The 114,130-nt window shown below is 66.7% G+C and carries 100 protein-coding genes, 1 tRNA gene and 4 pseudogenes (2 of these 105 running past the window's edge); 47 read left to right on the top strand and 58 right to left on the bottom strand.

The window, feature by feature from the left end; genetic code table 11:
• Positions 1-315 carry the 3' portion of a hypothetical protein gene (locus KME82_RS23450; RefSeq protein WP_215496160.1) on the top strand. It extends 114 nt beyond the left edge of the window, so 315 of the gene's 429 nt are visible here — the last part of the coding sequence; its start codon lies beyond the left edge, outside the window; its stop codon occupies positions 313-315.
• Between the two features lie 96 nt (positions 316-411).
• Here KME82_RS23450 and KME82_RS23445 read toward each other — a convergent pair whose 3' ends face one another.
• Positions 412-1,704, bottom strand: coding sequence for an NAD(P)/FAD-dependent oxidoreductase (locus KME82_RS23445; protein WP_215496159.1), 1,293 nt, complete (start codon positions 1,702-1,704; stop codon positions 412-414).
• Between the two features lie 10 nt (positions 1,705-1,714).
• On the bottom strand, positions 1,715-2,668 hold the full coding sequence (gene tal / locus KME82_RS23440; protein WP_215496158.1) for a transaldolase: 954 nt from the start codon (positions 2,666-2,668) through the stop codon (positions 1,715-1,717).
• A gap of 164 nt (positions 2,669-2,832) precedes the next feature.
• On the opposite strand from tal, the pseudogene KME82_RS23435 reads away from it, so the two are divergent.
• Together KME82_RS23435 and KME82_RS23430 are read left to right on the top strand one after the other, a co-directional pair.
• Positions 2,833-3,657, top strand: a pseudogene (locus KME82_RS23435) (NYN domain-containing protein); the annotation flags it as partial.
• A 675-nt stretch (positions 3,658-4,332) separates the two neighbouring features.
• The gene (locus KME82_RS23430) at positions 4,333-4,755 is read left to right on the top strand and encodes a g-type lysozyme inhibitor (RefSeq protein ID WP_215496156.1); all 423 of its coding nucleotides are present in this window, start codon (positions 4,333-4,335) and stop codon (positions 4,753-4,755) included.
• Between the two features lie 235 nt (positions 4,756-4,990).
• Here the strand turns inward: KME82_RS23430 and KME82_RS23425 are convergent, their stop codons facing one another.
• Positions 4,991-7,249: a primosomal protein N' gene (locus KME82_RS23425; protein ID WP_215496155.1), complete on the bottom strand. Its 2,259-nt coding sequence runs from the start codon at positions 7,247-7,249 to the stop codon at positions 4,991-4,993.
• A 443-nt stretch (positions 7,250-7,692) separates the two neighbouring features.
• Here KME82_RS23425 and KME82_RS23420 point away from each other — a divergent pair, with 443 nt between their 5' ends.
• From KME82_RS23420 to KME82_RS23410, 3 genes are read left to right on the top strand one after another with little or no spacing between them, the layout of a single operon-like run.
• Complete coding sequence (locus tag KME82_RS23420) at positions 7,693-8,712, top strand: sigma factor-like helix-turn-helix DNA-binding protein (protein ID WP_215496154.1); 1,020 nt, start codon at positions 7,693-7,695, stop codon at positions 8,710-8,712.
• Between the two features lie 44 nt (positions 8,713-8,756).
• Positions 8,757-9,377 carry a DUF3106 domain-containing protein gene (locus KME82_RS23415; protein WP_215496153.1) on the top strand — a complete coding sequence of 207 codons (621 nt, stop codon included), beginning with the start codon at positions 8,757-8,759 and terminating at the stop codon, positions 9,375-9,377.
• Positions 9,361-9,993, top strand: a complete 633-nt coding sequence (locus KME82_RS23410; RefSeq protein WP_215496152.1) for an SMI1/KNR4 family protein — start codon at positions 9,361-9,363, stop codon at positions 9,991-9,993. The genes KME82_RS23415 and KME82_RS23410 overlap by 17 nt, the downstream gene beginning before the upstream one ends.
• A 443-nt stretch (positions 9,994-10,436) precedes the next feature.
• Here the strand turns inward: KME82_RS23410 and KME82_RS23405 are convergent, their stop codons facing one another.
• Positions 10,437-10,796 (bottom strand): DUF4286 family protein, encoded by a 360-nt coding sequence (locus tag KME82_RS23405; RefSeq protein ID WP_215496151.1) that lies wholly within the window; start codon positions 10,794-10,796, stop codon positions 10,437-10,439.
• A complete protein-coding gene (locus tag KME82_RS23400; RefSeq protein WP_215496150.1) occupies positions 10,793-12,325 on the bottom strand; it encodes a DUF3667 domain-containing protein in 1,533 nt (510 codons plus the stop codon). The genes KME82_RS23405 and KME82_RS23400 overlap by 4 nt, the downstream gene beginning before the upstream one ends.
• A 125-nt stretch (positions 12,326-12,450) precedes the next feature.
• Between KME82_RS23400 and KME82_RS23395 the strand changes: the two genes are divergently transcribed.
• Both KME82_RS23395 and sppA read left to right on the top strand, forming a co-directional pair.
• Positions 12,451-13,884: an MATE family efflux transporter gene (locus tag KME82_RS23395; protein WP_215496149.1), complete on the top strand. Its 1,434-nt coding sequence runs from the start codon at positions 12,451-12,453 to the stop codon at positions 13,882-13,884.
• Between the two features lie 163 nt (positions 13,885-14,047).
• Positions 14,048-15,937: a signal peptide peptidase SppA gene (gene sppA / locus KME82_RS23390; RefSeq protein WP_215496148.1), complete on the top strand. Its 1,890-nt coding sequence runs from the start codon at positions 14,048-14,050 to the stop codon at positions 15,935-15,937.
• Positions 15,938-16,045: 108 nt separating this feature from the next.
• Here sppA and KME82_RS27280 read toward each other — a convergent pair.
• Positions 16,046-16,165 (bottom strand): annotated as a pseudogene (locus KME82_RS27280) (DUF6053 domain-containing protein); the annotation flags it as partial.
• 149 nt (positions 16,166-16,314) lie between these two features.
• Positions 16,315-16,542, bottom strand: a complete 228-nt coding sequence (locus KME82_RS23385) for a hypothetical protein (RefSeq protein ID WP_215496147.1) — start codon at positions 16,540-16,542, stop codon at positions 16,315-16,317.
• 85 nt (positions 16,543-16,627) lie between these two features.
• Here KME82_RS23385 and KME82_RS23380 point away from each other — a divergent pair, with 85 nt between their 5' ends.
• Both KME82_RS23380 and KME82_RS23375 read left to right on the top strand, forming a co-directional pair.
• Positions 16,628-17,404: an SDR family oxidoreductase gene (locus KME82_RS23380; RefSeq protein ID WP_036105763.1), complete on the top strand. Its 777-nt coding sequence runs from the start codon at positions 16,628-16,630 to the stop codon at positions 17,402-17,404.
• Between the two features lie 17 nt (positions 17,405-17,421).
• Positions 17,422-17,685, top strand: coding sequence for a hypothetical protein (locus tag KME82_RS23375; protein ID WP_215496146.1), 264 nt, complete (start codon positions 17,422-17,424; stop codon positions 17,683-17,685).
• A gap of 316 nt (positions 17,686-18,001) precedes the next feature.
• Here KME82_RS23375 and KME82_RS23370 read toward each other — a convergent pair whose 3' ends face one another.
• The 11 genes from KME82_RS23370 to KME82_RS23320 all read right to left on the bottom strand — a co-directional run bounded on the left by KME82_RS23370 (position 18,002) and on the right by KME82_RS23320 (position 30,711).
• Positions 18,002-18,676, bottom strand: a complete 675-nt coding sequence (locus tag KME82_RS23370) for a DUF4124 domain-containing protein (RefSeq protein WP_215496145.1) — start codon at positions 18,674-18,676, stop codon at positions 18,002-18,004.
• Positions 18,676-19,488 carry a DUF4124 domain-containing protein gene (locus tag KME82_RS23365; RefSeq protein ID WP_215496144.1) on the bottom strand — a complete coding sequence of 271 codons (813 nt, stop codon included), beginning with the start codon at positions 19,486-19,488 and terminating at the stop codon, positions 18,676-18,678. The genes KME82_RS23370 and KME82_RS23365 overlap by 1 nt, the downstream gene beginning before the upstream one ends.
• A 71-nt stretch (positions 19,489-19,559) precedes the next feature.
• Positions 19,560-20,006 (bottom strand): EamA family transporter, encoded by a 447-nt coding sequence (locus KME82_RS23360; RefSeq protein ID WP_215496143.1) that lies wholly within the window; start codon positions 20,004-20,006, stop codon positions 19,560-19,562.
• Between the two features lie 64 nt (positions 20,007-20,070).
• Complete coding sequence (locus KME82_RS23355; RefSeq protein ID WP_215496142.1) at positions 20,071-20,631, bottom strand: Sua5/YciO/YrdC/YwlC family protein; 561 nt, start codon at positions 20,629-20,631, stop codon at positions 20,071-20,073.
• A gap of 188 nt (positions 20,632-20,819) precedes the next feature.
• Positions 20,820-21,815, bottom strand: a complete 996-nt coding sequence (locus KME82_RS23350; protein WP_215496141.1) for a lytic polysaccharide monooxygenase — start codon at positions 21,813-21,815, stop codon at positions 20,820-20,822.
• A 650-nt stretch (positions 21,816-22,465) separates the two neighbouring features.
• Positions 22,466-24,982, bottom strand: coding sequence for a DNA topoisomerase I (locus KME82_RS23345; protein WP_215496140.1), 2,517 nt, complete (start codon positions 24,980-24,982; stop codon positions 22,466-22,468).
• Positions 24,983-25,254: 272 nt separating this feature from the next.
• Entirely contained in the window at positions 25,255-26,397 is a 1,143-nt protein-coding gene (locus KME82_RS23340) for an RDD family protein (RefSeq protein WP_215496139.1), read from the bottom strand.
• Between the two features lie 110 nt (positions 26,398-26,507).
• Positions 26,508-27,305 carry a pilin gene (locus tag KME82_RS23335; protein WP_215496138.1) on the bottom strand — a complete coding sequence of 266 codons (798 nt, stop codon included), beginning with the start codon at positions 27,303-27,305 and terminating at the stop codon, positions 26,508-26,510.
• A gap of 340 nt (positions 27,306-27,645) precedes the next feature.
• A complete protein-coding gene (locus KME82_RS23330) occupies positions 27,646-28,134 on the bottom strand; it encodes a DUF494 family protein (RefSeq protein WP_036105793.1) in 489 nt (162 codons plus the stop codon).
• Between the two features lie 89 nt (positions 28,135-28,223).
• Positions 28,224-29,456, bottom strand: a complete 1,233-nt coding sequence (dprA, locus tag KME82_RS23325) for a DNA-processing protein DprA (protein WP_215496137.1) — start codon at positions 29,454-29,456, stop codon at positions 28,224-28,226.
• A 100-nt stretch (positions 29,457-29,556) separates the two neighbouring features.
• Positions 29,557-30,711, bottom strand: coding sequence for a LysM peptidoglycan-binding domain-containing protein (locus KME82_RS23320; protein ID WP_215496136.1), 1,155 nt, complete (start codon positions 30,709-30,711; stop codon positions 29,557-29,559).
• A 159-nt stretch (positions 30,712-30,870) separates the two neighbouring features.
• On the opposite strand from KME82_RS23320, the gene def reads away from it, so the two are divergent.
• From def to KME82_RS26735, 5 genes and pseudogenes are all read left to right on the top strand, one after another.
• Positions 30,871-31,383 (top strand): peptide deformylase, encoded by a 513-nt coding sequence (gene def, locus KME82_RS23315; protein ID WP_036105800.1) that lies wholly within the window; start codon positions 30,871-30,873, stop codon positions 31,381-31,383.
• Positions 31,384-31,588: 205 nt separating this feature from the next.
• Positions 31,589-32,518, top strand: a complete 930-nt coding sequence (fmt, locus tag KME82_RS23310; RefSeq protein ID WP_215496135.1) for a methionyl-tRNA formyltransferase — start codon at positions 31,589-31,591, stop codon at positions 32,516-32,518.
• Positions 32,519-32,820: 302 nt separating this feature from the next.
• Positions 32,821-34,092, top strand: a complete 1,272-nt coding sequence (rsmB, locus tag KME82_RS23305; RefSeq protein WP_215499183.1) for a 16S rRNA (cytosine(967)-C(5))-methyltransferase RsmB — start codon at positions 32,821-32,823, stop codon at positions 34,090-34,092.
• A gap of 107 nt (positions 34,093-34,199) precedes the next feature.
• Positions 34,200-35,872, top strand: a pseudogene (locus tag KME82_RS23300) (ArnT family glycosyltransferase); the annotation flags it as partial.
• A 24-nt stretch (positions 35,873-35,896) separates the two neighbouring features.
• A complete protein-coding gene (locus KME82_RS26735; RefSeq protein ID WP_252255865.1) occupies positions 35,897-37,162 on the top strand; it encodes an O-antigen ligase family protein in 1,266 nt (421 codons plus the stop codon).
• Between the two features lie 264 nt (positions 37,163-37,426).
• Here the strand turns inward: KME82_RS26735 and KME82_RS23290 are convergent, their stop codons facing one another.
• Positions 37,427-38,323, bottom strand: a complete 897-nt coding sequence (locus KME82_RS23290; RefSeq protein WP_215496133.1) for a glycosyltransferase family 2 protein — start codon at positions 38,321-38,323, stop codon at positions 37,427-37,429.
• 90 nt (positions 38,324-38,413) lie between these two features.
• On the opposite strand from KME82_RS23290, the gene KME82_RS23285 reads away from it, so the two are divergent.
• Positions 38,414-39,487 carry a CDP-glycerol glycerophosphotransferase family protein gene (locus tag KME82_RS23285; protein WP_215496132.1) on the top strand — a complete coding sequence of 358 codons (1,074 nt, stop codon included), beginning with the start codon at positions 38,414-38,416 and terminating at the stop codon, positions 39,485-39,487.
• A 30-nt stretch (positions 39,488-39,517) separates the two neighbouring features.
• Here KME82_RS23285 and KME82_RS23280 read toward each other — a convergent pair whose 3' ends face one another.
• The 3 genes from KME82_RS23280 to KME82_RS23270 all read right to left on the bottom strand — a co-directional run bounded on the left by KME82_RS23280 (position 39,518) and on the right by KME82_RS23270 (position 42,742).
• Positions 39,518-40,957, bottom strand: coding sequence for a PH domain-containing protein (locus tag KME82_RS23280; RefSeq protein ID WP_252255864.1), 1,440 nt, complete (start codon positions 40,955-40,957; stop codon positions 39,518-39,520).
• Between the two features lie 116 nt (positions 40,958-41,073).
• The gene (locus KME82_RS23275) at positions 41,074-41,649 is read right to left on the bottom strand and encodes a PH domain-containing protein (protein ID WP_215496130.1); all 576 of its coding nucleotides are present in this window, start codon (positions 41,647-41,649) and stop codon (positions 41,074-41,076) included.
• Between the two features lie 172 nt (positions 41,650-41,821).
• Positions 41,822-42,742 (bottom strand): lauroyl acyltransferase, encoded by a 921-nt coding sequence (locus KME82_RS23270; protein ID WP_215496129.1) that lies wholly within the window; start codon positions 42,740-42,742, stop codon positions 41,822-41,824.
• A 132-nt stretch (positions 42,743-42,874) separates the two neighbouring features.
• On the opposite strand from KME82_RS23270, the gene dtd reads away from it, so the two are divergent.
• From dtd to KME82_RS23250, 4 genes are all read left to right on the top strand, one after another.
• Positions 42,875-43,315 carry a D-aminoacyl-tRNA deacylase gene (dtd, locus tag KME82_RS23265; RefSeq protein ID WP_215496128.1) on the top strand — a complete coding sequence of 147 codons (441 nt, stop codon included), beginning with the start codon at positions 42,875-42,877 and terminating at the stop codon, positions 43,313-43,315.
• Between the two features lie 126 nt (positions 43,316-43,441).
• Positions 43,442-45,307, top strand: coding sequence for an RNA polymerase sigma factor RpoD (rpoD, locus tag KME82_RS23260; RefSeq protein WP_056106814.1), 1,866 nt, complete (start codon positions 43,442-43,444; stop codon positions 45,305-45,307).
• A gap of 136 nt (positions 45,308-45,443) precedes the next feature.
• Positions 45,444-45,944: a hypothetical protein gene (locus tag KME82_RS23255; RefSeq protein WP_215496127.1), complete on the top strand. Its 501-nt coding sequence runs from the start codon at positions 45,444-45,446 to the stop codon at positions 45,942-45,944.
• A gap of 155 nt (positions 45,945-46,099) precedes the next feature.
• The gene (locus KME82_RS23250; RefSeq protein WP_215496126.1) at positions 46,100-46,576 is read left to right on the top strand and encodes a hypothetical protein; all 477 of its coding nucleotides are present in this window, start codon (positions 46,100-46,102) and stop codon (positions 46,574-46,576) included.
• 153 nt (positions 46,577-46,729) lie between these two features.
• Here KME82_RS23250 and KME82_RS26730 read toward each other — a convergent pair whose 3' ends face one another.
• The 7 genes from KME82_RS26730 to KME82_RS23215 all read right to left on the bottom strand — a co-directional run bounded on the left by KME82_RS26730 (position 46,730) and on the right by KME82_RS23215 (position 53,492).
• Positions 46,730-46,957, bottom strand: a complete 228-nt coding sequence (locus KME82_RS26730) for a SnoaL-like domain-containing protein (protein ID WP_252255498.1) — start codon at positions 46,955-46,957, stop codon at positions 46,730-46,732.
• Between the two features lie 323 nt (positions 46,958-47,280).
• Positions 47,281-48,111: a HEAT repeat domain-containing protein gene (locus tag KME82_RS23240; RefSeq protein ID WP_215496125.1), complete on the bottom strand. Its 831-nt coding sequence runs from the start codon at positions 48,109-48,111 to the stop codon at positions 47,281-47,283.
• A gap of 77 nt (positions 48,112-48,188) precedes the next feature.
• Positions 48,189-48,647, bottom strand: a complete 459-nt coding sequence (locus KME82_RS23235) for a hypothetical protein (RefSeq protein WP_215496124.1) — start codon at positions 48,645-48,647, stop codon at positions 48,189-48,191.
• Positions 48,648-48,896: 249 nt separating this feature from the next.
• Positions 48,897-50,111, bottom strand: coding sequence for an AGE family epimerase/isomerase (locus KME82_RS23230; RefSeq protein ID WP_215496123.1), 1,215 nt, complete (start codon positions 50,109-50,111; stop codon positions 48,897-48,899).
• The gene (locus KME82_RS23225; RefSeq protein ID WP_215496122.1) at positions 50,108-51,145 is read right to left on the bottom strand and encodes a carbohydrate kinase family protein; all 1,038 of its coding nucleotides are present in this window, start codon (positions 51,143-51,145) and stop codon (positions 50,108-50,110) included. The genes KME82_RS23230 and KME82_RS23225 overlap by 4 nt, the downstream gene beginning before the upstream one ends.
• Complete coding sequence (locus tag KME82_RS23220; protein ID WP_215496121.1) at positions 51,145-52,443, bottom strand: sugar MFS transporter; 1,299 nt, start codon at positions 52,441-52,443, stop codon at positions 51,145-51,147. Before KME82_RS23220 ends, KME82_RS23225 begins: the two co-directional genes overlap by 1 nt.
• Positions 52,440-53,492, bottom strand: a complete 1,053-nt coding sequence (locus KME82_RS23215) for a LacI family DNA-binding transcriptional regulator (protein WP_036105828.1) — start codon at positions 53,490-53,492, stop codon at positions 52,440-52,442. The genes KME82_RS23220 and KME82_RS23215 overlap by 4 nt, the downstream gene beginning before the upstream one ends.
• Positions 53,493-53,815: 323 nt before the next feature.
• On the opposite strand from KME82_RS23215, the gene KME82_RS23210 reads away from it, so the two are divergent.
• From KME82_RS23210 to KME82_RS23195, 4 genes are all read left to right on the top strand, one after another.
• Positions 53,816-56,128, top strand: coding sequence for a GH92 family glycosyl hydrolase (locus KME82_RS23210; RefSeq protein ID WP_252255496.1), 2,313 nt, complete (start codon positions 53,816-53,818; stop codon positions 56,126-56,128).
• Positions 56,129-56,343: 215 nt separating this feature from the next.
• Positions 56,344-56,419 (top strand) — tRNA-Ile (locus KME82_RS23205).
• Between the two features lie 700 nt (positions 56,420-57,119).
• Positions 57,120-57,542, top strand: coding sequence for a hypothetical protein (locus tag KME82_RS23200; RefSeq protein ID WP_215496120.1), 423 nt, complete (start codon positions 57,120-57,122; stop codon positions 57,540-57,542).
• A 118-nt stretch (positions 57,543-57,660) separates the two neighbouring features.
• Complete coding sequence (locus KME82_RS23195; RefSeq protein WP_215496119.1) at positions 57,661-59,424, top strand: hypothetical protein; 1,764 nt, start codon at positions 57,661-57,663, stop codon at positions 59,422-59,424.
• 328 nt (positions 59,425-59,752) lie between these two features.
• Here the strand turns inward: KME82_RS23195 and KME82_RS23190 are convergent, their stop codons facing one another.
• The 3 genes from KME82_RS23190 to KME82_RS23180 form a co-directional block, all read right to left on the bottom strand.
• Positions 59,753-61,222 carry a hypothetical protein gene (locus KME82_RS23190; RefSeq protein WP_215496118.1) on the bottom strand — a complete coding sequence of 490 codons (1,470 nt, stop codon included), beginning with the start codon at positions 61,220-61,222 and terminating at the stop codon, positions 59,753-59,755.
• A 419-nt stretch (positions 61,223-61,641) separates the two neighbouring features.
• Positions 61,642-63,462 (bottom strand): hypothetical protein, encoded by a 1,821-nt coding sequence (locus KME82_RS23185; protein ID WP_215496117.1) that lies wholly within the window; start codon positions 63,460-63,462, stop codon positions 61,642-61,644.
• Complete coding sequence (locus tag KME82_RS23180; protein ID WP_215496116.1) at positions 63,410-64,204, bottom strand: pectate lyase; 795 nt, start codon at positions 64,202-64,204, stop codon at positions 63,410-63,412. Before KME82_RS23180 ends, KME82_RS23185 begins: the two co-directional genes overlap by 53 nt.
• Before the next feature lie 560 nt (positions 64,205-64,764).
• Here KME82_RS23180 and KME82_RS23175 point away from each other — a divergent pair.
• Entirely contained in the window at positions 64,765-65,814 is a 1,050-nt protein-coding gene (locus KME82_RS23175) for a LacI family DNA-binding transcriptional regulator (protein WP_215496115.1), read from the top strand.
• Between the two features lie 32 nt (positions 65,815-65,846).
• On the opposite strand, the gene KME82_RS23170 is transcribed toward KME82_RS23175, so the two are convergent.
• From KME82_RS23170 to KME82_RS23125, 10 genes and pseudogenes are all read right to left on the bottom strand, one after another.
• Positions 65,847-66,287, bottom strand: coding sequence for a cupin domain-containing protein (locus tag KME82_RS23170; RefSeq protein WP_252255494.1), 441 nt, complete (start codon positions 66,285-66,287; stop codon positions 65,847-65,849).
• A 24-nt stretch (positions 66,288-66,311) separates the two neighbouring features.
• Entirely contained in the window at positions 66,312-67,073 is a 762-nt protein-coding gene (gene kduD / locus KME82_RS23165) for a 2-dehydro-3-deoxy-D-gluconate 5-dehydrogenase KduD (RefSeq protein ID WP_215496113.1), read from the bottom strand.
• A 10-nt stretch (positions 67,074-67,083) separates the two neighbouring features.
• Positions 67,084-67,929 (bottom strand): 5-dehydro-4-deoxy-D-glucuronate isomerase, encoded by an 846-nt coding sequence (gene kduI, locus KME82_RS23160; protein ID WP_215496112.1) that lies wholly within the window; start codon positions 67,927-67,929, stop codon positions 67,084-67,086.
• Positions 67,930-68,292: 363 nt separating this feature from the next.
• Positions 68,293-69,262: pseudogene (locus KME82_RS27275) on the bottom strand (LacI family DNA-binding transcriptional regulator).
• Between the two features lie 95 nt (positions 69,263-69,357).
• Positions 69,358-69,510 carry a hypothetical protein gene (locus tag KME82_RS23145; RefSeq protein WP_215496110.1) on the bottom strand — a complete coding sequence of 51 codons (153 nt, stop codon included), beginning with the start codon at positions 69,508-69,510 and terminating at the stop codon, positions 69,358-69,360.
• A gap of 163 nt (positions 69,511-69,673) precedes the next feature.
• Positions 69,674-69,997 carry a hypothetical protein gene (locus KME82_RS27270; protein ID WP_430538759.1) on the bottom strand — a complete coding sequence of 108 codons (324 nt, stop codon included), beginning with the start codon at positions 69,995-69,997 and terminating at the stop codon, positions 69,674-69,676.
• Between the two features lie 8 nt (positions 69,998-70,005).
• A complete protein-coding gene (locus tag KME82_RS26725; protein WP_430538758.1) occupies positions 70,006-70,341 on the bottom strand; it encodes a TRAP transporter large permease subunit in 336 nt (111 codons plus the stop codon).
• Positions 70,341-70,868: a TRAP transporter small permease gene (locus KME82_RS23135; protein ID WP_252255492.1), complete on the bottom strand. Its 528-nt coding sequence runs from the start codon at positions 70,866-70,868 to the stop codon at positions 70,341-70,343. Before KME82_RS23135 ends, KME82_RS26725 begins: the two co-directional genes overlap by 1 nt.
• A 10-nt stretch (positions 70,869-70,878) precedes the next feature.
• Positions 70,879-71,871, bottom strand: coding sequence for a TRAP transporter substrate-binding protein (locus KME82_RS23130; protein WP_215496109.1), 993 nt, complete (start codon positions 71,869-71,871; stop codon positions 70,879-70,881).
• Position 71,872: 1 nt separating this feature from the next.
• The gene (locus KME82_RS23125) at positions 71,873-72,703 is read right to left on the bottom strand and encodes a 2-keto-4-pentenoate hydratase (RefSeq protein ID WP_215496108.1); all 831 of its coding nucleotides are present in this window, start codon (positions 72,701-72,703) and stop codon (positions 71,873-71,875) included.
• Positions 72,704-72,807: 104 nt separating this feature from the next.
• On the opposite strand from KME82_RS23125, the gene KME82_RS23120 reads away from it, so the two are divergent.
• Positions 72,808-74,211 (top strand): pectate lyase family protein, encoded by a 1,404-nt coding sequence (locus KME82_RS23120; RefSeq protein WP_215496107.1) that lies wholly within the window; start codon positions 72,808-72,810, stop codon positions 74,209-74,211.
• Positions 74,212-74,218: 7 nt separating this feature from the next.
• Positions 74,219-75,808 carry a carboxylesterase/lipase family protein gene (locus tag KME82_RS23115; RefSeq protein WP_215496106.1) on the top strand — a complete coding sequence of 530 codons (1,590 nt, stop codon included), beginning with the start codon at positions 74,219-74,221 and terminating at the stop codon, positions 75,806-75,808.
• Here the strand turns inward: KME82_RS23115 and KME82_RS23110 are convergent.
• Together KME82_RS23110 and KME82_RS23105 are read right to left on the bottom strand one after the other, a co-directional pair.
• The gene (locus tag KME82_RS23110) at positions 75,805-76,596 is read right to left on the bottom strand and encodes a rhamnogalacturonan acetylesterase (RefSeq protein WP_215496105.1); all 792 of its coding nucleotides are present in this window, start codon (positions 76,594-76,596) and stop codon (positions 75,805-75,807) included. The two genes, KME82_RS23115 and KME82_RS23110, sit on opposite strands and share 4 nt — an antisense overlap.
• A 145-nt stretch (positions 76,597-76,741) precedes the next feature.
• On the bottom strand, positions 76,742-79,540 hold the full coding sequence (locus tag KME82_RS23105) for a TonB-dependent receptor (protein WP_215496104.1): 2,799 nt from the start codon (positions 79,538-79,540) through the stop codon (positions 76,742-76,744).
• Between the two features lie 201 nt (positions 79,541-79,741).
• On the opposite strand from KME82_RS23105, the gene KME82_RS23100 reads away from it, so the two are divergent.
• Positions 79,742-80,761 (top strand): sugar kinase, encoded by a 1,020-nt coding sequence (locus KME82_RS23100; RefSeq protein ID WP_215496103.1) that lies wholly within the window; start codon positions 79,742-79,744, stop codon positions 80,759-80,761.
• A 13-nt stretch (positions 80,762-80,774) separates the two neighbouring features.
• On the opposite strand, the gene KME82_RS23095 is transcribed toward KME82_RS23100, so the two are convergent.
• From KME82_RS23095 to KME82_RS23080, 4 genes are all read right to left on the bottom strand, one after another.
• Positions 80,775-82,154: a sensor histidine kinase gene (locus KME82_RS23095; protein ID WP_215496102.1), complete on the bottom strand. Its 1,380-nt coding sequence runs from the start codon at positions 82,152-82,154 to the stop codon at positions 80,775-80,777.
• Complete coding sequence (locus KME82_RS23090; RefSeq protein WP_215496101.1) at positions 82,151-82,825, bottom strand: response regulator; 675 nt, start codon at positions 82,823-82,825, stop codon at positions 82,151-82,153. The genes KME82_RS23095 and KME82_RS23090 overlap by 4 nt, the downstream gene beginning before the upstream one ends.
• A 49-nt stretch (positions 82,826-82,874) precedes the next feature.
• On the bottom strand, positions 82,875-83,537 hold the full coding sequence (locus KME82_RS23085; RefSeq protein WP_215496100.1) for a class I SAM-dependent methyltransferase: 663 nt from the start codon (positions 83,535-83,537) through the stop codon (positions 82,875-82,877).
• 205 nt (positions 83,538-83,742) lie between these two features.
• Entirely contained in the window at positions 83,743-84,156 is a 414-nt protein-coding gene (locus tag KME82_RS23080) for a hypothetical protein (RefSeq protein WP_215496099.1), read from the bottom strand.
• 165 nt (positions 84,157-84,321) lie between these two features.
• Between KME82_RS23080 and KME82_RS23075 the strand changes: the two genes are divergently transcribed.
• The 9 genes from KME82_RS23075 to KME82_RS23035 all read left to right on the top strand — a co-directional run bounded on the left by KME82_RS23075 (position 84,322) and on the right by KME82_RS23035 (position 94,278).
• On the top strand, positions 84,322-84,996 hold the full coding sequence (locus KME82_RS23075) for a response regulator transcription factor (protein WP_215496098.1): 675 nt from the start codon (positions 84,322-84,324) through the stop codon (positions 84,994-84,996).
• Positions 84,993-86,342 (top strand): sensor histidine kinase, encoded by a 1,350-nt coding sequence (locus KME82_RS23070; RefSeq protein ID WP_215496097.1) that lies wholly within the window; start codon positions 84,993-84,995, stop codon positions 86,340-86,342. Before KME82_RS23075 ends, KME82_RS23070 begins: the two co-directional genes overlap by 4 nt.
• 121 nt (positions 86,343-86,463) lie before the next feature.
• Positions 86,464-87,408, top strand: a complete 945-nt coding sequence (locus tag KME82_RS23065) for a sterol desaturase family protein (RefSeq protein WP_215496096.1) — start codon at positions 86,464-86,466, stop codon at positions 87,406-87,408.
• A gap of 5 nt (positions 87,409-87,413) precedes the next feature.
• Entirely contained in the window at positions 87,414-89,111 is a 1,698-nt protein-coding gene (locus KME82_RS23060) for a serine hydrolase domain-containing protein (protein ID WP_215496095.1), read from the top strand.
• Complete coding sequence (locus tag KME82_RS23055) at positions 89,089-89,934, top strand: CPBP family intramembrane glutamic endopeptidase (protein ID WP_215496094.1); 846 nt, start codon at positions 89,089-89,091, stop codon at positions 89,932-89,934. Before KME82_RS23060 ends, KME82_RS23055 begins: the two co-directional genes overlap by 23 nt.
• Before the next feature lie 440 nt (positions 89,935-90,374).
• A complete protein-coding gene (locus KME82_RS23050; RefSeq protein ID WP_252255863.1) occupies positions 90,375-91,202 on the top strand; it encodes a hydroxypyruvate isomerase family protein in 828 nt (275 codons plus the stop codon).
• A gap of 27 nt (positions 91,203-91,229) precedes the next feature.
• Positions 91,230-92,915, top strand: a complete 1,686-nt coding sequence (locus KME82_RS23045; protein WP_215496092.1) for a GMC oxidoreductase — start codon at positions 91,230-91,232, stop codon at positions 92,913-92,915.
• Positions 92,915-93,493: a gluconate 2-dehydrogenase subunit 3 family protein gene (locus KME82_RS23040; RefSeq protein WP_215496091.1), complete on the top strand. Its 579-nt coding sequence runs from the start codon at positions 92,915-92,917 to the stop codon at positions 93,491-93,493. The genes KME82_RS23045 and KME82_RS23040 overlap by 1 nt, the downstream gene beginning before the upstream one ends.
• Before the next feature lie 41 nt (positions 93,494-93,534).
• The gene (locus KME82_RS23035) at positions 93,535-94,278 is read left to right on the top strand and encodes a 3-keto-disaccharide hydrolase (RefSeq protein ID WP_215496090.1); all 744 of its coding nucleotides are present in this window, start codon (positions 93,535-93,537) and stop codon (positions 94,276-94,278) included.
• 35 nt (positions 94,279-94,313) lie between these two features.
• On the opposite strand, the gene KME82_RS23030 is transcribed toward KME82_RS23035, so the two are convergent.
• From KME82_RS23030 to KME82_RS23010, 5 genes are all read right to left on the bottom strand, one after another.
• The gene (locus tag KME82_RS23030; RefSeq protein WP_215496089.1) at positions 94,314-94,613 is read right to left on the bottom strand and encodes a c-type cytochrome; all 300 of its coding nucleotides are present in this window, start codon (positions 94,611-94,613) and stop codon (positions 94,314-94,316) included.
• 15 nt (positions 94,614-94,628) lie between these two features.
• The gene (locus KME82_RS23025; protein ID WP_215496088.1) at positions 94,629-95,486 is read right to left on the bottom strand and encodes a sugar phosphate isomerase/epimerase family protein; all 858 of its coding nucleotides are present in this window, start codon (positions 95,484-95,486) and stop codon (positions 94,629-94,631) included.
• Positions 95,487-95,582: 96 nt separating this feature from the next.
• A complete protein-coding gene (locus KME82_RS23020; RefSeq protein WP_215496087.1) occupies positions 95,583-96,707 on the bottom strand; it encodes a Gfo/Idh/MocA family protein in 1,125 nt (374 codons plus the stop codon).
• Positions 96,708-96,719: 12 nt separating this feature from the next.
• Entirely contained in the window at positions 96,720-97,949 is a 1,230-nt protein-coding gene (locus tag KME82_RS23015) for a nucleoside permease (protein WP_215496086.1), read from the bottom strand.
• Between the two features lie 27 nt (positions 97,950-97,976).
• On the bottom strand, positions 97,977-99,029 hold the full coding sequence (locus KME82_RS23010; RefSeq protein WP_215496085.1) for a sugar phosphate isomerase/epimerase family protein: 1,053 nt from the start codon (positions 99,027-99,029) through the stop codon (positions 97,977-97,979).
• Positions 99,030-99,120: 91 nt separating this feature from the next.
• Here KME82_RS23010 and KME82_RS23005 point away from each other — a divergent pair, with 91 nt between their 5' ends.
• Together KME82_RS23005 and KME82_RS23000 are read left to right on the top strand one after the other, a co-directional pair.
• Positions 99,121-100,125 (top strand): LacI family DNA-binding transcriptional regulator, encoded by a 1,005-nt coding sequence (locus KME82_RS23005; RefSeq protein ID WP_215496084.1) that lies wholly within the window; start codon positions 99,121-99,123, stop codon positions 100,123-100,125.
• Positions 100,126-100,459: 334 nt separating this feature from the next.
• Positions 100,460-101,236: a transglutaminase-like domain-containing protein gene (locus KME82_RS23000; RefSeq protein ID WP_215496083.1), complete on the top strand. Its 777-nt coding sequence runs from the start codon at positions 100,460-100,462 to the stop codon at positions 101,234-101,236.
• 14 nt (positions 101,237-101,250) lie between these two features.
• Here KME82_RS23000 and KME82_RS22995 read toward each other — a convergent pair whose 3' ends face one another.
• Positions 101,251-101,700 carry a hypothetical protein gene (locus KME82_RS22995; protein ID WP_215496082.1) on the bottom strand — a complete coding sequence of 150 codons (450 nt, stop codon included), beginning with the start codon at positions 101,698-101,700 and terminating at the stop codon, positions 101,251-101,253.
• 452 nt (positions 101,701-102,152) lie between these two features.
• Positions 102,153-103,718 carry an adenosine deaminase gene (locus KME82_RS22990; protein WP_430538757.1) on the bottom strand — a complete coding sequence of 522 codons (1,566 nt, stop codon included), beginning with the start codon at positions 103,716-103,718 and terminating at the stop codon, positions 102,153-102,155.
• A gap of 182 nt (positions 103,719-103,900) precedes the next feature.
• Here KME82_RS22990 and KME82_RS22985 point away from each other — a divergent pair, with 182 nt between their 5' ends.
• Both KME82_RS22985 and KME82_RS22980 read left to right on the top strand, forming a co-directional pair.
• Positions 103,901-104,227, top strand: a complete 327-nt coding sequence (locus KME82_RS22985; protein WP_215496081.1) for a hypothetical protein — start codon at positions 103,901-103,903, stop codon at positions 104,225-104,227.
• A 6-nt stretch (positions 104,228-104,233) separates the two neighbouring features.
• Positions 104,234-104,683 carry a hypothetical protein gene (locus KME82_RS22980; RefSeq protein ID WP_215496080.1) on the top strand — a complete coding sequence of 150 codons (450 nt, stop codon included), beginning with the start codon at positions 104,234-104,236 and terminating at the stop codon, positions 104,681-104,683.
• A 152-nt stretch (positions 104,684-104,835) separates the two neighbouring features.
• Here KME82_RS22980 and KME82_RS22975 read toward each other — a convergent pair whose 3' ends face one another.
• Positions 104,836-105,099, bottom strand: coding sequence for a hypothetical protein (locus KME82_RS22975; RefSeq protein WP_215496079.1), 264 nt, complete (start codon positions 105,097-105,099; stop codon positions 104,836-104,838).
• A 246-nt stretch (positions 105,100-105,345) separates the two neighbouring features.
• Positions 105,346-106,218, bottom strand: coding sequence for a LysR family transcriptional regulator (locus KME82_RS22970; RefSeq protein WP_215499179.1), 873 nt, complete (start codon positions 106,216-106,218; stop codon positions 105,346-105,348).
• Between the two features lie 121 nt (positions 106,219-106,339).
• Here KME82_RS22970 and KME82_RS22965 point away from each other — a divergent pair, with 121 nt between their 5' ends.
• Entirely contained in the window at positions 106,340-107,206 is an 867-nt protein-coding gene (locus tag KME82_RS22965) for an aldo/keto reductase family oxidoreductase (protein WP_215496078.1), read from the top strand.
• 38 nt (positions 107,207-107,244) lie between these two features.
• On the opposite strand, the gene KME82_RS22960 is transcribed toward KME82_RS22965, so the two are convergent.
• Positions 107,245-108,270: a CBASS cGAMP-activated phospholipase gene (locus tag KME82_RS22960; RefSeq protein WP_215496077.1), complete on the bottom strand. Its 1,026-nt coding sequence runs from the start codon at positions 108,268-108,270 to the stop codon at positions 107,245-107,247.
• A 389-nt stretch (positions 108,271-108,659) separates the two neighbouring features.
• Here KME82_RS22960 and KME82_RS22955 point away from each other — a divergent pair, with 389 nt between their 5' ends.
• The 5 genes from KME82_RS22955 to KME82_RS22935 form a co-directional block, all read left to right on the top strand.
• A complete protein-coding gene (locus KME82_RS22955) occupies positions 108,660-108,998 on the top strand; it encodes a hypothetical protein (RefSeq protein ID WP_215496076.1) in 339 nt (112 codons plus the stop codon).
• A gap of 63 nt (positions 108,999-109,061) precedes the next feature.
• The gene (locus KME82_RS22950; RefSeq protein ID WP_215496075.1) at positions 109,062-109,364 is read left to right on the top strand and encodes a toxin-antitoxin system YwqK family antitoxin; all 303 of its coding nucleotides are present in this window, start codon (positions 109,062-109,064) and stop codon (positions 109,362-109,364) included.
• 79 nt (positions 109,365-109,443) lie between these two features.
• Positions 109,444-110,925: a serine hydrolase domain-containing protein gene (locus KME82_RS22945; protein WP_252255487.1), complete on the top strand. Its 1,482-nt coding sequence runs from the start codon at positions 109,444-109,446 to the stop codon at positions 110,923-110,925.
• Positions 110,926-111,115: 190 nt separating this feature from the next.
• The gene (locus tag KME82_RS22940) at positions 111,116-111,520 is read left to right on the top strand and encodes a VOC family protein (RefSeq protein ID WP_215496074.1); all 405 of its coding nucleotides are present in this window, start codon (positions 111,116-111,118) and stop codon (positions 111,518-111,520) included.
• A 326-nt stretch (positions 111,521-111,846) separates the two neighbouring features.
• Positions 111,847-114,130 carry the 5' portion of a serine/threonine-protein kinase gene (locus KME82_RS22935; RefSeq protein WP_215496073.1) on the top strand. It continues 281 nt past the right edge of the window, so 2,284 of the gene's 2,565 nt are visible here — the first part of the coding sequence; its start codon is at positions 111,847-111,849; its stop codon lies beyond the right edge, outside the window.

Here is a 114,130-nt window from a genome sequence, read left to right as displayed (position 1 = left end):
GACACCTATGCACTCGACGTACCCGAGGCCTTCACCTGCACCTCGGTGTGGCGGCCGGGCGGCGCGACCAATCCGACCACGGCGCTGTTCCAGGTCGCCGGCCTGGGCGCGGGCAATTATTCCTACGCCTGGCGCGACCTGGAGACCAACACGGTGCCGGCCGGTTGCGGCAATCAGTCTTACTGCGAGAAGCTCATCAGCACCGAAACCCAGGGCGACGGCGAGGCCACCTTGCGCGTGACCATCACCGATCTGGACACCGGCGCGACCAAGAACGTGCAGGCCACGGCGTTCTACTTCGACGGGTATACCTGATCGATCGGCCCGGCCGATCGGCGATGCCTTCGCAATCGCTGAAAAACGAAGGGCGCCGCGAGGCGCCCTTCGTCGTTGCGGTGAGTCCTGCACGGCTCAACCGGCGTTGTCGTCCTTGGCACCGCCGTCTTCGTTGCCGCCACCAAAAATGATCCGCGCATGCCGCTGGTAGGTGAAATACGCCCACGACCAGTTGAGCATCACGATCAAACGGTTGCGAAAGCCGATCAGGAAGAACACGTGCGCGGCCAGCCAGAACGCCCAGGCCAGGAAGCCGGAGAACTTGAAGCCGCGCAGGTCGACCACCGCGGCGCGGCGGCCGATGGTGGCGAGGTTGCCGTAGTCGACGTAGCGGAAAGGGCCGATGGTGCGGCCGCTCAGGCGCGCGCGGATCGCACGGGCGACGTAGCTGCCCATCTGCTTGGCGCCCGGCGCGACGCCCGGCACCGGCTGGCCGTTGGCTTGCTGGATGCTCGCCAGGTCGCCGGCGACGAAGATGTCCGGATAGCCGGGCACGGTCAGGTCGGGTTCGACCCGCACCCGGCCGGCACGGTCGCGCGGCGCGTCGAGCAGCGCGCCCAGCGGCGAGGCGGCGACACCGGCCGCCCACAGCACGGTGCGCGCGGGCACGAACTCGGCGCCGAGGCTGTAGCCGTCGCGTCCGATCGCGCCGACCGGCGTGCCGGTGACGACTTCCACGCCGAGCCGCTGCAATTGCACGCGGGCTTTTTCCGACAGCGACTCGGGAAAGCTCGCGAGCACGCGCGGCCCGGCTTCGATCAATCGGACCTTCGCTTGCGACGGATCGATGCGGCGGAATTCGCGGCGCAGGGTCTTGTGCGCGATCTCGGCCAGGGTGCCGGCGAGTTCGACCCCGGTCGGGCCGCCGCCGACCACGGCGAAATGCAGCCACGCCGCGCGCTCGGCCTCGTCGTCCGCGGCTTCGGCGCGTTCGAACGCGGTCAGCACGCGGCGGCGGATGTGCAGCGCGTCGTCGAGCGTCTTCAGGCCCGGCGCGTGCTGCGCCCATTCGTCGTGACCGAAATAGGCGTGGGTCGCGCCGCTGGCCAGCAGCAGGTAGTCGTAAGCGATCACCTCGCCGTCGGCGAGCGAGACGTTGCGCGCGACCGCGTCCAGGCCGATCACTTCGCCCAGCCGCACTTCGACGTTGGCCTGTTTGCGCAGGATGTGCCGCAGCGGCGCGGCGATGTCCGGCGCCGACAGGCCGGCCGTGGCGACCTGGTACAGCAGCGGTTGGAACAGATGGTGGTTACGGCGATCGATCAAGGTGATGCGCACATCGGCCGAAGCCAGCGCGCGCGTCGTCCACAGACCGCCGAAACCGCCGCCGACGATGACGACGTGCTTGCGCGAATCGTTGCTGCTCATCGCGGCGCGCTCAGCCGCGCAGGCGCTGGGCGAGTTGCTCTTCGAGCTTGCGCTGGTCGGCGGCGAAGCGGCGGATGCCGTCGGCGAGCTTGTCGGTCGCCATCGCGTCTTCGTTGTGCTGCCAGCGGAAGGCGGCTTCGCCGAGCGATTCGCCCGGTTGGGTGCGTTGACCGTCGTCGGACAGGGCGCGTTCAACGTCGGCTTGAGTGGATTCGAGTTCGCCGAGCAGCTCGGGCGAGATCGTCAGCCGGTCGCAACCGGCCAGCGCCAGCACCTGTCCGGTGTTGCGGAAGCTCGCGCCCATCACCACGGTCTGGTAGCCGTTGCGCTTGTAGTACTCCCAGATGCGGGTGACCGATTGCACGCCCGGGTCGTCCTGCGGCGTCGCCGGCTTGGCCATGCCGTTGGCCAGGTGCCAGTCGAGGATGCGGCCGACGAAGGGCGAGATCAGGTACACGCCGGCTTCGGCGCAGGCCACCGCCTGGGCGAACGAGAACAACAGGGTGAGATTGCAGTGGATGCCTTCGCGCTCGAGCTGCTCGGCGGCGCGGATGCCTTCCCAGGTCGATGCGAGCTTGATCAGCAGGCGGTCGCGGCCGATCCCGGCCTGCTCGTACAGCTCGACGATGCGGTGCGCCTGGGCCAGGCTGGCCTGGGTGTCGAAGCTCAGGCGCGCATCGACTTCGGTCGACACGCGGCCGGGGATCAGCTTGAGGATTTCGCCGCCGATCGCCACCGCCAGGCGCAGACCGGCATCGCTCACGCGCGCGGCCTCGTCGTCGCCCTGGGCGCCGCGCAGGGCCGCGTCGATCAACGGCGCGTAATTCGGCAGGCCGGCGGCCTTGAGCAGCAGCGAGGGGTTGGTGGTGGCGTCCTGCGGATGGAAGCGGGCGATCGCGTCGATGTCGCCGGTGTCGGCGACGACGGTGGACAGCGCGCGCAGTTGTTCGAGTTGATTGCTCATGGGAGATGGTCTTGTCGTCGGATTCCGCGCCATTGTCCCGCATCGGGGTTAGGCCGTCATGAAGCTGGCCTATCTTCAGTGCCACGCGCCGCGGCGGCGGTTGCGCTAGGCTGGCCGCGACAACGCCCGCCCGCATCCGGGCCGGCGGCAGGGAGAATGCGCGCATGGGCCTGGCCTCGGAAGAAAAACGCATCGCGCTGCTGATCGATGCCGACAACGCGCCGGCGGCGAAGATCGAGGTGATCCTGGCCGAGGTGGCGCGCTACGGCGTGGCCAACGTGCGCCGCGCCTACGGCGACTGGAAAAGCCCGAACCTCAAGAGCTGGGAAGCGGTGCTGCACGAGTTCGCGATCCGGCCGATCCAGCAGTTCGCCTACAGCAAGGGCAAGAACGCGTCCGACATGGCGATGGTGATCGACGCGATGGATCTGTTGTACGCACGCAACCTCGACGGCTTCGCGATCGTCTCCAGCGATGCCGACTTCACCCCGCTGGTGATGCGTCTGCTCACCGACGGGGTCAAGGTCTATGGCTTCGGCGAAAAGAAAACTCCGGAGCCGTTCGTCAACGCGTGTTCGAAATTCACCTATGTCGAAGGCCTGGGCCAACCGGCCAGCGAGGATGCGCCGGCCGACGAGGTGGCGACCACGCCGCCGCGCAGCGCCAAGGACCTGCGCGGCGATACCCGATTGGTGCAGATGCTGCGGCGTGCGACCGATTCGGCCAGTGGCGACGATGGTTGGTCGCGATTGGCGACGGTCGGCCAGCAGGTCGGCAACCAGGCCTCGTTCGATCCGCGCAATTACGGGTATCCCAAGCTCAGCGACCTGATCGAGGCGATGGGTCTGTTCGAGATTCGGCGCGATCAGCTCAGCGTGTGGATACGCGACAAGAATAAAAGTGTAACCAAGCCCGTGGCCTCGCCGGTGAAGTCGGTAGCGGAGCCTGCGCAAAAAACCGCGCAACCTCCCACAGCGCAGTCCAAGCCACAGGCCGCGCTGCAACCCAAGAAACAGTCGAAGCCGCAGCCGCAGCCGCAGAAACAAGCCAAGCAGAATCCAAAGCAACAAGCCAAACAGCAGCCAAAGCAACAAGCCAAGCAGCAGCCAAAGCAGCAGGTCAAGCAACAACCTAAGCAGCAACCCGCATCCAAGCCGGCCGCAGTCGCGACACCTGCGCCAGCGAAGCCTACGGGCAAGCCGCAGTCCTGATCCGCGTTCGACGGCGACGTCAATCAGCGTTTCGGCGATATCGACGGGTGCCTGGATCGCATGAGCGCGATGAGCGGTGAGATGTCGGCCGCGGCGATGAACACTGCGGGCTTGGCGGGCGCGTATCGCATCGGCGTCGGTTTGGGGACGTGGGCGGATAGTCGGCGATCGCGGTGGGTTGTCAGCGTTCGGTCAATTCGCGCGCCAGCGTGTCGCTGTCGGCGGGATTTCGGCGATGAAAGCACGGCTTCGGCGGGCGCGGACTTTAGTTGGTGAGGCCGTAGCGCGCGATGTGTCGGCGTTGACGCGTTGACGCCGTGTACTGTTTTTTGCGTGCGATGCGTGTAGAGAATGTCGGCACTGAAGAAATTTCATATCGCCGCATCGGCATGGTTCACGATTGCGCAGCGTGGGTTGGGCTAAGGTCGTCGCCAATCCCCATGGAACTTGCACATGATCGCTCGCCCCGCTTCGGCCGCTTTGCTCGCACTGTCCTTGCTGATGTCCTCGCCCGTCGCTTCGGCCGCCGACAAGGTCAGTCAGGTGCCGGTGCATTTCGCCAAGGGACACAGCGCGACCACGCTCAAAGGCTCGTTTAAAGGCTACGACACCGTCGAGTATCTGCTCACCGCCAAGGCCGGCCAGGTGTTGAGCGTGACGGTGAGCGGCAGCCGCAACGCCGACCTCAACGTGTTTCCGCCGGCCGATTACGTACTGCCCGATCCGCAACAGCTCGCCTTGCCGCTGGAAGGCAGCGACACGCGCAGTGCGCGGCTGCCGGCCGATGGTTTGTATCGCATCCAGATGTACCAGCCGCGCGCCAGTGCGCGCCGCGGCGCGGTGGTGAAGTATTCGTTGAAGATCGGGCTGCGGTGAGCGCGGCGCGCATGCGATCGCTGCGCGCGGAAATTCGATGTCCTTTTGGCAATGGCCGAAGCTCTCGCCTGCAACCCCCTGCAGGAGCGGCGCAAGCCGCGACATCACGCTTGCGTCGTTTGCGCGATGTCGCGGTCGCGGCTTGCGCCGCTCCTACAGGGAGTAACGGGACATCAGGCACGGGCGCGTCGCACGCGTTTGCGCGCTGCGTAGATCGCCGCAATGGAGCCTGTGATCAGTACAGATCGGCCGGATCGACATCCAGCGACCAGCGCACCTTGCGCGCTTGCGGCGCGGCATGGATCGCCGGCAACGCGGCGTCGAGTGCGGCGTGCAGCGGGCGGCGGTCGGGCGCGGACAGGATCAGCTGCGCGCGAAGGTAACCGGCGCGACGCGGCATCGGCGCGGGCACCGGTCCGTTGACTTCCAACTGCGCGCCCGGATCGGCGGGGTTGTGTGCGCGTGGGCCGGCGACGCGTTCGAACTCGCGCCGCGCCATCGCCAGGAACGCGTTCGCCGCTTCGACCTGCTGCGCTTCGGCGCGGAGCAGCGCCATGTGCGCGAACGGCGGGAAGCCGGCGGCTTCGCGCTGCGCCAGCTCGACTTCGGCGAAGGCCGGATAGCCGCCGGACAGCAGCGTGTGCAGCAGTTCGTGGTCGGGATGATGGGTCTGCAGCATCACCTCGCCGGGTTTGTCGGCGCGGCCGGCGCGGCCGGCGACCTGGATCAGCAACTGGGCGAGTTTTTCCGGCGCGCGGAAGTCGGCGCTGAACAGGCCTTCGTCGATGCCGACCACCGCGACCAGGGTCAGGTTCGGCAGGTCGTGGCCCTTGGCGAGCATCTGGGTGCCGACCAGGATGCCCGGCGTGGTGCCGAATTCGCCCAGCATCTGTTCCAGCGCATCGCGTTTTTGCGTGCTGCCGCGATCGATGCGCATGACCGGAAACTCCGGGAACCGCGCGGCCAGCGATTCCTCGATCCGCTCGGTGCCCGCGCCCTGCGATTGCAGGGCGAGCCCGCCGCAGTCCGGACACGCGTCCGGCGCCGGCCGGCGGGTGCCGCAGTGATGGCATTGCAGACGCCGGCCGCCGCCATGCACGGTCATCGGCGTGCCCTTGAGCGGGGTGGAGCAACGCGGGCAGTGCGCGGTCCAGCCGCAGTCGTGGCACAGCAGCACCGGGGCGTAGCCGCGCCGGTTCTTGAACACCAGCACCTGGCCGCCGGCGCGCAGCTCGCCGCCGATGCGTTCGATCAGCTCCGGCGACAGGCCGGCTTCGAGCGGGCGCTTGCGCACGTCGAGCACGCGCACCCGCGGCGGCTGCGCCTGGCCGGCGCGGCGCTTGAGGTGCAGATGGCCGTAGCGTCCGACCTGGGCGTTGCGCAGCGATTCCAGCGACGGCGTGGCGCTGCCGAGCAGCACCGGCACGTCCAGCGCCTTGGCCCGGACCAGGGCGAAGTCGCGGGCGTGGTAACGGATGCCGTCGAGCTGCTTGAAGCTGCCGTCGTGTTCTTCGTCGATCACGATCAGGCCCGGCTCGCGCAGCGGCAGGAACACCGCCGAGCGGGTGCCGACCGCGACCCGCGCCTGGCCTCGCGCGAAGGCGGCCCAGGTGCGCGCGCGTTCGCCGTCGCTCAGGCCCGAGTGCAGCGCATGCACCGGCACGCCGAGGCGGGCGCGGAAGCGGGCGAGGGTCTGCGGGGTCAGGCCGATCTCGGGCACCAGGATCAGCGCCTGCTTGCCGCGCGCCAGGCAGTCGGCGATCGCGTGCAGGTAGACCTCGGTCTTGCCGCTGCCGGTGACCCCGTCGAGCAGGAACGCGGCGAAGCGGCCGCGCGCGGCCAGGATCGAATCGGTCGCTGCCTGCTGTTCGTCGTTGAGCGCCGGGCCGGGCTGCGGCGTCGGCGCGCGCTGCGCGGCCGGCACCGCGATCCGCTGCGCATGCTCGCGCTTGGCCAGGGCGCGCGCGGCGCTGCGCCAGTCCTCGAGCAGGTCGTCCAGGCGGTCCTCGTCGAGCGTGCCGTGTTCGGCCAGCAGGTCGCTGAGCCGGCGTGGCTTGCCGGCGCGCAGGCGCTCGCGGGCGGTGGCGCCGGCCTCGGTGAGATGCCAGGCCCAGGCATGGGTATCGGCCAGCGCCTCGCCGTGGCGCAGCGGGCCGGGCAGGGCGGTGGCGAGGACTTCGCCGAGCGGGGCGTGGGTGTAGCGGGCCAGCCAGCGCAGCGAGTCGAGCAGTTCGCCGTGCAGCAGCGGCTCGGGGTCGAGCCGGGCGGCGACGGCCTTGAGCGCGGCCGGGTCGGTGCCTTCCTCGGGCGGCCCGACTTGCGCGACCACCCCGATCAGTTCGCGCCGCCCGAACGGCACCCGCACCCGGCAGCCGACCGGGTCGCTCGCGGCGGTCGGTTCGACGGGCGGCAGGTAGTCGAACAGCCGCGGCAACGGCAGCGGCAACGCGACCCGCCAGACGGTCGACGGCGGTGTAAACAGGGCCTCGGGCATGGCCTCAGTCTAGCGAGCCGGAGCGAACGGCGGCAGACGTGGCAGTTGCAGGCCATTGCTGTGGGTTGAGTGACAATAATCACGCAAGTGGCCGAGTTCGAAGGGAAAATCTCCTTATCCACACCGCCTGTGGATAAATCTGTGCACGGCGTGTCCGCAGCGGTGCGCGAGTGCGTTGAAATAAGCCCTCGGGTTAGGTTGGTGAAAAAATCGCCAACCGCGCCAATCCCTTGCGTATCAAGGCTTTGCCCGTGAAACATCGTTGTAATGCGGGCTTGGCGGGGGTCGAAATCGAGGCGGATGACGGTTCCGTTACTGCTGTGCACAACCGGATTTGGCTGCAAGCCGCGTCCCGCTTCGTGCAAAGGCCTCTGCGCGGTTTGTCAAGCGGTTTTGTGCGCCGCCCGCATCGCTATGATGCACCGTATGGTGAAGCCGTCCCGATGAGTTCCACGACCCCCGCTACGGGCCCTTCCGCACTGCGTTCGACCGCTCCGGCGGCGCTGTCCGCGTTCCTGCGAGGCGTCGAACGACGCGGCGCGGTGCTGGCCGAATTGCAGGCCGGCGATGCCGCCGCCGGCGACGCCGCGCTGGCCAAGGCGATGGGCGCGTTCCGCGCGGTCGCCGCCGACGCCGCGCTCAGCGACTGGCCGAGCCGGTTCTGGTCGCTGCTGCTGACCCAGCCCGGCCTGGCCCATCGCACCCCGGTCGCGATCGCGGTCGAGGCCACCGACCGACTGGCCGAACTGGGCAGCGGACCGCGCGCGGCGCTGTTGCTGCGGCTGGCCGCCGGGCTCAGCGAGGGCGAGGCCGCGGCCGTGCTCGGCGTCGCCCCGGCGACCTACCGGCTGGCCTTGCAGCGCGCCCTGCCGCGGCATGCCGACGGCCGCGCCGATCCGCACGCCTGGCAGCAATTGCGCGAACAGGTCCACCGCCGGATCAAGACCCTGCCGCCCGAACGCCTGCAGCGGCTGGCCCAGGCGCGCGAGGTGGCGCTCAGCGGCGGCCCGGTGAGCGCCGCGCCCGCGGCCGCGCCGGGACGCGCGAACCGGCCGGCGTCGTCGCGTCCGCGCTGGCTGATGCCGTTGCTGTGGACCTTGCTGGCGTTGTGCGCGCTGGCGTTCGCGGCGACGTTCTGGCCCGGCGGCGGTCTGGCCGGCGGCTGGCTCGGGGCGCCCGACGGCGTCCAGGTCAGCGCACTGCCCGAAGCGGCCGCGCCGGCCGAACGCTACGGCCGCGAGGCCGGGCTGATCGCCCACCGCGACTTCGCCCTGCTCGCCGACCCGGAGGCCGAAGCCGCTGCGGCCGACGTGGATTTCCACAGTTGGCTGGCCGCGCGCGACGCCGGCACGATCACGGCCGTCGCCGCGGTGCCGCTGGAGACCCCAGTCGTGCCCGACGCGCCGGCCGCGCCCGGCAGCGAAACCCGATCGTCCGAAACCGATGCCTCGGAGGGTGAATGATGCCGCGTCATGCATCGCCTTCCTCGCGTGCCCGATCGTGCCGCATGACGCTGGCCGCGACCGCGTTGGTTCTGGCGTCGGTGTTGTGGCCGGCAAGCGCGTTGCCACCGGAACTGGACCAAGCCTTGCCGCACCTGCCGGCCGACGCCCAGGCCCGCCTGCGCGACAACGGCCAGCGCTGGGACGGCTGGAACGAAGACCAGCGCCGCGACTTCGGCCGGCGCGCCGCGCAATGGGGCGAACTCAGCGACGCCCAGCGCGGCGAGCGCCGCGAACGCTACCAGGCCTGGCAGGCGCTGAGCGCGGACGAACGCGCACAGCTGCAGGCCGCGGCCGCGCGCTACGCCGCCTTGCCGCCGGACCAGCAACGGGCCTTGCGCGAGCAGTTCGAAGCGCTCGATCGCAGCGAGCGCCGCGGCTGGCTGCTCGGCCCCGCGCTCGGCGCCGACTACCCCGCCTTGCAACCGTTGCTGGCGCAATTGCCGCAGGCCCAGCACGCCGCGATGTTGAGCGCGCTGCGCGGGTTGACCCCGGCGCAACGCAAGGATCTGGCGGTGCTGGTGCAACGCACCGCGCCGCAGGATCGCGAACGTCTGCGCAGCGGTCTGCTCGGGGTGCCGGCGGCGCAACGCGGCGCGTGGTTGCACGATGCGTTGCTGCACTGAACTCGCTGCACTGGACCTGCTGAAACCAATCAGCGGGCACGAACCCGACAAAAGCGACTACATGGATTTCGCCCGCTACCTCGCTCAACTCGAAGCGGTCTACGACGAGCACGACGTGTCGTGGTCGACCCAGGCCGGCGCGAGCGAATCCGCGCTCGCGGCGGCCGAGCGCACGCTCGGTTTCGCGCTCGATCCGGGCTTGCGCGCGGCGTGGCGCAGCAGCGACGGATCGGCCGACGAGGTGTCGTTGTTCGTTCGGCCGGGCTTCCTGACCAGTTACGAATTCCTACCGCTCAAGGCCGCGCTCGCCGCCCGCGACGGCATGCGCCAACGCGCGACGCGCTACGCGGGCTATGCCGATCCGCAGCCGCGCGATCCGCGTATCCAGGCCGGCTGGTTCCACGACGGCTGGCTGCCGTTCGCGGGCTTCGGCGGCGCGAGCTTGCTGCTGATCCAGGACTACGCGCCGGCGCCGGGCGGGCGTGTCGGGCAGATCATCGCTTATGTGCATGATCCCGATGAAATCGCTTATGTCGCGGTGGATTTTTCTGACCTGCTGAAGCGATCGCTGCGCGACATTCAGGCCGATCCGGAAGAATTTTTGCAGTTGTTCTAGTGGGTGATGCGGGAGTCGGGATCGGTTTGATTGATTTGGCTAGCTCAGCTCAGTCCAGCATCGCGACGGTGACGGTGACGGTGACGGCAACGGCAACAAAACATCCGCCGAATACCGAGGTTGCGGCTGTTGTGGGAGGGGCTTCAGCCCCGACGCTTTTCTATCAGATGAGATCGAAAAATCTGTTTGAGGTTCATCGCAAGCTGAAAGAAAAGCGTCGGGGCTGAAGCCCCTCCCACAAAAGTTTTCAGGCTTCAGGTAGTTTCCGGACTTCCGCGATGGCTTGGGTATGCGCATGAAGAACGTTGTGCCGATGCTTGGCGCAGTCGCCGAAGCCCCTGTAGGAGCGGCGCAAGCCGCGACCGCGACATTTCGACTAAGACGAGGTTTCGCCGCAAGCGCAGTGTCGCGGTCGCGGCTCGCGCCGCTCCAGGGAGCTGCGGTCAGTTCGCGAGAGGCTGCAGGACACGCCGCGAAGCGCTGAATTTCCCGCCGAAACGCGCCACGCCCTCGGCGCGCAGCCGCGGCGCGTGGTCGCGCAGGTAGTCGTCCAGCGCGCTCTGGTCGCGTACCCGGTACTGCACGCACAACGCGCTGCGCCCGGGTTCGGCGACCGGGTCGGATACGGCGTGCAGCGTCGCGCCGAGAAAGCCGGGCAGGGCGCAGATCTGTGCGATGTGCTCGCGCAGCCAGGCCAGGTACTCGTCGGCGATGGCGGCGTCGAGGTCCAGGTTGACCTCGTAGATCAGGCCCGCCAACGTCGCCGACGCATCGCCCACATCACCCACGCGCGGCGCACTCACATCCGCACCAGCGCGGCGAACGCCAGCGCGATCACGGCGAAGCTCAACAGGACGAAGTACAGCGTGCCGATCACGGTATAGCGCACCAGGGTCAGCAGCCAGCCGTTGCCGTACACGCGTTTTTCCATCAGCAGCAGATAGATCGGCATCCACACCCACAACGCGCTGATGCCGAGCCCGCTGAGCCAGGCGAAGCCGCTCCAGTGCGGCGAGATCGCGTTGCCGAGCAGCACCAGGATGAACATCGCCAGGATCGACAGGCACAGGTAGACATGGCTGTACAACGCCACCGCCAGATGTTCGAGATAGCCGCGGCCCGAACCCAGGTAGGTCAGCTTCAGCAGCAGCGCGAAGATCGGCACCATCAGGAACAGCGCCGAGGGCACCGCGGCGATCAGCGAGTGGATGTACAGCCACGGTTCCTTGCTGGCGCGCCTGAAGTTGATCTCGCCGCGGCCGACCTGGCGGTTGAGCCAGTCGTTGGCGAACTGCGGCCACCAGCTCACCGTCAGCGGGTTGGTCTTGGCGTCCCAGGCCCGGCCGTTGAACGACAGCGGGCTGTCGTCGTCGCAATCGGTTTCGCCGTAACGCTGCGCGTCGAGCGGACGCGGCGGCGCGCCCTGGCTGACGGTGGCGTGCTCGACCTGCAACGCGGCGATGCGGCAGCCGGCGTCGGCATTGGCCTGGGCGATTTCGCGATGGGTCTTGTCGCGTGCTTTCGAACCGGCCGCTTCGGTCGCCAGTCGGGCCTTGAGCGGCGCGATCAGCGCGTCGCGGCGTTGCTCGACCTCGGCCAGGGTCTTGGCCGCGGCGATGCCATTGGGCGGAACGATCGCGTCGGCGGCCTCGCGCGCGCCTTCGGCCTTGCCCTGAGCGATGTCGGCCTCGTCGAGGCTTTGCTCGCCGCGCAAGGTCTCGATGCGCAGGTCGGCCTGGCGCTGCACGCCCTGGATCGACTTGTCGATGGCGCCGCGCGCGGTAGCCGGTATCGCCGCGCGCGCGGCTTCCAGTTCCTTGATGGTCTGCAGGCGCAGCGACTCGACTTCGGCGACCGAATTGGCTTTCTTGATCTGCTTCTGCCGGTTGCCCATGCGCACCGTGGTGCCTTGCAGGTCGACGACCTCGAAGCCGGGCTTGGTTTCGTCGAAATGCACGGTGAACTGGGCGACGAAGAAGGTCAGCACCGAGACGATCACGAACAGCCGCAGCGGCGCGACGTAGCGCACGCGATGGCCGGCGATGTAATTCTTGGCGACCCGGCCCGGAGACAGCAGATCGCGCAAAGTCCGGAAGATGCGGCCGTCGAGGTGCCAGAACGATTCGAACACTTCCTCCAGCGCATGGCCCGCGTGGCGGATCGGGTTGACGATCGACTGGCCGCAGACGTGGCAATAGTGGCCCTGCAGCGGCGCGGCGCAGTTTTCGCAGTGGCTGGGATGGCCGTGGCCGTCGCCGGGTTCGTGGCCTTGCTCGCGATCGTGCCCGTGCTCGCCAGCATGGCTGGCGCCTGAAGAAGTGGTTGCGCTCATTGGGAATCGAGAAAAGAGGCTCCCCGGCCTTCACTTTCGAGCGGGTAAGATAGCCGTCCGCCGCGACCCGGCGCCAGCGCCCTAGACCGGATGCGCGGCCGTAGTCGTGCTGTTGGTCCTCTCCCATGTCTGCGTCATCCCCCACCGATTCCCGCCCCGCCGCCCGTTCCGGCCTGGCGGGCGAGATCCGCACCACCTTGATTCTTGCCGCGCCCCTGGTGGCCGGCCACGTCTCCACCGGCCTGATCGGCTTCGTCGACAACACCCTCGCCGGTCACCACAGCACCACCACGCTGGCTTCGGTGACCATCGGCACCGCGCTGTGGTGGCTGCCGATGATGGTGCCGATCGGGACCTTGCTGTCGGTGCCGCCGTCGGTGTCGCAGCTCGAAGGCGCCGGCCGCCGCGGCGAAATCGGCGCGCTGTTCCGCCAGGCGCTGTGGATGGCGGTGTTGCTGAGCGTGTTCCTGTTCGCGTTCCTGACCCTGATCCCGTATGCGCTCGGCGCGATGGGCATCGCCCCGAGCATCATCCCCGGCGCGCGCGATTTCCTGCACGGCATCCGCTGGGGCGTGCCGGCGCTGACCCTGTTCTTCTGCATGCGCTATCTCAGCGAGGGCCTGCACTGGACCTTGCCGACGATGCTGCTCAGCGCCGGCGGCCTGCTGATCCTGGCGCCGCTGGGCTATGTGCTGACCTTCGGCAAGTTCGGCCTGCCGGAAATGGGCGCCGGCGGCCTGGGCATCGCCTCGGCGGCGATGCTGTGGGTGCAGGCGATCGGTTTCTTCGTGGTCCTCAGCCGCGCCAGGCGCTTCGCCGACCTGCGCCTGTTCGAGCGCTTCGACAAGCCGCATTGGCCGACCATCCGCGGCCTGCTCGCGACCGGCCTGCCGATCGGCGTGACCGTGCTGATGGAAGGCAGTCTGTTCATCGTCACCGCGCTGCTGATCGGCCGCCTGGGCGAGGTGCCGGCGTCGGCGCACCAGATCGCGATCAACCTGTCGGCGCTGTGCTTCATGGTGCCGATGGGCCTGGCCGAAGCGACCACGGTGCGGGTCGGCCATGCGATGGGCCGGCGCGACTACCTCGGCGTGCGCCGGGCCGGTTACGCCGGCTACGCGATCGTGATCGCCACCCAGCTGTGCTCGGGCATTCTGCTGCTCAGCGCGAACGAACTGCTGGTGAGTTTCTACACCGCCGACGCCGCGGTCGCGACCCTGGCCGCGTCGCTGCTGCTGTATTCGGCGATGTTCCAGTTCCCCGACGGCATTCAGGTGCTGTCGGCCGGCGCCCTGCGCGGCCTCAAGGACACCCGCATGCCGATGATCCTGGCCGCGCTGGCGTATTGGGGCGTGGGCATGCCGGTCGGCGCCGGGCTCGGCCTGGGCCTGGGCTGGGGTCCCAAGGGCATGTGGATCGGCCTGATCGCCGGCCTGACCGTGGCTTCGGTGTTGCTGGGCCTGCGTTTCCTGCGTTCCAGCGAGCCCGGGCGGCTGGCCGCGCGGATGGCGGCCGAGTCGCCGCACGAGGTCGATCCGCGCGAAACCGGCTGTACGTGAGGTCGGGAGTCGGGAATCGGGAATCGGAAAAGCCGGGACCTAGCCCTTGATCTTCCGATTCCCAATTCCCGATTCCCAATTCCCGGCCTTCACAGTACGAATGGCGGGTGAAACCGCAACCCGTGCCGGGTTAGTCTGACCCGGTACACATGGAGTCTGTGCAATGAACCAAACCACCCCAAGTCGCGGGCCGTTGATGCGATTCTTCGTCGGCGTCTGGGACACGATGAACTTCACCCGCCGGTTGATCTTCAACCTGCTGTTCTTCGGCTTCCTGCTGTTCTTCCTCGCCGCGCTGGTGTTCAGCGGCGGCGGCGCCAAGCCGTTGCAGGAGCGCACCACCCTGGTGATCGCGCCGGAAGGCAACCTGGTCGAGCAGTACAGCTCCGACCCGGCCTCGCGCGCCCTCAGCCGCGCGTTCGGCGACAAGAACCCGGAAGTGCAGCTGCGCGACGTGATCCGCGCGCTGGACGCGGCCAAGGACGACAAGCGCATCGAACGCGTCGTGCTGCGCCTGGACAAGCTGCAGGCGGCCGGCATGGCCTCGCTGCGCGAAGTCGCCGCTGCGGTGGCGCGGGTGCGCGCGAGCAAGAAGGAAGTCATCACCTTCGCCGAGACCATGGATCAGAAGCAGTACCTGGTCGCCTCGCAGTCCAGCGAAATCTTCCTCGACCCAATGGGCGGGTTGATGCTCGAAGGGTTAGGCCGCTACCGCCAGTACTATCGTGAGGGTCTGCAGGACAAGCTCGGCGTGGACGTACACCTGTTCCGCGTCGGCGAGTTCAAGTCGGCGGCCGAGCCGTACATCCTCGACGCCGCGTCGGAAGAGTCCAAGACCGCCGACCTGTTCTGGATGAACGACCTATGGTCGCGCTACCTCGACGACGTGGCCAAGGCGCGCAAGCTCAAGGCCGCCGACCTGACCGCCGCGATCGACGAACTGCCGCAGCGCCTGGACGCGGTCCAGGGCGACCTGGGCAAGTACGCGTTGCAGCTCAAGCTGATCGACGGCCTCAAGACCCGCGAAGAAGTCGACACCCTGCTGACCAAGCGCGGCGCCGCCGACGCGGACGCCGAGGGCGGGTTCCGCCAGATTTCGTTCGACGCCTACGTCGCCGGCATGGACCGCCTGGTCAATCCGGCCGATCAGCGCCCGCAGGTCGCGATCGTGGTGGCCGAAGGCGAGATCGCCGGCGGCGAACAGCCGCCCGGTTCGGTCGGCGGCGTGAGTACCGCGGCGCTGCTGCGCGACGCGCGCGACGACGAGCACGTCAAGGCGGTGGTGCTGCGGGTGGATTCGCCCGGCGGCGAAGTGTTCGCCTCCGAGCAGATCCGTCGCGAGATCGTCGCCCTGAAGGCCGCCGGCAAGCCGGTGGTGGTGTCGATGGGCGATCTGGCCGCCTCGGGCGGTTACTGGATCTCGATGAACGCCGACAAGATCTACGCCGACGCCTCGACCATCACCGGTTCGATCGGCATCTTCGGCATGATCCCGACCGTGCCGCGCGCGCTGGAAAAGATCGGCGTGCATACCGACGGCGTGGGCACCACCCGTTTCGCCGGTTCCTTCGACATCACCCGGCCGCTGGCGCCGGAAGTCGGCCAGGTCATCCAGACCGTGATCAACAAGGGCTATGCCGATTTCACCGGCCGCGTCGCCAGCGCGCGCAAGAAGCCGGTGGCCGAGATCGACGCGATCGCGCGCGGTCGCGTGTGGAGCGGCGCGCAGGCCAAGGAACGCGGTCTGGTCGACGCGCTGGGCGGCCTGCCCGACGCGATCACCGATGTCGCCGCGCGCGCCAAGCTCGGCAAGGACGGCGAGTACCGCGTGCGTTACGTGGAGAAGATGCCGAGCCCGTTCGAGCGCTTCTTCGCCAGCATCGCCCAGAGCCAGGCCGGCAGCGCGCTGCTGGGCCGTTCCGACCTCGCCCGCGGCCTGCTGGCCAAGGCGTTGCCGCAGACTGCCTCGGACCTGCGCTTCCTGGAAAGCTCGATCAAGCCCACCAGTGGCGTGCCGGTGAAGTCGCTGGCGTATTGCTTCTGCGAGCTGTAATCGCCGCGATGCCTCCTGGCCTCGCGCGCGGCACGACCAACCGCCGAGCGCCACTCCCTCTCCCGCCGTGCGGGAGAGGGCCGGGGTGAGGGCCGCGCCAGCGACAAGTCACAAGCCAACGGGCCGCATCGCGGCCCGTTGTCGTTTCAGCGATCGGAAGTAGCCTCGGCACAACGCTCTTGTGGGAGGGGCTTCAGCCCCGACGCCTTTCGTTCCGATCGCGACGAAGCGTCACGGCGACCTGAGCGAAAAGCATCGGGGCTCAAGCCCCTCCCACAAAAGTGCTCAGACAACGAAAAGCACTCAGGCAACGAAACGTTTTCGGGCCGCGACGGCCGCCGGGCCGCAGCGCGGCCCAGCGAAACCGCTCCCGTCGCTCACCCGCCCGCCGCGTCGATCGCCTCGCGGGTCTGCTGCGCGCCCTGATCGACCGCGCCCTCGACCGACTTGGCCTGCTCGATCGGTTTCTGGATCGCGTCGCGCATCTGCGTCGCCTGCGGGTCCACCGGCCGCTCTTTCTCCGGCGGCGCGGGCTTGGAGCAAGCGCCCAGCGCGCATGCCAGCGCGGCGCAGGCGAAGGTCGATACGATACGGCGTGGTTTCATCGCGGCATCCTCGGTCGGTCCGGCCGTTATGCTACGCCGGTCGCGCGCGCAGCGCGGCGATCCACCGCACACCCGGAGACAAGCCATGGACCCCAAGCGCTGGCGACTGGACGGACAGCTCGCCTTGGTCACCGGCGGCAGCGCCGGCATCGGCCGCGCGATCGCGCGCGAACTGCTCGGCTTCGGCGCCGACGTGCTGCTGGCCGCGCGCGACGCGACCGCGCTGGAATCGGCGCGCGCCGAACTGCTCGAAGACTTCCCCGACCGCGACATCCACGGCTTCGTCGCCGACGTCGCCGACGACGAACAGCGGCGCGAACTGCTGGACTGGGTCGAGGACTTCGGCGAAGGCCTGCACATCCTGGTCAACAACGCCGGCGGCAACCTGAGCAAGCCGACCAACGACTACACCGAGGACGAGTGGCGGCAGATCTTCGAGATCAACGTGTTCTCGGCGTTCGAACTGTCGCGTTACGCGCATGCGCTGCTGACCCGGCATGCCGCGTCGAGCATCGTCAACGTCGGCAGCGTGTCGGGCAACCTGCACGTGCGCACCGGCTCGCCCTACGGCATGAGCAAGGCGGCGATGCACCAGATGACCCGCAACCTCGCGGTGGAATGGGCCGAGGACGGCGTGCGCGTCAACGCGGTCGCGCCGTGGTACATCCGCACCCGCCGCACCTCCGACAAACTGGCCGACCCGGATTACCTCGACGAAGTGCTGCTGCGCACGCCGGCCGGCCGCATCGGCGAACCCGAGGAAGTCGCCGCGGCGGTCGCCTTCTTGTGCCTGCCGGCGGCGGGCTACATCACTGGCGAATGCATCGCGGTGGACGGCGGGTTTCAGCGTTACGGGTTTTGAGGACGCCGCCATTCGCGTTGCCGATCCTGCTGCACCACCTGGCCGGCCCGCAGCCGGCGACCCAGATCGAAGCGGTGCGTGTGCGCGAATCGAGTTTCCGCGGTTGCCGCACCTCGGCCGTGCTGCCCGGCGACGGTTTCCTGCTGCGCCGTCGTCTATGCACGATCGCGCCCGCCACCTTCGGCGCCTTGCGCGACAGCAAGCGCATCGAGTTGCGCGGCCAGCGTTCGTATTTCGGTATTTCGGTCGAGGATTACGGCGCCGCGCCGCGGCCGCGCTGAGCTTGGTTGGCGGCGTCGGCCGACAGCGCGCGAACACCCGGCAGCGCGATAGCGAACTTCCTCGCGCGCGAACACGAACGGCCCGACGGCGTGGCCGATACCGACAGTGTCGCGATGAAGCCGAATGCGCCGACGGCGGGTTCGATGAGGTAGAGCCTGCGTGTGAACCGTACCGCGGTGCGGGTCGGACGCCGCAGCGTATCCGAGGGCGATGCAGGACTACGCCGGCGCTTGAGCGGGAGGCGCAATGGCGGCGGCGAAACCGACAGACGACGACGCGGCGCCCGCCGTGACGCGGCTGCCCCCACGCAGCGGCCTATTGTTTGCCGCAGGTGCTCTCGGTGACGATCCGCTGGATTCTTGCGACCTCGGCCGCCGACGCGTCCTGGCTGTCGCTGCGGCCGAAACGCAGCGCCGATTGCGCTTCGCGCAGGCGCTGCTTCCAGTTTTCGCACAGGGCCTCGTCGGGCAGGCGCTGGCATTGGTCGGTGACCATCTGGCAGGCGACGCCGACCCCGGGGCTGGTAGCGCCGCCCAGGCCGGTGGTCTGCAGCTGCGCGCAACGCTGCGGCGGGTTGCCGTCGTCGTTGAGGTAGCGGCCGTTGTCGTAGGTGCGGCATTCGAACAGCACCGGCGGCGGCAGCCGGTCGGCGTCGGCGATCGGCGGGCCGGCCGGCACCGGCGGGGCCTGCCTGACCGGCGCGGGCGTCTTCACCGACGGCAATTGCGAGGACACCGGTGGATGCGGCGGCGGCGCGTTGGCCGGCGCGTACGGCGCCACCGGCGAATTGATGAAGGTCGGTGGCGCCGACGAGGTCGACACGCCTTCGAGCACGCGTTTTTCCTGCTGTTGGCCTTTCGGGCACGGGGTGTTGTTCTGCACCGTCAATTGGCCCAGTGCATCGGTGCAGCGGTAGATCACCACCTTGCCGCCTTGCGCGTGCGTGCCGGCGCTGGCCAGCAACAGAACCGACAACCACCACACACGCATCAGTAAGCTCCGCAATCGGCGTTCATTCGCGCATCGATGATGCGCTGTTCCCGGGTGATCTGTTCGCGCTCGCTCTGCAGCGCGCTGTTGTAGCGGCGATCGCCCTGGTAGCGGTTGTCGCGCAGGCGCGAACACACTTCTTCCTGGGGCAGTTGCTCGCATTCGTCGCGGATCAACTGGCTGCCGTAGTACACGCCGGAGCCGTAGTTGTAGCCGCCGGAATAATACCCGCCCGAATAGGCGGTGGTCGCATAGCTGACATTGCCGTGGCGGCCGTTGGCGGCGACCGCGATGCCGGCCGAGCCGATGCCCATCGAGCGGCTGCTGGTGGAATTGAGGACGGCGGACGGGTCGCCCAGGCGCGGCCGCGGCGCACCGATGCGGCCGCCGAGCGAGGTGTGGTTGCCGTTGTAGACCGGCACGCCGTAGCCGAGGTCGACGATCGGCACCATGCGCGGATTGCCGTCGCCGTTGCTGCTGGTGTAGCTGCTGCCGTCCGGCCGCACGCAGTCGAACATCGGTTGCGGGTTGCGCACCACCAGCACGCGCGGCCTGGGGTCGATCGCCGGACGCGGGGGCGGCGCGGCCGAGGCTTCGATCGCGCGCGGCGGCGGATCGACCGGGCGGGCCATGCTCAGGGTCTGCTGACGCTGGCCCTGGGCGCAGGGCGTGTCGCGCAGGCTGAGCTGGCCGCGGTCGTCGGTGCAGCGGTAGATGAGCACCTCGGCGGCCTGCGCCGTCCCCAGCGATGCGCCGGCGGACAGCAGGGCGGCCAGGACCAGGCTTCGACGGCGGGCGTGGGTGGCGTTCATGCACGCATCTTGCGCCTCGCCTGCGTTACGGGGAAGTCGAATCGGGTCCGGGGCGTTCGGCGGGGACCGGTTCAGCGCCGCCAGACCAGCACCAGCACGCCGCTGCCGACCATCAGCAGCCCCAGCCACTCGCGTGCGCTGGGGCGCTCGCCCAGGAAGGTCACCGCGAACACCGCCGCCAGGACCACGCTGAGCTTGTCCACCGGCACCACCTGGGCCACGTCGCCGAGTTTCAGCGCGCGGTAGTAGCACAGCCACGAGGCGCCGGTGGCCAGCCCGGACAGGACCAGGAACAGCAGCGAACGCGACGGCAACGTGCGCGGATCGACCCATTGCCCGCTCAGCGGTACCAGCAGCGCCAGGGCGATCACGATGACCACGGTGCGCACCAGCGTGGCGTAGTCGGCGCTCACGCCCTGCACGCCGACCTTGGCCAGCACCGCGGTCATGGCCGCGAACACGGCCGACAACAGCGCCCACAGCGCCCAGGCGGGGAACGGGCTGGTGGCAGGGTTCATGGCGGGACCTCCGGACCAAGGGGCGGGATCGCACGAGCATAGCCCCGGCCGCGTCGGAACCCGGTCAGCCCCGCAGCACCTCGCCGGTCAGGGCGACGCGGATCGGGGTCGGCGCCGACAGCCCGCCGGTTTCGCCGACGCACACGCCGTCGGCGAGCGCGAGCAGGGCGCGGTCGAGTTGATCGCGCTGAAACGCCGGCGGCTGGCCGGCGAGGTTGGCGCTGGTGGAGACGAGGGGACGGCCGAGCGCCAGGCACAGCGCGCTCGCCTGCGGATGCGCGGTGACGCGCACGGCGACGCTGTCGTGACTGCCGCGGATCCAGGCGGGGACCGCGTCGGTGGCGGGCACCGCCCAGGTGTTCGGCCCGGGCCAGCTCGCATGCACGGCGTCGGCGCGCTCGGCCGGCAAGGCCGCCCAGTCGATCAGGCCGTCGAACTGCTCGACCGACGCGGCGATCAGGATCACGCCCTTGTCCATCGGCCGTTGCTTGATCGCCAGCAGGCGCGCCACGGCCTCGCGATCGTAGGGATCGCAGCCGATCCCCCACACCGCTTCGGTCGGATAGACGATGACGCCGCCGCGGGCGAGCGCGGCGGCGGCGTGTTCGAGGCTCAGCTCAGGCATGCGGATCGGGCGCTGGGGGCGATGGCGCAGTGTCGCATGGTCGAGGTTCGGGCTTGGCCGGAGCCTGGAGCTGCGGTTTTGATCGGATCCGGCCGGACCGATGCGGATGCGAGCGGCGAGTGCGCGCGCGCCGACGCCAACGCGCCGGCCGGAGCCGACGCGTTGGCGAGCCGAGCGTTCGCGCGATCTCAGTGATCGTGATGCGCGTGTTCGTCGGCGAACGGCTTGGCCGATGCCGGCAGGCGCACGTCGAAGGCGTAGGAGCGGTTGCCGCTGAGGAACACGCGGTTGCCCGGGCCGTCCTTCGCCTGCACCTGGCCGCCGCGCTGCTCGCCGATGCGGGCGAACCTGGCGCGCGCGTTGACTTGTTCGGCGACCCGGCGCGGCCAGGCGACGATCGAGGTTTCGCCCTCGCGCAGCACGGTTTCGATCTTCTCCGCATCGCTGCCGTCGGGGTTGAACACGCGCAGGGTCACCGCGGTGCCGACCGGGTAGTCGTTGACGACGTTGACGTTGCCCGACTCGCGCCACGGCGAGTTCGCGTCGGCGACCGAGTTGGTGAAGTTGACGTCCATGCAGGTGTAGAACGCTTCGGTCGAGTCCGAGCGCTGCCAGGTGTTGTAGATCACGTGGCGGCCGGTGCGCGCCGGCAGGGTGCAGGTGATGTGGTAGTTGTTGCCGCTCGACAGCGGCACCGGGCCGGTCTTGCAGAACTGCTGCAGGTCGTTCCAGCGCAGCGGCGTGTTCGGGTTCCAGCCCTGCGGGGTGACGAAGAAGGTCCAATCCTTGGTCGCGTGCGGCGCGGTCGCGTAGAAGGTGAAGGTGTAGCTCGCGCCCGAGCGCACGTTGCTGGTCTGCCAGTCGCTGCGGATCACGTCCAGGCCGCGGAAGGTCGGGTTGTTGCCGCTGCACTGCTTGCCGTCGGGCACCACGGCGCGGTGATTGCTGTTGGCATTAGCCTGATTGATGCCGTTCCAGTCGTAGAACAGCTGCGAACCGGCGACCGCCCAGGCAGCGCGGCAGGCCGGATCGGCGGGATTCTCTTTATTGCCCAGGTAGCACTTGTAGATCCGGCTTTGCGGATTGACGAAGGTGCCGTGGGCGAAGGCCGAGGACGCCGGCAGGGCGGCCGCGCACAGGGCGACGGCGGCGGAAAGCAGGGAAAAACGAGTGGCGCGGGTCATGACGACTCCTGTCGATGGGATAGGTGAAAGACACCCCCCGGGCAACAGGTCTTCGTGCTGGTCGTGATGCGCGCGCGATTCGGATCGCGTCTGAGTCGGGTCTCGGTCCATCAGGGCCGGCCCGCGTTGTGGGGCTGATCCTAGTGGGCGGGGCAGGCTGAATCTGTGCGAGCGGTCGCTCGAAGGGACATGCGTGGGCGTGTGGTCGGCGCGGCGATGCGAAAGCGGAAGCGGCGTCACGGGTTTTGGGCGCGGGTGCGACATGGGGTCGCTGGCGTTTGCTGGGGCCAGTCGGGCCTGAAGGCCCTCCCACAAAAGACCTCGTTGTTGGCTGGGGTTTGGGGCAGGTTTGGGGATTCGGGATTCGGGAATCGGGAATCGGGAATCGGGAATCGGGAATTGGGAATCGGGAATTGGGAATCGGGAATCGGGAATCGGGAATTGGGAATTGGGAATTGGGAATTGGGAATTGGGAAGCGGGAAGCGGAGTGAATGGAGCAGCCGACACGCAAGCACGAAGTCTTTTGTGGGAGGGCCTTTCAGGCCCGACACCCGGAGCGACGTGAACCCACAAACGAAACGGGCGCCGAAACCGGCGCCCGTCTTGAGCTCGCTGATGTCAGTCGCCGCTCACCGCGGCGATCGCTCGATCAAGCTTTCGCCACCGCCTTCTTGACCACTTTCTTCGCGGCCTTCTTGGTTGCGGTCTTCTTCGCGACTTTCTTGGCCGCCTTCTTCGCCGGTGCCTTCTTGGCTGCGGCCTTCTTCACCGGTGCCTTGGTTTCGCCGTCGGCGCTCACGACTTTCTTGGCGGCTTTCTTCGCCGCCTTCTTGGCCGGTTCCTTCTTCGCCGCGGTCTTCTTGCCGAAGCGGCCGCGCATCGGCTTGCCGGTTTCTTCCATCAGCTTGACCACTTCCTCCAAGGTCAGCGAAGCGGGTTCGCGATCCTTCGGGATGCGGCCGTTGAGCTTGCCGTCGCTGATGTAGGGACCGAAGCGGCCGTTGAGCACCTGGATGTCGCTGCCGTCGAATTCCTTGATGATCCGGTTGCGCGCGATCTCTTCCTTCTCTTCGATCAGGAACACCGCGCGCGCCAGGTCGATCGTGTACGGATCGTCTTCCTTCTTCAGCGAGGCGTACACGCTGCCGCGCTTGGCGAACGGACCGAAGCGGCCAACGCCGACGCTGACTTCCTCGTCCTTGTCCAGGCCGAGCTTGCGCGGCAGCTTGAACAGTTCGAGCGAATCCTCGAGCGAAATCGTGTGCATGCTCTGGCCCGGACGCAACGACGCGAAGGTCGGCTTGTCCTCGTCCTCGGCGGTGCCGATCTGCGCATACGGCCCGTAGCGGCCCAGGCGCACGCTGACCGGCTTGCCGCTCTTGGGATCGGTGCCCAGTTCGCGCGCGCCGGTGGCTTCGTTGCGATCGACCGATTCCTTCTTGTCCTCGACCAATTGCTTGAACGGGCCCCAGAAGCGCTCCATCAGCGGCACCCAGTCCTCTTCGCCGCGCGACACCGCGTCGAGTTCGTCCTCGAGCTTGGCGGTGAAGTCGTAGTCGACATACTGGGTGAAATGACCCGACAGGAACTTGGACACCGCGCGGCCGACGTCGCTGGGACGGAAGCGGCGGCTGTCGAGTTCGACGTACTTGCGGAACAGCAAGGTCTGGATGATCGAGGCGTAGGTCGAGGGCCGGCCGATGCCGTATTCCTCGAGCGTCTTGACCAACGACGCTTCCGAGAAGCGCGGCGGCGGCTCGGTGAAGTGCTGGTCGGCGTGGATGCGATCGACCGGGATGCGGTCGCCGGTCTTCATCAACGGCAGCTTGCGGCCTTCGTCTTCGTCCTCGGCGGCCTTCGCGTCCTTGCCTTCCTCGTACACCGCGAGGAAGCCCGGATCGATCACGGTCGTGCCCGAGGCGCGGAAGCTGTGCTCGGTGCCGGCGGCGAGGTCGACGCTGACGGTGTTGAGCGTGGCCGGCACCATCTGCGAGGCGACGGCGCGCTTCCAGATCAGTTCGTACAGGCGGCGGCCGTCGTCGTCGAGGAAACGCGCGACCTGCGCCGGCGTGCGCAGCGCCGAGGTCGGACGGATCGCTTCGTGCGCTTCCTGCGCGTTCTTCGACTTGGTCTGGTAGGTGTTGGGCTTGTCGGGCAGCGCCTTGGTGCCGAAGTCGCGCGCGATCACGTCGCGGATTTCGGCCACGGCTTCCTGCGACAGGCTCACCGAGTCGGTACGCATGTAGCTGATCAGGCCGACCGTGCCCTCGTCGCCGAGCGCCATGCCCTCGTACAGCTTCTGCGCCACGCGCATGGTCCGCGAGGTGGTGAAGCCGAGCTTGCGCGAGGCTTCCTGCTGCAGGGTCGAGGTGGTGAACGGCGCGGCCGGGCGGCGCTTGCGTTCCTTGCTGGTGACGTCGGTGACGTGCAGCGCGCCGTTGGCGGCGGCGACGATCCGCTTGCGCGCGGCCTCGGCGCTGTCGCCTTCGGTGATGGTGAACTGTTCGAACTTCTTGCCGTCGAGCTTGTTGAGCTTGGCGGTGAAGGCCTGCTGCGGATGCGCGCACTCGGCCTCGATCGACCAGTACTCGCGGGCGACGAAGGCTTCGATTTCCTCTTCGCGCTCCACGATCATGCGCAGCGCCGGCGACTGCACGCGGCCGGCGGACAGGCCGCGCTGGACCTTGCGCCACAGCACCGGCGACAGGTTGAAGCCGACCAGGTAGTCGAGCGCGCGGCGGGCCTGCTGCGCATCGACCAGGTCGCTGGCGATCTCGCGCGGGTGGCTCATCGCTTCCTTGATCGCGCGCGGGGTGATTTCGGTGAACACCACCCGTTGCAGCGGCTTGCCTTCGAGCAGGCCGCGCTCGCGCAGGATCTCGCCGATGTGCCAGCTGATCGCCTCGCCCTCGCGGTCCGGGTCGGTCGCCAGAAACACGTTCTCGGCGCTCTTGGCGGCCTTGGCGATCGCGTCTACGTGTTTTTCGTTCTTCTCGATGACGGCGTAGTCCATCGCGAAGTGATTGTCGGGATCGACCGCGCCCTCTTTCGGCACCAGGTCGCGGACGTGGCCGTAGGAGGCCAGGACGGTGAAGTCCTTGCCGAGGTACTTGTTGATCGTCTTGGCCTTGGCGGGCGACTCGACGATGAGGAGGTTCTTGGCCATTGGTACTCCGCAGGGCCCGGGGCGGGGCGCCTGCTCGACAGCGTGTTGTGTTGCGGCGGGCATCGCCGGGACGGGCCCGGCGCTGCGAAGGTTTAAGAAGGCGACGCCCGCAGCGTTCGGCGGCGGGCGTTCAGGTTTCCTCTTTCTAGTGGAATCACGAGCCGGGCGGAGCTGTCAAGCTCGGCCCCTCGGAACCGCCAATAAAGTGGCACTCAATTGCTTGAAGAAGATGTGATGAATGGTGTCCTGTTCAGCTGCCAGCGCGGTGCGGCTCAGCTAGAGAAGGCGGCGAATCCCAGCGCGACCAGCAGCACGCCGACCACCGCCGCCCAGATCAGGCCGACCAGGATCAGCACCACCAGGGCGACCGTGCCGAGGGTCCGGTTCTGTATCTCCGGGCGCGCAGTGTAGGCCCAACGGTCGACCACCTGGGTCTTGGCGACCATGTCGTGCAGGCCCTGCTTGCGATCGGTGAAGGCGATCAACAGGTAGCCCACGTACAGGCTCAGGTAGGACAGCATGGCCGCGAACCAGCGGCCGATCGCGCGCCCGCGGCTGAGCCGGCGGCCCTGCGCGTCGACCACCTTGATCCCGACCGCGAGCTTGCCCAGCGTGGCCTGCATCGAGGACGACTCGAAGCCGGCGTAGTAGCTCAGGCTGATCGCGCCCATCAGCAAGTACGTCACCACCGTGTACACGATGAACATGCTGTCGGCGCCGCCGGTCAGCCAGTTGCTCGAACTGAAGCCGTTGAACGCGCCGAACGCGACCATGCCGCCGAGCACCAGCACGGTGTTGATCGCGTAATAAGTGATGGTGACCAGCAAGGCGTCGATCATGTAGGCCGCCAGGCGCTTCCAGAACCCGGCATAGACCACCTCGTGGCCCTGCACGACGGTCATGTCCTCGGCGACCCCGGCGCGCGGCGCGGCGTAGGGCGAATCGGGTTCGTCCAGGGTCCGCGCGGGAGCGTATGCGTCGACCGGTTTCGCCGACGAAGCCGGCGCAAAGGGCGCGGTATCGCCGGCGTTGGCCGGCGCCGGCTCGGCCCGGAGTGCTTCGGCCGGGCTCGCCTGCGGCGCGTCCTGGAGTGGCTCGGCGGTGCCGGCGGGGTTGCGCGGGGCGGCCGCATCGGTGGCCTCGTCGGCCCGCTCGTGGGCCTCGGCGACGGCGCTGCCGAGCACGGCGTCGACCCGCTCGGTCAGGACCTGGGCCGGGTCGGGCGCGACGCTGAAGCCGGGGTCGGCGATCAGTTCGCCGGCCAGATCGCGCCATGGCTGCCACTGCGGCAGGCCGTCGCGCCACACCAGGGTATCGGGACCCAGCTCGCCGCGACCGTGGCGCTCGATCATCTGCGCGCCGTCCAGCGGTCCGTGCCGGTTACGTTCGTTGTCGCTGTAATACCACTGGGTCATCGCGAGTCTCTGGCGGTCGTGGGCCCGGCTACGGGGCCGCAATGCCCCGCATGATGCCATCGACTGCCGTCGCGATGCGCCGGCGCGCGATCAGGCGCGCCGGCACGGGCTCAGTCGCGGCACTCCATCGGCAGGGCCGCGCGCTTCTCGATGTCCGAACTGCAGCTCCAGCTGTGGTTGGACGGATCGTAGGACTGCACGATGTGCTTGCCGTCGATCGAGGGGCCGATGCCGCGCAGTTCGACCTGGATCGCGCAATGGCCGTTGTCGCTGAGGTGGCCGAAGTTGATCGCGGCGATGTAGGTGTCGGCGTAGTCGGCGGGGGGCTGGAAGCCTTCGCTGTCGTTGCCCGGGCAGTTGTCGTTGCTCATCACGAACTCGGCGACCGAGATCTTGTGGCTGCTGGCGACCGCCACGGCCTGGGCGACCTTGGCGCGGAAGGTGTAGTCCTGGTACGCCGGCAGGGCGATCGCGATCAGGATGCCGAGCACCGGGATCGCCAGCACGGCCAGCACGATGAGCACGATCACGCAGCCCGACAGGCCCTTGCGCGGCGGCGGCGCGGCGGCCGGCCGGCGGTTGAAATGGGCGGCCGCAGCGTCGGCGGGATTGTTGCCGGCATATTGCCCCGGGGCGGCCGAATAGGCGGGCGCCGAGTGACCGGGCGCGTCGTTGGCGCCGGGCGGCAACGGCGGCGGCGCGGGCGGGCGCGGGGTCGACGACAGCAGTTCGGCGTCCAGGCCCAGTTCGCTCGACAGGCGTTCCAGCGGCTGCCATTCGCGCAGGCCTTCGCGCCACAGCAAGGTGTCGCGCTGGAGGCGGCCTTCGCGGAAGTGGCCGCGCAGCGCGTCGGCGTCGATCGGACCGACGCGGCCCTGGGCCGGATCGTGGTAATACCAGTTCGTCATGTCGTTCCCCCTGATCTTGCGATCGTCCCTGTGTAGTGAAGGCCATCGTGGCCGCGGACCGGGCCCGGCGGGCGGTCGCGCAGTCAATGGCATGCTGCCGCGCCGCCGCCCCCAGGGGCGTGCGCGAGACGCAAGAAACTAGCACGGAGAGAAGAAAACGTGACGCAGTCCGCAGCGGCGGTACGCGGCCGGCGATGAACGGCAGCGCGCGACGGCCGGGTGGATCGGCCTGATGGGGTCGGGGTGAGGCGTGCCGGGTTGTGACGGCTCCAGCCGCCACGCCGGCTGGGCCGGCGCGGCGAGGGGCTGCGCCGGCGTCAGGCGGCCGGCGCGAGCGGGGTCAATGCACCGGCTCGGGCTCGTCGGCGAACATCTGGGTTTCCATCCAGGCGTACGCCGCCTCGGAGCCGGGCTGGTTGAACAGGACCATCAGCACGACCCATTTGAGGTCGTCCAGGTCGAGTTCCTCCTGGTCCAGCGCCATCGCCCGATCGAGCACGAGTTCGCGCTGATCGGCGTCGAGGATGCCGTGCTGTTCCAGGAACAGCAGGAAGCCGCGGCATTCGACATCGAGCTTGTCGAGTTCCGGGCCGAAATAGATCCGGGTCGGTCCGCCCACGCGCGGCGCGTTGACGCTGGGCCGTTGCTGGGCCAGCGCATCGAGCCATTCGATGGCTTTGTTGATCTCGGCGGGGCTGAAACCGGCCTGGCCCAATTCGTCGAACAGGGGGCCGCTGCGGAGCGAATCGCGGTCGCGGACAAGGTCCGCATCGTCGGTGAAGTAATGCTCGAACAGGTACAGCAGGACGTCCAGGATGCTCTCTTTCATTTCCCTCGGCCTGCGCCGCATGCGGCGCGGTGGGTCAGGAGTTGCTGATTGACCGAATGACCCGCCGGCAGATCGATGCCGATTCGGATTCAGCGGTTGCGGAAGTAACGGCCATGCAGCGCCGCGACGCGACCCTCAAGCTCCATGACCAGCAGCATGGAGGACAGTTCGGCGATCGTCAATCCGGTGCGATCGACCAGGCGATCCATACCGGTGGGGTCGTAACCCAGCGCGTGCCACAAGCGCTGGTAGTCGGGATCGGCGTATTGCGCTTGCGGCGACGCTCCGGAAACTCGCTCGCGGCCATCGTGATCGTCGTGTGTGACGCTCGCGTGGCCGGCGTGATCCGACGGGGGTGTCGACTCGTCGCTGGCATGGTCCGATGTAGTGGGGACGCCCAGGCGCCTGCGCAAGCCGTCGGCCAGTTCGGCCGCCAGCGGGGCTAAGGCGGCGGTCACCTCGCCGGCGCTCTCGACCAGCCCGGCGCCCTCGCGGATCAGGCGGTGGCAGCCGCGCGCGAGCGGGTTGTGGATCGAGCCGGGCACCGCGAACACCTCGCGCCCGCATTCGCTGGCCAGGCGCGCGGTGATCAGCGCGCCGGAGCGCTCGGCCGCCTCGATCACCAGGGTGCCCAGGCTGAGCCCGGCCAGGATCCGGTTGCGGCTGGGGAAGTGCTCGGGCCGGGCCTGGGTGCCGGGCAGGTGCTCGCTGACCACCGCGCCGACCTGGCCGATCCGCGCCAGCAGCTCGGCGTTGCTGCGCGGGTAGGCGACGTCGGGGCCGGTGCCGAGCACGGCCACGGTCAGCCCATCGGCGTCCAGGGTGGCGCGGTGCGCGGCGGTGTCGACGCCCGCGGCGAGGCCGCTGATCACCGCCAGGCCGCTGCGGGCCAGGGCGCGGGCGAAGTCGGCGGCGTTGTCGGTGCCGGCCGGGGTCGGTGAACGGCTGCCGACCACGGCCACCGACGGGTGCCACAGCAGGGCCGGTTCGCCGACCACGAACAGCGCCAGCGGCGGGCTGGGCGCCCGGCGCAGCAGCGGCGGGTAGTCGGGGTGGTTCCAGTCGATCAGGTGATGATCGGGGGCGCTCAGCCAGCGGCCGGCGCGGTCCAGGGTCTCGGCCTGCGGCGTGCGCAGGCGGTCGATCTGCTTTTCCGACAGGTCCGCCGCCCGCCACGCGCGCGGCCCGGCGGCCAGCACGGCCGCGGCGCTGCCGTGTTGTTCAAGCAGCGCGCGTCGGGGCGCGGCCGCGCCGCCGGCGTCGATCAGGCTCAGCAGGGCGAGGGCGTTCTCGCGGGCGGTGTCGGAGTCGGTCTGGTCCATGCCCCAGCCTAGTCCGCAAACGACGACGGCGCCCGAAGGCGCCGTCGCGTGGTGCTGTAGGAAAAGCCCGCGCGGCGTTGGCCGCGCGGCTTGTCCGGACTCAGTAGGACGAGTCGGGGTGCTTGAGCTCGTAGCCGACCTTGGTCGGACGCACGCCGTCCATGATCAAGGCGTAGCTGACCTTGTCGAAGGTGCGGAACACCATCGCGTGGCCGGAGAACTCGTCGGGCAGGCGCACCCGCGAATTCTTGCCGAACAGGTCCGGCGCGCGGTCCGGGCCGACCTTGACCCGATCCGGGGCGCTGCTGCCCACGCGCCAGGTCGAGAACACCGTGCCGTTGTCGATGCCGTCCTTGGAGCCGACCGACAGCGCGATCACGTCGCGCGGACCGCCGCTCTTGACCAGATCGGCCACCGACAGCACCTGGGCGCGACCGTAGTCGAACTGGGCCTTGGGCGGATGCGGGAAGAACTGCAGGTCGTAGGGCTGGGCCTGGACCGGAATCAGGCGGTCGCCGACGCGGATTTCGCGGCCGGTGTCGTCGATCACCAGGGTCGAGGCCTGCATGCCGCCGACCGCGCCGCGGCTGAGCGTGCCGGTGGCGACCTGCAGCAGCTCGTAGCCGAGCAGTTCGCGGCCCTTGTCGGGCACCACCACGTCGGTCCAGATCGCGTCGAAGTCGACCGTGCGCTTGCCGCGGTAGTCCAGATCGGCCGCGCGCATGATGTCGCAGCAGGCGACGCGGTCCAGTCGGGTGTAGCGCTGGGTCGGACGGACCACGGCGTAACGCGTGCCCGGGCTCTGGTCGGTCAGGCCCTTGACGTAGGCGGCCTGGCCCTGGGTCACCCGCAGGCGGTCTTCCTCGAGGCCGACCACGTAGGGCAGCTGTTCGAAGTCGTCGACCACGCGCAGGTTCTTCAGGAACGGCTCGATCTCCGACAACGGCACGCCAGTGAGCGGCGCTTCCTGGCGCGGACCGGGCTGGACCTGGGCCGCGGCGACGCGGTCGAGGTAGGCCAGCGAGATCACGTCACCGGGATAGATGAGGTGTGGATTCTTGATCTGCGGGTTGGCCTGCCAGATTTCCGGCCACAGCCACGGCTTCTTCAAGAAGCGCGCGGAAATGTCCCACAGGGTGTCGCCCCGTTTCACCGTGTAGGTGTTGGGGTGGTCGCCTCGCAGTTCCGCCGCGAGGGCGTACGTGGCAACAGTCAGCAACGCTGCGGTAAAAACCGCACGGATAGGTTTAAACATGGCGGCCATCTACCTGATTCCCCTTCCAGGTTTGCCCTCTGCGGGCACCCGGACTATAGCCCAAGAGTTGCGAACACTAGCAGGCATTTACAGCCTATAACGGGGGTACAATGCAACCAAAGCTTGCGTATGTGACCCACGCCCCCATTTTTGACACCCATGGCCCTGCTCCCCATCCTCGAATTTCCCGACCCCCGCCTGCGGACCAAAGCGGTGCCGGTCGAAGCCTCGCACGTAACGTCGCCTGCGTTCCAGCAGTTGCTCGACGATATGTTCCAGACCATGTACGAATGCCCCGGCATCGGCCTGGCGGCGAGCCAGGTCGACGTGCATCAGCGGTTCATGGTCATCGACGTGTCGGAAGAAAAAGACCGGCCGCTGGTGTTCGTCAATCCGCAGATCGTCGCTAAATCCGGCGAGCAGGTCTACCAGGAAGGTTGCCTGTCGGTACCGGGCATCTTCGCCGACGTGACCCGCGCCAACGAAATCACCGTGCAGGCGATCGGCCGCGACGGCCAGCCGTTCGAGCTGAGCACCGACGGCCTGCTGGCGGTGTGCATCCAGCACGAGATGGATCACCTCGACGGCAAGTTGTTCGTCGACTACCTCTCGCCGCTCAAGCGCGAGATGGTGCGCAAGAAGCTGGCCAAGCAGCGGCGGCAGTCGGCTTAAGGGCCGGGAATCGGGAGTCGGGATTCGGGATTCGTAAGAGCGTTTCGGCGCGATCGGGTCGCCGCGCCGGCTTTCGTTTCTGTCGAATCGCCGCGTCTGCGTGCGGGTGCATGTCGGCGCCACCGCCACGCCAGTACTCTGAGACCGCAAATGGCGCGCTGTGCTTTTGCGAATCCCGAATCCCCACTCCCGAATCCCTGCCCTTATGCGCCTGATCTTCGCCGGTACCCCCGACTTCGCCGTACCGAGCCTGCGCGCGGCCGCGCAACGCGGCGAGGTGGTGGGCGTGTACACCCAGCCCGATCGTCCGGCCGGGCGCGGGCGCGAGTTGTCGATCTCGCCGGTCAAGCGCGAGGCGCTGCTGCGCGGGATCCCGGTGTTCCAGCCGGAAAACTTCAAGACCCGCGCCGCGCGCGAGACGCTGCGCGCGTTGCAGCCGGACCTGATGATCGTGGTCGCCTACGGCTTGATCCTGCCGCAGTCGGTGCTCGACATTCCGACCTACGGCTGCTGGAACGTGCATGCCTCGCTGCTGCCGCGCTGGCGCGGCGCCGCGCCGATCCAGCGCGCGATCCAGGCCGGCGACGCCGAAACCGGCGTGTGCCTGATGCAGATGGAGAAGGGCCTCGACAGCGGCCCGGTGCTGCTGCAGGCCAAGCTGTCGATCGGCGACAGCGAAACCGGCGGCCAATTGCACGACCGGCTCAGCGAACTCGGCGCGGAAGTGCTCGGCGACGGCCTGGGCCTGGCGCGCGCGGAACTGTTCCCGCGCCCGTGGATTCAGCCCGAGGCCGGCGTGACCTACGCGCATAAGCTCGACAAGGCCGAGGCGCGGCTGGACTGGAGCCACAGCGCGACCGCATTGGCCAATAAAGTGCGCGCGTTCAATCCCTGGCCGATGGCCGATGCGCTGATCGCCGGCGAGCGCGTGCGCATCCACGGCGCGATCGCGTTGCCGCTGGAGCATCGCGCCGAGCCCGGCACGGTGCTGCTGGCCGGTCGCGACGGCATCGACATCGCCTGCGGCGTCGGCGCCCTGCGCGTGCGGGTGCTGCAGCGCGACGGCGGCAAGGCGATCACCGCGGCGGATTACTTGAACGGTCGGCGCGATCTGATCGCGGCGCGCGGCGCGTGAGCGAATCGGGCCAGCCGCCCAAAGGCCCGCGCGGTCCACGAGGGCCGTACGGCGGGCGCGGTGGAGCGTCCTCGGGTCCGGGGGCGCGCGGTCCGCGTCGCGAAGCCGGCGCCGGCCCGGGCAATGCGCGCACGGGCAACGCAGGCGCGGGCCGCCCGGGTTCGGGCGAGCGCAAATCGCCGTATGGCAGCGGCGGCGGTCAGCGCGGCGATCGTCCGCGTGCGGCCGCGTCGGGCGACAGCGCAACGCAGCTGACCCGGCCTGCCGCGCCGCCGTTGCTGGCCGGCGCGCAGCCGCGCGCGATGGCCGCGCGCGTGCTCGACGCGGTGCTGCACCACGGCCGTTCGATGAAGGCCGAACTCGCCGCATCGCTGCCGCAACTGCCCGATCCGCGCGACCGCGCCCTGGTCGAGGCGATCTGCTTCGCGGTGCTGCGCCAGCCGCTGCGTTTCGAAAACGCGCTCGACGCGTGGATGCCGCGCCCGCTGTCGCGCCGCGACGGCGAACTGCGCGCGCTGCTGTACGCCGGCCTCGCCCAGCTCGACCCGCTGCGACTGCCCGCGCATGCCGCCCTGGCGGCGACCGTGGAAGCCACCCGCGTGCTCGGGTGCAAGCATCAGGCCGGCTTGGTCAACGCCTTGCTGCGTCGCGCCCAGCGCGACGGATTGCCGGCCGGCGACCCGCGCCATTCGCATTGGCCGAGCTGGCTGCGCGGCAAGTTGCGCAAGGATTGGCCCGAGCACTACGACGCGATCCTCGCGCAAAGCGCGATCGCGCCGCCGATGTGGCTGCGGGTCAACGTTGCCCGCGGCAGCCGCGAGGACTATCGCGCGCGCCTCGCCGAGGCCGGGATCGACGCCATCGCGCCGGAGGGCGCGGACGCGGCGCTGCGCCTGGACGAAGCGGTGCCGGTCGCGACCTTGCCGGGTTTCGGCGACGGCGCGGTCTCGATCCAGGACCTGTCGGCGCAGCTCGTGGCCGATGCGCTCGCGCCCGCGCCCGGCGCGCGGGTGCTCGACGCCTGCGCCGCGCCCGGCGGCAAGAGCGCGCATCTGCTCGAACGCGACCCGCGGCTGGCGTTGACCGCGCTGGATATCGACGCACAGCGTTTGCGCCGCGTGGGCACCGGTCTGGCGCGCCTTGGCCTGGCCGAACGGGCCCGGTTGCAGGTCGCCGATGCCGCCCGGCCCGGCGACTGGTGGGACGGCGTGCCGTTCGACGCGGTGCTGCTCGATGCGCCGTGTTCGGCCACCGGCATCGTCCGCCGCCAGCCCGACGTGGTCGTGCACCGACGCGAATCCGACATCGCCGCGTTGACCATGACCCAGGCGCAACTGCTCGACGCGCTGTGGGGCGTGCTCGCGCCCGGCGGCGTGCTGCTGTATGCGACCTGTTCGATCCTGCACGACGAGAACGAGCGCCAGGTGCAAGCCTTCCTCGCCCGTACCGCCGATGCGCGGGTCGAGCCGCTGGATGCGCGTTACGGCTATGACCGCGAGGTCGGCCGCCAGCGCCTGCCCGGAGACGACGGCGGCGACGGGTTCTTCTACGCGCGGCTGCGGCGCGCGAGCTGAGTCCGCGCGGCGCGTCTGCGCCCTTACATGAGCCAAAGGTGAGCGGCGGCCCAGTTGCCGGCTTTGCCCTCTCCTCCCGACACAAGCCGCTGCGTATGATCTCGCGCATGTTCAAAAGCGCCCAATCCCGCCAAGCCTGGCTGTTCTGGATCGTCGCCTGGCTGGTGCTCGGCGCCGGCCTGGGCCTGCGCGATCCCTGGCCCGCCGACGAGCCGCGCTTCGCCCTGGTCGCCAAGCAGATGGTCGAAACCGGCCAATGGCTGTTTCCGCACCGTGGCGTCGAGTTGTACTCGGACAAGCCGCCGTTGTTCATGTGGACCGAGGCGGTCTCCTACCTGATCACCGGCAACTGGCGCGTCGCCTTCCTGCTGCCCTCGCTGCTGGCGGCGATGGGCACCTTGTGGTGCGTGGTCGATCTCGGCCGCCGCCTGTGGACGCGCCGGATCGGCTACTACGCCGGCTGGGCGCTGCTGCTGACCCTGCATTTCTGCTACCAGGCCAAGAAGGCGCAGATCGATCCGTCGGTGGTGTTCTGGATCACCCTGGCCAATTACGGCCTGCTGCGGCATCTGCTGACCGGGCCGTCGTGGCGCTGGTGGACGCTGGCCTGGTTCGCCGCCGGCATCGGCACGATCACCAAGGGCGTGGGCGCGATCGCGCTGCTGATGCTGGCGCCGGTCGCGGCCGCGGCGTTGCTGCGGCCGTTGCAGGCTGCGGTCGCGCCGGGCGGGGCGCTGTCGCGCGCGCTGGCCTGGACCCGCATGCCGGTGCGCGCCGGCATCGGCAATCCGCGTTTCTGGTTGGGGCCGTTGGCGTTCGGGGTCGCGGTGTCGCTGTGGATCCTGCCGATGGTGACGGTCGCGATGAACAGCGCCGATCCGAGCTACCACGCCTACCTCAACGACATCCTGTTCCGGCAGACCGCGGGCCGTTACGCCAAGTCCTGGGATCATCACCAGCCGGTCTGGTACCACATTGGGGTGATGTTCTCGATGTGGCTGCCGCTGATGCTGGCGCTGCCGTGGGCGCTGTGCGCCTGGGGCCGGCGCCTGCGCCGCGTCGATCCGCGTTATCTCTTGCCGCTGGCGTGGTGGGCGCTGGTGATCGTGTTTTTCTCGATCCCGCACGGCAAACGCGACGTCTACATCCTGCCGGCGCTGCCGATGGCCTGCCTGGCGTTCGCGCCGCTGCTGCCGGGCATCCTGCGCCGCGCCTGGCCGCGCCGGATCGCGTTCGGTTTCGCCCTGGCCTTGACCCTGGCGATGCTCGGGGTGGGGCTGTCGATGTGGTTCGGCAATCCGTCGTTCGAGCGCAAGTTGATCCTCGACCGCGACTTCACCGACGGCGCGCGCGCGCTGTCCGCCGCGGTGCTGGCGATCGGCGCCTGGGGTACGGCTTCGTTGCTGTGGTTCGGCTTCAAGCGGCCGATCCATGCGCTGGCCGCGACCTTGTGCGGGATCTGGGTGCTGTACGGCGTGCTGGTCGCGCCGGTGCTCAACGATTCTTCGTCGGCGCGCGGGGTCATGACCCGCGCCGCGCAGCGCATCGGTCCCGACGCCGAGCTCGGCCTGGTCGCATGGAAAGAGCAGAACCTGCTCATGACTCAGGCCAGGACCACCAACTTCGGCTTCGTCATGGGCTGGGCCAAGCAGCTCGAACACGGTCTGGCCTGGCAGGCGCAGGCGCCGCGGACGCGTTGGCTGTTCGTGCAGGAGCCGGCGCTGCTGCCGGGCCTGCGCCGAGCTGCCGTTCCAACCGCCGCCTGTGGTGGCGACGGCCGCACGCGCGCCGTGCCGCCGGCCGCGTGCGCCGAACGGCCCATCGAGACGATTCGCGTCCCCGATGCGCATCGCCGGAGAGGCCGCGATCGCGGCAGTCGAGGCGCGGATCGCGGCCTCGTCGCGCGCGGTTCGGCCTGGCGCCTGCGCGGCGCTCTCGGCGGCTGCCTGTTCGGCTGTCGCTGGCCCGCCTGGCGCGCCCGGCACCATCGCCCAGGGCTGGCGCGAGGCGCGGCGCTGCGCTGCTGTGCTGCGCTGGCGCGCTGGTGCTGGTGGCCGCGCGTTCCGTTCGCTGCGCTGCCGAGTCGCGTGCGCTGGCGCGAGGCCGACAACCGCCTGCGCCTGCTGACCGCCGCGTGGTCTATGGCGCCGTCGCGGCGCTGGCTGTGGGCCGCGCTGGCTGCTGGCCGGCGCTTCGCCGTGTCGCCACGGCCTCGCGGCGCTGCTGTCCGGCGCTGGCGCTGGCCGGCGCGTTCGCGCTGGCGCTGTCTGCTGCCGCGAGCGCGCTGGCTGGCGCGCGCGATCGGGTTCGCCGCGTCGCGAGCGGTCGTGCTGGCGGTGTGGCCGGGCGCTGCTGGACGACGTGCTGCGCGCTCGGGGTCGCCGCGGTCGCGCTCAGCGGCAGTCGCGGGGTGTGGCCGGGCCTGGCGATCGTGCTGGTGGTGGGGCTGCTGGTCAGCGGCGGCCGCGCGCGCAAGCTGTCGTGGACGGTGCTGGCGGCGCTGGTCGTCGCCGCGGTGGCGGCGTTGTGGGTCGCGCCGCTGGCGCAGCAGACCCGCATGCACGAGCTGCTGTCGGATGTCGACCGCCTGCGCGACGGCGACACCGCCTCCTCGCTCGGAGCGCGGGTCACCTTGCTCGAACTGGCCGGCACGACCTTCGCCGAACACCCGCTCACCGGCGTGGGCGTGGGCAGCTTCGAACAGGTGGTGATGGCGACGCCGCAATGCGCGCCGCCGACGCCGCGGATCGGTTTCTGCAAGCTCGGCCACGCCCACAGCGACGTGCCCGAATGGGCCGCGACCATGGGCCTGCCGGGCTTGGTCGCGATCCTGGGGATTTACCTGTTGCCGCTGGCGCTGTTCGCGCGGCGTCTGCGCGAACGGCCCGAAGGCCGCTCGCGCAGCACCGCGCTGGCCGGCCTGGTGCTGGTGCTGGTCTACATCACCTGCGGCCTGACCCAGTCGATGTTCGCGCATCAATTGATCGCCTCGCTGTACGCCGCGGCGATCGGGGTGTTGTACGGTTTCAGCCTGCGCGAATCGCGCGAGAGTGTGGCGTCGGCGGGCTGAGGGGTGCGGCGATGGGCGATGCCGAGGGATTCGCGGCTCGCAAGCGCGGTCTTGAACAAAACCGAGTGTTAACCGGAGCCGTGTGATCGGGTATTGCGCGCGAGCGATCCGGGTTTTTGTGGGAGGGGCTTGAGCCCCGATGCTGTTCGATCAGGTCACCGGCCTTCACCGCTACTGAGCGAAAGGCATCGGGGCTCAAGCCCCTCCCGCAAAAGACTTCGGGCTTCGCAAAAGCTGTGGGTTTCGCGCTCTGGCGAGCGACGATCAGCCCGTGCCCGTGCCCGTGTCTTCGTCCTCGCGCTTCGGCGTCGTCACCGGCAACCCGCGCTGCAGCATCCACAGCATGATCGTCTTCTGCCGCACGTAGTTGGCGCGCACATAGGCGTACACCAGCCCGTGCCAGCCGTCGAGGAACCCGGCGCGCAGCACGTAGCCGCGCCAGAACCGCCAGGCCGGCGCCAGCACCAGCTTGGCCAGGGTCGCGCGCTTGCCGCGGGCGTGTTCGTGCTCGGCCATCATCCGCGCGTAGCGTTCGGTCTTGGCCAGTTGCTGTTCCAGCGAGCGGTAGGGGTAATGGATCAGATCGCCCGGCAGGGTCGCGACCGCGCCGTCGACGCTCGCGGCCTCGTGGATTTCGCGCTTGCCGCGCCAACCGCCGCGACGCCGGTCGAACAGGCGCAGCACGCGATCGGGGTAGGCATTGCCATGGCGCAGGAAGCGGCCGAAGTACTCCGACAGGCGGGCGAAGCGGTAACCGGCGGCGTCGGTGAAGCCGCGCGCGCGCGCCGATTCGATCGAGGCGCGCAAGTCATCGCCCACGCGTTCGTCGGCGTCCAGGCACAGCACCCAATCGTGCGCGGCCTGTTCGACCGCGTACTGCTTCTGGCTGCGGAAACCGTCGAAGGCGCGTTGCAGCACGCGCGCGCCGGCCGCCTGCGCGATCGCGACGGTGGCGTCGCTGGAATACGAATCGACCACCACGATCTCGTCGCAGAACGCCAGCGACGCCAGGCAATCGCCGATCCGGTCGGCTTCGTTGAAGGCGATGATGCAGGCCGATACGCGAGGACGCGCGGTGGCGGTGGGCGAGGGCGCGTCGATGGCGGCGGTCCGGGTGTGGCGAGGAATGAGTTTAGAGGAGTGAGGAGTGAGTAAAAGCATAGGCGGCGGGTTCCTGCGCCCGCGGCCCCTTGGCTCCTGCTCACTCCTGACTCCTCTAAACTCATTCCTCGCTCGCTCCCGCTCCCCGCCATGCCCCACGACTACCTGCTCTTCGCCACCGAACGCTACGCGCTGCCGATCCTGCAGCCGTTGGCGCAGGCGCTGCATGCCGCCGGCCATGTCGCCCATGCCTGGTTCGCCGACGGCGCCGCGGGCTCGCGGCTGGACGCGCCGGTGCGCATGCTCGAACCGGGACGGGCCGGCCTGCGCGCCGCGGTCGCGCTCAGGCCGCGCGCGGTGTTCAGCGCCGCCAACTGGGTGCCGCCGTTCGTCGCCGGGGCCAAGGTGCAGCTGTTCCATGGCTTCAACGTCGAAAAACGCGAGGACGCGCGCGGCCATTTCCGGGTGCGCGGCCTGTTCGATCTGTACTGCACCCAGGGGCCGGCGACCACCGCGCCGTTCCGCGCGCTGGCCGCGCAGGCCGGGCATTTCGCCGTGGTCGAGACCGGCTGGCCCAAGCTCGATCCGCTGTTCCGCGACGACGACGGCGCCGCCGCGCACTGGCGCCGCTTCGCCGGCGGGCGCGAGGTGGTGCTGTTCGCCTCGACCTTTACCGAGCGCCTGAGCGCGGCGCCGCATCTGTTCGAGGCGATCGCCGCGCAGATCGCCCAGGGCGATCGCTACTGGCTGCTGACCCTGCACCCCAAGTGCGCGCCGGAACTGTTCGAACGTTACCGCGCGCTGGCCGGCGTCAACGCCACCTTCGTCGAAACCGAAGACCTGATCGCGGCGCAGCGCGCCGCCGACGTGTTGCTGGCCGATACCACCTCGGTGGTTTCCGAGTTCGTGGTCCAGCGCAAACCGGTGGTGACTTTCCGCAATCGCGCGCCCAAGCCGCACATGATCGATTTCGACGATCCGGCCACGCTCGGCGCGCAGCTCGACCGCGCGTTCGCGCCCAGCCCCGAGCTGCAGGCGGCGATCGACGCCTACGCCGACGCGATCCATCCGTACCGCGACGGCCGCTCGTCCGAGCGGGTGATCGCGGCGACCGAGGATCTGCTGGCCGGGCGATTGGGCGCGTTGCGGCGCAAGCCGCTGTCGTCGTGGCTGCGTTCGCTGCAGATTCGCCGCGAACTCGGTTATTGGGGGCCGGGCGGCTGAGCGCGGCTCAGTCGCGCCGCCGCGCCGCGCTCACCAGCGCAGCGGTTGCCGCGACAGCCCGGCCGCCAGCGATTCGTACAACCGCCGCGCCTGCGCTTCGGGCAGGAAACGGATCCGCAGCGGCGGCGCCAGGGTGCCGGCACCGGCGGTGTCCAGCCACAAGGTCGCGGTGCCGCAGCGCCGGTCGATCGGCGAGCGCTTGACCTGCAAGGCCTGCAGCTTGTCGAGTTCGGCGAAACGCCAGTAACGGTGCCACCAGCCTTCGCGCACCGCGATCAGCTGCTCGCTGTAGGCATAACCGATCCGCTGCGCGCGCCGGCGCGCCTTGAACGCGGCCCATGGCAACCACAGCAGCGCGAGCAGGCCCCACGCGCCTGCCTGCCAGTACAACGCGAACGTCGCCAGCACGGTCCACGGCACGTCCGGCAGGAACAGCCGCCACCAGGTCGCACCGGGCAGCGACTGCCACTGCAACTGGTCCCACTGCGCGCGCGGCAGCAGATGTTCGACCAGCGCATCGCAGCGCGCCGGCGTCGCGATCGGCGCCAGTTCCTTGAGCGCGCGGCCCTCGTCGTCTTCGTCCGCGCCGACCGTGTCCACCGCCAGCCGGCGGCGGCCGAGCAAGCGGTGCATCAGACCTTCTTCCAGCGTCCACGCCTGGATCCGCCGGCGCGGCACGGTGGTGCGCCAACGCCCGAGCAGGCCGCGTTCGGCGGTCAGCCGGCGGCCTTGCTCGCTCAATTCGAACCCGTAGTAACGCAGCAGCGCCAGCGCGATCGACAGCGTCTTCAGCGCGACCGCGGTCGCGCCGATCACGCCGACCGCCAGCAGCGCATAACCGGCCGTGTCGAACTGCTGCACGTCGACATGGCCCGACACCCAGCGCAGGCCCTGGCGCAACACGCGTTCGGGAATGCGGCCGTTGACGTCCGGCACCATCTGCGACAGCGCGGCCAGGCTGGCGCCGACCAGCACCAGGCCGCCGTTGGAGACCAGCCCGAGCCGCAGCACTTCGGCCGGACCGAGCTGCAATAACGTATCGGCGCGTTCCTCGACCGCTTCGGCCGCGCTCGCGCCGCGCCTGCGCACCAGCGATTCCAGCGTCAGCGCGTCGTCGAGCTTGAGCACGCGCATATGCGCTTCGGCTTGCTTGCTGCCGGCCGATTCCAGCCGCACTTCGGCCACCCCGAACAAGCGGTGCAGCACGTTCTGGTGCAGCGCCACGTTCTGGATGCGCACGAACGGGATCACCCGCAGGCTGCGATTGAGCAGGCCGCTGCGCACCACCACGCTGTCGCCGCCGATGCCGTAGCGATAGGTGAAATAGCGCCACAGCGACACCAGCACCAGCACGCCGACGCCGATCAGCGACCACAGCTCGTTGCGGTCGCCGCGGCCGAAGAACAGCAGCGCCAGCAGCGGCACGATGAACTGGCGCAGTTGCTGGATCAGCACGAACAGCCACGACATCGGATGCAGGCGGCGGTCGGCGTCGACGGCGGCCGCGGCCGGGTTGTTGCTCGTCGCGTCGACGCGTGCGGCCGCGGCGGATTCGGCCGGCGCGGCGGGCTCGAGCTCGGACGCGCTCATCGGGCGTCGTCGTCTTCGTGATCGAGCTGACGGCCCAGGCGCTCGCGCAGGCGCTGGGCGTCGTCGGCGTCGAGATGATCGATCGAGACCGCGCTGTGGCGGGTGCCGGCGGTATGCACGACCAGGGTCGACAACCGGCGCATGCGTTGCAGCGGGCCGTGCTTGAGGTCCAGATGCTGGACCCGGGTCAGCGGCACCAGGGTCTCGCGTTGCCAGGCCACGCCGCGGCGCACCGCGAACCCGTAGTCGTCCAGTCGCCACAGGGTGTTGCGGTAACGACGGAAGCCGATCCACATGCCGATGCCGGCGCCGAACAGCGCCCCGGCCAGGCCGCTGGCGAGTCCGGCATAGCGGCCCAGGGTGAGCACGCCGACGATGGTGCCGGCGATGCCGAACACGAACGCCAGCGACAGGCTGATGTCGATCGTGCACAGCGGGATCGCGCGCGCCGGCAGGCGCTGCCATTCGCCACTGGCGTACGTCGGCGGCGGCGCGGGCGGATCGCGCACGGGCTCGGTCGGGACGGCCGATGCGGGAGCGGGCGCTGCGTCGTCGTGATCGGTCTGCGTCATCCTGCGGCCATCGGGCGAGTCAGCTTGCAGTGTAGTCGTCGGCGCGGTGCCTGGAGCGGCGCAGGCAGGCGCGCGTGCGGCGATGTTCGATCGTGCATGCAAAAGGCGCGCAGCGTGGGACCGCGCCGCCGATGGGCTCGGCGTGAGCGAGGGATTCAACGAGACCCAGGATTCAACGGGACCGATACGGATTGTCGTTGCCGTCGCCGGATGGACGCAGCGTGTAGCGCTTGTAGGTCCACTGGTACTGGGCCGGATCGCGTCGCGCGATGCGTTCGACCGCGGCGTTGAGCGCCACGCAGGCGCGTTGCGGATCAGGATCGGCGATGCCGTCGGGCGCGGCCTCGATGCGCAGGGCGAAGCCGAGCGGATCGGCATCGGTGCCGATGCGTTCGCAGTACGCGAACAGCACGGTCGCGCCGGTGCGTTCGGCCAGCCGGCCGAGCAGGGTCATGGTCAGCGCCGGCACGCCGAAGAACGGCGCGAACTCGCCGTCGCCGGCCTTGGGCTGCTGGTCGGGCAGGATGCCGACCACGCCGCCGGCGTTGAGCCGTTTCCACAGCTGGCGCACGGCGGCACCTTCGGCGCGTATCTGGGTCACGCGTTCGGCATCGGTGTCGGCGCGCACCAGGTTCAGGAAGGCCTCGCCGATCGCCGATTCCGGCGGCCGGTACAAGATCGCCAGCGGCGTGCGCGAGGCCAGCCACTGGTTCAGCAGCTCCCAGTTGCCGTAATGCGGCGCGGCCACGATCAGGCCCTTGCCGGAGGCCAGGGCCGCATCGAACAGCTCGGTGCCGTGCTGCTCACGCAACAGGCGCAGATTTTCCGCATGCGGCCGCGTCCACAGGCGCACGGTCTCGACCGCCTGGCGCGCGGTGGTGCGCATGATCGCGCGCTGCCACTGCGCGCGTTCGGCCGGCGGCAGGCCGGGGTAGGCCAGTTCCAGATTGACCCGGGTCACCCGGCTCTCGCGGGCGTCGCGGCGCAGCCACAGGGCCGCGATCGCGTCGCCCAGGCGCCGTTGCCACGACCACGGCAGGCGGCCGAGCAGACCGGCCAGGACATACAGCACACGGGCGACGAATGAGCTCATGGCGCGAGTGTAGCGGCTGGCCATTCGGCCCCGATCGTGCCGGTCGCGCCGCTTCGGCGGACGAACGCCGCAGATGCCGGCGCGATCCAGGCTTTACACTGGCGTTCCCGACTTTTCGAACAGGTGCGCGGCATGTTGAGCCTGATCCAGCGCGTGACCCAGGCCAGCGTGGTCGTCGACGGCGAAACCGTCGGCGCGATCGGTCCGGGGCTGTTGGCCCTGGTCGGGGTTGAACCGGGCGACGGCGAACCCCAGATCGCTCGCATGGCCGAACGCCTGCTCGGGTACCGGGTCTTCGCCGACGAAGCCGGCCGCATGAATCGCGGCCTGACCGACAGCGGCGGTGGACTGTTGCTGGTCAGCCAGTTCACCCTGGCGGCCGACACCAGCAGCGGCATGCGTCCAGGCTTCAGTACCGCGGCCGCCCCGGCCCTGGCTGAACCGCTATTCAACCGTTTGGTCGAAACTTGCCGGCAACGTCATGCCGGGGGGGTGGAAACCGGCCGCTTCGGTGCCCATATGGTGGTCAGCCTGGTCAACGACGGTCCGGTGACCTTCTTGCTCCGCGCCTGACCGGTCCATCCGACCGCCCTGATCGACCCGCTCGACCCAAGCCTCCCGCATGCATGACCCGGCCGACCGGCCCGGACCTGCTATACTGGAGCGTTCCCTACCCTCAATAGCGCGGTGGCGCAGCCCATGGCCAACGAACGTCAGCCCCCTCCGTCCGATATCAAGCTCCTGATCAGCAAGGGCTTGGAGCAGGGCTATCTGACCTATGCCGAGGTCAACGATCACCTGCCCGACGATCTCGTCGACGCCGAGCAGATCGAAGACATCATCGGCATGATCAACGGCATGGGCATCGAGGTGCATGAAGTTGCGCCCGATGCCGAAACGCTGTTGCTCGCCGACGGCAATACCGGTAACCGCGAAGTCGACGACACCGCCGCTGAAGAAGCCGCGGCGGCGCTGACTGCGCTCGACGGCGAAGGCGGCCGTACCACCGACCCGGTGCGCATGTACATGCGCGAAATGGGCACGGTGGAACTGCTGACCCGCGAAGGCGAAATCGCCATCGCCAAGCGCATCGAAGAAGGCCTCAACCAGGTCCAGGCTTCGCTCGCTCTGTTCCCGTCCACCATCCAGCTGATCCTGGAGGACTACGAAACCCACAAGGCCGGCAAGAAGCGCCTGGCCGAGATCGTCGTGGGCTTCAACGATCATCTCGACGAAGAACCCGAACCGCCGGCGCCGCCGGTGGTGGTGGCCGAAGCCGACGCCGACGCGGACGACGACGAAGAAGTCGAAGCCGCCGGCGACGATGCCGACGCCGAGGAAACCACCTCCGGTCCCGACCCGGTCGAAGTCGCCGCGCGCATGGAGGCCATCGCCGACCTGTACGGCAAGTTCGTCAAGGCCCAGGCCAAGAACGGCGCCGGCCACAAGACCGTGACCAAGCTGCGCGAAGACATCGCCGCGGTGTTCGTCACCCTCAAGCTGCCGCTCGCCCTGACCGACAGCCTGATGCGCAACCTGCGCGACGTGGTCGGTTCGATCAAGGACCGCGAGCGCAAGATCCTGGATCTGGCCACCCGCGTCGCCAAGATGCCGCGCAAGGATTTCATCCGCGCGTGGGAAGGCAACCAGACCAATCTGGAATGGGTCGACGAACTGCTCAAGCGCAAGCAGAAGTGGTCGTCGGGCCTGCGCGACGTCAAGGATCAGATCATCGTCGAACAGCAGACGACGATCGAGATCGAACAGGCCTCGCTGCTGACCTTGAACGACATCAAGGAAATCAGCCGCGCGATGGCCTACGGCGAAGCCAAGGCGCGCAAGGCCAAGAAGGAAATGGTCGAGGCCAACCTGCGCCTGGTGATCTCGATCGCCAAGAAGTACACCAACCGCGGCCTGCAGTTCCTCGATCTGATCCAGGAAGGCAACATCGGCCTGATGAAGGCGGTCGACAAGTTCGAATTCCGTCGCGGCTTCAAGTTCTCGACCTACGCCACGTGGTGGATCCGTCAGGCCATCACCCGTTCGATCGCCGATCAGGCCCGCACCATCCGTATCCCGGTGCACATGATCGAGACGATCAACAAGCTCAACCGCATCTCGCGCCAGATGCTCCAGCAGTACGGCCGCGAGGCCACGCCGGAAGAGCTTGCGAAAGAAATGGACATGCCCGAGGACAAGATCCGCAAGGTCATGAAGATCGCCAAGGAGCCCATCTCGATGGAAACTCCGATCGGCGACGACGAAGACTCGCACCTGGGCGACTTCATCGAGGACACCAACGTGGAGTCCCCGGTCGAAGCCACCACCAACATCAACCTGTCGGAAACGGTCCGCGACGTGCTCGCCGGCCTGACCCCGCGCGAGGCCAAGGTGTTGCGCATGCGCTTCGGCATCGACATGAACACCGATCACACCCTGGAAGAAGTCGGCAAGCAGTTCGACGTGACCCGCGAGCGCATCCGTCAGATCGAAGCGAAGGCGCTGCGCAAGCTGCGTCATCCGAGCCGGTCGGAGCAGCTGCGCAGCTTCCTCGATATCGATTGATCGAGTCAGCAAAAAGTGTGCAAGAAACAGGCCCCGTTCGCGGGGCCTGTTGCGTTTTGGCGGACGCGTTCGCAGCAGCGGTCGGCGGTGATATCGTCCGATCGCGGCCGCGCCGCCGCCATGTGGATACACCGTCATGAACGAAGGCATTTACACCCGCGTGGCTCCGACCGCCCCCTTCCGCGATCCGGCGCTCGATCCGCGGCAATCATGGTTCAACCTCGGAGCGATCATCATCGCCACCGTGCTGGCGACCTCGGTCGCCGGCTTGCTCATGATCGCGCTGAACTATGCGGCTCATGGCAGCAAGCGTCTGTCGTGGGGGTTGCGAATTGCGGCGCTCGCGTTGGTCGCGCCGTTCGTCGTTGCCTTCAGTCACGTGCTGCTCGTGTTGAGCTACAACCACGACAGCAGTTTCACCTGGATCGACTTGACGATATCGATGCTGATCCAGGCGATGATCGTCGGTACCCTGGCCTATTGGCTGCAGGGCGAGGAATTGAGTGCGCGTTACCGTGCCAGGTTGCCGATGCGCTCATGGCTGGCGAGCGCGGGCTTGATCGCTGGGGTTTGGGCGACGCTGATGTTGTGGTTCCTGCTGCTCGCCCTTGGTCTGCGTGCCATTGCGGGCGGATAAGATGGCGATACCTTGGACGGGCATCGCCCGGTGCTCCGGCGCGCGCAGTCGAGACGATCCTCCAGGCACGAAGACCACGTCAAACCGTCGGGCGTTGGTCCGGCCACCGATAGCTATCCCGCGTAACGACGCGATGACCATCAGGAGAACAACGAATGGATTCCAACAACCCTTACGAAGCCCCCGCCAGTGCCATTCTCGATGTGCAAGGCGATGCCGGACTGCCTGTGTTCCGCACCAGCGGGATTTACATCGCCACCTTCATGGGGTCGATCCTCGCCGGCGGTTGGGTGCTCGCCATGAATCACGATGCGCTGGGTCAACACGACCTGGCGCGTAAAGCGCGTTGGTCCGGATTGGCCGGCATTGTCACCGTGGTGGTGCTGTCGTTGCTGCTGCCGGAAAAGATCCCCGGCGTGGTCTATCTGATTCCGCAAATGGCCGTGGTCAGCTATTGGCTGAAGCAGACGCCGCAAGGCGATGCGATCGCTGCGCGCGTCGCGGCAGGATTGCCGATGCGTTCCAATTGGGTCGCCGCGGGTATCGGTTTATTGGCTGTGCTCGCTCTGGTGGCGGTAGCGGTGCTCGTGGTCGCTATCGCCATCTATGGATTCGGCGTCGAGTTCGCTTGAGGCCGTTCGCGGGGTGCCGACGGGATTTGGCTGCCTGATGCGGAACCACGCGGCGACCCAGTTTGGGCCGAAGCAGGCCCAACGACCAGGTTTGTTTCGTTTGTGCGGCCGAGCGGACTCGGCCAATGCTGCTGGCCCGGTACGCGCTGCGGCTCAGCCGTAAAAGAACTGCTCATGCACGATCTTGCCGTCGCGCACCCGATACACCGCGACCTCGGCCATCGGCATGCGGCCCAGGCTCTTGCAGGTCGCATCGATGCCCATCGCGACGCTGAACCAGTGGCCGCCGACCACCGCGTCGCTGCGCCAGCTGTCGTGGACTTCGCTCACGTCCGCCTGGAACGCGCGGCCCTTCGCGCGAATCGCGTCGAGACCTTGCACGTTGCCGAGCGGGGCCGGCCTCGTTGCCGGGCGCTTCCAGGCTGACCGCATCGTCGGCGTACAACTCGTCCTGGATCTGTTCGTGCTTGCCTGCGCGGCACAGGTCGACGTAGCGATTGGCGATCTGCTGGATGTCCATGGCGGCGCTGCGAGAAAGGAACGGCCCGCATAGGCGCGTGGCTGTCGTGCGACTGCGCACGGATGTCAGTGACCGCGCATGACGTTTCGCGCTTTCGACGAACGGCGCATGAGCGGAGTGATGCTGCTGCGCCGGTTCTGGGGGCTGGGCAAGCGGCGCGGCGTGAGGCCGCCGCTGCGACGCCTCAGGGGAGGCGGGCCGATCCCGCGAGGTGTTGATAGATCGCGAACTCGCGCGCGTCGAGGCTGAAGTCGCGCAGCGCGGTGACCGCGGCGTCGCGCAGTTCGGAGCCCGGCGGGCTGTCGCCGGCAAGCAGCAGCAAGGTCTGCTTGAGCTCGTCGCTGCGCGCGTTGGACAGCGACACCGCAGTCATCGCCGCGCGCACCACGTCCGGATCGGCATCGTCCAGGCCTTCGCGCAGCGGCCGTTCGATTGCCGCGCTGCGGTCCCACTGCGCGAGACTCACCAAACCGGCGGCGCGGATGCGCGGATCCTCGGCTTCTCGCAGCGACTGGATCTGCGCTAGCAAGGGCGCGAGCTGGTCGGTCGACAGCGGGCTCGGGGTCATCGCGGAGATGACCTCTTGCCTGCGCGAGGGATCGCGCGTCGCCGCGAGGTAGTCCAGGAAGGTGTCGCGGATCTGCGGGTCGGACAGCGAAAACCGGGCAAGTTGCGCGAGGCAACCTTGCGATTTCGTCTCTTGCCCACTGTCCGAGCAATTCAGCGCGGCGAGCAGGGCGGATCGGTTCAGGTCGTCGACGGATGCGATGCCGGCGACTGAGCCTTCGCGTCGCGGATGGGCATCGCCGCCGTCCATCTCATCGCCTTCTTCGAGCAGGGGACCCGCCGCCGAAGGCGGCGCCGCGGACGCCGCGGCGCTCGCCACCGCAGCGGAGCGAACTTCGCCATGCCCGCCGCGTCCCTTGGACCAACTGGCGGTGAACCAGCCGCACGCGAACGCGACAGCCGCGATCGCGGCGTAACCGGCCGGGTGCCTGGAACGGCGAATGGGCACGTCGGGAGTTCTGTCCATCGGATGACGAGTATCGCCGATGCACTGTCGCGCGCAGCGGTGGACGCCCTGGCGGAATGTCAGCGGCAGTGTCCGGAAATGGTGTTTATATAGGTGTGGACGCCGCCGGGCCTGTTGGCGACCGCGTCGATGCCGCCCTGAGCAGATACGCAGCGGTTCTCGCCCGGCAGGCTGATGGGCCCTGCCTGGAACCGGTAGACCTTCTGGTCGACCTTGGACGGTGCGCCCGAAGCGCAGCTGCCATAGCGAGGATCGTAGTTGCTGCGCGTGCAGGTGCTCATCCGCACCTCGGTCCAATGCGGCTTGTCCCAGGTCCTCGCGGAATGCACGGTACGCGCGCAGTTCTTGCCCGAGGCGGCGTCCCAGTAGAGCTGCAATTCGCCCAACTTCGGGCCGTCCGGATAGCCCTGGCGGATGACCTTCATTGCAATGAGTTTGCCCGGACACGCCTGTGCGGCGACGATCCCGGACGCGGACAGGCCGGCCAACAACAGCAGGCTTACCGAAACGATTTTCATGCGGTCCCCTTTCGTTTGCCGTCAGTGACAACCCGAGCCTACGAAGGGTATGTGAAGCGAATGTCTGCAATAGAAATAGTGGCGTCTATGATGTGGAATATGACGCAATAAAAAGTTCTTTAAATGCACAAATAAAATGCTGTATGCGCCCCGCGGCTCATCCGGACCCGCGTGTCCAGCCAGCGCCGACCGATTGGGTGAAATGCACTTGCTCTCGACGCGCGCGGCTCCTGCCAGCGTTCCAAAGGGTTACGGTTGCCGCAACAGCCGCATCACTTCGTAGCACGCGCCCATGGTGTGGTAGTCGGTCTTGCCGGCCGGGCTCTTTTCGTCGTCGTACTTGCGGTTGTCGGCGTCCAGGATCCGATACCAGGCGCCGTAGCGGTGATCGACCATGTGGTTCCACGCATAGGCCCACAGCTTGTCGTACCACTGCCAGTACCTGTCCTCGCCGGTGCGCGCGCCGAGCAATGCCGCGGTCGCCAGCGATTCGGCCTGCACCCAGAAATACTTGTCGTCGTCGCAGACCGAACCGTCGGGCGCGAAGCCGTAGTACAGGCCGCCGCGCGCCTCGTCCCAGGAGCGCGCGACCGCGACATCGAACAGATGCCGCGCGGTCGGCACCAGCCACTGCGGCGCATCGCCGCGCGCGGACAGGTGACGATCCAGGATCAGCAACAGCTTCGCCCACTCGGTCTGATGGCCGGGCTGGAAACCCCACGGGCGGAACAGGTGCTTGGGATCGTCGCGGTGATAGTCCCAGTCGATGCTCCAGTCGCGATCGTAGTGCTCCCACACCAGCCCGCCGGCCTGCGCGGCCTGGCGCTGGGTCATGTTCTGCGCCAGCGTCAGCGCGCGGTCGAGATAACGCGTCTTGCCGCTCGCCTCGAACGCGGCCAGCATCGCCTCGCACATGTGCATGTTGGCGTTCTGGCCGCGGTAATCGCTGAAATTCCAGTCGGCGTCGGCTTCGTCGCGGTACAGGCCGTGGTCGGTTTCCCAGAAGCACGCTTCGAGCAGATCCCAGGTTTCGTCCATCCACGCCGCCGCTTCCTCGATGCCGGCCTTGAGCGCGGTCGAGTAGGCGAGCAAGACGAACGCCACGCCGTAGCAGTGATTCATCCGGTCTTCGGCGACGCCGTCGCGGATCGTCCAGGCGTAGCCGCCGCCGATCGGATTGCGATGCGCCTGGCGCAGATAGCGCAGGCCGTGGCGGGCGCGTTCGCGGTAGTCCTCGCGCTCGAACTCGATCGCCGCCATCGCATAGTTGAAGACGAAGCGGGTGCTGCTGACCAAGTGCCGGTGCGATGCGTCGTACACCGAGCCGTCGTCGCGAAAATAATGGAAGAACCCGCCGTCCGGATCGAGCGCGACCGGATCGTAGAACGCCATCGTGTCGGCGACATGCGCGCGCAACACGTCGGCCTGACGGAAATCGGGCAGCGGATGTGCGGGAAGATTCATGCTTGCTCCTGCATCAGGCGTTCGACCTCGGCGGCGCTGGGCATCGCCGCGAACGCGCCATGGCGGGTGGTGGCGAGCGCGCCGACCGCGGCGGCATAGCGCAGCGCGTCGACGAAATCGCTCTCGCGTTCGAGGAAGTCGGTGAAATTCGCCGCGTCGACCTTCAACGCGGCCAGACGGTGCAGCAGGCCGCCGACAAAGGCATCGCCGGCGCCGGTGGTGTCGGCCGGCGCGATCTTGAACGTCGCCACTTCGCCCGATCGCGTGCGGGTATGCCAGCGGATCGGGGTGGCGCCGTCGGTGATCAGCACGCAGGTCGCGTAACCGACCCACAGACGCTGCAATGCGGCCCGTTCGCCGCCGAGATGGCGGGCGAGGAAATCCAGTTCGCTCTGGCACAGCTTGATCAGGTCGGCTTCCAGCAACGCGGCCAGCAATCGCGGCGCGGGATCGACCTCGCTGGGCCACAGCGACGGACGCAGGTTCATGTCCATGCTGACCAAGGCGCCGGCCATGCGCGCGCGGCGCATGCCGGCCAGGGTCGCCGCGGCGATCGCTTCCTCGGTCAGGCTGTTGGAGCAGACATGGAACACGCCCGCGTCGACGAAGCTGTCGACGCTGAAGTCCGAGTCGCGGAACAGCAGGTCGGCGGCGGGCGGCCGATAGAAACTGAAGCTGCGTTCGCCGTGGCCGTCGAGCGAGACGAACGCCAGCGCGGTCTTGGCCTGGTCGGTGCGCACCACGTGTCGGGTATCGACGCCGTAATGCTCGAACTGTTCGGCCAGGAAGTCGCCGAACATGTCTTCGCCGAGCATGCCGACGAAGCGCGCGTTGCCGCCCAGCCGCGCCGCCGCGACCGCGACATTGGCCGGCGCGCCGCCGGCGTATTCGACGAAATGGCGCGGCTCGCCCGCGACCTTGGATGGGCGGGCGAGAAAGTCGATCAACGCCTCGCCGAAGCACACGATGGCGCCGCCGCGCGACGACGATGGATGCGATGGAGTGGAATCGGATACCACGGGTGCAGCAGACATCAATGCATCACTCCGGAAGCCTGGGCGTTGGCGTGCTGGCCCTGGCCGGCGCGAATGCGCGAGCCGCTCAGGCCGTACCAGACGATGAAGGCGTAGCACGCCAACGGCAGCACGAACGAATGCTGGATGCCGAAGCGATCCGACAGCACGCCCTGCAGCAATGGAATCAGCGCGCCGCCGACGATGCCCATGATCAGCAGGCTGGAGGCCTTGCTGGTCAGCGGCCCGAGCCGTTCGATCGCGATGGTGAAAATGGTCGGGAACATGATCGAGTTGAACAGGCCGATCGCCAGCACCGCCCACATCGACACCGTGCCCTGGGTCAGCATGGTCAGCGCGAGCAGAACCATCGCGACCACCGCGAACAACGCCAGCAATCGGCGCGCATCGAAGCGTTGCAGCAGCGCCGCGCCGATGAAGCGGCCAACCATCGCGCCGCCCCAGTAGTACGGCAGATGCTCGCTCGCGGTGGCGTGATCCATGTTGCCGATCTCCGGCGCGGAGATGTAGTTGATCAGGAAGCTGCCGATCGATACTTCCGCGCCGACGTAGACGAAGATCGCGATCACGCCGAAGAACAGGTGCTTCTGCTCCAGCACTTCGGCGAAGCTGTGATGCACCGGATCGGCGCTCTCGGTGGCTTCGGCGAGCGAGGGGATGCGCATGGTGTAGACGAACACCGCGAGCAGCAGCAGGCCGGCGGCGATGATCATGTACGGAATCTGCACCGATGCCGCTTCGTGCGCGCGGTAGGCGATCTGCTCGGCGACCGGTTTGGCCGCCAGTTCATCGACGCTGAGCGCCGCGCCGGCCAGGATCAGCGGGCCGATCACGTACGGGAACACAGTGGTGCCCAGCGAATTGAGCGCTTGCGCCAGATTCAGGCGGCTCGGCGCGCCGGCCGGATCGCCGAGCAGGCTGATGTAGGGATTGGCCGACACTTGCAGCAGGGTGATGCCGCTGGCGAGCACGAACAGCGCGCTCAGGAACAACGGATACGAGGGCAGGCGCGCGGCCGGGAAGAACATCGCCGCGCCGATCGCCGCGACGATCAGGCCGATCACGATGCTGTTCTTGTAGCCGTACATCGCCACCACCTTGCTCGCCGGCAGCGACATCAGGAAGTAGGCGCCGAAGAACGTCGACTGGATCAGCATCGACTCGGTGTAGTTCATCTGAAACACGTTCTTCAGATGCGGGATCAGCACGTCGTTGAGGCTGGTCAGCCCGCCCCAGGTGAAGAAGATGATGGTCACCACCGCCAGCGCGGCGGTGTAGGACATGTCGCGACGACTCATGCGGACTCTCCGGACGGCGGAACAAGCACCTCGCTGCTGCTGCGTGCCTGCAGCCGGACCGGGGCGACGGTGTGGGCGCGCGGCAGCTCGGGTTCGCGCAGGCGCTTGAGGATCAGTTCGGCGGCCTGGCGGCCGCGCGCGCGCGGGTCGACCGCGATGGTGGTGAGCGTGGGCGAGGCGACCGAGGCTTCGGGAATATCGTCGAACCCGATCACCGCGAAATCGCCGCCGGGACGGCGGCCGCGCGCGACCAATCCGGCCATCAGGCCCAGCGCGACCGCGTCGTTGTAGCAGACCGCCGCGGTCGGCGCGGGATCGCGCACGAACAGCGCGCCGGTCTGTTGCGCGGCTTCCAGGCGCGTGGGCGCGCATTCGACCAGCCACTGCGGTTCGGGCTCGATGCCGGCTTCGGCCAACGCCTCGCGATAGCCCTGGCGGCGCTGCCGGCACGAGGACGAATCGCGATGGCCGCCGAAGAACGCGATCCGGCGATGGCCACGTTCGAGCAGATGGCGCGTCGCCAGGCGCGCGCCGTGGGTGTTGTCGAGGGCGAGGAAATCCCAGTCGGTGGCGTCGAGCTCGCGGTTGAACACCAGCACCGGCGTGCGTCCGCCGACCTGGGCGCGCACCCGCGCGCCGTCGCTGCCTTCGGCCGGCGACAGGATGATCCCGGCCGGGTCGTGCTCCATCAGCGAGGTCAGCACCGCCTGCTGGCGTTCGACCGACTCGTTGGTGCTGCCGAGCAGGGTGACGAAGCCGGCGGTGGCCAGCCATTCGTCTACGCCGGCGGCGAATTCGGCGAAGAACGGATTGGACAGGTCGTTGATCACCAGCGCCACGCCGGTCGACACCTTGCGCCGCAGGTTGGCCGCGCCGCGGTGATAGACGTAGCCTTGGCGCTTGAGCTCGGCCTCGACCCGGGCCCGGGTCTCGCTGTGGACCAGCGGACTGCCGCGCAGCACCAGCGACACGGTCGCGCGCGACAGGCCGCAGGCACGGGCGATGTCGGCCAGGGTGACCCGGCCTCGGGGGGCGGGCGCGTCGTTCATCGGTGGCACCTCGCTGGGATGGGGCGGTCGCAGATCATGGCGGGCTCGCGCTGAAGGCTTTTGGATCGTTCTAAATGCCGTCATCCTGCGGCTTGAGGCCCGTCCCTGCATTCTGCAATGCAGCATGAACGCGTCCAGGGGCCGTGTTAGCTTGCCCGTATTTAGAACGATCTAAAAGTGTCCGGCCCCGAACCCCAGGCGGCCGGCCCCACCCCGATCCTGTCTGAGATGGAGTGCTCCGGATGACCCGGCCGACCCAATTGCCCCAGCCTACCGCCATGGCACGCGGCGCGCGCCGTTTATGGCGTGGCCTGAGTGCCGCCATGTTGGTGGCCTGCACCTTCGTCGCGGACGCCGCGCCCGCAGGCGAGGCCGGTCGCCGCGCCTATGAGGCGGTCGACCCGTTCATCGGCACCGGCGGGGAAGGCCACACCTTCCCCGGCGCGACCGTGCCGTTCGGGATGATCCAGCTCAGCCCCGACACCGAGATCAAGCCGCGCAAGGACGCCTACGGCTGGGCCGCCGGTTATCGCTACAGCGACAGCAGCATCGTCGGCTTCTCGCACACGCATTTTTCCGGCACCGGCCATTCCGACCTGGGCGATGTGCTGCTGATGCCGATCGCCGGCGAGGTGAAACTCGAACGCGGCGATTCCAAGCTCGCGCGCAGCGGTTACCGATCGAGCTTCCGCCACGACGACGAAGTCGCCCAGCCGGGCTACTACGCCGTCACCCTAGACGACTACAAGATCCGCGCCGAACTCACCGCGAGCGAGCGCGTCGGCGTGCACCGCTACCGGTTCCCGCAAGGGCAGGCCGCGCATGTGCTGATCGACCTGCGCACCAGCCTGTACGACTACCCGGGCAAGGTGCTGTGGTCGCGCCTGCGTCTGCGCGCGGATGGCACGGTCACCGGTTTCCGCGAAACCCGTGGCTGGGCGCCGGGGCGGCAGGTGTATTTCGCGATGCGCTTCTCGCGGCCGGTCAGCGGCCACGGTTTCCACGACACCGAGGCCGACGTCGCCTACAAGGGCTTCCCGCCGCCGGGCGAGAAAGACCCGAGCAAGCGCGCGCAGATCGAAGGCCGGCAACTGGTCGGCAGCTTCGATTTCAACGACGCCGCCGGCAAGGAGTTGGTGGTGAAAGTGTCGATCTCGCCGGTCAGCGAAGACAACGCGATCGCCAACCTCGAAGCCGAAGTGCCCGGCTTCGATTTCGACGCCGTGCGCGCGAAGGCGCGCGCGACCTGGTCGCAGGCCTTGTCGGCGATCGACGCCGACGCGCCCGAGCCGATGCGCAAGAGCTTCTACACCGCGCTGTACCACACGCTGATGGGGCCGAGCTTGTTCATGGACAGCGACGGCCGTTATCGCGGGCCCGACAACGCCGTGCATCAGGCCAAAGGCTTTCGTTACCACTCGACCTTCTCGCTGTGGGACACCTACCGCGCGTTGCACCCGCTGCTGACCCTGGTGCAACCCGAACAACGCAACAACGACTTCATCAACTCGCTGCTGGCCTCGCGCCGCGACAGCCCCTACGGCATCCTGCCGGTGTGGGCGTTCCACGGCCAGGAAACCTGGTGCATGGTCGGCTACCACGCCGTGCCGGTGATCGCCGACGCCTACATGAAAGGCATCCGCGGCTACGACACCAAGGAAGCGCTGGACGCGATGGTCGCCAGCGCGAGTTACGGTCCCTACGACGGCATCGCCCAGTACATGGAACTGGGCTACGTGCCGATCGACGAAGAAGGCGAGGCCGCGTCGAAGACCCTTGAATACGCGTTCGACGATTGGACGATTTCGCGCGTGGCTGCCGATATGGGGCGCAAGGACATCGCCGCGCAATTCTCCAAGCGCGCGGGTAACTGGAAACATGCTTTCGACGCGTCGAGTGGATTCATGCGCGCCCGCAAACGCGACGGCAGCTTCCGCGAACCCTTCGACCCGACCGTCAGCGGCTACGGCAGCGACTACACCGAGGGCAACGCCTGGCAGTACTCGTGGTACGTGCCGCAGGACGTCGCCGGCCTGACCCAGGCGCTCGGCGGCGACGCCAAACTGGTCGACAAACTCGACCAGGTGTTCGACGCCAAGGTCGACCCGAAAATCTTCGAACACATGGAAGACATCACCGGCCTGATCGGCTGGTACGCGCACGGCAACGAACCCAGCCACCACGTCGCCTACCTGTACGGCTACGCCGGCCAACCCTGGCGTACCCAGGAGCGCCTCAAGCAGATCATGGCGACCCAATACGCCCCGCGCCCCGACGGCCTGGCCGGCAACGACGACCTCGGCCAAATGTCGGCCTGGTACGTCTTCACCGCCCTGGGCTTCTACCCCGTCGCCCCGGCGAGCAACGAATACGCCATCGGCCGCCCGTTCCTGCCGCGCGCCACCCTCAACCTGCCCAACGGCAAGCGCTTCAGCGTGATCGCCGAGGGGTTGGACGAGGCGCATACCTACATCGGCAGCGCGACCCTCAACGGCAAGCCGTTGAATCGCAGCTTCCTGCGGCATGAGGAAATCGTTGCGGGCGGGGAACTGCGCTTCGTGATGCAGGCGCAGCCGAACAAGGCGTGGGCGACGGATCCGAAGTTGCGGCCGTATTCGATGAGTGTGGGGCGGTGAGGGCGGTGGTGCTGGGCTGGATGATCGCCCGCAGCCGCCGCGGCCGGTTGACGCGCCGACGAGCCGCCGCGCCGCAACCCCGAGCCGAACCACGGCATTTGACGTAACCACGAAAGGCCCGGGCGCTCGCATCCGGGCCTTTTCGTATCCATCTTCTCGGCCGCGCCTTACGCCAGCCCCGCCAAGCCATTAGAATTCCCGCTCGCGCCTCGCGCGGGCCTATAGCTCAACGGTTAGAGCAGAGGACTCATAATCCTTTGGTTCCAGGTTCGAATCCTGGTGGGCCCACCACTGTCGCACCGAGGGTGTTTTCCTCCCCTCAGGGCAATTCGACTTTTTCTCCGAAGCATCAGCGCCGATTCGGCCGCTGTACGCATGGAACTTCTCACCCGTTGGCTACGGATGCTTTTGCGATCGAAGTCGCATTGGCGCGAAACAGAAGCCAAATTTTGTGAGCCCAATCAAGCATCGATCAAAAGAATTGGCCGCAGCTTCCGCTTAACAGCGTAGTAGCTGGTGATGCGCCAAGACGCAGAGGCTTGAACCTAAGGCGACGGTGTTTCCGTTGAATCGCAGAGAGGCTATCCGTGAGCCTTGAGACTGCTTCGTCGCTTATCGCCCTGTGTCGTCGATAAAGGAACGTCGCCGCGCGAAGCACGAGGTCCTGATTCAGGCCCGTGTGTTTTGACGGAAGTCGAGCTGGGCCGGGAGGGGAGTAGGGAACGATTCCTGTGAATGGTGGAGCTGTCGCCAGAGCGGTAGCGCCCATTCGAAGTGTGCTTGCAACAGTTCCGCACCGCCACGCACGACGCTGTCGACGTGAGCCGGCGGAAGAAAACTTCATGATCCACAAACTGCTCGACGACGCTGTTCCGGTAAGCATGTGCCATGCGGCTGCGGTTCCACGGAGCCCATGGCATCACAGTCGGTGAAGGCGGCAGCGCCGCCTCACTCAGTCCTGGAAGCCAAACAGATATAAGGAGATTCCGTTATGGCAGACGTCCAATGGTCGGCCGCTCAATCCCTGGCCTACATTCCCGACGGCAAGCTCGTGACGTTCACGGCGATGCATCAGGCCGAATACACGCAATACGTCCAGATCATCGACGCCAACGGCAACCCCATCAGTTTCTATTGCCTGGATGGTAGCCAGGCGACCTTCCCGATCTCGGGCAGCGGCGTAAATGTCGGCTTCCTTCAGAACGGAGCCGGCAGGTTCACCATGGCGTCCGGGATGCAAGTCCAGTTCGGCAGCAGCGGGCCCTACGTTCCGAAGGTCTCGGCAGGCACGCCAGTCGTGTTCTTCATCAACAAGATCTTCGGTGGCGGCACCTTATACGTTACCGAAGACGGTACCGATAACGATTACAACGACACCAGCTTCGTAATCCAGTGGTACCAGTACGTGGGCTGACCCGCTTCCGCCCCGTTCCCGACCGAAGCGGGGCGGCATGACAACTCATGAATTCCCATGGCTGCCGCGATGGATCGCGTGGATTCGCCGCGCGGCGCAACAATGACGGAGTGCGGCAATGAAGACCAGGATCATTATGTTCGGCGCACTCGCCAGTGTGCTGGCGATGTCTGCAGCGTGTACGAAAACCGAACCCACTGCCGCGGTTTCAGCGATCTCCAAGGATCAGGAAACCCCGTTTCCGGGCGGCGCACCGATCACGCCGGCTGACTTGACCGCGACCCCGGCGGCTCTGCCCGCCGCCCCGCCGGCGTACAACTACGACCCCTACAACCCCAACATCACCCACGCCGAATACGCCCGCTTTGCCTGGCGGCAGTTCATCCACTTCAATTCCCCCGCGCAGAAGAATGGCGTCGATGCCGCCGGCAAGTCGCCGGTGGTGCGGGGAAGCATCGATCCGAGCCGCAACTTCGCCGCATCCGGCGCCGGCGACTTCTACCAGAGCGGCAGAACCGCCGCTTCTAACTTCAGCAGCAATCAGTTGGTCTGGGAAACCTTCGCTCACCGCTCGGAGCTGTTCCCCGCCGGATCGGCTCCCAGTGGGAACCTCGCCACCCTGGATCCTCAGTACGTCTTCCAGGCGAATTTGAAGGTCGCCTCGACCGACGCGCGATTCAACAATCTCGACGAAAACACCCAGATCGGCCAGAACCAGATCTTCTTCCCGAAAAACGGCAACACGCCGTCGGCCAATCCCCAGGACGATCACATCATCTTGTTCCAGGCCAAGGTGAATCCGGTCGAATACGACTACATAAAATCCATCTACAACGCGGGCAATCCCCCGGCTTCGCTCGAATTGCCTCCCAACGCGACGAACCAGAGCGAATCGGTGGAGGTCAAGTCGGCGTGGCGGGAAATGACGCCCGAGTTGATCGCGTCCGGCCGCTATCACACCGCCGAGGCGTTGTACTACTACAAGGTCAATGGCGTGACCCAGGCTCGGGTGGCCACCTTCGGTCTGGTCGGCCTGCACATCCTGCGCAAGATGGAAAACTATCCGACGTTCGTCTACACCACCTTCGAGCAGGTGGACAGTCTGACCACGCCGGACAACAAAGACACCGGGTTGTATCTCATCAATCTGTATGACGAGATGCAATACGATGCATCGGTGCCGGCAGGAACGCGGCCGACGGCGATCCTAAATTCGGGCTCCAACCGCACGGCGGTCACGCTGCCCTTGGCGGGCGCGATAGACAGCGCTCACGGCTACGATGTCATCCCCGGAAAATTCACCGTGCCTGCCGGGTTCTCCGGTCCGATCAAGGTCCAGAATCCACCGGTGGCGACCAGCGCCGTCTTTGAGGTCAACAACGAAGTCCAGCAGGCCATGGCCAGCACACCCGCGTTCAAGAACTCGGTGTGGCGGTACTACCGTCTCGTGGGGCTTCAGGTGTTGCCCACGAGCCAGGACAGCTCCGTCACGCCGGCCAAGCCCGATCCGCTGACCCAGGACTTTTACCTGGCGAATATCGTGGTCGAGAGCAGCCAGCCTGGCATCCAGTTGTTCAAGGGCGGCGTCAAGGATCCCGATCCCGACCAGAAGCAATTCACCCTGCTTGCCAAGCGCGGGTTGCCGAGCATCCTGGGCGTGAAGAAGTTGCCTCCGAATACCGATCAACTGGTGATGGGCGGATGCATGGGCTGCCACGGCAACGCGCAATACCCCAGGGACAAAACAACAGGCAAGGGTCCGAGTATCTTCAGCTTCCTGATCAACCAGGGCACCCTGACGGGGCAAGGCTTCAGCGCCGACGTGCGCAACGAATCGTCCGCGGAGTTGAGCGCGAAACGTCTGGAGTATTTGGTGTACTAGGTAATGCACGGGCCCGGAAGCGTTCTCGCTTCCGGGCCAGGCGTGTTCCTCTCCGCCACGCCGCGACACAGGCTACGCGTTCGCCGCGCGACATGGTCGCAACCTTGCCGAATCTCGACAGGCCGCGGCTCGCGTCCGCATACACGGCGCGCAACCCGGCCTGAAATCACGGCTCATTCCACGCCGATTTCTAATGCGGGGCACGGCCACAGAGTCGCGCCAGCGTCAATCCGTCGTTTAGGTTCGCAGTGGAAGATGCGGTGTGCCCATCGACTCCACGCCCTGGCCGGACGAAACGATCGGCATACGCACAGGTCCATGCCCCAGTTCAATGAGCCGCTAGCGCATCGGGCTGAATCCTTTTCAGCTCCTGACCATCTGGCGTGCAGCGCCCCTTGTCCATAAGGCATTTGAAGTAGTTATTAAAAAGTCGATCACTCTTCAATATTTGTTCGACATCGACGTTGTCGTACCTCGTTGTGTAGTTTCCGCCCGATGCGCTCTTCGTTCTCTCTGCCTCGCTCGAAAGCAACGCGCTATCGATTTTCCGCGTCGCCCGCTTCTGAGCGCCATCAAGGTAAGCGTGCGGATATCCGGCGACCACCTGACTCGCACCCGTCCACCAATTCCCGTTGTCGCTCAGGGCAGCTACGCCACTGGTAAAGCCACCAAGCGTGCCAAGACCGGATATCTCAGACACCGGGGTCCATAAAAAACCTTCCCCCAAGCCATTGCCGTTCTGTGCGATGCCAACCACATAGCCGTTGTCCGCGATGTCTATGGCCTTGGTCCAGAAGCCGCCCAAGCTTCCGACGTCCAATCCAGTCTCGGTTTCTGGATTGCCCATTGGCGCCCACACGAAGGCTTGTCCGAATCCGCTATCGGTGACGTAGTTTCCGACAATGATGCCCGCTTCATTCATATCGACAACCGACAATTGCTGACGCGATACGCCCGTCGCAGCCAGGCCATCGAGCCACGTCAGATCGGCGCCGTTCGAGGTCCACCGAACCGCCACGATGTCGCCCACCGCGTTTTCGCAGGTTCCTGCGACTTGTTCCGCGCCATTGACGGCCGCGGCCGCGCAATTTGAGCCACCCGGCAGACGCGGCAGTTCCGTAACGCCATAGCCCAGCAATCCCGGCTTCCATTTGACGGCGACGCTGCCTCCATTGCGCAGCTGGCAGGACCCCACGACGATCGGGCTGGCGCCGTCGCTCATATCGGCTATCTGGCATTCGGTGCTGGTTGGCAGCAGCGGAGGAAGCAGGCCGAGTTCGGGCAATGTCGTTGGTGTGGCTTGACCTGGCTTCCAGATCACGGTGTGAGAGCTGCCATTGCTCTCAATGCTGACGCCTGCGACCGTGCCGGCGTGGTTGATGATCGACGCGGCCGCTTTGGCTTGCGCTCCGCTGGGATTGAGCTGCTGAGGGGCGCTGCCCGGCAGGGTCGTGTTCCAGCGAACAGGCAATCGCTCGCCCGCAGCGCCGAACTCACAGTTCCCGGCCGCGATATTGGCGTTGTTGATGTCATAAACATCGCAGGGACCATCTGCTTCAAGGGTCGGCAAAGGGACAGGCGCAGCCGATCCTGGCGCCCAGTAGGCCGCGACGATGTCGCCGTCCATGTCTCGACAGGTGCCAATCACCGCCCCGTTGTCGTTTGTGTTCTCAGCGGTGCAAACGTTTCCCCCGAGCGTGCCCAGCTCCTGCATTTGAGCAAGAGCGGAACCCGGCCCCAGTACGACGGTTGTTCCGATCACGGCGGCCTTCAATAGCGTTATACGCATGATGTGCATCTGCATATCTCCGGTGACGAAGCGGCGCGTGCTCGCCGCCTCTTAAGTTCACTGCACGCAGCAGTTGCCGACCGTGATCGTTATCGAGAAAGAACGCTCACCTTCGCTAGCACCGGGCTGCGACGCCCGCGCAGCTGCGCTCCTGGATGCGGCACCAAAGTTGGATCGGCAGACGAGTAGTCCGGCCGCAACATCGAGCCAGCCTCGCGCTGACACGATGGACCCGGCTCCCACCTGTGCAGGATCGGGCGACGCGACGTAGCGACCGATCAGGCCTGTATCCTGTGCGCTGGAAAAGCCCGGCCGGCGCGTCGCATTAGGTGTCGGCGTGAAGTGATAGAACTTCTGGGTTTTGGCAATTCAAAATCCCGGCCCGCGACAGGCGCGAGCCGGGCGTTCGAGCCACGATCGCGGCTGGCTCAGTTCACCACCCGCATCCATTGCTGCGCCGTCATGCTTATCTTTCCGGCGCCCATCGAAGCGCGCAAGGCGCCGAGCTCATCGACCTGATGCAGCGTCATCGGGTACGAAGGCACGCCATTGCGCCAGACGAACGGAACCTGCGCTGCCTGGGCCGGGCCGAGCGTGCTTCCGGCCGCGCCGCTGTCTCCTTCCCAACGCGCCCACACGATGCCGCGATCGAGGAACGTCGCCTGCTGCGACGACACCGGCATGTACTGGGTATCGCTCGCAAACAGCACATGGCGGACGTCGAAGGCCCGGATCGCGCCGGTGTAGCGTGAATCGTCGGGATCGGTCTGATTGTTCCTCAGCACCGTGAACACGCCCCAGAACAAGCTGCGCTCGACCTGGACCGCTCCACCTTCGGTGGATACCGAACCATTCAACACCACATCGAACTTGTAGGTCGGCGAACTGCCCTCGACCTTGGCACGCAGCGCCGGATTGGCCTGGACGACGGCGTCGCGGGTCGCCTTCATGATCCGCGCATTGGAGCTGTCGACGTACAGGTTGTAGGCATGCACGTCGCCGCCGCGCAATCGCGGCATGCGGTCTTGCAGGTCGCGGTAGTGGTTGTGGTGCAGGGTCACCGTATAGGACGAAATCCCTTCGAGATCGTTGGAGCCGATCAGGTGTCCCTTCTTCTGCGGCAGCGAAATGTCGATGATCTGCTGTTTGCTGAAGAAGCCGCGCAGGAAGTCGTACATCGCATTGGCCGATCGATTGGCTTCGAGATAATCGAACTGGCGCGCCACGAAGCTGCCCGGTCCGCTGGCCGGAGGAACGGTTTCGATCCACGACACGGTGATGTTGTTTGCGCCCTTCTTGATGTCGACCACGCCGTCATAGGCTTTGGTGAAACTGCAGTGGTCGATCCAGATGCCCGAGGTGACGCCGCCGCCGTCGCCGAGGGTGACGAAATCCCAGTCGTTGCTGTCGTAGTCGCCGCGCGTCCCCTCGTCCCATTCCCACAGCTCGTCGAATCGCAGATTGCGCAAGACCAGGTTGGTTCCGCTTTTGATGTTGAGTTCGACATGCCGCAGGGTGGATCCGTTCTTGGAGTAGATGGTCAAGCCGTTGAAGTTCGTCACGTCGAGCAGGGACACGCCGCTGGCGATCAACGAAGGATGCTTCTTCGGCGCCTTGTTCTGGCGCAGCAACCCGTCGGCGCGGGCCGCGTCGTCGACTTCGTTCCAGCCCATGTCGAGATCGTTGGCGATCTCGATGACCTTGACCGGGGTGGAACTCGACGTGCGCGCGGCGCGCAGCGCGGCGATGAAGCCGGCCGGGGTGGTCACGCGCCGGTACTTGGCGTCGGTTTCGGCGATGTAGCCGCCGCCGGTGACGCTGGCCGCCGCATAGCCTTCGATGTTGTACATCGAAATGCCCGCGGCCGCGGCCGGCATGAGGCTTGCGATGCCGAGGATCAACGCTGCAACCAAGCATCGGCCGCTCCGTCGCATGGTTTTGTGGCTGAAGCGTAACGAGGGCACTGAAACGACTGCGCACGCGATCTGCAGTGCACTACGGCTGGCGATGGTTTGCATGTGGACTCCAGTGATCGCGCGCAGCACGCGCGATCGGTCGGTTGATCTTCGGATCGCGACAGCGGACCTGCGTGCGGTCGCGCTATTCGACGATGGCTGCCGAGAACGCCTGCGGTGCTTGCGAGTCGGCGGCCGCGGACGATGGCAACGGCAACGGCATGGCGTTCGCGAAAGGGCCTTACCTGATCGTGCAGGCCCCGGGAACCGGCGAGATTTCGTCGGGTTCGCCACTGGTCAGTCCGAGATATTCGACGCATTTGCGCCCGGAGGTGGAAACGCTGGTGAGCACGGCCTTGTCGCCGGTCACGCCGTTGGCGTAGCGCGAGTTGATGCCGGCGATCGCGCCGGTGTCGGTGGCCACGACATTGCTGATCTGTACGGTCCGGCTGTACTGCGTCGAGCAGTTGCCGCATGAGCGGTACAGCTTGCCGGCCTTCTCGATCTCGAAGTATTCGATCTTCATCGTGCCCGGGCCGTTGTGCTGGAAGACCTTGTCCTTCGCGAGCCGCGCTCCGCCGCCCTGGACGAGAAACACGTCGGACGCCTTGTTGTTCTTGAAGGTGGCCGCGTCTTCGCCGACATCGTCCCAATAGACCTCCGACAGCGTGCAAGTACCGTAGCAATGGATGCCGTCGCCACCGCGGCCGCGGTAATTGCGGTTGGTTCCGGATTTCGAACCGTCGCCGATCACCACGTTCCGCAGTACCGCGTTGTTCCTCAGGATGAAGGTCGGTTTCTGCTTTTCGGTCTGATCGCCGGGGTCGCCGACATAGCGCACCGCGGTGCCGGCAGCGCAGTTGTTGCGCTGGGCCGCGTCGTAGGTCTCGCCATCGACGGTGATGGTCTTGATGCCGCTTCCGCTGCCTATGTCGATGGTCTTGCACACGTTCGGAAGATCCAGCGCGAAGCAGGAAGGAGACACCAACAGCAGCGCCAGATAGATGCAGTGCCGGAAGCCTTGTACCTTGTTCATGATCGAACTCTCCTTCAGCAAGTTGATTGGAATGTCATCCGTGCTGCATCGACGTCGTCGCATGACTGCAGCGGGCGTCAGTTATAGGGAGCCCGTGCGGCGCAGCATGATGATGCGAGTCACAACGCCTGTATCGGATCGCGGTCGCGGCGATGTCCCCGGACAAGCGTGTTGTCCGGGGACAAGTGTTCAATGCCGCGTTGCGGGTCGATTCGATCGGTGTTTCGTGTCGCTCGCGATGGTTGTTTCCATGACGTCGGTCGCACCGCATCAGGCGAATTCGACGGTTCGATTCGATGATCGGATCGCGACGGTTGATGTAGCGCACGAAAGCGCCGGTGCGGCGTATGACGGCGGTTCCAGATCGGCCCGCCCTCCGGCGAATCCAGCGATCTTCCCGCATCGCAACATGCGCCTGATACGGGCCTCTGCTAGCGTATGGCTACCGGTGTCATATTCTGGCGATCAGGATGATGCAAGACGACATGTCCAGGGCGAAACGCGCGCGTGGGCTTGGTGACGGGACGTCGCGCGGATCGGCGCTCGCAAACCGCACGGCGATGGCCGGGTCGTCGACCGTGGACGACATCGCGCGGCTGGCCAATGTTTCGGCGAAGACAGTTTCGCGGGTGATCAACGAGTCGCCGTTGGTCAATGCCGAGACCCGCAACCGCATCCTTGAGCTGATGAGCGGCCTGCGTTATCCAGGCGGCAATCAAATGCCGGCCTTGGTCGCTCCGCGGCGAAAGTTGATCGGGCTGGTCTACGACAACCCCACCGCGCACTACGTCATCGAGATCCAGCGCAGCGTGCTCGACGCCTTGAAGGGCACCGGTTTCGAACTGGTCGTGCATCCCTGCGACAGCAATCGTTCCGACTACGTCGACGGCGTGCGCCGTTTCGGTCTGCAGCACAAATTGCACGGGTTGATCCTGATTCCGCGCGTATCGGAAGACGAACTGCTGGCGAGCGCGCTGCGCGAAACGGGTTGCCGCTATGTCCGCGTCGCCTCGATCCCCCTGGACGACCCGATGCGAACGGTGCTGACGCGCGATCGCCAGGCCGGCGTCGAAGCCGCCCATCACCTGCTTTCATTGGGGCATCGGCGACTGGGCGTGATCACCGGGCCGCGGCGCTATCGCTCGTCGATCGAGCGCGCGGAAGGTTTCGCCCAGCACCTGGCCGAAAGCGACGTCGGGCTGTCGTCGAAATGCGTGTATCTGGGCAGCTATACGTTCGAATCCGGGGTGGCCGGCGCGGAGTATCTGCTGGCGCAGACGCCGCGACCGACCGCGATCTTCGCCTGCAACGACGAGATGGCGGCGGGCATCTACAAGGCCGCCATGCGTCTGGGGCTGTCGATCCCGGACGACCTGTCGGTGGTGGGTTACGACGACAGCCCGTTGGCGTCGCAACTTTGGCCCAGCCTGACCACGATCCACTTGCCGGTTTGTGATGTCGGACGCCTGGCGGTGCAGTCGTTGCTGGGTCGCACGTCAGCGGACAAGGCCGCGGCTGCGATGATCGGTTGGCAGGCGGCGGTGACGCCTCGCCTCACCATTCGCGATTCTACGGGGGCACCGGCCGGGCAACCGTCGGATGCGTGCTGAATTCGTCGCAATCCCGCGGTTGCATCGAATCCTCAGCGTTTGCGCCTGTAGACGACGATGATGCTCAGGTCTTGCGCGCCGATCTGGCGAAGGCCGTGGCGACTGCCGTTTCGCGTCAAGACCGCATCGCCGGCGGCGACCTGGCTTCGTTTTCCGTCCAGCATCAGTTCGCCGCGTCCCGACACGATGTAATAGATCTCGTCTTTGTCGTTGGTATGCTCGCCGATCGACGCACCGGGGTGCAGCGCGCGTCGGCGGAACACGAGGTCGAAATCGCTTGCGTGTTCGAAGAACGGATATGCGGTCGTCGTGCCGTCGCCTTCGTGCGGTCCAGGCTGCTCCACCGCGATGTCGGCGGCTCGCTCGACATACGAATCCGAACGCGAGGGCCGGTCGCGATCGGTGGCCAGGACGATGGGTGCCGAGATCGCCGACGCAATGACGACGGCGTATTTGAAGACCTGGAGATTCATCATGAAAGCTCCTCCGATGGGACGTCAGCGAGCCAGCCAGCCTCCATCGACCGGCACGATCGCGCCGTTGACGTAGTCCGAGGCGCGGCTGGCCAGGAACACCGCCGCGCCGCCAAGATCGGACGGCTCGCCCCAACGACCGGCCGGAATCCGCGCGAGGATGTCGCGGTTGCGCGACTCGTCGGCGCGCAGTTGCGCGGTGTTGTCGGTGCTCATGTAGCCCGGCGCGATCGCATTGACGTTCAGCCCCTTGCCGGCCCATTCGTTGGCGAGCAGACGGGTGATCCCGGCCAGGCCGGATTTGCTGGCGGTGTAGGAGGGCACGCGGATGCCGCCCTGGAACGACAGCATCGAGGCGATGTTGATGATCTTGCCGCGTCCGCCGGCGATCATGCGCTTGCCGGCGGCCTGGGCGAGAAAGAACGCGCTCTTGAGATTGACGTTCATCACCGCATCCCAATCGGCCTCGCTGAAATCGATCGCGTCCATGCGCCGGATCAGGCCGGCGTTGTTGACCAGGATGTCGATGCCGCCCAGCGTCCGCACGGTGTCGTCGACGATGCGCTCGATCGGTTCCAGGCTCGACAGATCGGCCTGGATCGCATGCGCGCGCCGGCCCAGGCCGCGCACCTGCTCGAGGGTGTCCTGCGAGGAGCCGCTGGCGAGGCAGGCGATGTCGGCGCCGGCTTGCGCGAGCGCGACCGCGATGCCCTGGCCCAGGCCGCGATTGGCGCCGGTGACCAGGGCGACTTTGCCGCTCAGGCTGAAAGGATGGTCGTGGCTCACGCGCGCATCCTCACTTGAGCTGGCAGATGTCGAGTTGATGCATGTCGGTGTAGTCGAGGTTCTCGCCGCCCATCGCCCAGATGAAGCAGTAGTTCTTGGTGCCCGAGCCCATGTGGATCGACCACGGCGGCGAGACCACGGCCTCGTCGTTGCCGATCACCAGATGGCGCATGTCGGCCGGTTCGCCCATGAAGTGCATGACCCGCTGATCGCCCAGATCGAAGTAGAAATACACCTCCGAGCGGCGATCGTGCAGGTGCGGCGGCATGGTGTTCCACACGCTGCCCGGCTTGAGCACGGTCAACCCCAGCAGCAACTGGCACGAGCGGCAGGTGGCCGGGACGATGTACTGATAGATCGTGCGTTCGTTCGAGGTTTCCAGCGCGCCGCGCTGCAGCGGCACGGCCTGGTCGATCGAGATATGCACGGTTTCGTAGCGCGCGTGCGCCGGCGTCGAAGCGAGATAGAACTTGGCCGGCTGCGCGGCATCGATGGAGGCGAAGGTCACTTCGGCGCTGCCCATCGGCACGTACAGGCCGTCTCTGGGCTGCAGCGAATAGCTTTGCCCATCGACCACGACCGTGCCGGCGCCGCTGCCGACGTTGACGATGCCCAGTTCGCGGCGCTCGAGAAACGGCTTGCCCGCGGCCGAGGCCGGTTCGCTGTGGACCGGCAGACTGACCGGCGCATGCGTGGGCGCCGCGCCGCCGATCACGAAACGTTCGTTGTGCGAATAGTTCAGGCGCACCTCGCCTTCGGCGAACAGATCGCCGATCAGATAGCGGTCGCGCAGTTGCTGGTTGCTGGCGCCGGCCATCATGTCCGGGTGGGTCGCGTGATACGTCTTTTGGAACATCGGGGAACTCCCTGGAAGCGGTGCGCACGGCGCGGCGTCGGTTTCGAGCGATTCTAGTCCCGAAAGGTAACCGGTGTCATTAGCCTGGACAAGGGCCGTCCGGAGGGCGTGGGCGGTCGGGATTCATCGCGGTGTCTGCGTTGCCGGCAGCCCTGTGGGCGAGGCATCGCGGATGAGCGTATGCAGGGTTGTGATCGCATTCGCTGCGTCAATTCGCCGCGGGATTCGCCGGCCGCGTGACGCCGGATCGGTGGCCGGCGTTCTACTATTGCGCAGCAAGCCGCAACCGACGCGCGGTCACAAGCTCAGGACGCGCCTGCTTTCGCGCGCGATCGCTGTCGATGCGGCCGCACTCTTGCTCGCTCAATACGCCGGCGGCTGGCAGGAATCGCGCACGATCAGATGCGGCCGCACGCTGGCCGACGCCACCACCGCGGCGGCGCCGGATTCGGGCTGCAGCAGCATCGAGGCGGCGATCCGGCCCATGTCGCGCACCGGCAGGCGCACCGAACTGAGCGCCGGCCACAGCCGCGAGGCCAGCGGGCTGTCATCGAAACCGATCACCGACAACTGCTGCGGAATGCTGATGCCCGAGCGCAGCGCGACCTTGTACACGCCCGCGGCCATTTCGTCGTTGCCGGTGAAGATCGCGCTCGGCCGCTGGCCGCCGGAGAGCAGCAGTTCCGCCGCCGCGACGCCCGATTCGAAGGTGTAACCGGCCTCGACGATGCGCGTGGACGGCAGTTCTATTCCGCGTTTGGCCAACGCATCGACGAAACCGGCGGTGCGCTCGTGGGCCGAGCGATAGCTGGACGGACCCGTGATCAGGGCGATGTCGCGATGGCCCAGCGATTGCAGATAGTCGGCCGCTTCGGCGGCGCCGTCGCGGTCGTCCGATGACCTGCGCAGCACCTTCCCACCGAGGCGATGCGCAACCACGGCCATGTCGCCAATACCACTTCCCACCCAGCATCCGCACGCGCTGCAGCAGCGCACGCGCACACCGTCTCAAACTGCGGCTCGCATGCACGACCAGTTCGAAACCGATCGATCAGCCATCACGATCCTCTGCGTCGTAGACCATGCCGATCAGGAACGAGCGGCGAAACGCCAGCCCGCGCGCGAACGGATCGGGGGTGTAGTTGAACTCGCGCATCACCGCTTCGACCCGCTCGCGGGTTTCCTGATGCACCAGCGGCGACTGGTTGAGCACCCGCGACACGGTCTTCTTCGACACGTCGGCCAAGCGCGCGATGTCGTTGATCGTCTTGGCCCGATCCGGGATCGTCCGCGCCTGGGCCGGAACAGGTGCTTCAGTTTTCTTGCGCGGCATGGCCGGAGGAGCGTTTCTAATAGCCCGCATCGCCGTTCACACCGTGCGCGCGTGTCCGCGTCTACAGCGGTCGCAGGAACCCGCGCCCGCCCGTATCAGTGCTTGAGCAACCACAACCCCCAACTGCGACAGCGCCACACCAGCAGCACCGCCAGCGCCGACAGCCAGAACCCAGCACCACGCCCCGATCCGAACAGCACCGAGCCCAGCCGGCGATGAAATATGCCGCCCTTCCAACCAGAGATCACTCCCCCGCCGATGATCATCCATCTCGGCCAGATGATGATCAGCCCATGAACGTGCCACCATCCTCAAATCCATCCCGCGGTCAGCAATCACAACAACAAATCCCCGCCATCACCCGCGACCGCCGCCCGATCCGCCACCCGCCGCGCGCGCGCGCCAAGCGCCTCATCCACCAGCGCATCCGCCAGCGCACCCATACAGCAGATCACCACCGCTCTCGCCGCCGACATCCGCGCCGGTGAAGATGCGCCGCGAATGCCGGCGACGAGACAACCGCCAGCGGCAAGCCCGCCGCGACCGCGAAGCCGCGACCGAGCGATGATCCAACGTCATATCCACCATCATCAGCAGCGCGGGCATCAGCGCGGCGAACACGGTCCGATCGAAATGCCGCCCGCCCGCCAACAGATCGAGCGGCACCCGCGCGACCATCGCCGCGGTCATGGTGACATTGACGGCGAAGTCGCGATCGAAGCCGCGCTTGGCCATCTGCGGAATCATCGCGCCGCCGACAAACCACGCGGCGAACAACACACGCGAACAGCGACGACTCTGACCTGGCCGAGTCCGCGCGCCGATCCAACCGCCGAGGCGAGACCGATCAGGCGCTCGGAGATGCCGCCGCGCAACATGATCTCGCCGGCGAAGATGAACAACGGAATCGCGATCAGCGAGGCCGAGCCCGCGCCCGCGGCGGTCTGCTGCACCACCACGATCGGCGGCAGGCCGATGTAGATCAAGGTCGCCAGCGCCGAGGCCGACAACGAATACGCCACCGGCACGCCGATGATCAGCAGCGCGGCGAATACGCCGAACAGAATCGCGACTTCCATCATTCGCTCCGGGCCGAGGCGGGGGAAACCAGCACGGCGAACAGCCGTTGCAGCGCGAACAGCGCCATCAACGCGCCGCCCATCGCCATCGGCGCGAACACCGCGCTCTGCGGCAGCGGCGCGCCCGCCATCGGGATGTCGATGCCGTCGAGCAACAATTGCGTTCCCCACACCGCCAGGGCGCCGCCGATGATCGCGATCACGCTGTTGGACAGCGCCAGCAGCACGCGTTTTATCGGTGGCGAGGCGGTGTGTACGAGTACGAAGAAACCGAAGTGCGAACCGCGATGCACGCCCGCGGCGGCGCCGAAGCTCATCGCGGTATTGAGCAGGATCAATGCCACCGGTTCCGTCCAGCCCGGCGAGTCGTTGATCACGTAGCGCGCGAACACCTGCAGCGCCTGCACCGCGACCATGCCGAGCAAGGCCGCGCCGGCGATCGCGACCGCGCCGGCGGCGATACGGTCCAGCAGGCCGAGCGACGCCGCTTGTTCGGCGTGCTCATGCGTATCGAGAGTCTCTTCCACGGTCGACGCCTCAAGCCAGGGAGCGGATGTCGCGGTACAGCGCTTCCAGCGCCGGCACGCGGTGGTAGTCGGACAACAGCGGCTGCACCGCCTTGCGGAACGCGGGCAGGTCGCATGCGTTCATCTGCACGCCGGCGGCGATCAGGGCGGTGCGCGCCTGCGCTTCGGACTCGTCCCACAGCGCGCGCATCACCGCGACCGAGCGACGGGCGATGTCGAGCAGCAAGGCACGATCGTCGGCGCGCAGCGAATCGAAGCTGCGCCTGGACATCAGCAATACGTCGGGCGCATAGGAATGCTCGCTTTGCGACCAGTAACGCGCCGCCTCGAACTGGCGGCTGGAATGGAAGCTGCGCAGATTGTTCTCGGCGCCGTCGATCAGATGGGTCTGCAGCGCGGAGAACACCTCGCCGTATGCGAGCGGCGTGGGATTGCCGCCGAGCATGCGGATCATGCGCATGAAGATGTCGGACGAGGGCACCCGGAACTTCAGCCCGTGCAGGTCGGACGGACCGACGATCGGCTTGCGCGCGTTGTAGAAGCAGCGCGCGCCGCAGTCGTAGATCGCCAGGCCGACCAGCTCGCGCGCGCCGAAGCCGCGCAGCACCTGCGCACCGACCGGACCGTCCAGCGCGCGCCGCAGATGCGGCACCGAATCGAACACATACGGCAACGACAGCACCTGGGTCAGCGGAAAGGCGTTGTTGAGCGCGCCGCTGTAGACGCGGGTGATGTCGATCGCACCGAAGCGCGCCATGTCGATGGCTTCGGACTCGCGACCGAGTTGGCCGGAGTGGTACATGCGCAGCCGCAGGCGCCCGCCGGTCGCGCGTTCGAGTTCGCGGCCGATCCACTCGATCGCCGCGACCGTCGGGTAATCCTTGACGTGCACGTCGGTCGCGGTCAGCAGCCGATGGCCATCGGCCGCCCGCGTCGCGGCCGGCACGACGGTCGCCACGCCGGCGGCGCCCAGGCCCAACAGGAAGTCGCGTCGCGTGGTCATGTCATGCGTTCCTCGGATCGGTGGCCGCCATCGTTTCGCACAACACACTGCCCCAGCGGCCGAAATCGACCCGCGAGCGTTGGCCGGCGACGATATCGTGGATGCCGGTGGTGGCGCCGGTGGCGATGTGCATGCCGGCCTTGAGCGGATAGCCGCGACGCGCGCAACGCGCAAGCGCGAAGCGCAATGCCGCCAGCAGGCCGCCGGGAATGGAGGCGCTGCCGCCACGACCCACCGAACGATCGTCGATGAAGGTTTCGCAGACCAGTTCGGCGTCGTCGATGCGTTGCCAATCCTCGATCCGCGGTCCGAGAATCAGGCCGGAGTTGTTGCCGAAGTCGGAGACCACCACCGCCGGGCCGAGGATGTTGATCAAGGGCAGCGGACTGCCGGCCAATTCGACGCCGACCGAGAGCGAATCCACCAGCGAGGCCGCTTCGGCCGCGCTGTACTCGGTCTTGTCCGCGGGCGCGTCGTCGCGCAGGGTGAACACGTACTCGGCCTCGACCGCGGCGAAGCCGTCGCGAATGATCGCGAAGCGGCCGCTTTGTCCGGTCGCGACGCGCTGCACCGCGTCGGCGAAGATCGGACCGACCAAGCGCTCCTCGCCGAGCACGCGCTCCCATTGCTCGGGAATGCGCCCGACCTTCCAGCCGGCCAGCGGCCGATCCCACAGCGCGATCGCGCGATCCTGCACGCGGTAGCCCTCATCCAGGCTCTGCGGCTGCGGCCCCGGGTAAAGCGCGAGCGCTCGGGCGCCCAGGCGGGCGTCGACCAGGCGGGTCGCGAGAGCGAGCTCGTCGATAGGGTCGTGGAAAGGGTGGTTCGCCATGCTTGAGCCGATCCCGGGGCAAATCCTGTCTGCGGCTGTTGTATAGGAAACCGGTGTCATTGACAATCCGGTCGTATGCTTGGCTCACAACCTGGGAGGGTGGGATGGGGATTGGACACGTGCTGCGGGACCTCGGCGGCGCCACCGCGCAAGCGAGCCGGATGGGTTACGGCAAGGCCGCGGTGCGAGGATTTCTGCTCGCCTCGCTGGCCGCCGCGTCGTTCGGCGCCATGGCCAAAGATCGTATTTCGCCGAGCGAAAACGTGGATCTGGCGTTTCCGGGCGCGCAGGGTTGGGCCGCGCACACGCCCGCCGGGCGGGGCGGGAAACTGTTGCGGGTGACCACGCTGGCGTCGAGCGGTCCGGGCTCTTTCGCCGAGGCGGTCGCCACTCCCGGGCCGCGCATCGTGGTGTTCGAGGTCGGCGGCGTGATCGATCTGGAACGCAAGGAATTGCGGATCAGCGAGCCGTATTTGACCATCGCTGGACAAACCGCCCCGCAGCCCGGAATCACCTTCATCCGCGGGGGGCTGACGATCGCGACCCACGACGTCGTCGTCCGCCATATCCGGGTGCGCCCCGGCGAAGCGGGCCTGGCCAAGCGCGCCGGGGTCGACTTCGACGCGATCAACACCGTGCGCGGCGCGGCCGACGTGATCGTCGACCACTGCTCGCTGACCTGGGCCACCGATGAGAACCTGTCGGCCTCGAGCACGCGTTTCTTCGGCGAAAGCCAGGCCGACTGGATGCGCGCCGCGTCCAGGCGGATCACCTTCAGCAACAACCTGATCGCCGAAGGCCTGGCCAACGCCACTCACGGCAAGGGCGAGCACTCCAAGGGCTCGTTGATACACGATCACGTCAACGACATCTTGATCGTCGGCAACCTGTACGCGCACAACTACGAGCGCAACCCCTTGTTCAAGGGCGGCGCGCGCGGACAGGTGATCAACAACCTGATCTACAACCCCGGCCAGCGCGCCGTGCATTACAACCTGATCGCCGAGGAATGGCTGGGCCACGCGTACTCGACCGGGCAGATGGCGGTGCGCGGCAACGTGATGCGCGCCGGTCCGTCGACCCAGACGCTGGCGTTCTTCAGCGTCGGCGGGTCCGGCGACCTGGACTACTACGCCGACGACAACCTGGTCGTCGATCGCATCGGCCAGCCGCTGCCGCAGATCGGGCGTTACACCACCGCGCCGGTGAAATTGAACGAACTCACGCAGGCGCCGCAGCTTCCGTTCGGAGTAAAGCTGCTGCCGTCGGCGCAGGTGCAGGACGCGGTGATCGCTACCGTCGGCGCGCGGCCCTGGGACCGCGACGACATCGATCGCCGCATCCTGGCCGACACCATCGAGGGCCGCGGCAAGATCATCGATGGCGAAAGCGAGGTCGGCGGTTATCCGAAATTCGAGGAAACCCGGCAGGCCTTCGTGCCCGCCGATTGGGATCTGGCGACCATGGAGCCGTTGAAACCGCTGCCACGACGCGCGCCGCTGCGCTGAGGCGGACATGCGCCGTCGCGAGGTGCTCAAGGCGATGGCGGGCGGCGCGGCCGCGGCGATGCCGTGCGCCGCGTTAGCCGCTCTCGCCAACGGCGCTAACGAGGCGCCGCTGGCGAGCACGCGCAGCGGCCGCATCCGCGGCTACCGCGATCGCGGCATTCTGGTGTTCAAGGGCGTGCCCTACGGCGCCGACACCGCCGCGCGCCGTTTCATGCCAGCGCTGCGCGAACTACCGTGGCAGGGCGTGCGCGACACCGTCGAACACGGGCCGTCCGCGCCGCAAAAGCGCGCCGACGGCCGCGTCAGCGAAGACTGTCTGTACTTGAACGTGTTCACACCGGCGCTGCGCGACGGTGCGCGGCGACCGATCCTGGTCTACCTCCACGGCGGCGGCTACGACAGCGGCTCGGGCAGCAGTGCCTTGTACGACGGCGTCAACCTGTGCCGACGCGGCGATGCGGTGGTGGTCACGCTCAATCACCGCCTCAACGCCTTCGGTTATCTGTATCTGGCGCAGTTGGGCGACGACAGCTTCGCCTGGTCCGGCAATGTCGGCCAGTTGGATTTGATCCATGCGCTGACCTGGGTGCGCGAACACGCGGCGCAGTTCGGCGGCGATGCTGACAACGTCACCGTGTTCGGCCAGTCCGGCGGCGGCGCCAAGATCGCCACGCTGATGGCGATGCCGGCCGCGCGCGGCCTGTTCCATCGCGCGATGACCATGAGCGGGCAGCAGGTCACCGCGGCCGGGCCGCGCGCGGCGAGCCAACGCGCGCAACGTTTTCTCGATGAGCTGCGCCTCGCGCCGACGGATCTGCAGCGCCTGCGCGCGCTGCCGTTCGAACGGCTGATCGAGGCGAGCCGGGTGCGCGACCCGTCGCGGATCGAAGACACCTCGCTGTATTTCGGACCGGTGCTCGACGGAAAGTCGCTGCATCGGCATCCGTTCTATCCCGATGCGCCCGGGCAATCGGCGCGGATTCCGATGCTGATCGGCACGACCCGCGACGAAACCCGCGCTTTTCTCGGCCACGATCCGGCCAATTTCGACTTGAGCTGGGAGCAGCTGCCGGACAAATTGCGCGACCATCAGTACGTCGATCTGAACCCGCACACGGTGATCGCGGAGTATCGCCGCCTGTACCCCGATTACACACCGTCGCAAGTGTTCTTCGCCGCGACCACGGCCGGACGTTCGTGGCGTGCCGCGATCGTGGAAGCCCAGGCGCGCGCGGAGCAGGGCGCGCCGACCTGGGTCTATCAACTCGACTGGGGCTCGCCGCTGGACGAAGGCCGCTGGGGCGCGATGCATACGCTGGATATCGCGCTGGTGTTCGACAACACCGCGCAGCCCGGCTCGAACACCGGCGATGGCGTGCAAGCGCGTGCGATGGCTGCGTTGATGAGCGATGCGTTGTTGGCCTTCGCGCGTCATGGCGATCCCGGCCACGCCGGGCTTCCCGCGTGGCCCCAGTACTCGCTGCAACAGCGCGAAACCCTGTTGTTCGATGTCCAGCCGCGGTTGGCCCACGACCCTCGCGGCGGCGAACGCAGGCTGTACGAGCGCGTGCCGTTCGTGCAGCGCGGAACGTTCTAACGCGGCGGGGATGTGGGTTCGTTCGCTCGCAGGCATCGCGCCGGCAGCGGACGCTTCAGCATCTGGCTCAACGGCAGCCGCAGCGCGCTCAAGCCATCGGCGACTTCGGCGGCCATGCAGCGCGCGCCCAGCGGCGAGAAATGGGTGTCGTCTTGCAGGCCGTCGGGATAGTTGGGGCTGTCGCCGGGCCGCAGCCACAGGAAAAACTGCTTCGAATCTTCGGCGCCCTGCGACGCCAGCACGGCTTCGCTGCGCCGCTCCAGATCGATCAAGGCCACGCCGCGCTCGGCCGCGACCGCGCGCACCAGGTCCGAGTATTCGCCGTGGCTGTGCAACAGCGTGCCGTTGGGATCGAACCTCCGCCGCGCGACCGGCGTCAGCAGGATCGCGGTGGCGCCGCGTTCGCGCGTCTGATCGACGAATCGTTCGAGATTGCGACGGTAGTCGGCCGGTGGCGTGTAGCGGTCGGGTTTGTTCTGCGATTGATCGTTGTGGCCGAACTGGATCAACACATAGTCGCCGGCGACGATGGCATCCAGCAGCGCCTGCCAGCGGCCTTCTTCGACGAAGGTGCGGGTGCTGCGACCGTTCAAGGCGCGGTTGTCGATCTTCACGCCACTGCCGGCGAACGCCTCGCCCAGCGCTTCGCCCCAGCCGGTTTCCGGGCGTTTTTCCGCGCGTTTGATCGCGATCGTCGAATCGCCGGCCAAGAGTATCGTCGGTGCTTCATTGGCGAGCGCGTCGTCCGATAACGCCATCAGCCACAAGACGAGCAAGATCGTGCGCATAAGTATCGAACCGATAAGGCGGGCGTAGAAATCGCGATGGCCAGCATCTGGCGTGGATTGCGCCGCGACCGTGGATTGAGCCGGCGACGGCATGGCGACTTGCGCCGCCATGCCGCGTGGACAGATCGCCGATCTCAGATCCGCATCACATCTTGTAACGCAGGCCGAGGAAGTACTGACGCCCGGTGTGGTGATAGACCGAAACCCGATCGGCGGCCGAATCCACCCACTGATCGTTGTACTCGTCGGTGAGGTTGAGCCCTTCCAGGGTCAGCTCCAGCTGGTCGCTGATCTTCCACGAAGCCGACATGTCGATGGTCGTCGTGCCCTTGGTGCCTTCGACATCGGCGTTGTTGCGGCCGGGCACGGTGGTCAGGTAGTCGTCGCGGTAAGCGGCCGACACGCGCGCGCTGAAGCGATCGCCCTCAAAGTAGAGCGTCGCGTTGTAGGCGTTCTTGGACAGGCCCACCAGATCGGTCTTGAGCGAGGACGCGCCGGCCGCGGTGACGTACTGGATCTTCGAATCGACGTAGGTGTAGTTGAACTGCACGCCGAAGTCGTGCCAGAAGCTCGGCAGGAAGGTGAAGGGCTGCTGGTAGCTCAGCTCCAGGCCGCGCAGTTTTCCGCCCGGCGTATTGACCGGGATATTGAACTGGAACTCATCGGTCGGCAGCGCGCCGGTACCGGCCAGCAGTTCGTCGGGAAGTCCGGAGGTGTTGTACGGCCGGATCTCGCGCGAGGTCTGCACGAAGGTGTCGATGTCCTTGTAGAACAACCCCAGTCCCAGCAGCGACTCTTCGGCGAAGTACCACTCGAAACCCAGGTCGTAGGTCTTGGCGCGGAACGGTTCGAGCAGCGGATTGCCGCCGGACACCACGCGGTTGCCGCCGCTCACGCTCACCGTCACGCCCGGGGTGAGGTTGCCCAGGCCCGGACGCGACATCACCTTGGAGGCGCCGAAGCGGATCAGGAAATCCGGGGTGATGTCGGCGACCAGATTCAACGAGGGCAAGGTGTCGCTGTAGTCGCGGCCCACCGTGGTCAGCACCGGTGTGCTGCCGGCCAGGGCGAAACCGGTGGAGGACTGCTTGGTCTTGACGTGGCGCACGCCGAAGTTGCCGCTCAACGGGATGCGACCCACCTGGGTGGAGAAATCGGCCTGGAGGTAGTAGCCCAGGTCCTTCTCCTCGACGCTGCGATTGTTGCCGCGCGCGCTGGCGACATCGGGCGAGACCGCGAAAATCCCGCTGTTGCTGTAGATGCCGAACAACCGGTTGAAGGCGTCGATGTCCGGAATCAGCCAGCTGGAATCGTTGTTGCCGCCCACGCTGGTGCCCTGCAGGCCGATGCGTTTGGTCAGATCGGCCAGATTGGTGCCCGGCGGCAGCGCCGGCACCACAAGTTCCGATGCGCGCCGGCTTTCGCTGCTTTCGAACTGATATTTCTTGGACTGCACGCCGCCTTTGATCTTGAAACCCGGCGCCACGTTCCAGCGGAAATCCAGCTGACGATTGTCGAAGGTGTTCTCGGAGGCTTGCGGACGCAGGCGGATTTCCGACACGCCGTTGGCGAAGCTCCAGGCGTTGGGATCGTTGACGTCGAAGCCGTTGTCGATCACCGGCAAGCGGCTGTTGCCGCGGTAGTCGTAGCTGTAGCCCTGCACATTGTTGCGATCCAGGGTGACGGTGGTCTGGATCGGGTTGTCGAACTCCGACTTGGCGCGGCCGATCTGGCCGCTGAGCGCGAAGTCGTCGCTGAACTTGTGCTCGCCGTAGAAGTTGGCCTGGGTGAACTTGGTGCTGAGCTCGTCGTAACGCGCTTCCGAGCGCACGTCGACGTTGTTGAAACGGCCGTAGACCAGATTGCCGTGTTCGTCGACCTCGCCGTCGAGCACCACGGTCTGCGGCTTGCCGGTGCCGGTGCGGCTGAAGGAGATGCCGTTGAGGAAGTTCTCGGTGCGGGTCGCGTCGAACTTGGCGTACAGCAGGTCCAGCCCCAGTTCGGTCTTGTCGCTGACCTTGAACTGCAAGGCGCTGGTGACGCCCAGGCGTTGTTGATCGTGCTCCATCACTCCGTACCGCGGAATGCGCGGATGGAAGGTGGTCGGAAGACGCGCGGCGGCGAACGGCGAGCTGGCGGCGAAACCGCCGCTGCTCGGCCCGTTGTCCCAACGCACGGTGCTGTGTCCTTCCTCGGTCAGTCGGCGATCGGTGTAGGCCACCGACAGCAACGCGCCGAAGCGGCCGTCCATCCAGGTGTTGCTGATCAACGCGGTGGCGCGCGGATCGGTGTCCTTGGACAAATCGTTGAAGCCGAGTTGGCCGCCGGCGACGAAGGTCAGTCCGTCGTAATCGAACGGCCGCGCGGTCTGCAGGTCCACGGTGGCGCCGAGCGAGCCTTCTTCGACATCGGCCGAGGCGGTCTTGCGCACCTTGAGGCTGTTGAACAACTCCGAGGCGAACACGTTGAAGTCGAAGCCGCGGCCGCGATTGGCGCCGCCGGAACTGTCGGTGCCGCCGGCGGTGGTCAGCGCTTCCATGCCGTTGATGCGCACCCGGGTGAAATCGGGCCCCAGGCCGCGCACCGAAATCTGCCGTCCTTCGCCGGCATCGCGCGCGATCGACACGCCCGGAATGCGCTGCAGCGATTCGGCCAGGTTGAGGTCGGGAAAGTCGGCGATGTCCTCGGCGACGATCGCGTCGACGACGCCGACCTCCTCGCGCTTGATGTCCAGCGCCTGCTGCAGACTGGCGCGGAAGCCGGTGACGACGACCGCGTCGAGGTTCTTGGCGTCCTGCGCGGATTCGGCGCCCGCCTGCGCGGGCGGCGCCGGATCGGCGGTCGTTTGCGCGTGACCGGTCACCGGCGCGAGCGACAGGGCCAGCGCGATCGCGCCGGCCAGCATGGTAACCGGTGTCTTTCCTATCATTGACTGCACTTGCATTCCGCTCCCCTCCCAAAGGTGTCAGGCCGCTTCTGAGCGGCCTTGACGGGCTTGCTGCGCCTGTTATGGTGTCCCCTGAATGAAAATGACACCGCTGGTCAAAACCCTAACAAAACCTTGAGCGAACAGCATGCTGCGGTGCGCAAATAGTTACGAGAGCCCGGTCACAGCTGACCGTACCGGCAACCTTGAGGAGGCCGTATGAGCCGGAAAGTGCTGTGTTTCGGCGAGTTGCTGCTGCGGCTCGCGGCGCCGGCCAACGAGCGACTGTTGCAGTCGCCGCGCCTGGATATCTGCGTAGGCGGGGCCGAAGCCAATGTCGCGGTGTCGTTGGCGCGACTGGGCCATGACGTGGGCATGGTCAGTGTCGTTCCCGACAACGCTTTGGGCCAGGCCGCGGTGGGCGAATTGCGCCGGCACGGCGTCGACACCCGGTCGATACGCACCGGTGCGGGGCGAATGGGACTGTATTTTCTCGAAGCCGGGGCGCTCCAGCGGCCGAGTCGCGTGCTGTACGACCGGGCCGGCTCGGCGTTCGCGCGCGCCGATGCCGACAGCTACGACTGGCCGACGCTGCTGGACGGTGCCTCGTGGCTGCATTTGTCCGGCGTTACTCCGGCCCTGGGATCATCGGGCGCGGCCGCCGCGATCGCCGCCGCGCGCGCCGCGCGTCAGGCCGGCGTGCGGATTTGCTTCGACGGCAACTTCCGCAGTTCGTTGTGGAAGGAATGGGGCGCCGATCCGGCGCCGATCCTGCATGAGTTGATGAGTCAGGCCGACGTACTCATCGCCGATCATCGCGACATCGCCGTCGCCCTGGCGATGCAGATCGACCCGCACGCCGCCGACGGTGGTCTGGCCAAGGCGGCCGAGCTGGCATTCGCCGCGTTCCCGAACCTGCAACGGCTGGCCTGCACCCAGCGGCTGCAACGCAATGTCGATCATCATGCGTTGTCGGCGGTGCTGTTCGATCGCGACGGCTCGGTGATCTGGACGCCATCGCATGAGTTGCCGTCGATCGTGGATCGCATCGGCACCGGCGATGCGTTCGCGGCCGGGCTGCTGCATGGTGCGTTGCGGGAAATGAGCGACGAGGACGGGCTGAATTTCGCATTGGCCGCTGCAAGCCTGAAGCACTCGGTGCCGGGGGATTTCAATCTTGTCGATTTGCAGGAGATAGAGGGGCTGCTCGGCGGCAGCGGGTTTCATGTGCGTCGCTAGGACGCCGGCGGCCCTATGCCCTGAGCCGTGGGTGCGACAACGGCAATAGCAGCCGGAAACGGGCGCCTTCCTGCGGGGCGTCCACGATGTCGATGGAACCGCGATGCAATCGCACGATGTCCCGGACCAGGTTCAATCCCAGTCCGCTGCCGCGTTGATTGTCTTGAATGCGATAGAAGCGTTCGAAGACTTTCTCGCGATGCTCCGGACGGATGCCGGGCCCTTGGTCCGAGATTTCGACGATGCCATGGCTGTGGTCGCGGCCGACGAAGATCGTGATCGAACCGTGGTTGCCGCCGTACTCGATGGCGTTGTGGACCAGGTTCACCAGTACGCGCTCCAGCGCCAAGGCATCGCCGGCGACGGGCGCGGAATCGATATCGGTTTCGAAGCCAAGCTCGTACCCCGCGCCAATCGCGAGCGGCGCCATATTCGCCGCGGTCTGTTGCGCCAGATCGACCAGATCGAGCGGCTGGAAATTCGGATTGGTTCGGTCCAGGCGTTGCAGGTTCAGCAAGTGCTCCGCCAGCACGGACAGTCGCGCGAGGTCCTGCAGCAGTCGCGCGCGCTCGGGAGAGGATGGCATCGATTCCAGGCGGGCATTGAGGATCGCGATAGGCGTGCGCAGTTCGTGCGCGGCGTCGGCGAGAAAACGCCGACGCCGCTCGTGGCCTTCATCGTAACGGCCCAGGGCATCGTTGACCGCGGACACCAAGGGCAGCACCTCGTCGGGAACGTCGGCCTCGGGCAGGCGTTCTCCGCGGCGTTCGACGTCGAGCTCGCGAGCGATTTCGACAACAGGTTCCAGGCTTCTCAATGACCAGCGAACGACCTTGGGAGTGGCGATTGAGGTGACCACAGTCATCAGGACCAGCAGCGGCAGTATGACGGTCGCCATTACCGTCAGAATCAGCCAGGTCGCGCGGCCGGGCGCCATCACCCGTCCTTCTTCAGTGGTCAATATCTGGACCCGGCCGAACGAGGTTTCGACCCGTTTGAGGCGGGCGCCGGTCGCCTTGTCGTCGTCTATCAGGTAGCCAAGACGTGCTTGACTGACCTGGTCCAACGCGCCGCCGATAGCGGCGAATTCCGGCGGTATCGGGCCGTGGCGCAGTTCGCGGCCTCGCTGGTCGCGGATGATGTACCACAAGGTCGGAATTTCGCCGCGCAGCTGCATGAGATCCGGCGTTTCGCGCAATGTCATCCGGCCGCTGCGGTCGAGCGTCAACGCGTGCTGGAGAATCTCGACCGCGTTGTCGGCGTCCTTTGCGATGTTGGTGCTGAACAGCGCCAACACGATCAGCAGTCCAAAGATGGCGAGCAGGGCGCCTTGCAGTACCAGCAGCCTCCACAGCAAGCGCCGCTTCAAGGAGTGCGAGCGTGCGCCGGTCATACGGCTTCCCGCAGCAGATAGCCGATGCCCCGGATACTGTGGATCTCCACGCCGGCGCCGGCCTCCGACAGCTTGCGGCGCAGGCGCGAGACGTGGGAGTCGAGCGTATTCGACTGTATGTCGTCGTCGAATCCGTAGACCGATTCCTCGATCACGCTGCGCATGACGGTGCGGCCTCGACGCCGCAGCAGGGCTTCGAGCAGCAACAATTCCCGCCGCGGAAGCTCCAGCGGCCGGCCCTCCACCTCCGCCAGCCGGGCGACCAGATCGAATGCGAGAAGTCCGATACGCACCGTGTCGGACGCCATCCGTGCCGGCCGACGCAACACGGCGCGCAACCGCGCGAGCAGTTCTTCGATCGCAAAGGGTTTGACCAGATAATCGTCCGCGCCGGCGTCCAGGCCGACGACGCGATCCGACAGATCTCCGCGCGCGGTCAGTACGATGACCGGCGTGCGCAGGCCCATCGCCCGCAGACGGGGTATCAAGGCCACTCCATCGCCGTCGGGCAGGCTCCGGTCGAGCACGATCGCATCGTGGACATCGCCCATCGCGGCGGCTTGGCCTTCGCCCAGCGTTGGGACGTGGTCGGCGACCATGTCGTAGTGCTTCAGCGCCAGCGTCAGGGCTGCGGCAAACTCGAGTTCGTCTTCGATCAGCAGGATGCGCATGAGTCCGGCCCCGGCGGGTTCGCTGCATTCTGCCACCGCCATCGCGCGCTCATGCCCCGATCCAGCGCGAGGCCGCTCGCCGGGTCACGCGATACACCGTCGCGGGGGGCAGGTTGCCGTAGACGCGACCGAGCCGTTGCACCTTGAATCCGTGGCGGTCGGTCCACGATCGCGGCAGCGGGAATTGGGCGCCGTAGGTGAACTGGTAGAACGCGCCGTCGACCGGAAGATGGCGGAATGCGCCCAGCAGCACGGCAAGCCGATGACGACGCGACAGGTTGCGCAGTGGCAAGCCGCTGACCACGGCGGCGACGCCGTCGTCGTCGCCTCCCGACAGTTGCCGCGGAAGGCGTCGAGCATCCGCGCACAGCACCTGCGCGTGCGGGAAACGCTGCTTCAGCAGGGCCGCGAATTCGGGCGCCGCTTCGACCAGAACCAAATCCTCCTCGGCCACCCCGCGTTCGAGCAGCGCGCGCGTGAATACGCCTGTGCCGGGTCCCAGTTCCAGGACCCGGCCCGCGGCGACGGTTACCTGACTCGTAATCAAGCGTGCCAGCGCCGCGCTGGATGGAGCGATCGCCCCGACACGCGCTGGCGAACGCAGCCAGGTACGCAGGAACGAGCGCAGATCGCGCAGCCTGCCGGAGACGGGCGCGGAAGGCTCCGATGTCGCGGCCTTCGGCGCGGCGTGGGGTAACAATGCTGGATTCATTCGAATTCCCAACGGAAAGGTTCGAATCCGATCTTAGGCAGGAAGGTTGCGCCAACATTGCGGCGGCGCACGAGGTCTTCGGCCGAGCAGGCGCCGTCGCCGGGCCCTTGGCTGCGACGGTCTTGCATGATGGGTGGGCCGCCCGGGATTTCGCAGGCATTGCGCAGTCCAGAATCAGGGGCTTGAGCGCGGAGGGGTTGCCGATTCACTCTTCAAATCGCCGTGTGCGCGAATCCGGGTGGCGATTGCGCGGCCGATGGATTTGCCGGCGATACACGTCCTGCATGACCTCCCCGCATGTTCGCGCGCGGCCTGTGTTGTAGCGGCCATCGCGGCAGGGGTCGTCGCTGGACCGATAGAGACGACGCGCGGAAGGGCGGCGATCGTATGCGTCACCGCGATCGATCTCGTCGAGTATTTCCGCGCAGGTCATCGGCCTGCCGTTGCTGTAACGTCCGTCTTCGCAAGGGGTGTACTGGGCGAAAAGTCGCTGCGACACGAGCACCGGCGCCGGTCGTGGCGTCACCGTGTCGACGAGAGCAGGCCGCAGGTGCCGTTCGGCCGTCGCCAAGCTGCTTGTGGCAAACAGCGCCAGAGCGATACTGATGAACATGCGCATGGTGGGTCTCCGAGGGGCCGATGTCGGCGGTGACCGGAGCATTCTCCCGTCGGGTTGCCAGAGCATGGCGCCGGGGAAATTCGTCGGCGCAATGCTCACGCAATGCAGCAGTGCAATAACTCGTACCCATTTGCCCGCGGCGCGCGACATACATGGAGGAAAAGCGTGCGAATTCTTCTGGTGGAGGACGAGCTTGAAATGGCATCGCTGCTTCGAGCCGCGCTGCACCGGCACGGCATTCTTATCGACCACGCGCCCACGCTCGACCTGGGCGGGCGTTACGCCGCCCGCGGCGGATACGACGCGATCGTGCTGGACCGGCGCCTGCCCGATGGCGACGGACAGTCTTTGCTGCCGCAACTGCGGGCGGCCGGCGACGGTACCCCGGTGATCATGCTGACCGCGCGTGACGAACTATGCGATCGGGTCGCCGGTCTGAACGCCGGTGCGGACGATTACCTGGGCAAGCCCTTCGCGGTGGAAGAACTGGTCGCGCGCCTGCGTGCGCTGCTGCGCAGGCCCTCGCCGATGGAGATCGATCTCGTGCGGGTCGGCGGTCTTTCCTTCGATCTGGGGCATTGCGAAGCGACGGTGGGCGATCGGCGCCTGGAGTTGCCGCGTCGCGAGCTGTTGGCGCTCGAAGCGCTGCTGCGGCGCACGGGCCGCACGGTGTTGCGATCGTCGCTGGAGCGCGCGGTATTCGGGATGGACGAAGATATCCAGTCCAATGCCCTGGACACTCACATCTGTCGTCTGCGGAAAAAGCTCTCGGAGGCCGACGCCGGCGTCGAAATATGCGGCATCCGCGGCGTGGGCTACCTGCTTCGGGCGACGCCATGAGCGAGCGTGAGCGCTCCTCGCTCAAGCGCAGGCTGATCGTTCGGCTATGGTGGGCGCAAGCGGCGATCCAGTTGATGGTGATAGGCGCGCTGCTCGCCTCGGGCCAGTTGGTCAGCTTTTCGTCGCCCGAAAACACCGTGGAGATCTTGCAAGAGGCGGTGATTCGGGACTCGAGCCACCGCTTGGGATTGGAGCCGACGCCTCGCCTGGCGCGCTTGCGCGCGGAAAATCCGGAGCTATGGTTTACCGTCAGGGACCGGCAGGGGCAGACCCTGACCGAAGGCCGGATTCCGACAGAGTTTTCGCGTGTCGGCGATACGCTGGACCAGGTCGGCCAGGCCCGGCTGGGTTGGAATATCGGCGACCCGCCCCGTCCCGCCGCGCGAATGCGCTGGGTGGATTCACGCGGCGGCAACGTGCAGATCATGACCGGCGCCGACAGTCCGGTCACCTGGCGAAATTTCGGTCTTTCGATTCTGTTGCTGCTGCGCGACCTCGTTGTTCCGATTCTCGGAATCACCGGCCTGGCCACCCTGCTGGCGACGCACGTCGTGGTCAGGCGCACGTTGGCGGGTTTGCGCACCGCCGCGGCGCAGGCCGGACGCGTAGACGTCGACCAACGGGGCGTTCGCCTGCCGATGACCGACGTGCCCAGCGAGATCGCGACATTGTTCGCGGCGGTCAACGATGCGCTCGAACGTCTGGACGAAGGCTACGCGCGCCAGGAACGATTCTTGGCCGACGCCGCCCATGAACTGCGAACGCCGATCGCGATCTTGAATACCAGGATCGAGAATCTGCCGGAAGGACAGGAGAAAGTTCGCCTGCTGATCGACGTGTCGCGCCTGGCCGTGCTGACGCGGCAGTTGCTCGATATGCAGCGCATGAAAGGCCGAAACGACTCGTTCGCGGCTGTCGATCTGGTGGGTCTGGCCCATCACGTCGTCGCCGACATGGCGCCATTGTGCATAGCCTGCGGCTGCGATATATCGCTCGAAACACAGATCGACCACCTCGTGATCCAGGGCGATCAAGGCGCGCTGGAGCGCGCGCTGACGAATGTCGTTCAAAACGCGATCGATCATGGAAAAGGACGGGTGCAGGTACGCATAAGCGCCACCGCGATCGTCGAAGTGATCGACGACGGCCCAGGTATCGCGATGGAACACCGCGAACTGATATTCAAACCTTTCTATCGCGTTCATTCGGCCGGACGCGGCGCGGGGCTGGGACTGAGTCTGGTGCGGGACATCATGGAGATGCACGGCGGCGACATCGCGGTGGGCGACGACCCGCAAGGCCGAACCTGCATTCGCATGCGCTTTATCCGCGGACGAGCCCGATAGCCGACCCTGCGCACATCGCGCCTTCACCGGCGCAATGTTCCCTCAATGTAGATCGCGCATCTTGCCGCATCGGCGAGCGCGGGGAGCGGGATTAACCGGGCGCCTCAGGACGAGGTCGGGCATGACGAAACTGGATTTGCCGTTGCGCAGTGCGCTGTCGTATCTGGCGTGGCCGCTGCTGTATGGCTTGGGCCTATGCGGAGCCGGCGCCGCGTTCGCCAGCGACAGGCCGCTGCTTTGGTTCAACCTGATGTATCTGTGCATGGTCGTCGTCATCGCCGCAGGCGAGAGGTGGCTGCCGTACGAAAACACATGGCTGGACAACGACGGCGAGACCTTCTGCGATCTGGCCCACACCTTGCTCACCAAGGGGCTGGCGCAGTTGGGCGTCGCCGCGGCCAGTACCTTGGCCATCTCGACGGCCTTGATCGCGCAGCCGTCGTTTTCCTTGTCGTCGATGCTGTGGCCGAGCGCTTGGCCAATGCCTGCGCAAGTGGTGCTCGGGCTGGTCGTGGCCGAGCTGGGGCTGTATGTCGCGCATCGGATGGCGCATACGCATGAAGCGCTATGGCGATTCCACGCGCTGCATCACAGCGTGACTCGCTTGTGGGTGCTCAACACCGGGCGATTCCACCTCGTGGACTCGTGCTGGAAGGTCGCGGTCAGCCAGACACCGCTGTACGGGCTGGGGGCCCCGTTGACGGTGATTGTATGGATCAGCGCCGTGACCGCCGTCACCGGCCTGCTCACCCATTGCAACATCCAGATGCGCACGGGACCTTTGGACTGGATATTCAGCACGCCGCGCTTGCACCGCTGGCATCATTCCAAGGTCTTGGCGGAAGGAAATCGAAACTACGGCGAGAATCTGGTGTTGTGGGATCTGCTGTTCGGAACCTATCTCAACCCGACACGAAGACCACCGGCCGACATTGGCATCAATGGCCGGATTGCGCGCGGCTTCCTGGCGCAACTGAAGCAACCGTTCACCCGGGCAGGCGTGCGGTCGATACTCGGCGTACAGACCCAGGCGAAAACGCGGCAAGATGTCGATATGCAGATATAGCGTCGATGCCGGCAGGTTCGAGAAGCAGCCACGCGGTGGGAGGCGGCCCGATTCCGATCCATCCCGCGCGGCAATCCGCGACTGCCCACGCCGATGCGACCGGCGTCAGAAAACCCAAGCCCGACGCGGGCATCCACCGCTGGATCGCCCCGGTGACGGGCCACTCAGACGAGGAGCACGAGATGACATCGATTCTACGGTCCGGTCATCGCCGGCCGCGCCTTTGCCATGCCGTTGCTCTGATCGCCGCGTTGCTGGTCGTCCCGGTTCCAGTCATTGCCGCGCAGGCGACGGCCGGACCTGCCGAACAGGTCGATCACTATCTTCAAATGCAGATGGACAAGCTGAGGATTCCCGGTTTGGCCGTCGCGGTCGTGAAGGATGGACGCGTCGTACTGACGCGCAACTACGGTATCGCCAGCGTCGAATTCGCCCAGCCGGTGCGCGAGGACACGGTATTCGCGATCAATTCGGTGACGAAGGCATTCACCGGCGTAGCGGCAATGCGGTTGGTGCAGGAGGGACGGCTCGACCTGGTCGCGCCGGTCGCTCGTTATCTTGGCGATCTGCCCATAGCCTGGCGCGGCATCACCATCCGCCAGTTGCTGAGCCATATGTCCGGCCTGCCGGACGTCATGCGCGCACCGACCGTGGAAACCGACGCCGCCGCCGCATGGGCCTGGACCCAACAGCAAGCCGTCGTCTTCCCGCCAGGCCAGCGCTTCAGCTATTGCCAGACCAACTACACGTTGATCCAACGCGTGATCAATACGATCGAGGGCCGCCCGCTCGATTCCACCTTGGCGGACGATCAACTGCGTCTGGCCGATATGACGCGAACCTTCTACGGCGATGCCTACGACGTAATTCCGCAGAAGGCGCCTACCTATCGCTGGGTAAAACCGGCGCTGCCCGTTGATGGGCGCAGCGGCGTGGCATCCGATGCGCCACGGGTCATGAAAGCGGCTTCCGAGCGATTCCAGCCTTTCCGTCGAGCCTCTTCCGCACTGAACAGCACCGCGGCCGACTTGGCGCAGTGGCTGATCACCATCGACACCGGACGCATGCTGACGCCGCAGGCGCGCGAGACGATGTGGACGCCGGTGACCTTCGCCAGCGGAGAGAAGGGGCAATGGGGCTTGGGCTGGCAAGTGCTGGCACGCGGCAGCCATCGTGCCGTGGGAATGACGGGCGGCGGTCGCGCCGCTGTTTTCGTCTATCCACAAGACCGTGTAGGCGTAGTCATCCTCACCAATCTGGCCGGCTCCTATCCCGAGGACATGGTCGACAAGGTGGCGTCCCTGTATGCACCCGGCCTTCCTCTGACCGGTGTGCCGGCGCTGCGGATCGCGCTCGAAGAACAAGGGTACGATCGCGCGCAACAAGCCGCCGCCGCCATCGAGGCCAAGGACAAGACGCTTACGTGGTCGGAAACGGAACTCAACGACTGGGGATACAGATTGCTCAGCACCGAGCATGCCGGGGATGCGCTGGCAATTTTCCAATTGGCCGTGAAAAAATTCCCGCGCAGCGCCAATGCGGAAGACAGCCTCGCTCAAGCCTATCGCGCGATCGGCGACAGCGACGCCGCCGCGCTTCATTATCGGCGCGTACTGCAGTTCCATCCGGGCCATGCCGGCGCGCTGCGACAGCTCGCCGAACTGAAGCAGAGCATCGACAATGAGCCGAGCACCACCCGATAGCGGCTACCTCTCACGCGCCGGGCGGCTGAAATCCCTGCTGCACGCGCTGGCGTTCTGCCTGACTGCCGCGCTTGCCCTGGTTGTCGCCAGTATCGCGTCTCGCCAGTTTCCCGGATGGCCGGAAGAGGTCGTCATCGGAGCGGTGGCGGCATTGCTCACGTGGGCGCTGACGGCTGCATTCCTGCGTCGGGACCGAAAGCGCTTCGGTGATGTCGGACTCGCATGGGATCGCCGAACACATGTGCGCTTCTTCATCGGCCTGGCGATCGGTTTCGCATTGGTGGGCGTACACGTCGCCATTCTTGCCAGCACGGGCGACGTGGTCTGGACGCGCAATAGCGGGGTCGATGCGACAGGGACGGTCGTCGCTGCGTTCGGATATCTGCTGCTTGCATTGCGCGAGGAAATCGCCTTTCGAGGCTACCCATTGCGCACGCTGTTGCCCGCGTTCGGCGCAGCCGGTGCGCAGCTGATGGTCATGGCCGTCTTCGTGGCCGAACATCGGCTAGGCGGCGCCACGTGGAGCAATGCCATCATCGGCGCAGGCTTGGGCGCGCTGGTGTTTGGCATGGCGGCCTTGGCGACGCGCGGCATCGCACTTGCGTTGGGGCTGCATGCGGCGTGGAACTTCGGCGACTGGATGCGCGGCGGCAAACAGGGCCATGGGGTATGGACGATGCATATCGAAAAGGCGCACTCGGCCCACGTTGACCAAGTCGCGCTAGCGGCGTACGCAGCAATAATGCTGCTGATGCTGTTTTTCTTCGCCGTCATCCATCGCCAGAATGAGATTCCCGTAAGCAAGCGCGATCCAGGCATCTGAGCGCTGACATCCGCCAATACAGTCTGCGAGGTAGGCGCTCCCCAGCGCCAAGTGGGACCAAAAGCCGTCCGCGCGGCCGACCACCAGAAGATCATCGAACCGTTGCACGATAGCGAGGGGTCGGACCTGCTGCGATTTTTGTTGTGCCTTGCAACATAAAATTTCGGCTCCGGAAGCCTTGCAGTAAAGCGTTCTCCTGTTTATGGTGCAATCGATTGCATGTGGGCGAATTGTTAGGTTTCACGCCGGTTGGGAGGCCGGAGATGAATGGGTATCTATTCGACCGAAGCGACGCATCCAAGCGGTGGCTGGCGTGCATCCCGCAGCAGGGGCAACGCCTCGAAAGATTCGTCTGAAAAAACTTTCGTTTGCGGTTTGAGGACTTCGCGATGAGCTCTTTGAACCCCAAGCTCACGAGGCGAAACGCGATAGGCGCCGCGATGATGGCCGGTCTCGGGCTGGCCGCGGGCGGGATTGCGCCCGGGCTTGCCGCGGCAAAGCCGCTCAAGGGCAAGCTCAAGCATTCTGTCGCGCGTTGGACCTTCCCGAAGCAGTCGGTCGCCGAGCTGTGCCAGACGGTGAAGGGCATCGGCTTTTCCGCCATCGACCTGGTCGGCCCGGACGACTGGCCCACCTTGAAGGCGCATGGCGTGGTCAGCTCGATGTGCAACGGCGCGGAGATCGGCCTGACCAAAGGCTTCGCCGCCACCGAGTTCCACGATCAGTTGGTGGAGCGCTACACCCGCCACATCGACCTGGTGGCGGATGCCGGTTACCGCAACCTCATCTGCTTTTCCGGAAATCGCAATGCAATGGATCCCGCGGAAGGGATGGCGAACGCGGAGGCGGGGCTTAAACGCATCCTCGGGCATGCCGAGAGGCGCGGCGTCATGCTGGTGATGGAGTTGCTGAATTCCCGGGTGGACCATCCCGACTACCTGTGCGATCACTCCGTGTGGGGTATCGAGCTGTGCAAGCGGATCGGTTCGGACAACTTCGGGCTGCTGTACGACATCTATCACATGCAGATCATGGAAGGCGACATCATCGCCAGCATCCGCAAGAACCATGCGTTCTTCAAGCATTACCACACCGCCGGCGTGCCCGGCCGGCATGAGATCGGCGCGGACCAGGAACTCAACTATCCCGCGATCTGCCGCGCGATCCGCGACACCGGTTTCGACGGCTATCTGGCGCAGGAGTTCATGCCGCAGGCGCCCGATCCCGTCGCCTCGCTGCGTGAAGCGATACGCCTGTGCGACGTTTGAAATCGATATCCACCTAGGTAAATACCCATGGCAGACAATCACTACGACGCCATTGTCGTTGGATCAGGAATCAGTGGCGGTTGGGCTGCCAAGGAACTGACCGAAAAGGGACTCAAGGTCCTGATGCTGGAGCGCGGCCGCAACATCGAACACGTCAAGGGCTACGTCAACGCGATGAAGGAGTCGTGGGACTTCCCGCATCGCGACCGCCCGACCCAGGCGATGAAGGCGGACTTTCCGGTCCTCATGCGCGACTACGGTCTGGCGGAAAACACGATGGGGATGTGGGCCAACGAAAAGGACAGCCCCTACACCGAAACCAAGCGCTTCGACTGGTTCCGCGGCTATCACGTCGGTGGCCGCTCGTTGCTGTGGGGCCGGCAGAGTTATCGATTTTCGGATCTGGATTTCGAAGCGAACCTCAAGGACGGCATCGCCACCGACTGGCCGATCCGTTACGCCGACATCGCGCCGTGGTACGACCATGTCGAGAAATTCGCGGGCATCGCCGGCACCGTCGAAGGACTGGACGTTCTGCCCGATGGCCAGTTCCTGCCGCCGGTCCCGTTGAACGTCGTCGAGAAGGATGTGGCGGCGCGGATACAAAAAGCATTCGGCGGCACGCGCCACCTGATCCACTCGCGCACCGCGAACATCACCCAGCCCAAGCTCGAGCAGGGCCGGGTCAATTGCCAGTATCGCAACAAGTGCATCCTGGGTTGCCCGTACGGCGCTTACTTTTCGACCCAGTCGGCGACGCTGCCGGCGGCGATGAAGACGGGCAACCTGACCTTGCGCCCGTTCTCGATCGTCAAGGAAGTGCTTTACGACAAGGACCGCAAGCGGGCACGCGGGGTGGAGATCATCGATGCCGAGAACGGCCAGACCTATCAATACACCGCCGACGTCATCTTCCTCAACGCATCGACCTTCAATTCGACCTGGCTGCTGATGAATTCGGCCACCGATGTGTGGGACGGCGGGCTGGGTTCGTCCTCGGGCGAGCTGGGGCACAACGTCATGGACCATCATTTCCGCATCGGCGCCGCCGGCACGGTCGAGGGTTACGACGACAAGTACTACTTCGGCCGCCGCCCGTGCGGCTTCTACATTCCGCGTTTCCGCAATCTCGGCGGCGACAGGCGCGACTATGTGCGCGGGTTCGGCTACCAGGGTTCGGCCAGTCGCACGGGATGGTCGCGCGACATCGCCGAACTCAGCATCGGCGCCGACCTGAAGGACGCGTTGAGCGTACCGGGAGACTGGCGCATCGGCATGACCGGTTTCGGAGAGATGCTGCCGTATCACGACAACACGATCAGCCTCGATCACAATCGCAAGGACAAGTGGGGGCTGCCGGTGCTGGCGATGGACGTGAGCCTGCGCGAGAACGAATTGGCCATGCGCAAGGACATGGGCGCGGACGCCGCCGAAATGCTGGAGGCCGCGGGCGTCAAGGACGTCAAGGTGCAGAAGGGCGACTATGCCCCCGGCATGGGCATCCACGAAATGGGCACGGCGCGAATGGGCCGCGATCGGAAGAGTTCGGTACTCAACATGCACAACCAGGTCTGGGATGCGCCGAACGTCTACGTGACCGACGGGGCCTGCATGACCTCCAGTGCCTGCGTGAATCCGTCGCTGACGTACATGGCGCTGACCGCGCGCGCGGCGGATCATGCGGTGCGCGAACTCAAGGCGGGGAACCTGTGATGGAACGTCGCGAGCTTTTGAAGATGATCGCGGCCGCCACCGGCGCGGCAATGATCGGCATGCCGGCGTTCGTCTACGGACAGGCGCCGGTCGCGAACGGCAAGACCGCCTTCTCCGACAGCGAAGTGGCCAAGCTGGACGAGATCGCGGAAACCATCCTACCGCGGACCAAGACGCCCGGCGCGAAGGATGCGGGCGTGGGCCTGTTCATGGCGCAGTTCGTGACCGATTGCTACACGCCCGGGTATCGGACGATCTTCCGCGAGGGGCTGGCCGACATCGACAAGCGCGCCGGCGGTGACTTCATGTCGCTGACGCCCCAGGCCCGCACGGAATTGCTGCGTGTGCTGGATGCCGAAGCCGGAAAGCAACGCGACGCGACCGACGTGGCCACCGGGGGCGCCAATCCAGGGTCGGTGAAGCTGCATTACTTCGCGATGATCAAGCAACTCGTGCTTTTCGGTTATTTCACTTCCAAGGCGGGCGCGACACAGGCGCTGCGCTACGTCGCCGTGCCGGGCCGCTACGACGGCGAGGTGGCCTACGAGCCGGGCACGCCGGCGTGGGCGACCAACTGATGAAGCACCGTCTTGCTCGAGTCGATCTTCTTGGGGGAATGATGACCAAACCGGTCCTGATGGCTTGGTGTGTGCTGGCCGCGGCTCCTGCGTTCGCGCAGGCACAGGGCGGGCAGCAGCCCGATCCGGCCAAAACCGAAGTCTGGAAACCGATCCCCATGGCGGTGGCCACGCCCAGGGACGCCGCGCCATCCGACGCGGTGGTGTTGTTCGACGGCAAGGACCTGTCGGCCTGGGAGAGCGAGCTGGGCGGCAAAGCCCCGTGGGCCGTAGCCGGCGGCGCGTTCACCGTGGTGCCGGGCAGCAAGGGCATCCGTACGAAGAAGCGCTTTTGCGACATCCAGCTGCATGTCGAATGGCGAAGCCCCGCCAAGACCCAGGGATTCGACGGCCAGAAGCGCGGCAACAGCGGGATTTTCCTGCAGGAGCTCTACGAGTTGCAGGTGCTCGACAGCTACGACAACCCGACCTATGCCAACGGCCAGGCGGCTTCGATCTACAAGCAGGCCATCCCGCTGGTGAATGCCTCGCGCGCGCCGGGCCAATGGCAGGTGTACGACGTGATCTGGAAGGCGCCGCGCTTTTCGGAAGGCGGCGGTCTTGCATCGCCCGCTCGCATGACCGTCCTGCACAACGGCGTGCTCGTACAGAACGACACCGTCTTGTCGGGCAAGACCGAATACATCGGGGCGCCGTCGTATGCGCCGCACGGCTGCGCGCCGATCTATCTGCAGGATCACGACTCGAAAGTCAGCTTCCGCAACGTCTGGGTGCGCGAGTTGTAACCGACAGGCGCGCAGCGAACCTGCGCGCCCGCTCGCTACTGTTTCAGGAAGGCTGCGATGTCTTCGACGTCCTTGGGCGACAGTTGACCGAACGGCGGCATCAGTCCGCCGCCTTTCTGGATCTTTTCCTTGATCTGCTTCGGGTCGAGCCGCTTGGTCACATCGGTCAGGGCGGGAAACGTCCCTGCGATGCCCGCGCGGTCGGGACCGTGGCAGGCCGAGCAGTTGTCGGCGTAGAGCTTGGCGCCTGCCGCGGCATCCTGCGCGGTGGCGGGTGCGGCCATCAGCGCCGCGGCGAGGAAGGACAGGGCCGCTATCGGGATGAATTTGAACATGGTCATTCCTTGGTGCTAGCGACCCGCGCCTGCGGGCAGGTGCTCGTTGAGGTAGGCCGCGCCGGTCTTGATGACGGCGGCCGGGTCGAACGGATGGTCGTGTTCGATGATGTACCACCGCACGCCGGCCCGCGCGGCGGCGGGAAGGATCGCATTCCAGTCCAGCACGCCTTTGCCCACGGCGGCGAAACCGTCCTCGTCCTTGGCTTGACCTTGTGGCGCGTTGTCCTTGGCATGCACGGCAAACACACGCCCGCGGAACTTGCCGAGCAACGTCGCCGGGTCGTAGCCCGCGCGCGCAATCCAGGCCAGGTCGAGCTCGGCCTTGAGCTTGGGGCCGGCGCCTTCGAACATCAGTTCAAGGCCGGTCTTGCCGTTGAAATCGACGATCTCGAAATCGTGATTGTGGTACGCGAGCGTCATGCCCTTGGCCTGGACCTTCTTCGACATCTTGCCCAGTTCCTTGCCCAGCGCGGTCCAGCCGGCGGCATCGGTCGGACGCTCCTCTTTCTTCAGGTAGGGCACCACGAGCGTGGTGTTGCCGATCGACTTGTTGAACGCCACCACCTTGTCGAGGTCGCTGCGCAGATCGGACAACTGCGCGTGGGTCGAAACGACCTGGATCGAATACTTGTCCAGAAGCTGCTTGAGATCGGTGGCCGACACATTCTGCGTGCCGACGGTCTCCACGGCGTGGATCCCCGCGTCGTGGACGATCTTCAACTGCTCATCGAGCGAGGCGATGTTGCGCAGTGTGTACATCTGCACCGCGATCGGCCTGGCGTGGGTGTTGGTGTTCTGCGCGAAGGCGGGCAGGGCAGTGAAGAACATAAGCAGAGCTGCCGCAATGCTGCGCGGTGTGGCGATCATCATGGGTTCCTCCCGGGATTGTGATGACTACGGACTAGGTAATGGCTCACGTGTCGCTGTACCTGCGGCATCGGGTGGACCGATGCGCCTCGCTCTCGTTCAACCGATGGGAGTCCAGGCGCGCGTCCTGGACGATGCGATGACGCGATCGACGATCAGGGCCGAGCGCAGTCCGTCCTCGAACGTCGGCAGCCCTTCCGGCCGTTCGGCCGCGATGGCGCGATAGGTATCCGCGACAAAGGCCTCGAAGCAGTAGCCGTAACCTTGCGCGTGGCCGACCGGCAGCACCGAGAGCCTGCGTTGCTCGGAACTTCCCGCGGCCGGGCCGCGGACGAAGATCTCTTCGCGCTGGTCGGGCAACCCGATCCACAGTCGCTCGCTGTCTTCCTGGTCGAACGCCACGCTGGCCTTGGCGCCGTCGATCTCGAACCACAGGCGATTCCTGCGCCCGGCCGATACCTGGCTGACGGTCAATGAGACCAGGGTGCCGCCCCCGGTCTTGAACATGGCCGCGGCGACGTCTTCGCTCGATACGGCGTGCATTCCAGCCTCTGTCGTCGCAGTGGCGAAGCTCTGGCTGGTGGCGGCGCTTCGCTCGGCGATCACCGTTTCGAACGCGGCGCTGACTTCGACGAATCGTTCCCCGGTGACCCATTCGACCAGATCGCACCAGTGCGATCCGATGTCGGCGAACACGCGCGAGGCGCCGCCCAGGGTCGGATCGACGCGCCAATTGTTGCTGGCAGGATCCATCAGCCAGTCCTGCAGGTAGCTGCCGTGAATGAGGCGCAGCGGCCCCAGGTCGCCGTGGGCGATGCGCGCGCGCGCTTCGCGTACGACCGGGTGATAGCGATAGACGAAGGGCACCGTGGCCGCCAACCCGGTGGATGCGGCCAACGCCGCCAGGGCCCTGGCGTCGTCCAGCGTCGTAGCGAGGGGTTTTTCGCAGATCACGTGCTTGCCGGCCTCCAGCGCGGCCTGCGCCATCGCGCGATGCAGGTGGTTGGGCGTGCAGACATGCACGACCTGTACCTGCGGGTCGGCGACGACTTCTTCGATATCGCGATAGGCCCGCGGAACATCCCAGGCTGCTGACACGTCGCGCGCGCGCTCGTACGACGACGCGCTCACGCCCCTGACGACGGCGCCCGCCAGGACCGCCGCGCGGCGATGCACCTCGCCGATCATTCCGGTACCCACGATGGCGATTCCAAGCTTGCTCATCGATCTGGGTCCTCAGTGCGCCGATGGTGCGGACGATTGCGCGGACACGGCGGCCGGCCGTTCGCGGAACAGGAACACGAAGGCCAGCAGCACGACCAGCGCGACGCCCGCCGGGAACAGCCAGATCTGCTGCCAGTCGCGGCCTGCCGCGGTGGTGTAGTGCTCCACCACCGCGCCCGACAGGAAGCTGCCGATCAACATGCCCACGCCGTAGGTCGCCAGCGTGATGAAGCCTTGCGCGCTGCTGCGCGAGGCGGGGCCTGCATGGGCGTCGGTATAGATCTGGCCGGTGACGAAGAAGAAGTCGTAGCAAATGCCGTGCAGCACGATGCCGGTCACCAGCAGCGCGAACCCGGCGCCGGCATCGCCATAGGCGAACAGGACATAGCGCAGTACCCACGCCGCCATGCCCAGCGCGAGCATGGTCTTGACGCCGAGCCGTGCGAACAGGAACGGCATCGCCAGCATCAACAGCACTTCCGACACCTGGCCGAGCGACTGCAGTCCGGCCGCGCCGCGCACGCCGAGATCGTTGAGGTAAGGGTTGGTGAAGTTGTAGTAGAACGACAGTGGAATGCAGATCGCGATCGAGGCCAGGAAGAACACCAGGTAAGAACGCGACTTCAACAGGCGCAGCGCATCCAGCCCCAGGATCTGTCCGAGCGTTGCGCTGCGTTGCTGTTCCAGCGGCGGCGTGTCCGGAAGGGTGAGCGCGTACAGGCCAAGGAGCAGCGAGGCCGCCGCGGCCATCTGGAAGGTGAGTTCGAGCCGATGGGCCTGCTCCCAACCCAGCCAGCCGATCAAGACGCCTGCGACGATCCAGCCGATGCTGCCGGCGACACGGACCGGCGGGAACTGCTTTTCGGGCGCGTGCATATGCCGCATCGCGATGCTGTTGGCCAGGGCCAGCGTGGGCATGAACAACAGCATGTAGATCATCACGCAGGCCGAGAACGTGCCGAAACTCGTGGCCGTGGAGGCCTTCCACATCAATACGGCGCCGGCCAGATGCAGCACCGCCAGGATGCGTTGCGCGGCGAAGTAGCGATCGGCGATCAGCCCGACCAGGAACGGCGCGACGATGGCGCCGATGGACTGGCTGAGGAACGCGGTCGCCACCTGGCTTGCGCTGGCCTGCAGCGGACCCTGCACCAGGTAGGTACCCAGGGTCACGAACCACGCACCCCAGATGAAGAACTGAAGAAACATCATCGCGCTCAAGCGCGACATGGTGGACGTCATGACTTCCCCTCCCAGGTAAGTGTCGGATCAAATCCCCAGCATGCCGCGCATCGTGTCCGCACCGGCGCCGCTGTCGGCGAAATCGTCGAAGGCGCGCTCGGTGACGCGGATGAGATGATCGCGGATGAAGGCGGCTCCCTCGCGCGCGCCGTCCTGCGGATGCTTCAGGCAGCACTCCCATTCCAGTACCGCCCAGCCCGGGAAGTCGTACTGGGCCAGCTTGGAGAAGATCGCCTTGAAATCGATCTGGCCATCGCCCAGCGAGCGGAATCGTCCGGGACGATCGATCCAGTTCTCGTAGCCGCCATACACGCCGCTGCGCGCACTGGCGCGATATTCGGCGTCCTTGACGTGGAAGATGCCGATCCGCTCGTGATAGCGGTCGATAAAGCCCAGGTAATCCATCTGCTGCAGCAACAAGTGGCTGGGGTCGTACAGAATCTTCGCGCGTGGGTGATGATCGACAACGTCGAGGAATCGCTCGAAGGTCGCACCGTCGTGCAGGTCTTCGCCCGGATGGATCTCGTAGCACAGGTCCACGCCGCAGTCGTCGAAGACATCCAGGATGGGGCGCCAGCGGCGGCCGAGTTCGGCGAAGGCGGTTTCGACCAACCCGTTCGGCCGTTGCGGCCAGGGATAGAAATAAGGCCAGGCCAACGCGCCGGAAAACGTGGCATGCGCGCTGAGTCCAAGGCGCTGGCTGGCTTTGGCCGCCAGTGTCAGCTGCTCGACGGCCCAGGCCTGCCGCGCGGCTGGATCGCCGCGCTTTTCCTGCGGGGCGAAACCGTCGAACAAGATGTCGTAGGCTGGATGGACGGCGACCAGCTGACCTTGCAGATGCGTGGACAGCTCGGTGATCTGGATGCCGTGCCGCGCCAGCGTGGCGGCGACGTCGTCGCAGTAGGCCTGGCTGCGCGCGGCCTGGGCGAGATCGAAGAGGTGGGGCGCGCTGGTCGGCACTTGTACCCCACAATAGCCCAACCCGGCGGCCCACTCGGCCAAGGTGTCGAGCCGATCGAACGGAGGTTTGTCATCGATGAACTGCGCGAGGAACAGCGCTGGACCCTTGAGTGTTTTCACGATAATCCGCCCAATGCAATCGATTGCAATCCTAGCATGGGGTTATCCGGACACGCGTTGTGCACTGCACAGGAAACCGTACGACTGAGACATGGCAACCATCTACGACATCGCAAAACACGTCGGCGTCTCGGCGGGCACCGTGTCCCGCGCGCTGTCGCGGCCGGACAAGGTCCTGCCGGCCACGCGCAAGCGCATCGAGGAGGCCGCCGCGGCGCTGGCCTATGTCCCCAACACGGTGGCCAGGACGCTCAAGACCCAGCGAAGCGGCAAGATCCTGGTCACGGTCCCGGACATCGCCAACCCGTTCTTCGCGCAGATCCTGCAGGGCGCGGAAGAAGCCGCGCAGGCCGCCGACTACGCCGTGCTGCTCGGCGACACCCAGAACCGGCCGGATCGGGAAGAGCGCTACGCGCAGATGCTTCCGCGCAACGAGGCCGACGGCCTGATCGTACTGGGGCACCGGCTTCCACCGACGGCGCGCGAGATCGTCAAGCGGCTCGGCCTCACCGCGCCGGTGGTCAACGGCTGCGAGTTCGATCCGGCGCTGGGCATACCCAGCGTCCACATCGACAACGCCGCCGCCGCGCGCACCGCGATGGAGCATCTGTATGGATTGGGGCACGAGCGCATCGCCGTGGTGGGCGGCCCGCCCGACAATCCCTTGCATCAACAGCGGCTGGAAGGGGCCAAGGCGGCTGCAAGAGCAAAGGGTCGGTTACGTCTTATGACGGTCGTCCCGGGCGATTTTTCGGTCGAATCGGGCTATGTGGCCGCGAAAAAACTGTTGAGCCACGCGCCCGCGCCGACCGCCGCGTTCTGTTTCAGCGACCAGATGGCATTGGGCGTTCTCGCCGCATGCCGGGATCTGGCCATCCGCGTGCCGCAGGACTTTTCGATCGTCGGTTTCGACGATCTGGAATCGTCCCGCTATCTCACCCCGCCGCTTACGACGATCAGCCAGCCCATGCGGGAGATCGGCGTGCGCGCCGTCAACCTGTTGCTCGCGATCATCGAGGCGGTGGAAGCGCCGCATCAACAGACCCTGGATTTCAGCTTGATGGTGCGCGGGTCGACCGCCGCGCCCGGGGCATAAGACGCATTGGTACAGGCTTGAATGGAGGGTCGAACTTGGCGCCTGCGCAATGCATACGCAGTCGATGGCATCGGCACATCGGTAAAGGCTGGAACGGCCGGATCTTCCGGATTCGCGCGGCAAGCTGCGCTTGATCTTCTCCGCGCTTTCGCAAGGATGTCGCGCAGAATCTCATCTTCAACGGTGCCAGGCAGAAAGCCTGTTGCCGACAACGATCGCGAGCCGCGCGGTTGCAGTGTAGTGGTTGTCGTCTGATCGGTCGGGAAGGTGATGCATGAAGTCGAAACGATTTTCGCTATGGACGTTACTGGTCCTGTCTTCGGGTTGGTTACATGTGGCCAACGCCGTGGAGATTGCCGCGTCCGAGGTCGAGCTCAAGGCGCAGATACAGGCGGCGCTGGTGCCGTCGCCGTACCGACTGTCGCCGGCGGCGCGTCACGGCACCATCCGTTACCGGCTCGGCGAGCGCAACGGAGCGGTGGGCTGGTCGTGGCCGCAGACCGGCGAGCAATACGCGGTGCGCAGGTCCGATGGATTGGAACTGACAGTCTGCAAGAATTGCGGGCACGAAACAGCACCCGACGCAAAGGCGTTACGGCGCTATCTCGCACCTACGCCGTGGCTGCAAATTGGCGACCGCGCGGTGATCGGTTTCGCCCGTGCAGCCGGCGGCGGCAGCGTCGATGCACGCATGCGTCGCTTGGTTACGGCGGTGCAGGCACGCCTATCAGGACCCGTGGTCTATAGCGGCTACCACGGCGCGCGCGAGGCCTTGGCACGACGCGAAGGCGATTGTACCGAGTACGCGCTGTTGCTCGCCGCCGCCGCACGCGCCCGCGGAATACCGGCCCGGGTGGTCGCCGGCCTGGCCTACGGCAGCCGCTTCGTTGGTCAAGCGCACGCGTTCGGACCGCATATGTGGGTGCAGGCCTGGAACGGGGAGCGCTGGGTCAGTTACGACGCCGGCCTGGGCGAATTTGATGCCGGCCACCTTGCGTTGGTCGTCGGCGACGGCGACCCGGACAGTCTGCGCGGAGCGATGCGGGCAATCGCCGGGCTGCGTATCGAGGACGCGTTCGGCGTATTGGACGAAGACCGCGCGGCGAACTGAGGTTTCGCGAGCGCTCATTCGCGCGGCGGTGGTTCGCGCCGCATGGGTAGCTCAGGCAGGTGATGATCGTCGTCGACCCATTCGGCTTCGCCGGGCCGGCTGATACTACCGACGAACACCATCTGCAGGTCGGGCTCGACCAGGGTCTCGGGCGCTACCGGGGTCTGCGCCTGCGGTGTGGCATTGGGCGGAGTCAGCGGCGCCGCCTGCGACGATGCAGCGACATCGACCGGGCTGGCCGCGGCCGGCGCGGCGATCGACAAGGCCAACGCCGTACCCAGCGCCAATCGATACGAGACGCAGACCGGGCCGCTGGCCTGTCGCAACAACGCCGCGCGCTCCGTGTCGCTGCGTCCGTCCAGGCAATGCACGGTCTTGCCACACAGGCCGCAGTGGCCGTCGACGCGGCTGCGCGCCGCGTCGTCGAGTGGACAGGGTTGGTCGATACGAGGATAGCGGGCCATGGCGGGGTCCTTTACGCCGAATGATGGATAGTTGTAGCACGTGTCCGGCGGCTTGGGCCCCATGGATGGTGGTCGGTGCGGGGCATGTACCCGATAAGGCCAATGCGCGCGGCCAGCCAGCCGTGCGCTCGGTGATCTCGACTGTCGGGCGTTGGTGATTAGTAGTTCTCCAGGATCAGCGACGCCATCGCTGTGCTATTGGAGCGCTTCTGCGGCAAGGGTCATTGGGCGGAAAACGGCTAACGCAGCAAACCTGAGAATGGCCATTCTCAGACACTGACGCACGAGATATTTGAGCCAAGGCCGTGTAGCGGTATCGGCGGAGCTCAAGTGACAGATCTTTCTGGTGATAGTACGGCGACGACAAGAGCCATGCCTCGTATCGGGCCGACATTCATCCCGAGTCCGGAGAAGGCTGCGCGTATGAACGCATCATCCTGCGCTCTGCCCCCTCAGCGATCAGCGTCTTCAAGCATGGCTCGCTCGAAATCGCCTAGATCCCGTTCCAGACGCCATTGCAATCGCGCCTTGGGACTGCCGCCGAGGAATCGCGTGCAAGCGGCGTCGGGTGTTGTCGACAGCGCGGCGCATTCCGGTACGCGAGCGCCACCGGCTCGGGTCTGCCACAGGCTGGCGCCGGGCAAGAATGCGTATTGCAGCCCGTCGCGGGCGATCTGCTTGAGGTCGAGGTAGCGCAGTCCGTGCTCGCGCACGGCGCGCAGATATTCGTGGGTCATGTCGCTGCGCAGCACGCCCTGGTCGTCGGTCGACAGGACGACCGGCACGCCCGCCGCGCGATAGAGGGTCAGCGGATGATCCTTGCCTTTCACGCCCAGGATCACCGCGTTGCTGGTCAGGTTGATTTCGACCGCGATCTCGTCGCGGGCCATCCTTTTCAGCAGCGCGGCCGCATCGTGTTCGTACGCGATGTCGACACCGTGGCCGATCCGCGCGGCGCCCGCGCAGACGACCGCATCGTGGATATGCGACCGCAGGTAGCGCGGCGGGACCAGGCCGAGCGTCAGTTCGCCCGCGTGCAGCGACATCGGCACGCCGGGATGCTGTTTCTTCAGGTGGGCGAGCATGCGCATATGCAGCGCATAGTCTTGATCCGATGCCGGATGGTGCTCCGGGCCGAGCAAATTGACGCCGACCCATCGCGGGTCGGTGTCGGCCAGGGCGAAACCGAAGGCCAATGCCGCGAATACCTGGGGCGCGGGCCAACTGCGCTGGGAAGGGACCTGGTAGCGAACTTCGATGTCGCAAGCGGGCCGGGGTGCGGCGCCGTTGCAGCCGAGCATCGCCGCGACCTGAGCGTCGTAACGATCGAGATCCGCGCGGGCCCGGGCGATGGCCGCCGGCAACATGGGAGCGAGCGTGGATGCAAGTTTGGCGAAGTCGTTGGCGTCGCCGCGCATCTTCTTCGCCGCTTCGAGCAGCGGCTGCGCGGCGAGCGGCATGGCGATCAGCTCTACGTAGCTCACGCGGTCGCCGGCGGCGGCTTCGCGCGCGGTGGCGATTTTCGCGGGGAAGCTGCTTTGCGAGATGGGGCGGAATCCATCGAAGGCGGCGAAGAAGCGCTCGCGCGCCGGCTGCACCGGATCGCCGATGCCCTGTTCGACGCCGCGTGTCGACAAGGTATCGACTACCTGCGCGTAACGCAGATAGGCCTTGCTCGCGAGATCGCGCGCGGGCATGCGGCCGGGCGCATCGCAGGGCGGCGGGACGATGCTGTTGCTGTCGGTGGCGATGCACATCCCCTGGTCGCCGGCCCAGCGAAGATAGTCCTCGGCATAGACCGACCCGCCAAGGTGGTTGTGCAGGTCGGCGCCCTTGGGCATCGCCTGCAGAAACATCCGCAGCTGGGCAGGGCTGTCCGCGATCTGGTCGAAGCGAACGGCGACCTTTGCTTCGGCCTGATCGCGCGCCGCGCCGTGGACCGCAGGCGCCGCCGTCAGGAAAATGCACAGCAGCAAAGCCTCGGGCCGCGGCCGACGAAAGCTCGAAGTTGGATTCATCGCTTATCCCCAGGTCGAAAGTGATTGCTCGCCGAAGGATCTTCCCACGCCGCGCGTCAAGCCTTTACGCGTAGGCGACATGGACCGGTTTCGTCGGCAGCGCCGCTCTTGCTGAGCTAGGATTCACCGAACGGATTCGCCGGCGACACAGTCCGGTACCCGCACTCCACGGACCGGCCAGCATGAAGATCCCTATCAGAAGAACCATCATCGTCAACGGCAGCGAGTGGGATTTCGGCCGGTCCATCCACGACGCGGCGCTGATCGGCGACACGGTGGTCGTGACGTTCTTGCCTGACGACGGGGAGCCTTCCATCCTCGCGCTGGACCTGGGTCGCAACGTGCTTTGGAGCGACCTCGATCTGGCGCATTTCTCGCGCGATGACGATCATCTGGTCATGTACAGCATCGCCGGCGAGGAGCCTTTGAGCTTCTACCTCGACGTGGGCTACATCGCCAGAGTCGATGTAAAGACCGGCGCGCTGATCGAGATGCAGTTCGTAAAGTGAGGCGACATGTACGCGAAGCGCTCAGCTGCACTGATGGTGGCAGTCGGATCGATCGCGCTCGCGTCGTGCGCCCGGATGCCGACCGAGTCACTGTATTACCCGGTCATGATGCCCGTTCGGGCGGAGCCGCCGTTCGAACTTGCCGGGCGCCCCACGTTCGACGCCGACTCGGAAAATCAAGCCGCTGTGCGCGACGATGCCTTGTTATCGCAACTGTATGATGAGCTTCCCGATCTCATGACGAATCGGGCCGGTGTGACGCGCAAGCGGGAAGAGCCCATTGTCTCCAACGGAAAACCTTACCGCAGGGTCTGGCTGACCTATCAAGATACTGCGATGGTCACCATGCAGGGAGCGTGTGGTCAGAACATCCACATGTGGCTTGCGCCATCGGGCGAGGTCGCCGAAATCTATGTTGGGATGATGATGTGTCCGCTCATGACGCCATCGCGCTAGACCTGCCTGGATGTCCCGCAGCGGATCGTTCGTGCTGCCGTTGAAATCCATGGCGCGTCGGCCGGACGATCCGCGACCGGACGACATGAAAAAGCGGGACCCATGCCTGGGCCCCGCTTCGAATAGCAACGTCGATTGGACGCGATGAAACCTTACATCTCTACGATCGGACCACCCGGATCCGGCGCCGGCGGGCAACCCTGGCTCTGGCTGCAGATTCCGACCAGGCGCCAGTTCGCGCCGCGGCATTGGTAGAGGTAGCCCGGATCGACCGGGTGATCGTACGCGACCTGGAACAGCTCGCCTTCGTGCGCCAGCGTGCATTCGTAGGTCGGCTCCGCCGAGACCGGCATGGCCGAAACCATCGCGCCGACGAAAACAGCCAGCACGGCCCCTTTTGCAATCCATCCCTTCATGCTTTATCCCTCCGTTGAAAGCCGCCCCGATCGTTCCCCCTCATCGGTCGGACAGCGCGCGCAACCCTGGCGTATCGCGATGACGCGACCCTCCCGGAAGCGGCGGCGGCCTCCGGAATTATCGGGAAAGGCGACGCTAGCACAGGATGTGTGCCGTCCGTAATTGCCGGGGACTGCGACGAAGGTCGATTTGCGGCTGCGTTGCGACGTTGTAGTCAGTCATGCGAGCGCGATTTTCTCGCGCGGCTACGCCTTGATGAAATCGACGAACGCGCGCAGCGGCGCGGGCACCAGGCGTCGCCCGGGGTAGTAGAGAAACGGCCCGGAAAACGGCTGCCACCACGGCTCCAGCAACGGTTCCAGCGCGCCGCTGTCTAAATGCGGACGCAGCCAGTCTTCGAACAGATAGATGATGCCGACGCCGGCGATCGCCGCATCGACCGCGAGATCGGTGGCCGCGCCGATCTGCACCAGCAGCGGGCCGGACGGATCGACCTGGATCAGTTCGCCGTCGCGTTCGAACTCCCACAACGGCATCGCGCCGCTGCTGAAACGTCCGCGCAGGCAGGTGTGAGCGAGCAGGTCGCGCGGGTGCCCGGGCCGGCCGTGCCGGTCGAGATAGGCGGGCGACGCGGCCGTGGCGAAGCGTTGCATGCGCGGACCGATCGGCACCGCGATCATGTCGTGTTCCAGGCGCTCGTCGTAGCGGATGCCGGCGTCGCAGCCGGCGGCGAGCACGTCGACGAAGCTGTCGTCGACGTTGATCTCCAGGCGGATATCGGGATACGCGGCGAGGAACCGCGGAATGATCGCCGGCAGCACCAGGCGCGCGGCGCTGACCGGCACGTTGAGCCGCAAGGTGCCGGCCGGTCGGCTGCGAAATCCGTTGACCACATCGAGCGCGGCGTGGACTTCGTTCAAGGCCGGTTCGAGCCGCTCCAGCAGGCGCGCACCGGCTTCGGTCGGCACCACGCTGCGGGTGGTGCGATGAAGCAGGCGGACGCCGAGCTGGGTTTCCAGCCGGCGCACCGCTTCGCTCAGGCCCGAGGCGCTGCTGCCCGACGCGCGTGCGCCTTCGCGGAAACCCTTGGCGCGCGCGACCGCGAGGAAGGCGTTCAAATCGCTGAAATCGATGTCCATTGTTCGCAATCCCGCACGGCCCGTGCCGATTCTAGACAGTTATCGAACAGCGGGGCCGGCCTCAGGATGGTGCCACGTCTCTCACGCACAGGTTTCCCCCATGTCCAGCATCGACCACAGCGGCACCTTCCAACTCGGCGATCGCACCGTGAAGCGCCTGGGCTACGGCGCCATGCAGCTCGCCGGCCCCGGCGTGTTCGGCCCGCCGAAGGATCACGACGCGGCCCTGGCGGTATTGCGCGAGGCCGTCGCCAGCGGCGTGAACCACATCGACACGTCGGACTTCTACGGCCCGCACGTCACCAACCGGCTGATCCGCGAAGCGCTGGCGCCGTACGGCGACGATCTGGTCATCGTCACCAAGGTCGGCGCGCGGCGCGGCGAGGATGGCTCCTGGTTGCCGGCGTTTTCACCCGAGCAGCTGACCCAGGCCGTGCACGACAACCTGCGCAACCTGGGCCTGGACGCGCTCGACGTGGTCAACCTGCGCTGCATGTTCGACACCCACGGCCCCGCCGAAGGCTCGATCGAAGCGCCGCTGACCGCGCTCGCCGAGCTTCAGCGCGCGGGCCTGGTGCGGCATATCGGGTTGAGCAACGTCACCTCCGCGCAGGTCGCGCAGGGACGCGGCATCTGCGAGATCGTCTGCGTGCAGAACCACTACAACCTCGCGCATCGCGCCGACGATGCGCTGATCGACGAACTCGCGCGGCAGGGCATCGCCTACGTACCGTTCTTCCCGTTGGGCGGGTTCAGCCCGCTGCAATCGTCCGCGCTGACCGATGTCGCGCGCCGCCTCGACGCCACCGCGATGCAGGTCGCGCTCGCCTGGCTGTTGCGTCGCGCGCCCAACATCCTGCTCATCCCGGGCACTTCCTCGCTGGCGCACCTGCGCGAGAACCTGGCCGTGAGCGAGCTGGCGCTTTCGCCGCAGGTCATGGCGCAGTTGGATGCGATCGCCGCCTGAGAGCATCCCCTCCAGGGGGTCGCGCAACACGAACCCGATCAACGATTCGAATCGGCCGATTCGGTCGTAGGCACCGTGGCGCGCCAGCCATCGTCGATCCGGTGATCGCGCAACATCTCGATGAAGGTCTTGAACGACGCGCTGGCATAGGCCTCTTTCCAGGCATGCTCGGCCAGTTCGGTAAGCCGCTTGGAGGCCGCCAGCGATGCATTGTCGAATTGCAGCAGTCCATCGCGGCTGGTGTCGGGCGTGCCCTCGATGCGCTGATAACGGCTTTCGAGAATGTGGTGGAGGATGCTGTCGGTGAGTTCGCGCTGGGCCGACGACATCGTGGTGTACAAGCGCCCGTTGCGAAGCCAGCCCAGCGCGCCGAGGTTGGGATTCTCATGCACCGAATGGCGCGGGCTGGCCACGTTGGTGCCCAGGCTGAGGACATGGATGTCCGCGATCGGCACCTTGCAATAGTGGCTGGCCTCGTGCAGGCCGAACATGCCCGGTGAGTTCGCGAAGATGCCCGCGTCCACGTACAACTGGTCGCGCAACATGGCCAACGGGAAATACGTCGGCGCCGCGGTCGCCGCCATCGCGATCTGCGCCATCGGCAGGTCCGCGTAATACCAGTTGCGTGGGTTGTGCGGCGTCTTGATGATTTCCAGGCGCCCGGTGGTCGCATTGATCACCGGAATCAGCAGACGCGTCTTCGCCTCGCTCAGTTTGCGGTGCTCGCCGATGATCGCATCGACGGTTTCGCCGACCGTCTCGCCGCGGTAACGCGAACGGAACATGTAGCGGATGCTGGACAGGTAGGCGAGGGCGCGGTGCGAGCGCCAGCGATGGCCGGGGAAGATGGTCGTGCCGCGTTGCAGGAATCCGGCTTCGATGTCGCGGGCCGGGGTTCCCAGCGACAGGCCCATCGCCGCGAGCGCGCCGATCGAGGAGCCGCAGATCAAGTCGAAGGCCTCGCCGATCGGTCGATGTAGCGCGCGTTCGAGTTCGCGCAGCAACACCGCCTCGTGCAGGCCGAGATAGCCGCCGCCCGACAGGGCGAGAATGGTGAATGCCATGCAGGTCTCCGCGACGCGATCGGCGGGTCGTGCCAGTGAGGCCAGTCAACGCGCCCGGCGCGGAAAATGCAACGGCGCGGCCTGTTCGATTCTGGCGGAATGGCATGGATCGCGCGGGCCGCGGATGGGCGGGCGTCGCCACGCCGCCCCATGCCTCGATTCGGCTCAGGCGGGCCGCGGCGGCCGAGTCTTCGAACTCGTCCACGGGACCAAGTGCCGGTCGCGGGAAGTCGGGTGCCCGCAGGCCGGCGGCCATTGCCATGCGCACGACCCGGGCCGTACATTCACCGCCGATCGTCTTGTCGAATCGGGTTGCGAGCGGCCCGACGATTCATTCGAATTCATGCCGAGGCCGCTTCGCGGGTCGGCCCAGCCGTGTACGGGACCTCATGACCGATTCTGCTCGCGAGCTTACGAAACAGCAGTACGAGGCCACGTTCTCGCCTCCGATGCTCGAGGTGACCAACCGCGCCGACGAGGTCGTCGATCTGTGGGCGTACGCGGACCCGATCATCGAGGAGCGGTATCACAACTGCTCCGCCTGGGAATGGCGGGTCGCCCACGTCTACGAAACCCGCGACGGTTCCTACCAGCACATCAATATTCCGGTCCCGCGCAACAATACCTACCTCAGCGTCATCGTCGACAAGCCCAGGCGCTCGATCGTCGGTCATTACATGCTCGATCTGGGCGCGCGCTACCCGGACAGGGTCGAGGACGGCGTCTGACCATCGCCAGGCCAAGACCGCTTCGCGGCTTGGGTTCGACTTTCACTCAGGCGTCCGTCCGTCATGACAGATCTCCAGTTGGCTGAAATCGCCTATCCCTCCGGCGCCATCGAGTATCGCTATTCGCGTTACCTGCGATCCGACGGCGCTGCGTGGATACGCCATGGCCTGTTTCGCGCCTACCACGAAGACGGCTCGCTCGCGTCCGAAGGCCATTACGAGCACGGCCAGGAGCACGGCCGATGGCGCGACTACCATCTCAATGGTCGACTCGCCGCGGAAGGCGACTACGCAAACGGCGTCGAGGTCGGCACCTGGCGTTACTGGTCCGACGACGGCTCGCCCGAATCAGCGGACGCGGCGTAAGCGCTCGTTCGTTCGCTTCAAACCAAATCGCCCGGTCGCGCATCCGAGTCCCGGACTCCATGCGCGATGACCGCCTCTCATGAAGAAACACCCGCTCGTGTCCTGCGCGACGTTGCTGCTGTGGAGCCTGTCGACGCAGGCCCAGCCGAACCCGCAAGCCGCTCCGGTCGAAACGGTGCAAGCGCGGATCGCCCGAGTCGAACAAGGCCTGTCCACGCGCGTCGTGGTCAAGGGCTCGGCAAACCGGACGATGAACTTGACCGACCGCATGGCCTTTCATCAGGTCCCGGCGGTCAGCATCGCCCTCATCAACGACGGCCGGATCGAGTGGGCACGCGCCTACGGCCTGGCCGATGTCGCCGGCCGGTGGCCCGCGACCACCTCGACCTTGTTTCAGGCCGCTTCGATCAGCAAGTCGGTCAGCGCCATGGGCGCCTTGCATCTGGTCGAACAAGGCAAGCTCGTGCTGGATGGGGATGCGAATCGGCAGTTGTCGTCGTGGAAGATTCCGCACAACGCATTCACCCGGCGCGAGGCGGTCAGCCTGCGCATGCTGCTCAATCACAGCGCCGGCACGACCGTGCATGGCTACAACGGCTATGCGCCGGGGCAGCCGTTGCCGACCTTGCTGCAGGTGCTCGACGGTGTCGCGCCGGCCAACTCCGCGCCGGTCCGGGTCGACGCGGTCCCGGCAAGCGCGTGGCGCTATTCGGGCGGCGGTTACAGCATCGTCCAGTTGATGATGATGCAAGCCAGCGGGCAGCCGTTCGATCACTGCATGAAGGCCGCGGTGCTGGACCCGCTGGGAATGACCCAAAGCACGTTCGCCGCGCCGTTGCCGGCCAGCATGCGCGCGCGGGCGGCCACGGCTTACGACGGCGACGGCAAGTCCGTCGCGGGTTCGTGGCATGTGTATCCGGAATCCGCCGCGGCCGGCCTGTGGACCACGCCGAGCGACCTGGCGCGGCTGGTGATCGAGGTTCAACGAGCGCAGGCCGGACAGTCCGACAAAGTCGTCTCGCGCCGCATGGCCTCGACCATGCTCACGCGCGGCCTGGGCGAGTACGGCCTGGGCTTCTTCGTCGAAGATCTCGGCGACCGCATCAGCTTCAGTCACAGCGGTGGCACCGAGGGATTCCGCGCCCAGTTCTACGGCTATACCCGAACCGGCCAGGGCGCGGTGGTGATGACCAACAGCGACAACGGCGCGGCGTTGATCGACGAGATCCTGAGCAGCATCGCCGCCGAGTACGGCTGGCCCGAGTTCGGTGTGATCGAGAAGGTCGCGATCGCCGGCGATGCGGCGAACAACCGGCAGCTCGCGGGCGAGTATCGGTTGCTGGACCGGCCGGCCCGCATCGTCGCCGACGGCGAACGTCTGTATTTCCAGAGCGATTTGTTCGGCGCCAGGCGGATGGAACTGTTCCCGGAATCGAAGACCGCGTTCTTCATGACCGCGCAGGACATGGCGATCCGGTTCGAGCGTAGCAAGGACGGTGCGATCGACGGATTCAGCCTGGTTCGCGGGGCGAATAGCTACCCGGCCACACGAGCCAGGTAGCGGATAAAGGTTAGCCCACCGATGGGCGCCTGCGCCGCGGCGGCAAACTCCATCACGAAGCGCCGGCATCCGATGGCGAAGAGCACTAAGCTGCCCTGAGTTTCGCCGGCATCGTCCGGCCCTGTCCGCACCGGAGCAAAAAGCGTTCGCGGCCCGGTTCGATTCCTGCGTCGGCCCACTGGAGGAGCCCATGAAGCGCACCTGGACCATCATCGGCGTTGCCGATGTCGCTCGCAGCTTCGCCTGGTATCAGTCGTTGTTCGGCCAGGCCAGGACCGCGCCGGCCCACGACTACTTCGGGCAGATCGTCGATGCCGACGGAACGGTCCTGATCTGCCTGCACCGATGGGGCGCGCACGAGCATCCGCCCCTGGCCAGTCCCGAACCTGCGCAGCCGGGCAACGGGCTGCTGCTGTTCTTCCGGGTCGACGACTTCGACGCGACCCTGCTCAGGAGCCGTGCGCTGGCGCCGAAGCTGGAAGAGGAACCGCATCTGAACCCCGGCACCGGCACGTTGGAGTTCGCGCTGCGCGATCCCGACGGGTACTACGTCATGGTCAGCGCGCTGGACGCGTTCCGGGAAACACCGAAGTAGGCCGAAGCCGCGTCGGGGCTCGTCGTAATTCAGGCGCTAGACTCCTTCCATCGCCGGCTGGCCGGCGGAAAGGAATCATCGTCATGACGCCTGAGCAACTGAGTCGGATCGAGGAAATCTTTCACGCCGCCAGCACCCAGCCGCCCGATCGGCGCGCCGACTTCGTTTGCTCCACTGAGGCCGATGCGCAGGTGCGCGATACGGTGTTGCGCCTGCTCCGGCATGCGCAGGAAACCCAGGCCGATGCGATGCCGGACTCGGTCGCGCATCGGCTCGGATGGTTGTTGTCGGTGCCCGCCTCGGGCCGATGGATCGGTTCGTACCGATTGCTGAGCGAACTGGGCGCCGGTGGCATGGGCACGGTGTTCCTGGCCGAGCGCGACGTCGACGGCACCGCGCAACGCGTCGCGCTGAAGCTGCTGCACGGCGTGCCGACGCTCGCCGAAAAGCGCCGGATGCGGCGCGAGCGCGCCTTGCTGGCCGGGCTCAATCATCCGCAGATCGCCAAGCATCTGGACGGCGGTGAAACCGAGCAGGGCCAGCCGTTCCTGGTCATGGACTACGTCGAGGGATCGACCCTGCCCGATTACATCGCCGCGCAGCCGTTCGATCCGGGTCGGCGCCTGGAGTTGTTCCGGCAGCTGTGCATGGCCGCGCAACATGCGCACCAGCGCCTGATCCTGCATCGCGACATCAAGCCGTCCAACGTGATCGTGCGCCACGACGGCTCGCCGGTGTTGCTCGATTTCGGCGTCGGCAAGCTGATCGGCGAAAGCCTGGGCGACCATGCGACCGTCACCGTCGCGTTCACACCGGGTTACGGCGCGCCGGAACAGCGCCGCGGCGAGGAGGCGACCACGTCGGCCGATGTGTTCGGCCTGGGCACGGTACTGTTCGACCTGCTGACCGACGTCAGGTTGTCGACCGTGAGAAAAGGCGATGCGCCCGTGCCGGCGCCGAGCGCTCACGCCCAGGACCGGGCCCGCCGCCTCGTCCTGCGCGGCGATCTCGATCGCATCGTGCTCAAGGCCTGCGCGGAACGGCCCGAGGACCGCTACGCGACGGCGACGGCATTGGCCGACGACATCGCCGCCTACCTCGAAGGACGGCCGATCTCGGCCGCGCCGGATCGGGTCGGTTACCGCCTGCGCCGATTCGTTGGCCGCCATCGACTGGCGTGCGCGGTCGGCGTCGGCGCGCTGGTGCTGGTCGGCGTGTTCGTGGTCCGGCTCGACGTCGAGCGTCAGCGCTCGCACCAGGCCGAGATCGCCGCCGAGCGCGAAGCGCGCTATGCGCATGCCTCGCGCGATTTCCTGGTCTCGGTGCTCGGCGCCAGCGATCCGTCCCTGGCGCGCGGAAAACCGATCACGGTCGGCGCGCTGTTGAGCGCGGCGACGCAGAAGCTGGCCCGGAACCCGCCCGAGGATCGCGCCACCCGCGCCATCGCCTGGCTCACCGTGGCCGAGGTCTATGCCAGCCTCAACGATCCGCAGCCGGGTTTGCGCGCGTCCGATATCGCCTTGTCCTTGCTCGACGACCGCGATCGCGCCAGCGGCGAGCTTCGTGCCCGCGCATTGAGCGCGCGGGGAAAAGTGTTGACGCAGCTGGACCGGCATCGCGAAGCGCTGGCGACGATGCAGCAGATGGTCGAGCTGCGCGAGCGGCTGCATGCGGGTCCTGTCGAGATGGCCAGGGCCTATGGGGTCTATGGCGCCACCGCCGAGAAAGCCGCCGAATTCGACTCCGCGAGCAGGCATATGCGGCGCGCGTTGGCGTACCTCGATCAAGCCGGGGTCGGCGATTCTCCCGACCGCGCATCGCTGCTGATCGGCTTGCTCGGAATGTCGGCGGCGCGCAGCAAAGTGAGTGAGGCGCAGGCGTATTTCGGGCAAGCCGACACCGCGGCCAAGGCATCGTTGGGGCCGGATGATCCGCTTTGGTTTTCCCTGCACAAGAGCGCCGCGCGACTGCGCTACGCGCAACATCGCGCGCACGAGGAGCGCTGGCATACGCGGCAGGCGCTGGAGATCGCCCACCGGATCTATGGCGAGAACAGCCGGCTGACCGCAGATGCGGAAACGTACATGGCCATGGCGCTGATCCCCGAAGGCGACGGGCGTAACGTCTCCGATCATCTGCAGCGCGCACGCGCCATCATGGAGCGCATCGGGCTCGATGAGCGAAGTCTCGCCGAGAACGACAGCATGCTGGCCACCCACTATCTGGACATCGGCGACTACCCCCGATCGCTGGCCTTTGCCGACGACGCGATCGCGCGTCTGCCCACCGACGAGCCCGGCATGGCGCAGGCGACCATCAATGCGCATGTGACACGCGCCAGAGCGCTGCTGAAACTCGGGCGCGAGGTCGAATCCGATGGTGCGTTCGAGCGGGCGCTGGATATGACCCGGCGCTTCAGAGGCGAGGGCTCCGCCAAGTACGCCTGGGTGGCGCTGTGCTATGCCGAGATGTTGATCGACACGGGACGGCTCGACGAGGGTGAACGCAACCTGGAACTATCCCGCGCGGGCTACGCGGTGCATTTTCCCGGAAGCCCATCGATGCGATCGACGTTCGCGACGGCCGACTCGGTGCTGGCGCGAAAGCGCG

This window comes from Lysobacter capsici (assembly GCF_018732085.1).
In the GTDB taxonomy this organism is placed as follows: domain Bacteria; phylum Pseudomonadota; class Gammaproteobacteria; order Xanthomonadales; family Xanthomonadaceae; genus Lysobacter; species Lysobacter capsici_A.
The sequence above is the reverse complement of the archived record's forward strand: the minus strand, read 5'-3'. Positions and strand labels throughout refer to the sequence as shown.

Excerpts from the sequence above, each read along its gene's own strand:
- KME82_RS23445 (WP_215496159.1), bottom strand. The coding sequence starts at position 1,704 with ATGAGCAGCAACGATTCGCGCAAGCACGTCGTCATCGTCGGCGGCGGT.
- tal (WP_215496158.1), bottom strand. The coding sequence starts at position 2,668 with ATGAGCAATCAACTCGAACAACTGCGCGCGCTGTCCACCGTCGTCGCC.
- KME82_RS23430 (WP_215496156.1), top strand. The coding sequence starts at position 4,333 with ATGATCGCTCGCCCCGCTTCGGCCGCTTTGCTCGCACTGTCCTTGCTG.
- KME82_RS23425 (WP_215496155.1), bottom strand. The coding sequence starts at position 7,249 with ATGCCCGAGGCCCTGTTTACACCGCCGTCGACCGTCTGGCGGGTCGCG.
- KME82_RS23420 (WP_215496154.1), top strand. The coding sequence starts at position 7,693 with ATGAGTTCCACGACCCCCGCTACGGGCCCTTCCGCACTGCGTTCGACC.
- KME82_RS23415 (WP_215496153.1), top strand. The coding sequence starts at position 8,757 with ATGACGCTGGCCGCGACCGCGTTGGTTCTGGCGTCGGTGTTGTGGCCG.
- KME82_RS23410 (WP_215496152.1), top strand. The coding sequence starts at position 9,361 with ATGCGTTGCTGCACTGAACTCGCTGCACTGGACCTGCTGAAACCAATC.
- KME82_RS23400 (WP_215496150.1), bottom strand. The coding sequence starts at position 12,325 with ATGAGCGCAACCACTTCTTCAGGCGCCAGCCATGCTGGCGAGCACGGG.
- KME82_RS23395 (WP_215496149.1), top strand. The coding sequence starts at position 12,451 with ATGTCTGCGTCATCCCCCACCGATTCCCGCCCCGCCGCCCGTTCCGGC.
- sppA (WP_215496148.1), top strand. The coding sequence starts at position 14,048 with ATGAACCAAACCACCCCAAGTCGCGGGCCGTTGATGCGATTCTTCGTC.
- KME82_RS23385 (WP_215496147.1), bottom strand. The coding sequence starts at position 16,542 with ATGAAACCACGCCGTATCGTATCGACCTTCGCCTGCGCCGCGCTGGCA.
- KME82_RS23380 (WP_036105763.1), top strand. The coding sequence starts at position 16,628 with ATGGACCCCAAGCGCTGGCGACTGGACGGACAGCTCGCCTTGGTCACC.
- KME82_RS23370 (WP_215496145.1), bottom strand. The coding sequence starts at position 18,676 with ATGCGTGTGTGGTGGTTGTCGGTTCTGTTGCTGGCCAGCGCCGGCACG.
- KME82_RS23365 (WP_215496144.1), bottom strand. The coding sequence starts at position 19,488 with ATGAACGCCACCCACGCCCGCCGTCGAAGCCTGGTCCTGGCCGCCCTG.
- KME82_RS23360 (WP_215496143.1), bottom strand. The coding sequence starts at position 20,006 with ATGAACCCTGCCACCAGCCCGTTCCCCGCCTGGGCGCTGTGGGCGCTG.
- KME82_RS23355 (WP_215496142.1), bottom strand. The coding sequence starts at position 20,631 with ATGCCTGAGCTGAGCCTCGAACACGCCGCCGCCGCGCTCGCCCGCGGC.
- KME82_RS23350 (WP_215496141.1), bottom strand. The coding sequence starts at position 21,815 with ATGACCCGCGCCACTCGTTTTTCCCTGCTTTCCGCCGCCGTCGCCCTG.
- KME82_RS23345 (WP_215496140.1), bottom strand. The coding sequence starts at position 24,982 with ATGGCCAAGAACCTCCTCATCGTCGAGTCGCCCGCCAAGGCCAAGACG.
- KME82_RS23340 (WP_215496139.1), bottom strand. The coding sequence starts at position 26,397 with ATGACCCAGTGGTATTACAGCGACAACGAACGTAACCGGCACGGACCG.
- KME82_RS23335 (WP_215496138.1), bottom strand. The coding sequence starts at position 27,305 with ATGACGAACTGGTATTACCACGATCCGGCCCAGGGCCGCGTCGGTCCG.
- KME82_RS23330 (WP_036105793.1), bottom strand. The coding sequence starts at position 28,134 with ATGAAAGAGAGCATCCTGGACGTCCTGCTGTACCTGTTCGAGCATTAC.
- dprA (WP_215496137.1), bottom strand. The coding sequence starts at position 29,456 with ATGGACCAGACCGACTCCGACACCGCCCGCGAGAACGCCCTCGCCCTG.
- KME82_RS23320 (WP_215496136.1), bottom strand. The coding sequence starts at position 30,711 with ATGTTTAAACCTATCCGTGCGGTTTTTACCGCAGCGTTGCTGACTGTT.
- def (WP_036105800.1), top strand. The coding sequence starts at position 30,871 with ATGGCCCTGCTCCCCATCCTCGAATTTCCCGACCCCCGCCTGCGGACC.
- fmt (WP_215496135.1), top strand. The coding sequence starts at position 31,589 with ATGCGCCTGATCTTCGCCGGTACCCCCGACTTCGCCGTACCGAGCCTG.
- rsmB (WP_215499183.1), top strand. The coding sequence starts at position 32,821 with ATGGCCGCGCGCGTGCTCGACGCGGTGCTGCACCACGGCCGTTCGATG.
- KME82_RS23290 (WP_215496133.1), bottom strand. The coding sequence starts at position 38,323 with ATGCTTTTACTCACTCCTCACTCCTCTAAACTCATTCCTCGCCACACC.
- KME82_RS23285 (WP_215496132.1), top strand. The coding sequence starts at position 38,414 with ATGCCCCACGACTACCTGCTCTTCGCCACCGAACGCTACGCGCTGCCG.
- KME82_RS23280 (WP_252255864.1), bottom strand. The coding sequence starts at position 40,957 with ATGTCGTGGCTGTTCGTGCTGATCCAGCAACTGCGCCAGTTCATCGTG.
- KME82_RS23275 (WP_215496130.1), bottom strand. The coding sequence starts at position 41,649 with ATGACGCAGACCGATCACGACGACGCAGCGCCCGCTCCCGCATCGGCC.
- KME82_RS23270 (WP_215496129.1), bottom strand. The coding sequence starts at position 42,742 with ATGAGCTCATTCGTCGCCCGTGTGCTGTATGTCCTGGCCGGTCTGCTC.
- dtd (WP_215496128.1), top strand. The coding sequence starts at position 42,875 with ATGTTGAGCCTGATCCAGCGCGTGACCCAGGCCAGCGTGGTCGTCGAC.
- rpoD (WP_056106814.1), top strand. The coding sequence starts at position 43,442 with ATGGCCAACGAACGTCAGCCCCCTCCGTCCGATATCAAGCTCCTGATC.
- KME82_RS23255 (WP_215496127.1), top strand. The coding sequence starts at position 45,444 with ATGAACGAAGGCATTTACACCCGCGTGGCTCCGACCGCCCCCTTCCGC.
- KME82_RS23250 (WP_215496126.1), top strand. The coding sequence starts at position 46,100 with ATGGATTCCAACAACCCTTACGAAGCCCCCGCCAGTGCCATTCTCGAT.
- KME82_RS23235 (WP_215496124.1), bottom strand. The coding sequence starts at position 48,647 with ATGAAAATCGTTTCGGTAAGCCTGCTGTTGTTGGCCGGCCTGTCCGCG.
- KME82_RS23230 (WP_215496123.1), bottom strand. The coding sequence starts at position 50,111 with ATGAATCTTCCCGCACATCCGCTGCCCGATTTCCGTCAGGCCGACGTG.
- KME82_RS23225 (WP_215496122.1), bottom strand. The coding sequence starts at position 51,145 with ATGTCTGCTGCACCCGTGGTATCCGATTCCACTCCATCGCATCCATCG.
- KME82_RS23220 (WP_215496121.1), bottom strand. The coding sequence starts at position 52,443 with ATGAGTCGTCGCGACATGTCCTACACCGCCGCGCTGGCGGTGGTGACC.
- KME82_RS23215 (WP_036105828.1), bottom strand. The coding sequence starts at position 53,492 with ATGAACGACGCGCCCGCCCCCCGAGGCCGGGTCACCCTGGCCGACATC.
- KME82_RS23210 (WP_252255496.1), top strand. The coding sequence starts at position 53,816 with ATGTTGGTGGCCTGCACCTTCGTCGCGGACGCCGCGCCCGCAGGCGAG.
- KME82_RS23200 (WP_215496120.1), top strand. The coding sequence starts at position 57,120 with ATGGCAGACGTCCAATGGTCGGCCGCTCAATCCCTGGCCTACATTCCC.
- KME82_RS23195 (WP_215496119.1), top strand. The coding sequence starts at position 57,661 with ATGAAGACCAGGATCATTATGTTCGGCGCACTCGCCAGTGTGCTGGCG.
- KME82_RS23190 (WP_215496118.1), bottom strand. The coding sequence starts at position 61,222 with ATGCACATCATGCGTATAACGCTATTGAAGGCCGCCGTGATCGGAACA.
- KME82_RS23180 (WP_215496116.1), bottom strand. The coding sequence starts at position 64,204 with ATGAACAAGGTACAAGGCTTCCGGCACTGCATCTATCTGGCGCTGCTG.
- KME82_RS23175 (WP_215496115.1), top strand. The coding sequence starts at position 64,765 with ATGGCCGGGTCGTCGACCGTGGACGACATCGCGCGGCTGGCCAATGTT.
- KME82_RS23170 (WP_252255494.1), bottom strand. The coding sequence starts at position 66,287 with ATGAATCTCCAGGTCTTCAAATACGCCGTCGTCATTGCGTCGGCGATC.
- kduI (WP_215496112.1), bottom strand. The coding sequence starts at position 67,929 with ATGTTCCAAAAGACGTATCACGCGACCCACCCGGACATGATGGCCGGC.
- KME82_RS27270 (WP_430538759.1), bottom strand. The coding sequence starts at position 69,997 with ATGGCCAAGCGCGGCTTCGATCGCGACTTCGCCGTCAATGTCACCATG.
- KME82_RS26725 (WP_430538758.1), bottom strand. The coding sequence starts at position 70,341 with ATGGAAGTCGCGATTCTGTTCGGCGTATTCGCCGCGCTGCTGATCATC.
- KME82_RS23130 (WP_215496109.1), bottom strand. The coding sequence starts at position 71,871 with ATGACCACGCGACGCGACTTCCTGTTGGGCCTGGGCGCCGCCGGCGTG.
- KME82_RS23125 (WP_215496108.1), bottom strand. The coding sequence starts at position 72,703 with ATGGCGAACCACCCTTTCCACGACCCTATCGACGAGCTCGCTCTCGCG.
- KME82_RS23120 (WP_215496107.1), top strand. The coding sequence starts at position 72,808 with ATGGGGATTGGACACGTGCTGCGGGACCTCGGCGGCGCCACCGCGCAA.
- KME82_RS23115 (WP_215496106.1), top strand. The coding sequence starts at position 74,219 with ATGCGCCGTCGCGAGGTGCTCAAGGCGATGGCGGGCGGCGCGGCCGCG.
- KME82_RS23110 (WP_215496105.1), bottom strand. The coding sequence starts at position 76,596 with ATGCGCACGATCTTGCTCGTCTTGTGGCTGATGGCGTTATCGGACGAC.
- KME82_RS23105 (WP_215496104.1), bottom strand. The coding sequence starts at position 79,540 with ATGCAAGTGCAGTCAATGATAGGAAAGACACCGGTTACCATGCTGGCC.
- KME82_RS23100 (WP_215496103.1), top strand. The coding sequence starts at position 79,742 with ATGAGCCGGAAAGTGCTGTGTTTCGGCGAGTTGCTGCTGCGGCTCGCG.
- KME82_RS23095 (WP_215496102.1), bottom strand. The coding sequence starts at position 82,154 with ATGACCGGCGCACGCTCGCACTCCTTGAAGCGGCGCTTGCTGTGGAGG.
- KME82_RS23090 (WP_215496101.1), bottom strand. The coding sequence starts at position 82,825 with ATGCGCATCCTGCTGATCGAAGACGAACTCGAGTTTGCCGCAGCCCTG.
- KME82_RS23085 (WP_215496100.1), bottom strand. The coding sequence starts at position 83,537 with ATGAATCCAGCATTGTTACCCCACGCCGCGCCGAAGGCCGCGACATCG.
- KME82_RS23080 (WP_215496099.1), bottom strand. The coding sequence starts at position 84,156 with ATGCGCATGTTCATCAGTATCGCTCTGGCGCTGTTTGCCACAAGCAGC.
- KME82_RS23070 (WP_215496097.1), top strand. The coding sequence starts at position 84,993 with ATGAGCGAGCGTGAGCGCTCCTCGCTCAAGCGCAGGCTGATCGTTCGG.
- KME82_RS23065 (WP_215496096.1), top strand. The coding sequence starts at position 86,464 with ATGACGAAACTGGATTTGCCGTTGCGCAGTGCGCTGTCGTATCTGGCG.
- KME82_RS23060 (WP_215496095.1), top strand. The coding sequence starts at position 87,414 with ATGCCGGCAGGTTCGAGAAGCAGCCACGCGGTGGGAGGCGGCCCGATT.
- KME82_RS23055 (WP_215496094.1), top strand. The coding sequence starts at position 89,089 with ATGAGCCGAGCACCACCCGATAGCGGCTACCTCTCACGCGCCGGGCGG.
- KME82_RS23050 (WP_252255863.1), top strand. The coding sequence starts at position 90,375 with ATGATGGCCGGTCTCGGGCTGGCCGCGGGCGGGATTGCGCCCGGGCTT.
- KME82_RS23045 (WP_215496092.1), top strand. The coding sequence starts at position 91,230 with ATGGCAGACAATCACTACGACGCCATTGTCGTTGGATCAGGAATCAGT.
- KME82_RS23040 (WP_215496091.1), top strand. The coding sequence starts at position 92,915 with ATGGAACGTCGCGAGCTTTTGAAGATGATCGCGGCCGCCACCGGCGCG.
- KME82_RS23035 (WP_215496090.1), top strand. The coding sequence starts at position 93,535 with ATGACCAAACCGGTCCTGATGGCTTGGTGTGTGCTGGCCGCGGCTCCT.
- KME82_RS23030 (WP_215496089.1), bottom strand. The coding sequence starts at position 94,613 with ATGTTCAAATTCATCCCGATAGCGGCCCTGTCCTTCCTCGCCGCGGCG.
- KME82_RS23025 (WP_215496088.1), bottom strand. The coding sequence starts at position 95,486 with ATGATGATCGCCACACCGCGCAGCATTGCGGCAGCTCTGCTTATGTTC.
- KME82_RS23020 (WP_215496087.1), bottom strand. The coding sequence starts at position 96,707 with ATGAGCAAGCTTGGAATCGCCATCGTGGGTACCGGAATGATCGGCGAG.
- KME82_RS23015 (WP_215496086.1), bottom strand. The coding sequence starts at position 97,949 with ATGACGTCCACCATGTCGCGCTTGAGCGCGATGATGTTTCTTCAGTTC.
- KME82_RS23005 (WP_215496084.1), top strand. The coding sequence starts at position 99,121 with ATGGCAACCATCTACGACATCGCAAAACACGTCGGCGTCTCGGCGGGC.
- KME82_RS22995 (WP_215496082.1), bottom strand. The coding sequence starts at position 101,700 with ATGGCCCGCTATCCTCGTATCGACCAACCCTGTCCACTCGACGACGCG.
- KME82_RS22990 (WP_430538757.1), bottom strand. The coding sequence starts at position 103,718 with ATGAATCCAACTTCGAGCTTTCGTCGGCCGCGGCCCGAGGCTTTGCTG.
- KME82_RS22985 (WP_215496081.1), top strand. The coding sequence starts at position 103,901 with ATGAAGATCCCTATCAGAAGAACCATCATCGTCAACGGCAGCGAGTGG.
- KME82_RS22980 (WP_215496080.1), top strand. The coding sequence starts at position 104,234 with ATGTACGCGAAGCGCTCAGCTGCACTGATGGTGGCAGTCGGATCGATC.
- KME82_RS22975 (WP_215496079.1), bottom strand. The coding sequence starts at position 105,099 with ATGAAGGGATGGATTGCAAAAGGGGCCGTGCTGGCTGTTTTCGTCGGC.
- KME82_RS22965 (WP_215496078.1), top strand. The coding sequence starts at position 106,340 with ATGTCCAGCATCGACCACAGCGGCACCTTCCAACTCGGCGATCGCACC.
- KME82_RS22960 (WP_215496077.1), bottom strand. The coding sequence starts at position 108,270 with ATGGCATTCACCATTCTCGCCCTGTCGGGCGGCGGCTATCTCGGCCTG.
- KME82_RS22955 (WP_215496076.1), top strand. The coding sequence starts at position 108,660 with ATGACCGATTCTGCTCGCGAGCTTACGAAACAGCAGTACGAGGCCACG.
- KME82_RS22950 (WP_215496075.1), top strand. The coding sequence starts at position 109,062 with ATGACAGATCTCCAGTTGGCTGAAATCGCCTATCCCTCCGGCGCCATC.
- KME82_RS22945 (WP_252255487.1), top strand. The coding sequence starts at position 109,444 with ATGAAGAAACACCCGCTCGTGTCCTGCGCGACGTTGCTGCTGTGGAGC.
- KME82_RS22940 (WP_215496074.1), top strand. The coding sequence starts at position 111,116 with ATGAAGCGCACCTGGACCATCATCGGCGTTGCCGATGTCGCTCGCAGC.